Genomic DNA, 115,343 nt, shown 5'->3' with positions numbered 1-115,343 from the left:
CCGTGATCTTGTGCCGCGGGATTTCGAGGTATTCGACGTCGACGGCGTTGATGCCGCCGAAGCTGCGGGTGACGTTTTCCGCCACCACGATCGGATCGCGTTTCTTGCAGCCGGGGCCGGTTTCGCCCGCGGCAATTGGACGCGCGTCCGTCATGTAGTCGATTTCTTCCGACGGGCGGGGTTCGCCGCCCGACGTTTCGCTGGGAATGCTCATGCGAATGCCAGCTCCTTCTTGTTGCCGAGGACACCCTGGGGCCTGAAGATCATCAGCAGCATCAGCGCGACGCCGACCAGGATGTAACGCAGCTGCCCGGCCTGCACCGTGTTCAGCCACGTGATGGTGCCTGACTCGATCAGGCCGTAGAGGATCCCCTGGGTCAGGGACAGCACGACCCAGAAGATCATGGCGCCGACTACCGGGCCGAGGACGGTGCCCAGGCCGCCGAGCAGCAGGCAGGTGTAGAGGAAGAACGTCAGTTCCGTGCCGTAGTTGGCCGGCTGGACGGCGCCGCGGGGGAGCGTAAAGATCATGCCCGCCAGGGCGCCGAGCACGCCGCCGATGATGAGGGACTGCATCTTGTAGGCGTACACGTTCTTGCCGAGCGAGCGGACGGCGTTCTCGTCCTCACGGATGCCCTTGAGGACCCGGCCCCAGGGGCTGCGCATCAGCAGCCAGACCAGGAGGCAGAACAGGGCGACGACGACCCAGGCGACCACCCGGATGAAGAAGTCGCGGTTGTTCATGCCCAGGTAGGTACCCGGCGGGAAGGGGTTCATGGCGTAAAAGTCGCCTTCGAACGCGGCCAGGCCGTTGGCCGAGCCGGTGACGGAGGTCAGCTGGTTCGTTGTGACGATGTAGCGGATGATTTCGGCCGCGGCAATGGTCACGATGGCCAGGTAGTCCGCCCGCAGCCGCAGGGTCGGGATGCCCAGCAGGAGGGCGAAGATGGCCGAAGCCACGACGGCGATCAGCAGTCCGACGAAGAACGGTACATGGAACGTCAAGGTGGAGATGGCGAAGCCGTAGGCCCCGACCGCCATGAATCCTGCCTGGCCGAAGTTCAGCAGGCCGGTGTAGCCGAAGTGGACCGCCAGGCCGAGGGTGGCCAGGGCGTAGGCGGCCGTCGTCGGGCTGAACAGTTCACCGGCGGCGCTGGAAAAAATGAATCCGAAGTCCATGGCTGTCTCCTAACCCACGCGCTCGCGGCGGCCCAGAATGCCCTGAGGCCGGAACAAGAGGACAACAATCATGATGAACAACGCTCCCACGTATTTGAGGTCGGCGGCGAGGCCGAACACGGTGGTCAGCTCCACGAAGATGCCGACGATGATTGAACCAACCAGGGCGCCCCAGACAGTGCCGAGGCCGCCCAGGGTGACACTGGCAAAGATGAGCAGCAGGATCTGCGAGCCCATGTCGAAGGTGACGCCGGGCCGGTAGTAGGCCCAGAGGATGCCGCCGAGGGCGGCAAGCATGCCGCCGACCACCCAGACGATCCGGATGACGAAGTCGACGTCGATCCCGGAGGCGGCGGCGAGCGCCGGGTTGTCGGCCACAGCGCGGGTGGCCTTGCCCAGGCGCGTCTTGAGCAGGACGACGCCGAGGGCAGCGATCACGATGGCGCTGACGAGCAGCGACAAGAGGTTGTTGGGGGAGATGGAGACCGGGCCGATCAGGATTTCCGCACTCTGGGCAAACGGCAGCTGCTGGGTGGCGCCTCCGAAGTAGAACTGGATCACGTAGCGGACGGCCAAAGCGAGGCCGATGCTGACGATCATCATCGGGACAAGGCCGGTGCCGCGGCGGCGCAGCGGCTTCCACAGGCCCGCATCCTGGACGTAGCCGAACAATCCGCCGCCGATGACGGCCAGGAGGATGGCAAGCCAGAACGGCAACTGCATCGCGTTGAACGCGAAGACGAGGACGGCGCCGAGGGTGACCATTTCACCGTGGGCGAAGTTCGTCAGGCCGGTGGTGCCGAAGATCAGCGACAGGCCTACTGCCGCCAGGGCGAGCAGCAGGCCGAAGCTCAGGCCGGCCACGAGCCGGTTGAGCAGGTTCTGCCCGAAGTTTTGCTCCGCTACGACGATGCCCTTGCCAAAAGCAAAGATCACCGAGAGGTTCGAGGTCTGGCTGAACGTCACCTTGCGGGGGTTCTCCTGGCCCTCGGCCAGCTTGATGCCCTGCGGCAGCGTGGACTCGTCCAGTTTGACCTCGTAGGTGCCTTGCGTGGGGACGCCGATGGTCCAGGCGCCGTTGGGCCCCGATTTGGCCGTTCCCGTGAAGCTGCCGTTAGTGGCGGTGATCGTTACTCCGGGGACCGGCGCCCGGTCGTCTCCGCGCAAGAATCCGCTGATGCTGTTGGTGAATTGCGTGGCCGACGGGGATGGTGTCGGCGAGGGGGTCGCAGCACCGGATGCCGGGGCTATGACGAGCAGTAGCGCAGCCACGGCGGCGGATACAGCCCCCACAGCCCTCAGTAGTCTGCCGCGCCGTCTCTGCGACAGGCCGCTCGTTGTGCTTCTCAAATTGAAAACCTCCACATGGGGGTGATGGGGGTTGCGCCATTGCAACCGTTGCGAACGGTCAGGAGGACCGGCCCTCGCGAGCGGATCGCTTGTGAGGTCCGTCACCCTGTGTGGCCTATGCTACAGCGCGGGTGGGCCCGTGAATGCGGCTGCGAGCAGGCAGAACGTCGCGATCGGGTAACAACCGTGTAGTCCGGCCGCAACCTATCTTTAGTGCTGCTAAAGAAAACTTTTGTTGATCCGGAGTATGCCTAAACAGTGGAGCTCTCTGGCTTCCGAGCTGGCCGCAAGGCGCCCTGCAGCAACCCCGCCGTTCAAGGTTTTTCCAAGTCCTGCGGCGTTATGGTGCCAACAGCGCCGCTGCCCGCCCGAACCAACCCCTTCCAGAGCCTAGGTCCGGAGCCGAACCCCGGAAAATGGATCAGGGACCCGGGCCCGGCGCCGCAAGCAGTGGCCGAACGTGGAGGGCCGACCGATGAACCGGGTGGTCAAGCTGTGCCTCGCGGGCTCGCTGGCGCTGGCGATCCTGGGCATTCCGGCGCTCAGCCTCGGGCCCCAGACGGCCGGGGCCCAGGGCTGCGTACCGTCCCGGGCGTCACCGCCTGACCCGTATCCGGGAACGACGGCGGCTGCCTCGGACTTCGAATCCGGCACCCTGGACGGGTTCGCCGTCGCCACCTCCGGTACCGGGGACGCCTCGGTCTCCGCCGGGTTGTCCCGCTCCGGAAACTGTGCCGCCGTCCTGCACACCACCACGGCACCCGGCTCCCTCGCCAGGGTGACAGTGGATCTGACGCCCGGCGCTACCGAGGCGTATGCAGACGGCTGGTTCCACATCGCCGCCGAGGGGATGGCGGGGAATAACGTTCCTTACTTCAGGTTCTTTTCCGGCCGTGTCCGCGTCCTGGATGTTTTCAGGCAAAACATCTCCGGCGAACTGGTGCTCCGGACGTCGGCTCCGACAGGGTTCATCTACACGACACTGAGGCAGTATGTTTCCACGGTCTCTTGGCACAGGCTGGTGATGCACGTGGTCCCCAACGGTCCCGGGACGAAGATCCAGATCTGGTGGGACGGCCGTTCCGTCTACGCGGGCACCCTCAATGTCCCGGCCACGACTGTCGATACAGTGCAGCTTGGCTCCGAACACGACCAGCAGATGGCCGACATCTACGTGGACGACGTCGTTGTCAACAGCCGAACGGGTACCCCGGCGCCGGTTCCCGGACGGCTTCCGGAACCAAAGGGGGATCCGTCGAAGCGGGTCAGTGATTTCCGGGGTGACCGGGCAGGCGTGGTCCTGGCCTATAAGGTCACGGTTCGATTGCGGCGGCTTCACGGGGGAACTATGCCTGCCCGTCAGGCGTGGAAATTGGTAGCGTGACTATATATCGTCCGCATCGCACCGGATCATCACCCACCCTAATTGGAGGACACCCGCAATGTCAGCTGGCGGAAACCCGATCTTCAGCGGAAAGAATTTCCGTGAAGCCACCCAGGCGCCACCTGCCATGCAGGCGCCCTACGGCCAGAATTCCTACGGCCAGAACCCCTACGGCCAGAACCCGGGCCAGTTCAGGGATGCCCCGGGCGCGTGGAGTTCCGCCCAGCAGGGCATGAGCCAGGAGCAGCTCCAGGACCTGTACAACCGCCCGGCGGCCGGCCCTGCCGACATCGGCCGGATGACGTACGACGACGTCATCGTCAAGACTGCCGGGTGCCTCGGCGTCCTGGTGGTCGGCGCCGCAATGGCGCTGGCCGTCCCGCAGGGCACGGGATCCATGCTGATGATCCTCGGTGCGCTGGGCGGCTTCGTCCTCGCGATGGTCAACACGTTCAAGAAGCAGCCGTCCCCGGCGCTGATCCTGGCCTATGCGCTGCTGGAAGGATTCTTCCTCGGCGGCCTGACCCGGATCCTGGACAACCTGTTCCCGGGGGTCGGCATCCAGGCCGTGGTGGGGACGCTGTCCGTCTTCGCCGTGACACTGGTGCTGTTCAAGAGCGGCAAGGTCCGCGCGACGCCCAAGCTCATGCGGTTCTTCATGATCGCCTTGATCGGCTACGCGGTGTTCGCCCTCATCAACATGTTCATGATGATGACCGGGGCCGTGACCACGCCGTTCGGCCTGAGCACCAGCATGGAGATCTTCGGTATCCCGCTGGGCGTCTTCATCGGCGTGCTCGCCATCGGGCTGGCCGCGTTCTCCCTGATTATGGACTTCACCAGCATTGAGGCGGCCATCAGCGCCGGCGCTCCGCAGCGTTTCTCGTGGACGGCGGCCTTCGGTCTCACGGTCACGCTCGTCTGGCTGTATGTCGAGATCATCCGCCTGCTGGCCATCCTCCGCGGTGACGAGTAACTGCCGTCGTTCTGAAACGATGTTCTAAGACAAGGAGGAGCCCCGCCGGATGGCGGGGCTCCTCCATTTAAGCCGCTGTTTCAGCCCTCCGGCGCCCGCTCGGGCGTCAGCTGAGCCGCTCCAGCACCACCGCCATGCCTTGGCCGCCGCCGACGCAGAGCGTGGCCAGGCCCAGGGAGCCGTCACGGGCGCGGAGCCCGTTGAGCAACGTGGAGGTCATGCGTGCGCCGGTCATGCCGAAGGGGTGTCCGAGGGCGATGGCGCCGCCGTGGACGTTGAGCTTGTCCGGGTCAATGGCCAGCTCCCGTGCGCTCGCCACCACCTGGACCGCGAAGGCTTCGTTGAGTTCCACCAGGTCCATGTCGCCGATTGTCAGGCCGGCGAGTGCGAGCGCGCGGCGGGTCGCCTCCACCGGTCCCATCCCCATCAGCTCCGGTGACAGGGCACTGACGCCGGTGGAAACGATCCGCGCCAGCGGCTCGAGCCCCAGCTCGCGGGCGCGCGTGTCACTCATGACCACGACGGCGGCCGCCCCGTCATTGAGCGGACACGCGTTCCCGGCCGTCACGGTGCCGCCGCTGCGGAAGACCGGCTGCAGCGCAGCTACGGCGTCGGCCGTCACACCCGGCCGGGGTGAGTCGTCGCGGTCCACCACCGAGCCGTCGGCGCGGGTGTAGGGCGTGATTTCGCGGGAGTAGAACCCTGCGGTGATGGCCCTCTCGGCCCGGTTCTGGCTCAGCACCGCCCAATCGTCCTGGTCCGCGCGGCTGATCCCATAGCTTGTCGCGACGTTTTCGGCCGTCTGTCCCATGGCGATGTACACGTCCGGCATCCGGCCGCCCAGGCGCGGGTCGGTCCACGGCGTGTTCGAGGCGGCACGGGACTCGGTGCGTTTCCGCGCCGCCATGAACCGCGGGTTGTGGGTGCCCGCGTCGGTCTCGCCCGCACCGGCCCATTCCCGGTAACGGGACACCGACTCCACGCCGGCGGCAACAAACGCCTGGCCCTCGCCCGCCTTGACGGCGTGGAACGCCATCCGGAGCGTCTGCAGGCTGGAGGCGCAAAAGCGGTTGACCGTGGCGGCCGGAACGTTGTCCAGCCCGGCCAGGATGCTGACCACGCGCGCCATGTTGGAGCCGGCCTCGCCGCTGGGCTCGGCGCAGCCCAGATAGATGTCATCCAGGCCGCGCCCCGGCCCCGCCGCAGCGTCGAACGCCGGAATCCGGCCGAGGGCCGCCGTGACCATGGCGGCGGCCAGATCGTCAGGCCGTTCGTCCTTCAGGGAGCCCTTGAAGGCGCGCCCGATCGGGCTCCTGGCGGTGGAGACGACGACGGCTTCGCTCATGCGCCCAGACTACGCCCCGCCTACGCCAGCCGCATGGCCCCTGCCCCGGGACGGACGCTGAAGATCTCCGGCGCGGCGTACCCCGCCCGGGCGAAGGCCTGCTCGACGGCGGAACGCACCTGCTGCGCCGAACCCGCCGGGGTGAGGGCGATCGCTGAACCGCCGAAGCCCCCGCCGGTCATGCGGGCGCCGATGGCGCCGGCCGACCGCGCCGTGTCCACGGCAAGGTCCAGCTCAGCACAGGAGATCTCGAAGTCATCCCGCATCGAGGCATGGGATGCATCCAGCAGGGGGCCGATGGCGCCGGGCCCCAGCGTGTCCAGCAGCTCCACCGTCTGCAGCACGCGGTCGTTTTCGGTAACGACGTGGCGGACGCGACGGAACGTCTCCGGGTCGAGGAGTCCGCTGGCCTCCTCGAGATCCTCGAGCCCGACGTCGCGCAGGGCCGCTACGCCGAGCACCTGGGCGGCAAGCTCGCACGATTCCCGCCGAGCCGCATATTCGCCGCCGGCATGTGAATGGGAGACCCTGGTGTCGATGACGAGGAGCACCAGCCCGGCGGCGTCGGCGTCGAACGGGACCAGCCGGACGGCCTGGTCCCGGCAGTCGAGGAAGACGGCGTGGCCGGCGGTGGCCCGGAGCGAGGCGGACTGGTCCATGATGCCGGTCGGGGCTCCGACGAAGTCGTTTTCCGCCCGCTGTGTGGCCAGCACCATGTCCTGGACGGAGAGCCCGGCGGCCGTGAGCTCGTTCAGTGCCGAAATCACGGCGCATTCAATGGCATGGGAGGACGACAGGCCGGCACCGCGCGGGACATCGGAATCCAGCAGCAGATCCACGCCGGGAACCCGGCGCCCGTCCTGCTGAAGAGACCAGATGACGCCCAGCGGGTACTTCGTCCACCCCCGGGCAGCCGCGCGGGACAGGGAGCCGGTGTCCGCCGTCGTCAGCCCCTGATTCCCAAAGGTCGACAGCATGCGGGTGGTTGAATCCGGCCGCACCTTGACCGCCACCCGGGCAGCCCGGTCGATCGCGAACGGCAGGACGAAGCCCTCGTTGTAGTCGGTGTGCTCGCCGATGAGGTTGACCCGTCCCGGTGCCCGCCACACGCCGTCGGGCCGGGCGCCAAAGACCTCCTCGAACCGGGCAGCGAGCCGGCTGCTGTCCAGGGAAGGGTTCATGGCCTGGCACCTGCGCTGCTGGAAGTCATGGAACCAAGGTATACGGGTTGCCGGGCAGGTCTGTACGGTGGTCACCATGGATCTCTCAGCGACGCCTTCGGCAACCGGCCCCGATGAAACCATGCGGCGGTACGCGACCGGACGGCAGTACGAGCTCCGGCGCGGCGACGCCCTGGCCGTCGTCACCGAACTCGCCGCCGGGCTGCGGCTCTACAGCCGCGGCGACACCGCCCTGACGGAGACCTATGGGGATGCCCAGATCCCGCCCGGCGCTACCGGAATCACCTTGGCGCCGTGGGCCAACCGGGTGGAAGACGGCGTCTGGTACCTCAACGGCAAGAAACTGCAGCTGGACATCACCGAGGTCTCCCGCAACAACGCCAGCCACGGGCTGCTGCGGAACTCCTCCTATGAACTGGTGGACGAGGACGAATTCTCTGTCACGCTGGAAGCGGCCGTCTTCCCGCAGCACGGCTACCCGTTCCTGCTGCGCCACCGCGTCCGCTATGAACTGGAGGAGGACCTCGGGCTGGCCGTGCGCCAGACCCTCATCAACGACTCGCAGGATCCGGCCCCGTTCGTGCTCGGCGCCCACCCGTACCTGCGTCTTGGTGACGTGCCCAGCGAGGACCTCACCGTGAGTGTGGATGCCGGGACCCGGCTTGTGGCCGATGACCGCCTCATCCCGCGCAGCACCGAGCCGGTCGGCGGCGACTTCGACCTGCGCGGCGGCCGGCTGACGGGGACCCTGGAGCTGGATTCGGCATACACGGACCTGGTTTTCGACGGCGGCGTCGCCCGGCACACGCTGCGGTCCCCGGACGGGCGGACGGTGAGCCTGTGGCAGGACGCGAGCTGCGGCTATGTCCATGTCTTCGTGACAACGGAATTCCCGGGCCGCACGAAGGCGGTCGCGATCGAACCGATGACCGGCCCGGCCAACGCGTTCAACAGCGGTGAAGGCCTCGGCTGGCTGGCGCCGGGGGAGCAGTTCGCGATGAACTGGGGCATCTCCGCCTCGCTCACCGGCACTGCAGGCTGACGCTGCCCGCTGACGGGCCCCCGGACACCGCCCCCGAACACTGACACTGGACGCTGGCACTGGGCGACCCGGCGGGCCGGCTGCTGGTTGCTGGTTGTCGGTTTCCCATTAGCCGGTTGCTGGGGAATTATGGGGCTATGACTCCAGCAGAGGACGCCGCAGCCCCCACAAGCCCCGCCGTCGCCGCCGCAGTTTCCGCCGCCGGGACCGCATCCCGTGCCGGGGCCAGGGCGCGGACCGACCGCGAGATTGACCAGGACATTCCCTATGGCGTGCGGATCGCTGCCGCCTGGGCGTGGCGCACGGGGCTGATCCTGCTCGTGATCGGGGCTCTGATCTGGATGCTCAGCCACGTCAGCTTCCTCATCATCCCGGTGCTCGTCGCCGCGCTCCTGGCCGGTCTCCTCAGCCCGGTGGTGCGTTGGCTGGTCCGGCGCCACGTGCCAAAGGGCCTGGCCGTCGCCATCACCATCCTCGGCTTCATCGGTGCCATCATCGGCGCGCTGACGTTGGTCGGGCGCCAGCTCATCCAAGGGTTCGGTGAGCTGTGGTCGCAGGCGCTCACGGGAGTCCAGCAGGTCCAGACATGGCTGTCGGAAGGCCCGCTGCACCTTACGGCCGCACAGATCGACAAATACATCGAGGACGCCACCGCCGCGCTGCAGAACAACAGCAGCAGTATCCTCAGCGGCGCGCTGACGTTCGGGAGCACGGCCGGGCACTTCGCCGCCGGCCTCGTGCTGGCGCTGTTCGTGCTGATCTTCTTTCTGCTCGAGGGCGACCGGATCTGGGCTTTCCTGGTCCGTCTTCTACCCCGAAGGGCGCGCCGCGCCACGGACGGTGCCGGACGCCGCGGCTGGGCTTCCATGGTCAGCTACGCCCGCATCCAGATGTTCGTCGCCTTCGTCGATGCCGTGGGGATCGGCGTCGGCGCCGCCATCATCGGCGTGCCGCTCGCCCTGCCCCTGGGCGTGCTGGTCTTCCTCGGTTCCTTCATCCCGGTGGTCGGCGCCCTCGTCACGGGTGCCATTGCCGTGCTCCTGGCGCTCGTGGCCAACGGTCCCGTAAACGCCCTCATCATGCTGGCGATTGTCCTTGGCGTCCAGCAGCTCGAGTCCCACATCCTGCAGCCGCTCGTCATGGGCAAGGCCGTAGCCCTCCACCCCGTGGCCGTCATCCTGTCCGTGGCGGCCGGTTCCTACCTCGCCGGAATCCCGGGGGCGCTCTTTTCCGTTCCGATCCTGGCCGTAGCAAATTCGTCGATTCGCTACATTGCCGGCAGAACGTGGGAACATGATGAAGTGCTGGAAACCGCGGAGGACGGGGGCAACCCTGTTCTCGAACCGGGCGCTGGCGCCACCTTCCAAGACGTCCACCTGCCCGGCAGCACCGCCGGCCGCGAGGACGCCGCACCCACCAGCGGTGCTCCCGGCAGCGATGCCGGACGCGGCACCGACGCCTGATCCGAAGAAGGAGAACAGTTCGTGAACACCCTTGAGAGCCTGCCCGTCACGCTGGACGATGTCCTGGAGGCGCAGAAGCTGCTCGACGGGATTATTACGCGGACGCCCGTGGAATCCTCCCGGGCCCTCGGCGGCCAGTTGGGCGCAGACGTCTTCTTCAAATGCGAGAACCTGCAGCGCGCGGGCTCGTTCAAGGTCCGCGGCGCCTATGTGCGGATGGCCAAGCTCTCCGACGCCGAAAAACAGCGCGGCGTGGTCGCGGCTTCCGCCGGCAACCACGCGCAGGGTGTGGCGGTCGCCGCGAAGAGCCTGGGCATCAAGGCCCGCATCTACATGCCGCTCGGCGTCGCGCTGCCCAAGCTCGCCGCCACCCGCAGCCACGGCGCCGAGGTGGTGCTGCACGGCCACAACGTGGACGAGGCGCTCGGCGAAGCGAAGCGCTACGCCGATGAAAGCGGTGCCGTCTTTGTCCACCCCTTCGACGACGTCGACGTCGTCGCCGGCCAGGGCACGGTCGGACTGGAAATCCTCGAACAGGTCCCCGACGTCGACACCATCCTCATGGGCGTCGGCGGCGGCGGCCTGCTCGCCGGCGTTTCCGTCGCCGTAAAGGCGCGCGCGAAGGAACTCGGCCGGAACATCCGCATCATCGGCGTCCAGGCCGAGAACGCCGCCGCGTACCCGCCCTCGCTCGCCGCCGACGCCCTCGTCCCGCTCAAGAAGGTCTCCACCATGGCGGACGGCATCGCCGTGGGCCGGCCGGGCCAGCTGCCGTTCAGCATCATCCGCGAACTCGTCGACGACGTCGTCACCGTCAGCGAAGACGCCCTGGCCAGGGCGCTGATCTTCCTGCTGGAGCGTGCCAAGATGGTGGTGGAACCTGCCGGGGCCGTCGGCGTCGCGGCGCTCATGGAAGGCAAGATCGAGAACCCCGGCACCGTTGCGGTGGTGCTCTCCGGCGGCAACATCGACCCCATGCTGATGCTCAAAGTGATCCAGCGCGGCCTCTCCGCGGACGGCCGCTACATGACGGTGCGCATGATGCTCGATGACCGTCCGGGCTCGCTCGCCACGATTGCCCGCATCATCGCCGAAAACGACGCCAACGTCACCGGTCTGGACCACACCCGGGTGGGCGGGTCCATCAGCATGGGCGACGTCTCCATCACCGTCAACCTGGAAACCAAGGGCCACGAGCACTGCCGCCAGGTCCTGGCGGCGCTGCGGGCCGAGGGCTTCCAGCCGATCGTGGTGCACTAGGGGGCGGGGCGTGGTGCTCGACGCGTCCCCGGGCGGCCGGCCCGGACCGGGGGATACCACCGCGGCGCGGGCCCGCCGGGGCCTGCTGGTGGTCGGTTCCTTCGTGGTGCTGCTCTATCTGATCGAACTGGTTAATATCGCGCTGTTCCACTCCCTGAACCGCACTTTCGGGCTGCGGCCGCGCAGCGCGGACGGAATCCTGGACATCCTGACGTTTCCGCTGCTGCACGCCAACCTCACCCACCTCATGTCCAACACGCTCCCGCTGATCATCTTCGGGTTCCTCGTGTTCCTGTCCGGGCTGCGGGTCTTCATCACGGCCCTGGCCGCCAGCTGGCTGGTGTCCGGGATCGTGGTGTGGTTCATCGGCGGCTCCAGCGTCACCGTCGGCGCGTCCGGACTCGTCTTCGGGCTGTTCTCGTTCCTGCTGGTCCGCGGTTTCGTCAACCGGAGCTGGTGGCAGATCGTGCTGTCCGTGGTGCTGTTCATGGCCTACGGCAGTATCCTCTTCGGCATCCTGCCCACGGTCGCAAGTTTCGTCTCGTGGCAGGCCCATCTGGGCGGGGCGATCGGCGGCGTGATCGCGGCGCTGCTGCTGAGCGGCCGCCGTGGCCGGCCGGCTGCCGTCGGACGCTGACCCCACTGGCCCAAAAAAACGACGCCGGCCTCCCCGCAAAGGGGAGACCGGCGTCGAACGTTCCGCTCCGGAACGTCAGCGTGCAGTACTAGCCGGAGTACGGCTTGGCGGAGATGATCTCCACCGTGATGGCCTTGCCGTTTGGCGCGGTGTAGCTGAGCTTGTCGCCCTCCTTGTGGCCGACAATGGCCGCGCCGAGGGGGGACTTCTCGCTGAAGACATCCAGATCCGAGTCGCCGGCGATCTCGCGGGAGCCGAGGAGGAAGGTTTCCTCGTCGCCGGCGATCCGGGCCACGACGATCATGCCGGGCTCCACGATGCCATCGTCCGCCGGGGCCTCGCCGACGTGGGCGTCGCGCAGAAGTACCGTGAGCTGGCGGATGCGGGCCTCAATCTTGCCCTGCTCCTCCTTGGCGGCGTGGTAGCCGCCATTTTCCTTGAGGTCGCCTTCCTGGCGCGCGGCTTCGATCTTCTGGACGATTTCTGCCCGGCCGGCGCCGGAAAGGTGGTCCAGCTCTGCCTTCAGGCGGTCAAAAGCTTCCTGGGTAAGCCAAGCCGCAGTTGCGCTGTTGGTGGTAGACACGGACTTCTCCTTTTGGGTGGTCATACAAGCAAAGACCCCGCCACGGTGGCCACTTCTAGAACGCAGTAACCAGCTCAGCGGGGGAAAGGTATTGATCCATTGTAGTCAATCCTGTGGACAAACCAAAGAGCGCTGCGGTGTAGATCACACCGTGTTGCGGTCCGCTGCCGGCCGCGGCCGGTCCCTGCTAGCGGCCGCCGTCGGGGATCCAGCAGCTGTCCACGACGGCGGAGACCGCCTGGGATTCCGTGTGCAGCTCGGTGCGGTGCGCGGTGGTGCGCCCGCCGTCCGTGCCGACGTCGGCGCCGTTGGGCCCGATGTCCAGCACTTTCCAGCCGACAATCGCGAACTTCGAGTCCATGGCCTTGACGGCGCATTTCGCATCCGCCGCAGGGTCCTTGGTCACCTGGAAGTCGATCGTCGTCAGGGTGGCGTCGGGGGTGCTGTAGCCGATGTCCTTGAAGCTGACACTGGCGGTGGCCGCCGAAACCGAGACCCAGGCCAGAAAGGCGATGCCCACGGCAAGGCAGGCGATCAGGATGTTGCGCTTGCCTTTGCGGGTCAGCGCGCGCTTTTGGCCGCCGTAACGATTGGCTAGGCTGGGAGATGCCGGCGCGGCAGGCTGATCCTTGAAAGTCACCAGTCCAGTTTAGTGTGGATCGGACCGGGATGATTCCCGCCGCGGCGTCCGCACGTATGGAGCAGCCGGAACAGAGCAATCCAAACCGATCCGCCCCGCCAAGAGCAGAACAGCAGAAAGAGGAGCCGTCCGCAGATGACAGCAGCCCCCAGCCCGTCAGCACCGCTTCGCCTGCTGGCGGTCCATGCTCATCCCGACGACGAATCCAGCAAGGGCGCGGCCACGATGGCCATGTACGCCGCCTCGGGCGTGGACGTCCTGGTGGCCACCTGCACTGACGGTTCCCGTGGTGACATCCAGAACCCCGCGATGGAGGGCAAACCGCATCCCAAGCGTGACATGGCCGGGGCGCGCCGGCTCGAGATGGATGCCGCGGCAAAGGTCCTGGGCGTCCGGCAGCGCTGGCTCGGCTTCGTCGACTCCGGGCTGCCCGAGGGAGACCCCCTGCCGCCCCTGCCGCCAGGGTGCTTCGCCCTTCAGCCGCTGGAGCTGGCTGCCGCGCCGCTGGTCCGGCTGGTCCGCGGCTTCAAGCCCCACGTGATCCTCAGCTACGACGAGAACGGCGGCTATCCGCACCCGGACCACATCATGGCCCACCGGGTGGCCGTCGAAGCGTTCGCGGCGGCCGGCGACCCGGCCCGGTACGAGGGCATCGGGCAGCCCTGGGCGCCCAGCAAGCTGTACTACGACCGGGCCTTCAGCCCGGACCGTTTCCGCGCACTCCACTTTGCGCTGGAAGAGGCCGGCCTGCAGTCCCCGTATGCCGAGCGGCTGGCCGCCTGGCTGGAAGCCGACGCCGAGGGGCACACCCCGCCGATGCCCACGCACGCCACCACCACCCAGATCGAGTGCGGGGACTTCTTCGAGGCCCGCGACGACGCGCTCCGGTCCCACCGGACCCAGGTGGACCCGGAGGGATTCTTCTTCGCTGTCTCCGCGGCCATGCAGCGCAAGGTCTGGCCGTGGGAGGACTACTCCCTGATCGAGTCCCGGGTCTCTTCGGAACTGCCGGAAAAGGATCTCTTCGCCGGGCTAAGATAGACGGTAACGAGATCTTCTATCCTGTGTAGAAAAGACACTGTAGATAAAGACACCGACACACCAATTTCCACAGAAGGTTTTCACCGTGCATTCCTTGCTCCTCGCCCTGGCAACATCCCCGGCGCCGACCCCCACGCCGTCGCTGCGCCCGGGCCTGTCCGAGGACCAGGTCACCCCGGGCCTGCTGGGCTTCCTGCTCACCGCCTTCATTGTGGTGCTGACCGCGTTTCTGATCGTGGACATGGTGCGGCGTATCCGCCGGGTACGCTACCGGGCGCAGGTGGAGGCCGAGCGCATGGCCGCCGAGGAGGCAGGCACCCCAGCCGACAGCACAGAGTTCCCCGCCGAGGGCCGGTCTTCCCGGCCGGAAGCCAACGGTGATGCGGGACCCGGAAACCGCTAGCCGCGGTGCACCCGACCCGCAGCCTGGAGCCTCGAACGCCCTGGCCGCGGAACCGTCTGCGTATTTGCGCCAGCACGCCGACAATCCTGTCCACTGGCAGCCGTTCGGCGACGCAGCCTTCGCCGCCGCGGCCGCCCGGGATGTGCCAGTGTTCCTCTCAATCGGCTATGCGGCCTGCCATTGGTGCCACGTCATGGCCCACGAATCCTTCGAGGACCAGGACACCGCCCAGTACCTGAACACGCACTTTGTCGCCGTCAAGGTGGACCGGGAAGAGCGCCCCGACGTCGACGCGGTCTACATGACCGCCACGCAGGCCGTCAGCGGCGAGGGTGGGTGGCCTATGTCGGTCTTTCTCCTGCCCGATGGCCGGGCCTTCCATGCGGGCACCTACTATCCTCCGCGGCCAATGCCGGGCCGTCCCTCCTTCCGGCAGGTCCTTGAAGCCGTGACCGAGGCCTGGACCGAGCGCCGCGGTGCCGTCGAAGCCAATGCAGCCGCCCTGGCGAGCGGCATCGCCGCGTCCGCGCCGGCAGCCGCGGTACGGTTCGACGGGCCGCCCCAGCCCTTGGACGCGGCGCTCCTGGGGGCGGCCGTCGGCGCCCTGTCCCGCGACGAGGACCAGAACCACGGCGGCTTCGGCGGCGCGCCCAAGTTCCCGCCCTCGGCCGTGCTCGAATTCCTGATCCGGCACGCCGCCGCCACATCGGACCCCAGGGACGGGGACACTGCGGCGTCGGACGCCAGGGACGAGGGCAGCGGAGAGCCGGACACCGCGGCGGCAGCCCGGGATATGGCCGGGCGCGCCCTGGCGGCCATGTCCCGGTCGGCGTTGTTCGACCAGCTCGACGGCGGCTTTGCCCGCTATTCGGTGACCGGGGACTGGTCCGTGCCGCATTTTGAGAAAATGCTCTACGACAACGCCCAGCTGCTGCGCGTCTACGTCCACTGGGTCCGGCTTGGCGGCACCCCGGAGTACCCGGCGGCCGAGGCCGCAGGCATCGCCGGGCAGACCGCCGACTGGCTCCTCTCCCGGCTGGGATTGCCGCGTGGGCCGGCGTCGGCGGCGGCACCGGAGGAAGCCCCCGCGCAGGGCACGACGCCGAACCCCGCACCGGGCTCCACACAGGGGAGACACCCCGAGGTGGTGGCCCTGGCGTCTTCGCTGGACGCCGACACGGTGGTCGACGGCGTGCACGCCGAGGGGGCAACCTACCTGTGGACCCCGGCCGGGCTCGAGGAACTGTTGGGTCCGGATGACGGGGCGGCCGTGGCGGACCTCATGAATGTCCGCACGCCGGGGAGCGTCACCGCCGACGGCTCTCCGCTGCACCCGGGCAAGGAGATTGCCGGCGGCGACGCCGAACTGTGGGACAGGGTGCGTCCGGTACTGGCCCAGGCGCGCCTGGCACGCCCGCAGCCGGGCCGGGATGACAAGGTGGTGGCCGGCTGGAATGGGCTGGCCGTCGCGGCGCTCGCCGATGCCGGGGCCGTCCTGGGGCGGCCGGAGCTTGTGGACGCCGCGGAACGGATCGCGGCGTATCTCGAACGCGTGCACTGGCAGCTGCCCCGCAACGGCCCCGGCCGGCTCGTCCGTGTTTCCCACGGCGGCGCCGCGCGGGGGATCGGCGGCCTGCTGGAGGACTACGCTTTTTGCACCGAAGGCCTCTTCGCGCTCTACGCGGCTACGGGGCACACCCGCTGGTATGACCTCGCCGGAGCCATGCTGGACGCGGCCCGGGAGCGGTTCGCAGCCGACGGCGGCCTGAAGGACACTGCGGGGGAGTCGGCGCAGGTCACCGCTGCCCAAGGCGGCCGGGACGGGCTGGAGCTGTTCGACAGCGCCGCACCCAGCGGTGCCGCCGCGCTGGCCGGGGCGCTCCTGACCCACTCAGCGCTGTCCGGGTCCTTCGGACACCGCGCCTTCGCCGGCAACATCCTCTCCCTTCTGCCGCCACTTGCGGTCCGGGCGCCCAGGGCGGCGGGCTGGCTGCTCGCGACCGCCCAGGCCGCACTCGCCGGTCCGGTCGAGGCTGCCGTGGCCGGGCCGGACACCCCGGAACGGGCTGCGCTCCACCGGGAACTGCTGCTCTCCGCCAGCCCCGGGCTGGTGATCGCGGTCCAGGACGACGGCGCGGCCCGGCCCGTGCCGCTGCTCCGGGGCCGCGGCGCCGCTCCGGAGGGCGGTCCGCAGGTGTTCCTGTGCCGCGGCATGGTGTGCGACCGGCCCGTGGTGTCGGTCGAAGGGCTGCGCGAGCAACTGGCTGGGATGGCCGGATGACGTCGCACTAACATCAAAGGCGGGGAGAAGCCGCGCAGTCCAGGGGAGCAGCGCTGACCCTAGGCTCCGGCCGGCAACGTCAGCCCAGGACAGCCATGGCAATGGCGATGTAGTGAGCGGCGAAAGCGAGGACCGTCAGGGCGTGGAACAGCTCGTGGAAGCCGAAGTGCTGGTAGCTGAAGTTCGGCTTCTTCAGGGCGTAGAAGACGGCCCCGGTGATGTACAGGACGCCGCCGACACAGATCAGCACGGCCGAGGCGGCATTGGCGGCGAAGAAGTCCGGCAGATAGAACAGTGCCCCGCAGCCGAGCGCGATGTAGATCGGCACGTAGAGCCACCGCGGGGCGTTGGTCCACAGCACGCGGAACAGCACGCCAAGGATGGCCCCGGACCAGATGACCCAGAGCAGCACTTCGGCTTTTTGATGGTCCAGCAGCGCCCAGGCGAGGGGCGTGTAGCTTCCGGCGATCACCAGCATGATGTTCGTGTGGTCCAGCCGCTTCAGGACCATCTTGACCCCCGGAGACCAATTCCCGCGGTGGTAGACGGCGCTGACGCCGAAGAGCAGGACCCCCGTGACGGCATAAACGGCGCACGCGAACTTCAGGTCCGGCGTCGGAGCCAGAATCACCAGCACCAGCCCGGCGGCAAACGCCAGCGGGGCGGTCACGGTATGGATCCAGCCCCGCCACTTGGGCTTGATCATCAGGAGCTCGGCAAGCTTCACGGCCGCGTCGTCCACGGGCGTTGCCTTTTTTGCCTGACCCTTCGGCCCGGGCTCTGGACCGTTGCTTTCCATCCCCCAATAATAACTTACGGCCTAGTAAGTTACCCGCGGGTATCAAGGGTTTACGGCAGTCCGGTGCTGGTCCTGCACCCGGCAGGGGCCGCGTGCGGGTAGCCTTGGATGTGGACTGAAAAGTACTCAAGGAAGCCAGGTGAGATCTCCGGATGGAATTGCCCGGGTTCCTCTACGGCTTCTACGAGCGCAAACTGCAGCGCTCCCTGGACCCGGAACGGATTCCCCGGCACATCGGGGTGATGGTGGACGGCAACCGGCGTTGGGCGCGCCAGTTCAACGCCCCCACCAGCCAGGGGCACCAGGCCGGCGCGGACAAGATCCACGAATTCCTCGGCTGGTGCCAGGAGCTCGGTGTCCAGGTGGTCACCCTGTACATGCTCTCCACGGACAACATGAACCGCTCCGGTGAGGAACTGGACCTCCTGATGGGCATCATCGCCAACACCCTGGACCGCCTGGACGAGGACGCCGACATCTCGGTGCACGCCATGGGCGCCCCCGAACTGCTGCCGGACTATCTCGCCGAGCGGCTGAACAATCTGACGGCCCGTACGCCCGCGCACGAAAAGCTGCACGTCAACGTCGCCGTCGGCTATGGCGGCCGGCGGGAGATTGTCGACGCCGTCCGGGAACTGCTGCACGACGCCGTCGCCCGGGGAGCGGACATCGGGAAACTGGCCGATGAACTAAGCGTCGATGACATCTCCCGGTTCCTCTACACGCGGGGCCAGCCGGATCCGGACCTCGTGATCCGCACGTCCGGGGAGCAGCGCCTGTCCGGGTTCCTCATGTGGCAAAGCGCGTACAGTGAGTTCTACTTCTGCGAGGCCCTGTGGCCGGCCTTCCGCAAGGTTGATTTCCTGCGTGCCCTGCGCGACTATGCCGGCCGGCAGCGCCGCTTCGGCGCCTGAGCCGTTCACGCCGAGTTCACAAGACGGCAACAAGAATCGCCGAAAAATTATCGGACAAACCGGGTGCCGGAGACGTACGTTTATCCCATCGGCGGGCAATTCGCCGGCCGATCGGGGAGGCCAGTACATGGAGCGGATAGTCGCACCGGATGTATGGGAGGCCGAGTCCGGCCTCCGGGCCGAGCCGCCTCACCACTAACAATTCCGGGCATTTGCCCCGGGGCTGGAGTCGATGTGGCTATTTCTGAGCAACTGCCCGACGTCACTAACGATCAGGGACAGAAAGCTACCTCTCGCGCCAAGCGAGCCACCTCAAAGACCGGTGCAGCGGATTCCGCCGCGGCCGGTCTTGCTGTTTCCGGGGAGGGAACAGAACGTCGGGGCACGGCCCGCAGCTTCGTGATCGATACCTCCGTGCTGCTCTCCGATCCGCGGGCCCTCCTGCGCTTCGCCGAGCACGAGGTGATCGTGCCGGTCGTCGTCATCACCGAACTCGAAGGCAAGCGCCACGACCCTGAACTGGGTTACTTCGCGCGCAAGGCCCTCCGGCTGCTGGATGATTTGCGGCTCGAGCACGGCGGCCTGGACCGTCCGATCTCGATCGGGCACGACGGCGGCACGCTCATGGTGGAGCTGAACCACATCTCCGCCGAGGTGCTGCCCGCCGGCTTCCGCGGGGCGGACAACGACAGCCGCATCCTCGCGGTGGCCAAGAACCTGGCCAACGAGGGCCGTGACGTCACGGTGGTGTCCAAGGACCTGCCGATGCGCGTCAAGGCCTCCGCCATGGGGCTGCTGGCCGACGAATACCGCAACGAACTCGTTCAGGACTCCGGCTGGACCGGGGTCGCCGAGGTCGATGCGGGCGAGGAAGAAGTCGCCACCCTCTACGGGCACGAACCGGTCTTCATCCCGGCCGCAGCCGAGATGCCGACCAACACCGGGCTGGTGCTGCTGTCCAGCCGGGGCTCCGCCCTCGGCCGCGTAGGGGCGGACAAGCAGGTCCGGCTCGTCAAGGGCGACCGCGATGTCTTCGGCCTCCACGGGCGCTCCGCAGAGCAGCGGCTCGCGATCGACCTGCTGATGGACCCGTCGGTAGGCATCGTGTCCCTCGGCGGCCGGGCCGGGACGGGCAAGTCCGCCCTGGCCCTGTGCGCCGGCCTCGAGGCAGTCCTGGAACGCCGGGAACACCGCAAGGTGATCGTCTTCCGGCCGCTGTACGCGGTGGGCGGGCAGGAACTGGGCTACCTGCCCGGAACCGAAGCCGAAAAGATGAACCCGTGGGCGCAAGCGGTCTTTGACACCCTGGGCGCGCTGGTCAGCCAGGAAGTCGTGGAGGAAGTGATGGACCGCGGCATGCTGGAGGTCATGCCGCTGACCCACATCCGCGGACGGTCGCTGCACGACGCGTTCGTGATCGTTGACGAGGCCCAGTCCCTGGAGAAGAACGTGCTGCTGACGGTGATGAGCCGGATCGGGCAGAACTCCAAGATCGTCCTGACCCACGACGTCGCCCAGCGGGACAACCTGCGGGTCGGGCGGCACGACGGCGTGGCAGCCGTCGTCGAAACGCTCAAGGGACACCCGCTGTTCGGCCACATCACCCTCACCCGCTCGGAGCGCTCACCGATCGCGGCGCTGGTGACGGAGCTGCTGGAGGGGGCGGAGATCTAAGCCTCCGGGTTTCGCGAGGGGCCGTGGTCGGGTTTGCCGGGCCGCGGCCCTTCGCCGTTGTTGGGTTTGCCGTGGTTGGGTTCGCCGGGCAGCGGCGTCCCGCCGTCGCTTAGACACCTCCCGTCGCTACGCGGCGGTCGCTGGGCGACCTTCGCTGCGCTTTGGTCGGCGATGCGCTCCTTAGCGGGACACCGCAGCCCGGCTTAGGTGAGCGGCTCACTAGCCGGGGCACCGCAACGCAACGACGGCGGGGGCACTAAACGGGGACGCCCAGGAAGTTGGCCGTGGCGTCGTGGCCTTCCACTTTCAGCTGCCACGCCGGCCGTTTGAAGGTGGCGGGGCTGAGTCGTACTTTTTGGACGTCGTGGGCTTTGCCGCCCCAGGAGGCGCGGGTGACGCCGTTGAGCTCGTAGCCGAGGGAACGCGAAACGCCCAGGGACTGCTGGTTCCAGGCTGCGGCCTCGGATTCCGCCACTTCTGCGCGGAGGTAGTCGAAAGCGTACATGGCGACGGCGGCCCGCATCTCCTTCCCGAGGCCGCGGCCCTGGGCGCTTTGGCGGAGCCAGGAGCCGGTAGTGACGGTCTTCAGAGTGGCGAAGTCCTGCGCGACGACGTCCTGGCAGCCGATGAAGTCGTCCGCGCGCCAGATGCCCAGGGGGAGGGTCCAGTCCTTGGGGTTCATGCCGGCCCGGCAGCGCCAATACCACTGGGCCATGCTGGTGCCGAGCTCGTGGGGCGGGGCTTCGGTCCACCGGTTGCTGAACGGGTTCCGGCCCGGCTCGTGGATGCCGCTCCGGGCGGCCTCGACCGCGGCCGGAATGTCCTCGTCCCGGATGGGCCGCAGCTGGAGGTGCGGCGTGGTCAGGGTGAGGCCGAACGGGGGCCAATATGCGGCGGGCTCAGTCATCGGGGAAGCCTAACGGTGCCGGGCGGCGGACGCCAGTCACCTTGCTGTGTGCCCCTTTCGGGTCCCGCCGGCTACTCCGCCGGGACGTCCCAGCTGATGTGGCGCCGGACGTCCGTGAGGTTCATGGATTCGGCCAGGAACAAGTCATCGAGCATGTATTCGTCGACGCCCAGGATCCTGAGCCAGTGGCCGTAGCCGCCCCGGGCATCGCCGGCAGGAACATCGTTGGCTGCCGGGGCGTCCAGCCAGCGGCTGGCGACGCACACGCCGGTGCCGGCGTCGATCCTCAGCAGGGTGCGTCCCGGGCGGCAGAGCGGGGTCGCGGGGTCGGCGGGGCGGTAGGAGGCGTTGGGGCTGACCGTGGTTTCCAGGGCCGGGCGGCCCTCGTGGTCGACCTCCGTGATGGGGCCCAGTTCCACGGCGTTGGAATTGGGGAACTCCAGCGGGACCGGCGCGTTCCCCGCAAGCTCCACGGGGTCCAGGACGGCGGCGAAGCGGCCGTTCCCGAAGGACGGCTCACCGTAAGCCGCCTCCGGGCGGCGGCGGACCAGACCGTCGTCGTCGTACACCGGGGTGACCAGGTGCGGCGGCAGAAGCCAGGTCTTCCGGGTGGAACTGACGTAGAAGCCGCCGCGTGAATCATTGATGCCGGTGGTGCTGCCGAGAACCAGTCCGTCGACGGTCTCCAGGCGCAAGGCGCCGGGCCTGCGCAGCCACGCCCTGACAAGATCACCGGGGGAGGAAGCGGCCGGCGCGGGACCCGCGAAGTCTGTGAGCGGCCGGTCCACGTACTCGAACCTGAGCGACTGCCACTTCCAGGGCGAGGACCGGCACAAGTCCCGGAAAGCAGCAGCCTGGTCCGCCGGGTCGCGTGGCGCCAGCGGTCCGCGGCGGTTTCTGCTGTCCCATGCGGCCATATCCACAGTTTACGCGCGGGCCTCACCGAGCCGGGGGAATATCCAGTAGCATCCGAGGGTGATCGAACGACTCGGCAACCTGGGCGCCGCCAACCCGGTGGCCTTCTGGCTGGCGCTCGCCGCGTGCGCCTACTTTTCCGTCATGGCGGTCCGGCTCGCTGTGATCGATGTACGCCACCACCTGCTGCCGGACCGGATCGTCTTCCCGTCCTATGCAATCGCCGGGCTGCTCCTGCTGGGCGGCCAGGCGATCGGCGGCTCCGCGGATGCCGGGCTGTTCGGCGTGCCGGGGCTGCGGGTGCTCGCCGGCGGCGCGGCCCTGTGGCTCTTCTATTTCCTTCTGCACACGGTGTATCCGCCGGGGATGGGCTTTGGTGACGTGAAGCTGGCCGGCGTCCTGGGGATGTACCTGGGATTCCTTGGCTGGGGGCATGTCTTGGCCGGAACTATTGCCGCTTTCATCCTGGGCGGGCTGTGGAGTGTCGGACTGCTCGCCGCCCGGCGCGGCACGCTGCAGTCGGCCATTCCCTTCGGGCCGTTCATGCTGGCAGGCACGGCGGCCGCCATGCTGCTGATACCGGCCGCCTAGGCTGGTGGCATGGCCACCCCGGAATTCATCCTGAAACTGCGCGAAAAGATCGGGCGCGAGGCGCTGTGGCTTCCCGCTGTTCAGGGGGTGGTGTTCGACGACGGCGGCCGGGTCCTGCTCGGCCGGCGCGCCGACAATGGGCAGTGGGGGCTGATCAGCGGGATTCTGGAGCCGGGCGAGGAGCCCGCGCCCGGACTGGTGCGGGAAATCCTGGAAGAAACCGGTGTGGTGGCCTCCGCCGAGCGGCTGGTTTCGGTCGATGCCGGGGACCCGACACACTATCCGAACGGGGACGTATGCCATTTTCTGACCCTGGTGTTCCGCTGCCGTTTCGTCTCGGGCGAGGCCAGGGTCAACGACGACGAATCCCTCGACGTCGGCTGGTTCCGGCCGGGGGAGTTCCCGGAGCTCATGACCGGGCACCTGGAGATGATCCGCCGGGCCAGTGAACCGGCGGCCGGGGTCCACTACCGGCACTGACCGCCGGCGGGCCGCCGGCGCCAACCCTGCCGGTACGCAGCAGGGGCGCCGCAACCCCCAATGTTGCGGCGCCCCTGGCCGGGCCGGCGGACGGCGTCCGGAAGGTCAGCCGTGCAGGCGGGTGAGCTCGCCGTCGTCGTTGGCGGGGCGTGTGCGCTCCGCGCTGTCTCCGGTGTTGCGGGCCGCGGCCCGTTCCGCCTCGAGCCGCTCGGCTTCCTCGCCGCCCACAGCCTCTCCGCGGGCCACCATTCCGGCGGTGTCCGAGAGCGGAATCTGCTTGAGGGTCAGGGCCAGGATCAGGGCGATGCCCAGGAACGGCAGCAGGTACCAGAAGACGGGGGCGAGCGAATCGGCGTAGGCGTTCACGATCGCGTCCTTGAGCTGGGCCGGGAGCTGGCTGAGGGCCTGCGGGTCCAGCGTCCGGGTGGACTGCGACGCCTGCTCCGACGAGGCCCCGGCCCCGGTGAAGGCCGTGGTCAGGGACTCGGAGAGCCGGGTGGTGAAGATGGAGCCGAACACTGCGACGCCGAGGGACGCGCCGACCTCACGGAAGTAATTGTTGGTGCTGGTGGCCGTGCCGATCTGGTCAGCCGGCACGGAGTTCTGCACCACCAGGACGATCACCTGCATGATCGAGCCCAGGCCGGCGCCGAAGACAAAGAGCTGGACGCAGATGACCCAGATCGGGGTGGCGGCCGTCAGCGTGGTCAGCCACAGCATCGCCGCGATGGTCAGGATGGCCCCCAGGACCGGAAACATCTTGTACTTGCCGGTCTTGGAGATCCGGATGCCGGAGAAAATGGCCATGCCCATCAGGCCCACCATCATGGGCAGCATCAGCAGGCCGGATTCCGCGGCGGAAGTGCCGGAGGACATCTGCAGGAAGGTCGGCACGAAGGCGATTGCCGCGAACATGCCCAGGCCGAGGGTGAAGCCGATGGCCGTGGAGTTCACGAAGATGCGGTTCTTGAACAGGCTCATGGGAATGATGGGGTCCTCGGCCCGGCGCTCCACCATCACGAAGGCGGACGCGGCCAGCACGAGTCCGGCGCCGAAGGCCCACGTCAGCGGCGAATCCCAGCCTTCGTCCTTCTTGCCGCCGAAGTCCGTGAAGAAGATCAGGCAGGTGGTCGCGGCGGAGAGCAGCAGTACGCCGGGGATGTCGATCCGCTTCTCCGCCTTCTTGTTCGGCAGGGTAAGGGTGAACCAGGCGGTGGTGAACGCGGCGATCCCGATCGGGATGTTGATGTAGAAGGCCCATTCCCAGGTCAGGTGGTCCACGAAGAAGCCGCCCAGGAGCGGCCCGGCGACGGCGGAGAGGCCGAAAATGGCGCCCAGCGGGCCCATGTACTTGCCGCGTTCCTTGGCCGGGACGATGTCGGCGATGATGGCCTGGGACAGGATCATCAGGCCGCCGCCGCCCAGGCCCTGGACGGCGCGGAAGATCACGAAACCCCAGAAGTCCGTGGCGAAGGCGCAGCCGACGGACGCGAGCGTGAAGAGCCCGATGGCCACGAGGAACAGGTTCCGGCGCCCCAGGATGTCGCCAAATTTTCCGTAGATCGGCATGACGATGGTGGTGGCCAGCAGGTAGGCGGTGGTGATCCAGGCCTGGTGCTCCACGCCGCCGAGCTTGCCGACGATGGTGGGCATGGCCGTGGACACGATGGTCTGGTCCAGGCTGGAGAGCAGCATGCCCGCGATAAGGGCGGAGAAGATGATCCAGATGCGTTTCTGGGTCAGCAGCAGGGGTTCGGCTGCTGGCCTGGCGGAGACGGCGGCGCTCATTGCGCTCCTTCGGAAGGGTTGGGCTGGGAATTCTTGGATGCGGATTGATGCGACCCGGACGGGTCAAGTGGCAGGTCAAACGGCTGTGAAAAGAGCGTCCGGGCGGCGGCGATGTTTTCCAGGAGCATGTCCTTGTACGTGCGGGTGCTGCCTTCGGAGAAGTAGCCGGCGCTGGTTTTCCTGGCGACGTTTCCCAGCAGGACCACGGCCATGCGCACCACGGGATGGTCCGCCGGGACGCCTTCCCGGGCCGCGAGCAGCCGCGCGAACTCCGCCTCGCGTTCCTCGGAGGCGCCGATGATCCGGAGCATCAGCTGGGGTTCCTTCTTGATCACGGCGATCAGCTGGCGGGTTTCCTCCCCGGAGCCGCTCATCCGTTCGGCGAGGTCGAGGGAGAGCCGCACGAGGTCGGCGAGGAGCGAAGGGGATATTTCACCGGCGGGTGAACCGGCGCCGCCTGCCATAAACCGGTCGACCACCTCTTGTGGAAAGTCGTCGTCGACGTGGCCGAGGATCGCATCTTCCTTGGTAGGGAAGTAGTTGAAGAAGGTCCGGCGCGAAATGCCCGCCTGCTCGCAGACTTCCTCCACGGTGTAGCCGTTGAGGCCGCGTTCGGCGGTCAGGGAGCGCGCGACGGCGGTCACCGCCGCCCGCGTCGCGGCCCGCTTGCGCTCGCGCAGACCCCCCTCATGAATTGCACTCTCAGTCATAGAGTGTATTTTTGCACTAAATAAACAAGAGTGCAAAATACCGCGGAGGGGCTGCAAGGCCCGGCCCCCGGCAAAATGTCGCAGCCTCGCCGTAGCCTCCACTTGTCCAGCTCTTCCGCTGGCAACGGGTGGCCACGGACGCGGCAGGAGCCGCGTCCGGGCCGGAAATGGGGAAGCATGACTGATTCAGCACTGACGCACGTGTACGTCCTCCTGGACCGCTCCGGCTCCATGAGCGCCATCGCGGACGACACCGTGGGCGGGTTCGCGGCGTTCATCCGGGAGCAGCAGGCCGTGGCAGGCCGGTGCAGGCTGTCGCTGGCCCAGTTCGATGACGTGTATGAGCGTGTGTACGCCTCGGTGGACATCCAGGACGTCCCTGCCCTGGACTTGCAGCCACGGGGCAGCACGGCCCTGCATGATGCGATGGTGCGTCTGATCGGGGAAGCCGGTGCTGAACTCGCGGCCCTTCCGGAAGACCAGCGTCCCGGGACGGTCCTCGTGGCCGTGCTGACGGACGGGCACGAGAACTCCTCGCGGGAGGCCACCGCGGACCTCGTCAAAACCCTGGTCCACCGGCAGCAGGACCAGTGGGGCTGGCAGTTCACCTATCTGGGCGCCAACCAGGACGCGGTCCTGACCGCTGGCGGCCTGGGCATCCGTGCCGAAGACGCGCTGACGTACGCCGCGGGGAACGTCGACGCCGCCTTTTCCGTCCAGTCCGCCAAGACCCGGCGCCTGCGCGAGGCGCGAATCGGGGGTGCCAGCTTGGCCGAGGCGTCGGCCGCAGCCGCCTATACGCCCGAGGAGCGTGCCGCCGCCGGCGGGGAGGAAACCGGGCCGTAGACGCACGACGGCGGCCGGCGCCTTTCGCTGGAAAGGTGCCGGCCGCCGGAGTTGGCTCCCGGGGTGACCGGTCGCCGGGCTGGACCGTGACCGGCCCTGTGACGAGGCCGCTGACCGGCCCTCGGACTAGGCCTTGTGCGGCGGGCGCGTCATGGACATGACGTCCAGGGCGGTGTCGAGCTGCTCTTCGGTCAGTTCACCGCGCTCGAGGAAGCCCATGGAGACGACGGTCTCGCGGATGGTCAGGCCCTCGGCTACGGCTTTCTTGGCGATCTTGGCCGCGTTCTCGTACCCGATGAACTTGTTCAGCGGGGTGACGATCGACGGCGAGGCCTCGGCAAGGAACCGGGCGCGCTCCACGTTGGCGGTGATGCCGTCAATCATCTTGTCGGCCATGATGCGGCTGGTGTTGGCCAGCAGGCGCACGGACTCGAGGAGGTTGGCGGCCATGACCGGGATGCCGACGTTCAGCTCGAAGGCGCCGTTGGTGCCGGACCAGGCGATGGCGGTGTCGTTGCCGATCACCTGGGCGCAGACCATGATGGAGGCTTCGCAGATGACGGGGTTGACCTTGCCGGGCATGATCGAGGAGCCCGGCTGCAGGTCCGGGATGGCGATTTCGCCGAGTCCGGTGTTCGGCCCGGAACCCATCCAGCGGAGGTCGTTGTTGATCTTCATGAAGGAGATCGCGATGTTGCGCAGCTGGCTCGAGGCCTCGATGAGGCCGTCGCGGTTGGCCTGGGCCTCGAAGTGGTCGCGGGCCTCGGTCAGGGGCAGCCCGGTGTCGGCCGCCAGCAGCTCGATCACGCGTTCCGGGAAACCGGCGGGGGTGTTGATGCCCGTGCCCACGGCGGTTCCGCCGAGCGGGACCTCAGCGACGCGGGGGAGGGAGGCGTTGATCCGCTCGATGCCGTAGCGGACCTGGGCGGCGTAGCCGCCGAACTCCTGGCCCAAGGTGACCGGGGTGGCGTCCATGAGGTGGGTGCGGCCGGATTTCACGACGTCCTTGAACTCGGCGGCCTTGCGCTCGAGGGACTCTGCCAGGTAGCCGAGGGCCGGGATCAGGTCGTTGATCAGCGCGGACGTGGCGGCGACGTGGACCGAGGTCGGGAAGACGTCGTTGGAGGACTGGGAGGCATTGACGTGGTCGTTCGGGTGGACAACCTTGTCGCTTCCGGCGGACTTGAGGGCGCGCGAGGCGAGCTCGGCGATGACCTCGTTGGTGTTCATGTTCGAGGACGTGCCGGACCCGGTCTGGAAGACGTCGATCGGGAAGTCGCCGTCGTACTTGCCGGCGGCCACCTGGTCGGCGGCGTCAGCGATCGCCTGGGCGAGCTCGCCATCGAGCACCCCCAGTTCGGCGTTGGCCTGGGCAGCGGCCTTCTTGACCCGGGCCAGGGCCTCGATGTGAGCGCGCTCCAGCGTCTTGCCGGAGATGGGGAAGTTCTCGACTGCCCGCTGCGTCTGTGCGCGGTACAGGGCGTTCACGGGAACCCGGACTTCGCCCATCGTGTCGTGTTCAATGCGGAACTCTTCGGTGTTCAACTCATCTGTGGAAGTCATGGGGCTAGCTTATTGGGAGTGGGGGCCCCATCGAAAACCGTGAACTGCCGCAGCCGCACCAGGTGCCGCGGCTGCGGCGGCTGGTGAACGGGGCTAGAGTCGGCCGATGCTGGAGACGAGGTCGGCCCGGCCGTCAGCAAGGCGGTACGCAAGACCGAGCACGGCGGTGCGGCCGCTGTCGACTGCGCCGGAAATCACTCTGGAACTGTCCACCAGCCGCTGCGAGGTCTGCTTGACGTTTTCCACCACCATGTCGTTGAGGTCAGTCTGATTGTTACGCAGCGACGTGAGCACGGACGGGGTGATCCGCTCCACCAGGCTGCGGATGAAGCCGGTCGGCATCTGGCCGGTCTCGACGGCCGCCTTCGTGGCGGTGACGGCACCGCAACTGTCGTGGCCCAATACGACGATCAGGGGGACGTCCAGTTCGCTGACGCTGTATTCCAGCGAGCCCAGCACGGCGTCGTCAATCACCTGGCCGGCGGTTCGGACCACAAAGGCGTCCCCGAGGCCGAGATCGAAGATGATTTCGGCGGCGAGCCTGGAATCGGCGCAGCCGAAAATGACAGCGAAGGGGTGCTGGTTTTCAACCAGCGACGAGCGCCGCGACGCGTCCTGGTTGGGATGTGAGGCCGTGCCGGCCACAAAACGTTTGTTGCCTTCACGGAGACGTTGCCAAGCGAGAGCGGGAGTCAGATTAGTAGCCACGTGGCCACTTTACGGCGAAGGGCTGGCCGAACGGGAAACTGTTGCGGCGGGCGTTGCTGCGGGCGCGCCGGATGCTGCCCCGGCGGGAGGGTTGCTTTCCAGCGACTTCACCACCGCCGCCGCCAGGGCGGAGAACTCGTCCAGCGTCGCGGAACCGGACAGGATGACGGTGGTGCCGCGTTCGGCCAGCACCATGGATTTCTCGCCCTTGCCGCTGTCGCGCAGTTCCCAGTCCCGGCCGCCGGCGTTGCGCGTGCCCGTCACCGGCGCGCTCTTGGTCTGCTGCAGGAGCCAGGTGGGGTTGGCCTGGCGGGTCTGCACGAGCCCGATGAAGGACTCCTTGGGGGTCAGGTAGCCGACTTCCCAGGCAGGGACGCCGCTGCCCGCGCCGGACTCCCACCGGGCGTAATTGGCACGAAATGTGTCGCCGGCATCGGCTGCCACGGGTGTGAATCCCGCCACACCTGCGGCGTTCTGCGCGACGGCGGTGACGTTGATGTTTGGCCGGTACCCGTCGGTCTTAGGTGCCGGGTTCATGAGGACGATCGGCAGGAACGCGGCGATGCTCACCACCAGGGCGATGATCATGCCCATCACGGAAGCGTTGGCGCGTTTGGCCGCCGCGGCGGCGATAACGGGCTTTACCGGCGGCTGTCCGGAACCAGACGGGGCTGCCGCGACGGTGCTGCCAGCCGGGGAACCGGGGGCGGCGGGGGAGGTGTCCTGCAATTCACTCACCCTTCTATAGTCGCCCATGTCCGGGCCGATCTCACATTCGCGCTGCAGCGCGCGCCCGAACGTGCAGTGCGTCACGCACCGGTCATCCCATGACCTGCGCACCTCGCCACGACTATGATCAGTATCAGACGAATCACCGCGACGGATCGATCCAGGCCGTACGGGTTCAACGACCGCCACTCGAAGAAGAGGTTCACGTGACACCAGCGCCCCTGCCCCAGAAGTACTCCACGCTTTCCCCCTCGCTCGCCGTCGGGATTGACGAGCCTGACCGCAACCTCGCACTGGAACTTGTCCGCGTCACCGAGGCCGCGGCCATCGCCGGCGGCCACTGGGTCGGATTCGGCGACAAGAACAAGGCCGACGGCGCCGCCGTCGACGCCATGCGGTCTTTCCTGCAGACCGTGCACTTCAACGGCGTGGTGGTCATCGGCGAGGGCGAGAAGGATGAAGCCCCCATGCTCTTCAACGGGGAACGTGTCGGCGACGGCACCGGCCCCGAGGTCGACGTCGCCGTCGACCCCATCGACGGAACCCGCCTGACGGCCCTCGGCATCAACAACGCCCTCGCAGTGCTGGCCGTGGCCGAACGTGGGTCCATGTTCGATCCGTCCGCCGTGTTTTACATGGAAAAGCTCGTCACCGGCCCGGAAGCGGCCGACATGGTTGACCTGCGCCTGCCGGTCAAGCAGAACCTGCACCTGATCGCCAAGGCCAAGGGCGTCAAGGTCAACCAGCTTAACGTCATGATCCTGGACCGCGACCGGCACCGCCCGCTCGTCGAGGAAATCCGCGAGGCCGGTGCACGCACGAAGTTCATCATGGACGGCGACGTCGCCGGGGCCATCGCGGCCACGCGCAGCGGGACCGGCGTCGACGCCCTGATGGGCATCGGCGGAACCCCCGAAGGCATCGTTGCGGCCTGCGCCATCAAGTCCCTGGGCGGCGTGATCCAGGGCCGGCTGTGGCCGACCAGCGACGACGAGAAGCAGAAGGCGATTGACGCCGGGCACGACCTCGACCGCGTCTTGTCCACGAACGACCTCGTCTCCAGCGACAACTGCTACTTCGCTGCCACCGGCATCACGGACGGCGATCTCCTCAAGGGCGTCCGCTACTCCAAGGACAAGGTCCTTACCCAGTCCATCGTGATGCGTTCCAAGTCCGGCACCATCCGCTTTGTCGACGGCGAGCACCAGGCCAGCAAGTGGGAGGGCTACGCCCGCAAGAACTGACAACTGCTGCAGGTACCCTGCACGGTAATCACCGCACGCAGAAACCCGGGACGCCCTCGCGTCCCGGGTTTCGGCGTCTTAAGCCCGGCACGTCCGTCAGCGGTTGACGAGGGCCCGGGACCCGGTGCGGAGCCTCTTCGCGAGCTGGGCGCCCTTGCGGGCCAGCTGGTAGCTGCCGTAGCGGACCTTCCGGACCGGCAGGTCCCAGGTTCCGGGGTAGGCGATCTCGCTGCCGCCGAACGACTTCTTGAAGGCCGTAAAGCCTGCCCATTTGTGGTCGGGCTGGTCCGCGGGCGCCACGCCCCAGAGATCCACGTGCTTGAGGCCCTTCGCCTGGGCGTCCGCGATCAGGGTGACCAGCAGGGGAATGCCCGCACTGAGCTTGCGGTGCGTGTCGTCCAGGGCGGCATGGGCGTAGGTTCTCGTGTCGGCCGAATCGTAGGCCAGGGCAGCGGCGATGGGGTGCCCTTCGAGCTCGGCGATGAACAGCGTCGCGGCACCGGCCGGCATCAACACGCGGGCCACCTGGCTCAGGTATTCGTCGCTTTGCGGTTTGAAGCCGTTGCGGGCCGCCGTCATGTGCAGGAACTCCAGGAGGATGGTGATCTCCGCCGGGTCCTGGCTGGAGCGGAAGGTCACGCCCTTCTTGTTGATGTTGCGGTAAAGGTTCCGGTTCACCGGCTTCATGTCCGCCAGGACGTCCTTGAAATCCCGGTCCAGGTCCACAATCCAGCTGAGCTCCGGCTGCTGGCTGGCCGGCGCCGGCTGCAGGCCGCGGCTGCGCAGGACGGCGCCGGCCTCGGCCGCCGCGAACCCTGCCGTGACCGGCTCAATCCGGACAAACACGGCGCCGCTGTTCCGGGCGAGATCCGTCAGGGCCGCCAGCGCGGCGTCGAAGGCGTCCAGCGAGTCGGCCACCGGTCCGTAAGGGGAGTACAGCAGTTTGCCGGCGGGATTGGATTCCTCGACCGCGAGGAAACTCCACCCGGGTCCGGACTGTTCGTGGACCGTGCGCCCCTGCGCACGCTGGAACTGTGCCCACGATGGGCTCTGCAGGAAATAATCCATGGTGTCAGGCTTCCAATGAGGTGGTGACGGCAAATGCCAGGGCCGGGCCCGTGGCGCCGGAGACGGGGTGGACGTTGACGGGGGCCTCCGCGGCGGGCAGGAAGGCGCTGGCGCCCCGTTCCAACCGCAGCTCACCCTTCGGGGAGTCGAGGCGGACCGCGCCGCCGGTGACGAGGATGACGGCGGCACCGGACTGGGCCAGCGGCACGGGCTCCGCCCCCGGCGCCAGTTCGATCCGCTGGAGCTGGAATTCCCGGAACGGCGGCCGGAAGAGCTCCTGGTCCAGCATGGTGGTTTCGGCCGCCAGCATCGGCACGGCGACTGCCTCGAAGGCGACCGTGTTGAGCAGCTCGGGCACGTCCACGAATTTCGGGGTGAGCCCGCCGCGGAGCACGTTGTCCGAGGACGCCATGACCTCGATGCCGAGGCCGTGCAGGTAGGCATGGACGTTACCTGCCGGCAGATACACGGCCTGACCGGGTGCAAGGGAGATCCGGTTCAGCAGCAGCGAGATCAGCACGCCCGGATCTCCCGGGTAGTGGCCGTTGAGCGCGGCCACGGTGGAGAGCTCGGCCTCGAACCCGGCCATGGGGGCCCCCGAGGCCAGGGCGGTGACAATCACGGCCGTCGCGTCGGAGACCTCCGGGCCGCCGCCGATGAGGCGCTCAAAGGCGGCGCGGAGGGCCTCCGGTTCGTCGGGCTGCGCCAGGTCCTTGAGCAGCTGCGGAACCAGCGGCGGAAGCTCCAGCCCGGCAAGGTCGAAGCACGCCGCCAGATGCACGAACACCGCACGGGACTCGGCGGCGGGCCGGAAGCCGCAGAGGGCCTCGAAGGGGGTCAGCGCCAGAATCATTTCCGGCTTGTGGAAGGCGTCCTTGTAGTTGCGGTCCTGGGCGGTGCGGCCGACGCCGGCGGCTTCCTCGCGGGCGAAACCTTCCTGAGCCTGGGCAGCCGTGGGGTGGACCTGGAGGGACAAGGGTGTCTCCGCCGCGAGGACCTTGAGCAGGAACGGCAGCCGCGGACCGAATTCGGCCACGCTCGGGGCGCCCAGACAGTGCTCCGGATTCTCGGCGATCAGTGCGTCCAGTGCCAGCCGTCCGCCGTCGTGCGCTTCGGGCGAGTGCCGCCCGGCCGCGGCGGACGCCCGCGTCAGGGCGACGGACGGGGAGTCCGGGTGGGCACCGATCCACAGCTCCGCTTCCGGGCCGCCGGAGGCCGGCCGGCCCAGCAGGTCGGCGATGGCCGTGGGCGAGCCCCAGGCATAGGGCCGGAGGACGTTTTCAAGTTCGTACATTGCCGGTCCCTGTCTGGTCAATAAAGCGAGGTCTGGTCAATACAGTCCGTCTGGTCAATGAAGCGTAGCCACCCGGGCCTAGAGGGGTGCGCACTGGCCGTTGGTGGCGACGAGGTCCCGGATGGATTGCTCGTCGCCGTTGCGCTTGAACTGGTTGAGCATCTCTTCGGTGATCGGCACGCCCTCCGGCGTGGTGGTCACCGGAGTGAAGTCCGACGGCGACGGCGGGGAAGTCTCGGCGGCAGGCGCTCCTGCCGCGGAGACCGGGCCTGCCGCGGAGACCGGTCCGGCGGCGGTCCCGGGCTGGCGGAGGGTGTCATCGGCCGCGGCCGCGGACGGCTTGGCCAACAGCGCGGCGACCTTGGCATGGATGACGTCGAAGTCGGGGGAGGTGGAGAAGGCGGCGTTGAAGTCAGGGGGACCGATGGTGAGACGGTTGACGTTCTGGCCTTTGGCCTTCATGGCAAGGTCGACGAAGCTGCCGAGCTGGCCGGCGGAGATATTGGATTCGACCACTTTGGTGCCGGCCTTGGCGATGTCCTCGAACTTTGCCAGCAGGGTTGCCGGGTCGAGCTGTTTCAGCATGGCCTGCTGAACGCACTGCTGTCGCTGGATGCGGGCGTAGTCGTCCACGAATTCCCGGGACCGGCCGTACCAGAGGGCGTGGAAGCCGTCCAGGGTCTGGTTTCCCGCCGGGATCCAGCCGTCCGGCATGCCGTGGATGCCGTGGGCTTCATCCACCATCGGCCCGCTGATGGGGACCCAGCCGCCGGCCTTGATCCGGATGCCGCCCATGGCATCGATGAGCTTGGAGAAACCGTCCATGTCCACCAGCACATACGCCTGGACCTTGATGCCGAGCGTTCCGGACACCGCTTCGAGTGTTGCCTGCGCGCCGGGGTCGGCCACCCCGGGGTAGAGGTCCTTGTGCTCGTTGGTGACCTCGGTGTTGATCGCGTTGATCAGGCATTCATCACCGCAGTTGTATCCCTCCGGATACACCTGGCGCATTGGAGATTCGGCGCTGAACTGGGCGTTTTGGAGGTTGCGGGGCACAGAGATGATCGCGGTGCTGCCGGTCTTGGCGTCCACGCTGATCACGGAGAGGCTGTCCGGGCGGCGGCCCGTGCGGTCCGCTCCGGCGTCGCCGCCCATCATCAGGAAGTTGTAGCGCCCGTCGGAGGGCTCAAGGGTGGGGCCGGAACCGAAGATGCTCCCGATGGCGCCGCGGCCGACGTTGAGCAGATAGGCGGCGTAGCCCAGCGAACCGCTGCTGAGGATCATGGCCAGCACGAGCGCGAGCACCACCGCGGGACGGATCCCGGGGGCCAGCGTCCGGGGCCGGATCAGCCGCAGGGTGTTCAAGAACAGTCCGGCCCAGCCGAGCGCCAGCAGCGCGAGGCCCAGCACCAGCAGGAGCGAGGGGATCGGGCCGGCGAGGATGTTGATCAGCGTGGAGCGGGACGCTGCCAGGAGCAGCAAGGCCAGCAGGGCCAGCGCCCACACCGTTCCGGTGACCCGCAGCGCCGCCCGTCCCAGCCGGCGGTTGCCCGCGACGATCTGGGCGCTGCCGGGAACCAGCAGCGTCATGAGTACCAGCATGAAGGCCCGCTTGGTCAGCACGGGCGCCGGAGCGCCTGACGGGTGCCGGACCGGGTCGCCCGGCGCCGCCAGGGACTGTTCCGGGCGGTGCGTGGGGGCGTAGCTGTTACTCATGCGGGATCCTTTATGGCTTCCTCAATGGCTGCTACCTTAATGGCTGCCCCGCATCGCGATGTTTCCGCCGGCGAACACTTCGCTGACCTTTTGCCGCAGGCTCGCGCCCTTCCGGGTCGCGGCGTCGTTGAGTTCCTGGGCGAAGTCCACCAGGTCGGCGCGGAGTTGGAGCGCGAGTTCGTCGGTGCCCGAGGCCAGTATGCGCACGGCCAGGAGACCGGCATTGCGCGCACCGCCGATCGAGACGGTGGCGACCGGGACGCCTGCGGGCATCTGCACGATGGACAGCAGCGAATCCATGCCGTCAAGGGTCTTCAAGGGCACGGGGACACCGATGACGGGCAGCGGCGTGACCGAGGCGAGCATGCCGGGAAGGTGCGCCGCGCCGCCGGCGCCGGCGATGATGAGGCGAAGGCCGCGCTCGTGGGCGCTCTGGCCGTAGCGGATCATTTCCGTCGGCATGCGGTGGGCGGAGACGACGTCGGCCTCGAACGGGATGCCGAACTCGGCCAGGGCTTCGGCCGCGGCCTCCATGACCGGCCAGTCCGAGTCCGAGCCCATGACCAGTCCCACGAGGGGGGCTTCCGATCCGCCGGCGGCCGGGTTTGCCGGGGTGGGGGAGGGGGTGCTCATGCGGTCTCCTCTGAGGTTGCCGTCGTTGTGCCGGGCTGGGCGCGGCCGTTCCTGATGATGTCGGCCACGGTGGTGGCCCGCTGCCGGACGGAAGCGACGTCGGCGGCGGAGGTCCCTACGAGGTTGACGTGGCCGATCTTCCGGCCGGGCCGGACGGCCTTGCCGTAGCAGTGCACCTTTGCGGCCGGTTCGCTCGCAAGGGCAACCGGGTAGGCGGAAAAGAGGTCCTGGTTGTCTCCGCCGAGGAAGTTCTTCATGACGACGACGGGGCCCAGCAGGTCCGTGGCGCCGAGCGGCAGGTTGAGGATGGCCCGGAGGTGCTGTTCGAACTGGCTTGTCACCGAGCCGTCCTGGGTCCAGTGCCCGGTGTTGTGCGGGCGCATGGCGAGCTCGTTGATCAGGAAGCCGGCGCCCACGCCCGGGGTCTCGAAGAGCTCGACGGCCATGACACCTGTCACGCCGAGTTCGTTGGCGATCCGGAGGGCGGCGTTTTCCGCGGCCGCAGCCACATCGAGGGAAATCTCCAGGGCGGGCGCGATCACTTCGTCGCACACGCCGTCCACCTGGATGGTGTGCACCACCGGCCAGGCCCGTGATTCGCCGTCCGGGGTCCGGGCGACCATAGCCGAGAGTTCGCGGCTGAAGTCCACCTTGGCCTCGGCCAGTAGCGGGGACATGGCCTCAAACCAGCTAGCGGACTCCGCGGCGTCATCGGCCGAGGCCACAATCCGCACGCCCTTGCCGTCATACCCGCCGCGTGGCATCTTCAAGACCACCGGCCAGCCGATCTCCTCGCCAAAGGCGACAAGGTCCGCAACATCGGCGACGGCGGCCCAGCGCGGGTTGGGCAGCTCGAGCCGGTCGATCGCAGCGCGCATCACCAGCTTGTCCTGCGCGTTGACCAGGGCGTCCGGGCCGGGGTGGACGTTGACACCGGCTTCGATCAGGGACCTCAGGTGCGCCGTGGGCACGTGTTCGTGGTCAAACGTCAGGACATCCACGCCGCGGGAGAACTCGAGCAGGTGGTTAAGGTCCTTGTAGTCGCCGACCGGGGCGTTCGCCACGGCAGAGACTGCGGAGACGTCCTCGCCTTCGGCAAGAACACGGAGCTCGAAGCCCAGGGCGGTGGCGGCGGGGGCCATCATGCGGGCAAGTTGGCCGCCGCCAACAACACCGATTACTGGAAAAGTCACATGTCCCAGCCTACCGAAAACCTCACGGGAACCCGGCAATTGGGCCTCCGGAGGCCCGTGGACCGGGCGGGGCCGCGGCGGATGGCGGGGGAGGACTCCTAAGGAAACGGCGCTAAAATGGGAGTTTGGCCCAATGGCCTACAGTTTTCCAAAAGGCCGCGGAGGGTCATGATTACTACACTTACCGAGCGCATGAGCGGGCTTGTCTCGCTGTTCTGGCGCGAAGTGGCCAAGTTCGGCGCCGTCGGCGGCATCGCTTTCGTCATCGACAACGGGCTTACCTATTACCTGATGCACGGTCCCATGACCGACAGCGAGGCCAAGGCGCGCTTCTTCGGGGCCAGTGTGGCGACGGTTTTCTCCTGGGTTGCGAACCGTTTTTGGACGTTCCGGCACCGGCGGCAGGCCAACGTGCTGCGCGAATTCGTGATGTTCATCATCATCAACGGGATCGGTATCGGCATCTCCACCGGCTTCACGGCCATCGCGAAGTATTGGCTGGGTATTAGCGACAAGAACATGCTTTTTCTGGCCGGCGTCGTCGGCATTCTGGTCGCCACCGTGGTCAGGTTCTTCGCCTACCGCTTCCTGGTGTTCAACCAGGAACTCGACGCCGAACCGGAGTTCTCCCACGACCACGAGATCATCGAGCTGCACCCGCACGCTGAGCATGACCAGAAGACCAGTGCCGGCATGGCCGGCGCCGCGGTGAAGGATCCGGAGTTGCCCGGGCCGCCAGCCTGACGGTCAGCTTCCGCTGATGCGTTCGGTGGCCCGCAGCTTGCCGGTTACCTCGACGTCGGGGTGCACGAGGACTACAGACCCGTCGGCCTTCCAGGCTCCCAGCGACTGCGCGAGCACGGCTTCCAGGCCGGCCGCAGCCGGGACGAGCAGCCGCAGGCCGGTGTCATGAGGCTCGGCAAAACCGTCCAGGAGTTCGGCGTGCGCATGGGCTGCTCCCTCCGCGCTACGGAGGGCGAGGCGTTGCGCCTCCGGGTCGACGTGGGGCATGAAGATGTCGCCGTGGGAGCGGACTTCGGCGGCATAGTCGAGGACCCCGGTGGGCAGTTCGCCCGGCCACCGCATGGCCAGCGCCGGCAGCGACACCGCGAGGACCGCGTCGAATCCCCCCGCTGCGGCACCTGCGGCGGGGTCGGTGGTGGCCAGCAGGTCCGCGGCCGCGTCCCCGAAGACCACTTCCATGCCAAGCTGCCAGGCCGCGAGGGCCAAAATCACTGATTTCCAGTGGGCCGGCAAATCCAGCCGCAGCCGCATCCCGGGTTCCGCGTCGAGTTCGTCCTGGAGCAGGTTGGACGTCTTTGCGACCCAGTTATCCAGCACGCGGCCGGACAGTTCAACCCGTTCGGAATCGGGGCCGTACCACGTCAGCCGGGGCGCGGTGGACTGGCCGGACCGCAGGGCCGCCATCAGTTCGATTGCCGGGATGCTCATGCCAACATCTTGCCACGGCACACCGCATCCCCTCCGATGTGATGTCCGTCATGCCCGCCGACGGCGATGTCCAACAGGTTCCGGACAAAGCCGCAAAAAATTTCCCTAGTATTCAACGAAGACCCCTCGAAGTAGTCAGTACCCTGATTATTTCGCGGTTTCTCGCGGCCCGTGCCGCAAAAATTCCGGGCGTGGCGTGCCCCAACTTTGTGTTTCAAGTTGATTATTATCTCCGCCGTGGCTTGACTCCCGCATACTTACACACGTGTAATTAGATATCTAAAGCCACTGCATAAAACCGGCACTTGACCGGGGCCCGAGGGGAGTCGCAGTGGCTGCAAATCAGAAGGGGGACGCCATGGGGCTAGCAGAGCGTATTCATGAAGATGCCGTAGTTGCCGGCCAGGCCACGGCGAAGTACCACTCACGCGGGGTGCCCAGTGACTGGTATGTGGATCCGGCCGATCCGGACGCGGCCGACCGCTACAACGAGCACACCCAGGATTCCCTGCAGGACGCGGCTACGGCCTTCCTCGCAGCGCACGATGAACTCCTCGCCGGCCCGGATCATGACAACGATCCCCTCGACCCGCCCATGGAGCTCCAGTCAAGCGGCGCCGACACCATCGCGCAGCCGGTCTGGATCGGACTGCCGTCCCGGCAGGACTTCGACGATGAGGGGGAGCTCGGCTGGCAGACCGATGCCCTGTGCGCCCAGACCGATCCTGAAGCCTTCTTCCCGGAAAAGGGCGGCTCCACCCGCGACGCCAAAAAAGTCTGCGGCGCCTGCAACGTGCGTTCCCAGTGCCTTGAATATGCCTTGTCCAACGACGAGCGCTTCGGGATCTGGGGAGGCCTCTCCGAGCGTGAGCGGCGCCGGCTTAGGAAGCGAGCAGTCTAATTCTTCAAGTAGCACGAGTCACCGCCGTCGTGGTCTCCCACGACGGCGGTGATTTTCTCCCCCGGACCCTTGCGGCGCTGGCGGCCCAAACCAGGCCGGCCGACGCCGTGATTGGTGTCGACACCAGTTCCGGCGACCACTCTGCGGCCCTGCTGGAACAGGCATTGGGCACGGAAAACGTCACGGTCTTCGACCAGCCCCGGCCCGGGATGGGCGGGGCGGTCCTGGCCGGCCTCAAGGCCCTCGCACCGTGGCCTCCCAACGGCGCCGTCCCGAAAAGCGATGCCGGCGGGGAGGGGGACGCCGGACCCGGGCGGTGCTCGGACTGGATCTGGCTGCTGCACGACGACGCCGCACCGGCGCCGGAGGCCCTCGCCGAACTCCTCCATGCGGTCGAGCGCGCGCCGTCGGTCACGGTGGCCGGCTGCAAGCAGCTGGACTGGCACGCCGAACGGCGTCTGATCGACGTCGGCCTCTCCACCAGCCGCTGGGCCGAGCGGCTGACGCTGATTGAGGCCGATGAGCTCGACCAGGGCCAGTACGACGGCCGGAGCGACACTTTCGCCGTCAATTCCGCGGGCATGCTGGTCCGTCGCGACGTCTGGGAGCAGCTCCGGGGCTTCGATCCGGCCCTTCCCGGAAGCGGCGACGACATCGACTTCTGCTGGCGCAACCGCTTGGCCGGGCACCGCGTGGTGGTGGTCCCCAGCGCCAAGATGTTCCACGTCGCGCACCGTCCCCATGCCCTGGGCAACGCGACCGCCGCCCGCAAGGCGCAGGTCCACCTGCGGCTCAAGCACGCGGCGGCCTGGAAAGTCCCGCTGCACGCCGCGGGCGCCCTCCTGGGCAGTCTTTTCAAATTTGTCCTGAGCATTGCCGTCAAGGACCCGGGATACGGGTTCTCGCAACTGCTGGCAACTCTTGCGGCGCTGTCCCGCCCGGCGGCAGTGGTCCGCGGGCGGCGCACCGCGGCGCGCACCCGCCGGATCCGGCGCTCCGTCATCAAGGGACTGCAGACGCCGCGCCGCGAGGTCTGGGCCCACCGGCGCTCCCTGATCGAAGCGCTGGGCGCGGACGACTTCGGCAGCGGCCATGCCGGCCCCGATCCGCTGGCGGACCAGCCCACCGGCGACGCCGACGACTTCGCCGCGATCGCCACTGCGGATCGCGGCTGGGTGGGCGGCGGTGCCCTGCTCGCCGTGGTCATCACCACGGCAGTCTCGCTGGCCGGACTGCTGGGCCTCGTGCAGGCCCCGGCAGTTACCGGCGGCGCGCTCATCCCCGTTTCCGTGGACCTCTCCGCGATCTGGAACCATGCCTCCAGCTGGTGGATCAGCCTCGGTGCCGGGCTTCCGGGTCATGGCGACCCCTTCGACTACCTCCTGTGGGTACTGGGAGCGCTGGGAGCAGGCGACGCCAACGGCGCCGTCGGCTGGCTGCTGATCCTTGCCATGCCGCTCTCGGCGCTGGGTGCCTGGTTCGCTGCCGGCGCCCTGACCCAGCGCCGTAGACTGCGCCTGGCCGCCGCCTTGGTCTGGGCCGCGGCGCCGGCGCTGCAAGTGGCCCTCAACCAGGGTCGGCTGGGCGCCTTGCTGGCCCACGTTCTGATCCCGGTGCTTGTCCTGGCGCTGCTCCGGGCGACCGGCACGGCCACCGGACACGGCGTCCACGCCGTCCCGGCTCCGGGTCAGCGCCGGCTCACGCCCAGACCTGCCGCCCGCCCGGGCATCAACGGAACGCCCTCGTGGACAGCGGCTGCGGCGGCGGGCCTCGCGCTGGCCGCGGTGACCGCGGCTGCGCCGTCGCTGTTGGTGCCATCCATGATCGTCATAGCCGGGTGCGGCGTGCTCCTGGGCCGCCGCGGCCGCACGGTGTGGTGGGCGCTCCTGCCCAGCCTGGCGTTGTTCCTGCCCTTCGCCTTCTCGGTTCTGGACCGGCCGCGGGCGCTCCTGGCCGACCCGGGCATACCGCTCGGTTTTGATGCCGCCCCGCTGTGGCAGCAGGCCCTGGGCCAGCCCCTAAACTTCGACGCCGGCGCCGGGCTCTCCGGACTCAGCGCTTTCGGCGGCGCCGCCGCGGCCCCGGCCGGCAGCGCCGGGGTGCCGTGGGCCCTGGTGCTCGCCCTGCTGCTGGGGCTGCCGGTGCTGCTGCTGGCCCTCACCGCGCTGTTCATGCCGCGCAGGCTTGTCCTCGCGGGCCGCACCTGGACCGCACGTTATCTGTGGGCAGCCGCCGTCCTGATGCTGGCCGGCGGCTGGCTCGCGGGGCATGTCGCCTCCGGTGCCAGCGCCGATGTCCTGGTCACGCCGTTTCCCGGCCCCGCCGTCTCCGCCGCCGCCTTCGGTCTGCTGGGGGCCGCACTCATCGCGGCCGACGGGCTGCTGGACGCCGCCGACCGGACGGCCGGTACGGGACGGGCCCGGCGGGTCCTGGTCCGCGGTACGGCCGTGGCCGCCGTAGCCCTGCTGCTGGCCGCTCCGCTCGCCGGGTTCGCCGTGTGGACCGCGCAGAACCTGCTGCAGCCCGCGTCCCTGGCAGCCGGGGCAGGACCGTCCGCCGGACTCGGCACCCCCAGGCTCATCCAGCCGGCGCAGGCCCGCACCTTGCCCGCGACGGCGGTGGACCGCGGCGAGGGGCCGGAGCAGTCCAGGACGCTCCTGATCTCCGGCAACGAGGACGGAAGCTTTGACGCTTCGCTCATGCGCGGCGCGGGCACCACACTGGACGCCCTGTCCACGGTCGCGGCGGCCCGGAGCATCATGGGGGAGCCGGGCCGGGAGACGGTCCGTGATGATGACGCCGTTGCCGGATCGCTCAGGAGCGTCGTGGCGACGATTGTGGCCGGCGAAGGCGTGGACCCGCGGATAGACCTCGAGCGGCTCGGCGCCGGCTTCGTGGTGCTCCGCGCTGCCGATTCCGCCGCCGAGCTGACGGCCAGCCGCATGGACGCGGTCCCCGGTCTGGTCGCAGTCGGCCAGACGGGCTCCGGCTGGCTCTGGCGGGTCAGCCCGCTGGATGGGCCCGGCATCAAGGCCTCCGACGTCGCCCACCGGGTCCGCGTCGTGGACGGCAGCGGCGCGACCATCGGACTCCTCCCGTCGGAGGAAGTCTCGGCAGCCGGCAGCGTCCCGGCCGGCCCGGAGGGCCGGCTGGTGGTCCTTGCCGACCGGGCCGATCCGGGCTGGAGCGCCTGGCTTGACGGCCGCCGTCTGACCTCCACGACGTCGGGATGGGCCCAAGCGTTCACGCTGCCGGCCCAGGGCGGCCAGCTGAGCATCCGGTATGAGGCGCCATGGGCCGTGCTGACCGGAATCGCGCAGGCCGTCGTGATCGGTTTGACCGTTCTCCTGGCTCTGCCCATGCCTGCCGCCCGCCGGTCCAACACCGGCCTGTCCAGGGACGAAGGCTCCCTGCGTAAGGAACATCAGCATGTCTAAGGGCGAAACCCCCACCGATCCGGCCGCCGAATTCGGCAAGGCCGAGACCCCAAGGGCCGGAACGCACTCCGCGGGCACCGGAACGGGGCTGCGGAAGCGGGGCATGCCGCGCGCCGGCGTGATCGGCGGGATGCTTTCCGCGCTCGCCCTCGTGGCCGCCGGCGGCGGCCTCGTTTCGGCGGCGTCACTGGCACCGCAAAGCCCCGCCAGCCGGCGGCTCGAGGCGCCGGTTGCCTCTGTACCGGCCGGGAGCAGCGTCGGTGTCTGCCCCGGCCCTGCCCGGCTGCTCCAAGGCACCCCGGTGGGCACCGACCCCCAGTTCAGCCCGGAATCTGCCACGGCGAAGACCGCTGTGAGCGCCGCCGTGCTCGGCTCGAACGCGGGCGCCGTTCCGGGCAGCCGGCTCGCCGCCCTCAAAGGCACCCCGCTCGTGGAGATTGCCAAGGGCGCTTCGGCGGCCACCGCCTCGACACCTGCGCCCCGCACGCCCGTGCTGGTCGCCGGCGTCGTGACCGAGCGGGCGGTGGCCGACGTCAGCGTCCTCAGCGCCGATGCGCAGGACAACCACAGGGCAGCCGCCGGCGCGGTGGTGGGCTACGCTGCCGAGGACGGGGATCTCCAGGGCTCCGCAGCCGCGGCCTGCCAGCAACCGGGCAACGATCTCTGGCTGGTCGGCGCGAACACGGGCCTCGGCCGTTCGGCCGTCCTGAACATCACCAATGCCTCCAGCACCCCGGCGACCGTCAGCCTGGACCTCTACGGTGCCGACGGGCAGATCCAGGCGCCCGGAAGCCGGGGCCTGCTCGTCGCACCAGGCAGCACACGCTCCATTGTCCTGGCGGGGCTCGCTCCTGGGCAGGAACGGCTCGGCGTGCGGGTCCGCAGCACCGGCGGCCCCGTTGCCGCCGTCATTCAGCAGAGCCTCCTCCGCGGCCTCACGCCCGGCGGCATCGACTTCATCACCCCGGGCACCGCGCCCTCCGTCCGCCAGGTCATGTCCGGCCTGGACATCCAGGATCCCGCAGGTCTGACGGCACTGACGGCCAAGCCCGGCTTCGCCGACGCCGGACCGGCACTGGAGATCGCTGTCCCCGGGGCGGCCGACGCCGTGGTTGAGGTCAAGTTGTACGGACGAGACGGCCAGAAGGCGCTGCCCGGGGGCGGCGTGGTCACAGCCAAGGCCGGGGCGGTCACCGAGGTCTCGCTGGCCGGAGTGCCGGCCGGCACCTATACGGTCGCGGCGAGCTCGGATGTCTCCTTCGCGGCCACCGCCCGGCTCACACGGGGACTGAAGTCCGAGGATGCCGCGGATGTCGGGTTCTCCGCGGCGTCGGCCCGGCTGGGCAGCCAGCACATTGTGGCGGTGCCGGCCACGGGCGACCGGCAGCTCGTGTTCGGCGCGCCCGAAGGCAAGGCGACCGTCTCCTACGCGCCCATCACGGCGGACGGCAAGATCCGGACCGCCGCCACGGCGGGGGTTGTCGGCGGGACCACCGTGTCCGTCAAAATCCCCGCCGACGTCGGAGGCTCCCCGCTCGTCGGCTATGTGGTGTCCGCCGCCGGTGACCCCGCCTATGGGGCTTTGCTCCTGGGCAGGGACGGCAGGCAGGACATTTCCGCGGTGGCGGTGGCGCCGGAAGCGGCAGGGCAGCGACAGGTGCCGGTCACCCTGGGGTACTAGCAGCGGCTCCAGGCGGCTCCGGGCCGGTCACCGCCGGGCCTGAACACCAGGCAGGCTAGTAGCGGCGGCGGTATACCGGGTCGAGGGACTCCGGCGGCACGCCGAGCATCTCCGCCGTGTACTCCACGACGACGTCGTGTACCAGGTCCTGAAGTTCTTCCCGCCCTCCGCACGCCTGCTCCACCACGCGGCGGTACAGCGTGATCACCGGCCCCTCCTCCGCTGTGGCGGCCGTGAAGGCCCCCATGGGCGCGGGCGTGTGGTCGGCGACGAGCTGCTCCAGGCCCGGCGGGATCTCGTCCACGGCGAAGCGGACGCCGTCGAGGGGTTTGCCCCAAATGTCGTGCAGCCGCTCGGCCGAGTCCAGCACGAGGTCGTCGAAGCGGTCGGAGCGGGTGCGGTAGCCCGGGAGCGTGGGCAGCATGAGCTCGCCGCGGAGCCCGCGGCCGTGCCGGTTCCTGCGGCGCTGCCGGAAGTGCTTTGCCCGGCCAGCGGAGGGAGAGGCGGTGAGGGGTGCGCCGGCGGAGGCGGAGCCGGCGCCCGCGGGAGGGGCATCGGGGTCAGCCAACCGGACCGTGAAACCCGAATCGTGGTGCGATGACTGCATACGTTGACTCTAAACCCGCGGATTGATTTACGCGATATGGACTCTTCGGCGAGCCGTTCCAAGCCTGCGGGCGTTTCAATGCGCGGACACCGCCCGGAGGGGGAGTAGTCTGTGATGTCGTGGGTGCAATTCGTCTGTGTTCGAGGTCTGCCTGCCGCAATACTGCGGTGGCCACATTGACGTACGTCTACGCCGACTCCACCGCCGTCCTTGGCCCGCTTGCCACCTACGCCGAACCGCACTGCTATGACTTGTGCGAACAGCACGCCGAATCCCTGACCGTTCCGCGCGGATGGGAAGTCATGCGCCTGGCGATGCCCGCGACGCCGCCCGGCCCGGGCCCGGACGATCTCCTGGCCCTGGCCAACGCTGTCCGCGAGGCGGCCTCCCGCCCCGCCGCGGCGGAGCCGGCGAAGGGGCAGCGCACGCTGCACCCGGCCCTGGAGGCCCCGGCCCCGGCCGAGGGCACCCGCCGCGGGCATCTGCGGGTCCTTCGCGAACCGTCCTGAGGCGCCAACTGGCGGTAGGGTGGATACTGCCAAAAGCCGTAAGCCACCGGCGCCTTCCGCGGCGCCCCTCAGGGAGTGTTCATCATGCCCAAGCTCAGCCCCGAACTCTTGTCTGTCCTGCGATGCCCCGTCACCGGGTCCGCCCTGGCGCAGGACGGCGATGAGCTCGTCACCGTCACGGCAGATGACTCCGGGAACAAGCTGCGGTACCGGATCGAGGACGGCATCCCGCTGCTGCTGCCGCCGGAACTCCTGCCCGCCGCCACGGCGGCCCCCGCCGAGCCGGCCGACAGGCAAGACACAGCCAGGCAAGACACAGCCCAGGACGACGCCAGCCCGCGTCACGCCGCCGAATAATCCCACCCCGCGGCCCGCCGGCACTGCCCGGCAATGAATGACGGCGGAGCCGCGGGATCCCGCAGCTCCCAACACGCAAAGCACCGGCCACAACAAAGGACTCACATGACTTTCGATTACAAGATTGCGGACATTTCCCTGGCCGAGGCGGGCCGGCACCAGATCCGCCTCGCCGAGCACGAAATGCCCGGACTCATGTCGCTGCGCGAGGAGTTCGGCGCCAGCCAGCCGCTCAAGGGCGCCCGGATCGCCGGGTCGCTGCACATGACGGTCCAGACCGCGGTGCTGATTGAAACCCTGACCGCCCTCGGCGCTGAAGTCCGCTGGGCTTCGTGCAACATCTTCTCCACCCAGGACGAGGCCGCCGCCGCAGTGGTCGTCGGCCAGGGCACCGCCGAGGACCCGCAGGGCGTCCCGGTCTTCGCCTGGAAGGGGGAGACGTTGGAGGAATACTGGTGGACCGCCGAGCAGATCCTCACCTGGCCGGGTGCCGACGCGAATCCCGAGCTGGGCCCGAACATGATCCTGGACGACGGCGGCGACGCCACCATGCTGGTGCACAAGGGCGTTGAATTCGAGGCCGCCGGTGCGGTGCCCGCCGCCACCGAGGACGAGTCCGACGAAGGCCGGGTCTTCCTGGACCTGCTGCGCGTCTCCCTCGAGGCCGACCCGCAGAAGTGGACCCGCATCGGCTCCCTCCTGCTTGGCGTCACCGAGGAAACGACCACCGGTGTGCACCGCCTGTACCAGCTCGCCGAGCAGGGCAAGCTGCTCTTCCCGGCGATCAACGTCAACGACTCCGTGACCAAGAGCAAGTTCGACAACAAGTACGGCATCCGGCACTCACTGCCCGACGGCATCAACCGCGCCACGGACGTCCTGATGGGCGGCAAGGTCGCCGTCGTCTGCGGCTACGGAGACGTCGGCAAGGGCGCCGCCGAGGCGCTCCGCGGCCAGGGTGCGCGCGTGATCGTCACCGAAATCGACCCGATCTGCGCGCTCCAGGCGGCCATGGACGGGTACCGGGTGGCGAAGCTCGAAACCGTCCTCGCCGAAGGCCACATCTTCATCACCACCACCGGCAACAAGGGCGTCATCCTTGCCGAGCACATGGCGGGCATGCGTGACAAGGCGATCGTGGGCAACATCGGCCACTTCGACAACGAGATCGACATGGCCGGACTTTCGCGGATCCCCGGCATCAAGAAGGTCGAGATCAAGCCCCAGGTGCACGAGTGGGTCTTCGAGGCCGACCCGGCCACGGGCCAGGGCAGCCGCTCCATCATCGTCCTCTCCGAAGGCCGCCTGCTGAACCTCGGCAATGCCACCGGACACCCCTCGTTCGTGATGAGCAACTCCTTCGCCAACCAGACGATCGCCCAGATCGAACTGTTCACGAAGGCCGGCCAGCCTGAAGGTGAGCGCGAATACGAGAAGCAGGTCTACGTCCTGCCGAAGATCCTGGACGAGAAGGTCGCCCGCCTTCACCTCGCGGCCTTGGACGTCGAGCTGACCGAGCTGTCCAAGGAACAGGCCGAGTATCTGGACATCGAAGTGGCAGGCCCGTACAAGCCCGGACACTACCGCTACTAGAAACCCTCCGAAGGGCCCCGGACGACGCCCGGGGCCCTTTGTTGTGACCGTTTTGGCGCCCCTTTTGTAACCGGATCGTGGTCGAATCGGTCCGGGCTTCCAAGGTAACTCGCTTATGCTGGCAAGATGACGTATGGAAATGCCGGGGTCCTCTGATGGCCGTGAAAACCTGGAGCAGCGGCCGCAAAGTTGCCCTGCTGGCAGTGGTCTGTGCCCTGGCAGCCGGCGGCGGGGCCTTCGCCGCTGCGGCCCCGGGACTGGCCCAGGCGGCCATCTCCTCCGAGGCAGGTTCGCCGGCACGGACGACGCCGGGCCTGGCCGTTCCGGTGGTGGCCCCCGCGGAACTGGACGCCGCCCCGGCCGATGGCGCGCAGCAGGTCAACCCCGCGGCTCCGGTGTCCCTCAAGGTGAAGCACGGGCACATCGAAAGGGTGGCCCTGACGAGCGATGACGGCAACACCGTGGAAGGCAACCAGGGCGCGGACGGAGCCACCTGGACCTCCTCCGGCGACCTCAAGTTCAACACGCGCTACAACTTCACGTACTCCGTGGTGGACGGCGCCGGACGCCAAACCCACAGCACCCGCGCGTTCACCACCGTCTCCACCGCCAATGAGGCAGATGCCGCGATTTACCCGCTGGACGGCATGAAGGTAGGCGTCGCCCAACCCCTGCAGATCACCTTCAGCGAACCGGTCCTGAACCGGAACGCCGTCGAAAAGGCCATCAAGATCACCTCGACCTCCGGCCAGACCGGTGACTTCCACTGGTTCAACAACAACACCGTGAGGTACCGGCCGCAGAACTTCTGGGCCGCCAACAGCACCATCACCATGGACATGCAGTTGTTCGGCGTCGAGCTGGGCAAAGGGCAGGTCGGCAATTTCAACAAGACGGTGACCATCCACATCGGGGACAAGAAGGTGGCGGTGGCCGACGCCAAGGCCCATACGTTCTCGGTCAAGATCAACGACCGGCCGGCGGGGCAGTGGCCGGCGACCATGGGCGACACAAGGTTCCCGTCGGCCAGGGGCTTCCTGGTGTTCATGGAGAAGCACCGGGTGGAGCACATGGATGCCTCCACCATCGGGCTGAAGCCGGGAGATCCGGCCTACTACGGCCAGCTTGACGTCAACTACGCCACCCGCCTGACGCCCAGCGGGGAGTTCATCCACCAGGCCACCGACTCCGCGATGCCCTACCTCGGCAAGAGCAACCTCTCCCACGGCTGCATCGGCTTGGGGCCGGACGGCGCCAAATGGGTGTTCGACAACATGACCACGGGCGACGTCGTCCAGGTGGTGAACACCGAAGGCGAATACGCCAACTACGATGACGGCTTCGGGGACTGGAACATCCCGTGGGCCCATTACGCCAACTGACGGGGTGGCACCTCGCCGAGCCTCATCACCTGACGGTAGGCTCGAAGCCAGATAAGTTGCGCAGCCGGCCCAGGCCGGGCGGCGCGGAAGCCTACGGAAGCGAAGCTCCACGTGACTGACACAAAACCTACCCCACCTGACCGGCCGGAGCCGCACCTGGATCCCACGCATGACACCGACGAGCCGGCTTTCGACTGGATGAAACCGGCGGCCGCCAAGCCCGCGGGAGAGGCCGCCGACCGTACCGGGGGCGCGGCCGCCGCGGACGGGCCCAAGGCCACGACGGACGGCGGCGGGGCAACCGCCGCTGGGGCTGATGCGGCACCCGCGTCGACGGGGTCCCCAGCCAGCCAGCCGGAGAGCCGCGCCGGCCGCAAGGCCGCGGAGGCCGCCGTCGTCGGTCCGGGCGCTGGAGAGACCGGAGCCGGACAGCCCGGAGTTGGACAGCCTGAATTTGAGCGAACCGAATTTGCACGATCCGGTGCAAGCGCCTATGCGCGGCAGGAGACCGATTCGGACGAGCCGCTGCAGACCTCGGCCCTGCAAATCCGGCCTCCCCAGGAGGACGTCGAACGCCGCAACGCCCAGCGCGAACAGGCGGCCAAGGCCAAACCCGTCCTCCCGCGGGTGATGCAGGTGCTGCTCGCGGTGTTCTACCCGATCATCCTGCTGGTCCTGGCCGTCCGCGCCGTCACCAGCCCCTTGTTCCTCTGGGTGGAATACAACCGTCCGGGCTTCCCCGGCGACGGCTACGGCTTCAGCACCGATGACCGCATGACCTACGGCTCCTACGCCGTGGACTATCTCAGCAACTGGTCGGGCCCGCGCTACCTGGGCGGCCTGGTCGACCAAAGCGGGGAGCGCCTGTTCAAGGACGGCGAGGTCAGCCACATGGCCGACGTCAAGACCGTCATCCTGTCGACGTTCGGTGCCGGCACGCTGCTGGTCCTGCTGGCCGTGATCGCCGTGATCTACCTGGCGCGGCGCCACAAGGGGGGAGTCCGCCGCGGCTTGTTTGCCGGCTCGATCGTCACGCTCGCGATCATCATCGGACTGGGCACCCTCGCCTTCCTCGGCTGGGAGCAGTTCTTCACGGACTTCCACCGCATCTTCTTCGCCAACGGGACCTGGACGTTCTCGCTGCAGGACACCCTGATCAGGCTCTTCCCCGGCCAGTTCTGGGTGGACGCCGGGATCGTCATCGGAGGCCTGGTCCTGCTCGCTTCCCTCATCACCCTGGTCCTGACCTGGCCCACCCGCCGGCGCCGTGGACTGGGCAAGAAGAAAGCCGCGGCCTCGAAGGACGCCGACTCCGAATCCGCAGAAGGGGAAGCCGCGGTGTCGGATGGCCCCGTTGACAGCGCAGCTGGCCGCGCCGCTGACGGCGCCGCCGGCGGCACCGGGGACCCGCTGCGCGCCCGGCACACCGTGTAAGCCAGGTTCGTTCAGCCGTAAATGCGGTTGATGTGTTCCTCGTAGTCCCGGACGACGGCGCCCCGCTTGAGTTTGAGCGACTGTGTCAGATGCCCTGATTCCACTGTGAAGTCGGCGTCCAGGATGACGAAGCTGCGGATCGATTCAGCCTTGGAGACCAGCAGGTTTGCCTCATCGATGGCGCCCTGGACGGCGGCCCTGACTGACTCGTCGGCAGCGGCTTCGGCCGTGCCCATCACAGGCACCTTGCGGGCCGTGCACCAGTTGCGGAGGCCTTCGGGGTCCAGGTTGACCAGCGCGGAGACAAACGGCCGGCCGTCCCCGACCACCACGGCCTGGCCGACCAGCTGGTGCTCGCGGATTTTTTCCTCAAGGGGGCCGGGGGCGACGTTCTTGCCGCCGGCCGTGACCAGCAGGTCCTTCTTCCGCCCGGTGATGGTCAGGAAGCCGTCCTCGTCGAGGGAGCCAAGGTCGCCGGTACGGAAGAAGCCGTCCACGAACGCGTCCGCGTTGGCAGCCGCATTGGCGTGGTAGCCCTTGAAGACGCCGATGCCCTTGACCAGGATCTCGCCGTCGTCGGCCACCCGGATTGTCGTTCCCGGGAAGGGGATCCCGACCGTCCCCACCTTGGTCCGTGCCGGGGTGTTGACCGTGCACGGCGCCGTGGTTTCGGTCAGGCCGTAGCCTTCCAGGACGGGGATGCCGGCGCCGCGGAAGAAGTGTGCGTCGTTGGAGCTTAACGGGCTGGCGCCGGAGACCGCGTGGCCCAGCTGGCCGCCGAACGCCTGCCGGAGCTTGGGGTAGAACAGCCGGTCGAAGAGGCGGTGCCTGGCCCGCAGGAGCAGCCCGGGGCCCTTGCCGGTGCCCCGGGCGGCGGCGTCAAGGGCCTTGGAATAGTCGATCGCAGCCGACGCCGCGGCGGCGAAGACGCGTTCCTTGCCGGCAGCGGCAGCCGTCTGGGCGGCTCCGGCGTAGACCTTCTCGAAGATCCGCGGGACCACCAGCAGGAAGGTGGGCTTGAAGCTGGCCAGGTCCGCCAGGAGTTCCTTGGCGCTTGCGCTGTGGCCGACGGTGGTGCCGGAGCTTAGGCAGATCACCTGCACCGCCCGGGCCAAGACGTGGGCGAGGGGCAGGAACATCAGCGTCCGGGAGCGCGGCCGCAGGAGGATCTCGGGCAGGAAGAGGGCGGCGTTCCTGGCCACGAGGGCGAAGTTGGCGTGCGTGATCTCGCAGCCCTTGGGCTTGCCCGTGGTGCCCGAGGTGTAGACCAGTGAAGCGACATCCGCCAGGGACGCGGCGCTCCGGTGGCGTTCGAGTTCGGCGTCGGTCACGCCGGTTCCGGCGGCCGCCAGACTCGCCAGGTGCGGTGCGGCGCCGTCGTTCTCCATCCGGACGACGGCGATAAGCCGGTCGCCAAGGACCGTGGAGGCGTCCAGGACACCCTGGACGAGGGCGGCTTTGGCGTGGTCCTCGACAAAAACGCGCCGGGCGCCCGAGTCGTGGAGGATCCACTCGACCTGGCTCGCGGAGGAGGTCTCGTAGATCGGGACGGTGACGCCGCCGGCGAACCAGATGGCAAAATCCACTACCGTCCACTCATACCGGGTCGCTGACATCACGGCCACGGTCTCGCCCGGGGCGAGTCCGCCGGCAATCAGGCCTTTGGCCAGGGCCGTGACCTGGTCCAGGAAATGCTGGACGGAGACGTCGGTCCAGCCGCCGGGGCCCTTGCGGGAGTACAGCGCATGCACGGGGTCCTTCGCGTGCTGCTCCAGGAGCAGGTCCGTCACGTTGCTCCCGGGATCCAGCTCCACGAGCAGTCCGGTGCTTGCTTCTCTCACAGCCGCGCCTCCATTCCTGGTCCGCCCGGAGTTCGGCGGACTTCCCCTGCAATCCTGCCTTAGATCCAGGAAGGCATCCACATCCGCAAGCGCCATTGCTGGTACGGGACCACCTCGGCGGTCCAGATCGGGTAGAAGAACGCGGACAGCAGCACGACCGCCACCACGAACAGCACCACGACGTAGAACCCGGACCGCCGTCGCCACAGAGGGTCGGTGCGCTGGCCGAGAACCAGCCCCAGGCAGTAGACGAGGGCCAGCACCAGGAACGGTTCGAAGGACACGGCGTAAAAGAAGAAGGTGGTGCGCTCCGGGTACATGAACCACGGCAGGTAGCCGGCGGCCACCCCGGCCAGGACCGCACCGGCGCGCCAGTCACGGCGCCCAGCCCACCAGAACAGCAGGATGCCGAGGCAGAGGGCTGCGCTCCACCAAAGCAGCGGGTTGCCCACCGAGAGGATGGCTGTGGTGCAGTTGCTGACCTCGCAGCCCGGGGTGCCCGGCTTGGGGGATTCGTAGAAAAAGGACGTGGGCCGGCCCATGACCAGCCAACTCCAGGCACTGGCCTCGTACGGGTGGTCCGCGCTCAGGCCCTGATGGAACTTGTAGGCCTCCAGATGGTAGTGGGCCAGGGAGCGGACGGCGTTCGGCAGCCAGCCCCACTCGGCCGAGGGGTTGGCTTCGGCCCAGTGCCGGAAGTAGGCGTCGCTGGACCGGAACCAGCCGGTCCACGTGGCGCCGTAGGTGACGGCGGCCACCGGAACGATGCTCAGGAAGGCCGTGACGCCGTCTTTGAGGATGCCGCCGCTGATCCAGCCCTGCACGCCGGCGATGCGCCGCGCGCTGAGGTCCCAGAACACGGTGAGCAGGCCGAAAGCGGCCAAGAAGAACAAAGCGGACCATTTCGTGCCCACCGCCAGGCCCAGGCAGACGCCTGCCGCGAGCCGCCACCACCGGATGCCAAGCCAGGGGCCGGACGTGAGCTGGAGCGCCGAGGGGCGGCCGGCGGCGGAGGCCGCGGCCTGCCGGCCGAGCCGGGCTGCCAGCCGCCTCCGGCCGTCGTCGCGGTCCATCAGCAGGGCCCCGAACGCCGCCAGGATCCAGAACATGAGGAAGATGTCCAGCAGCGAGGTCCGGGACATGACGAGGTGGTGGCCGTCCACCGCGAGGAGAACGCCGGCAACGGCGCCCAGGGTCAGTGAGCGGAAGAGCTTTTGCGTGATCAGCGCCAGCAGGAAGATCGACAGCGTCCCCGTCAGTGCCGCCCCGAACCGCCAGCCGAACGGGTTGTCCGCACCGAACAGCCACATGCCGGCGGCGATCATCCACTTGCCGACCGGCGGGTGGACCACGTACTCCGGTGTGCCCAGCAGCACCCCGGGGTTGCCGGCGATGAAGGAGTCGTTCGCCCGGTCGGGCCAGCTGCGCTCGTAGCCGCTGACCAGGAGTGAATAGGCGTCCTTGACGTAGTACGTCTCGTCAAAGACCAGGTTCCGGGGCGTGTCCAGCCGGACGAACCGCAGCGCACCGCCCAAGGCCGCCGTGAGGGTGGGGATGAGCCAGTACCAGAGCCGCAGCGAGGCCGGATAGTCCCGCCAGCTTTGGATCCCCCCGATGAGGCGCTCTTTGAGGGCGTCCGCGGTGAAGGCCTCGGCGGGCCGGCCGATCCAGCGGTGCCGCTCGAGATTCCGCCCGGTGCGCAACCGGCCCCGGGTCTGGCTGCCGGCGCGGCTCGGGCCCGAAGGCGGGGACGCGGCGGGGCCGGCCTCGGGCGGCAGCGTGGGGGTCTGGGTCACCTTGCCATGCTACCGTTCGCGGCTGTGCACGGCGGGTCCCACTCCGGCGGCAGTAGGCTGGTTCTGTGGACCACGAACCGAGCACTTCCCCCGATCTTCCCGTCAGCGATCTTCCCGTCAGTGACGGCGGTCCCGGCCGGATCGTCCTGGCGGCGACGCCGATCGGCAACACCGGCGACGCGTCGGCGCGGCTCCTGGAGCTGCTCACGACGGCGGACATCGTCGCGGCCGAGGACACCAGACGGTTGCACCGGCTCGTGCAGAACCTCGGCATCACCGTGGCCGGCCGGATCATCAGCTATCACGAGCACAACGAGGCAGCCAAGACCGCGGACCTGCTGGAGCAGGTCCGCGCCGGCAAGACCCTGGTGATGGTGACCGACGCCGGCATGCCGTCCGTGTCGGATCCGGGCTTCCGGCTGGTCGAAGGCGCCGTGGCGGCCGGCCTCACCGTGACCGCCGCACCCGGACCCTCCGCGGTGCTGACGGCGCTGGCCCTGTCCGGGCTCCCGACCGACCGTTTTTGCTTCGAGGGCTTCCTGCCCCGCAAGGCAGGCGAACGCACGTCCCGGCTGGCGGACCTCGACGCCGAACGGCGCACCATGGTGTTTTTCGAGGCACCGCACCGGCTGGAACCGATGTTGCGGGCCCTCCACGACCGGTTCGGCGCCGACCGCCGTGCCGCGGTCTGCCGTGAACTGACGAAAACCTACGAACAGGTCATCCGCGGCACCTTGCGCGAGCTGCTTGAATGGGCCGAGTCCAACGAGGTGCGCGGCGAAATCGCCGTCGTGGTGGGCGGGGCGCCTGAGCGCGAGCCTGGCCGCCCGGAGGACCACGTGGCCGCAGTCAACGGGTTGATCGCCCAAGGCGTCCGGCTGAAGGAGGCCGTCGCCGCGGTGGCCGAGGACGCGAAGGTCAGCAAACGCGAACTGTATTCCGCTGTCCTCGCCTCACGGTGAGTCCGGGCCCCTTAGCGGCGCCGCCGCTTGTGCAGCTGCACAGCGTATCCCGTGGCAGGCAGTGCGTCCATGCATGGACTTGCCCGTCCTGGCAGCAGTACGGTGACAGTAATCCAGCCGCCCGGGCCTGCGGGAATGGGCTGCGCTAAGAACCTGGTGGCAACACACTGGGACCACCGAATTGCTGACGAGGGAGTCGTTGTGACTGTAACTGCCCAGCCCATTGTTACTGCGGAGCGGGAGAGCGCCCTGCTGGCCTCTGTTCCGACGGGTTTGCTGATCGACGGCGAGTGGCGTCCGGCCGCGTCGGGGAAGACGTTCGACGTGGAGGACCCGGCCACCGGGAAGGTGCTGCTGAGCATCGCCGACGCCGGGCCCGAGGACGGCAAGGCGGCGCTGGACGCGGCGGCCGCGGCCCAGGAGTCGTGGGCGAAAGTCCCCCCGCGGGAACGCGGTGAGATCCTGCGCCGGGCGTTCGAGCTGGTCACGGAGCGGGCTGAGGACTTTGCGCTGCTGATGACCCTGGAGATGGGCAAGCCGCTGGCCGAGGCCCGCGGCGAGGTGACCTATGGGGCGGAGTTCCTGCGCTGGTTCTCCGAGGAGGCCGTGCGCGCGTTCGGCCGGTACTCCGTCTCCCCGGACGGCAAGTCCCGGCTGCTGGTGACGAAGAAGCCGGTGGGCCCGTGCCTGCTGATCACGCCGTGGAACTTCCCGCTGGCGATGGCGACGCGGAAGATCGCCCCGGCCGTCGCCGCGGGCTGCACGATGGTGCTGAAGTCCGCGAACCTGACCCCGCTGACCTCGCAGCTGTTCGCGGCCGTGATGCTCGAGGCCGGCCTGCCCGCCGGTGTCCTGAACGTGATCCCGACCTCCACGGCGGGCGCCACCACGGGTCCGCTGATCAAGGATGCCCGGCTCCGCAAGCTCTCCTTCACCGGGTCCACGGAGGTCGGCCGGCGCCTGCTCGCGGACGCGTCGGAAACCGTGCTGCGGACCTCGATGGAGCTCGGCGGCAATGCCCCGTTCGTCGTGTTCGAGGACGCCGACGTCGATGCCGCCGTCGCCGGTGCCATGCTGGCGAAGCTGCGGAACATGGGCGAGGCCTGCACCGCCGCGAACCGGTTCATCGTGCACGAGTCTGTCGCGGACGAGTTCGCGGAGAAGTTCGCCGCGAAGATGAAGGGCATGACCACGGCCCGCGGGACCGAGGCCGAGTCGAAGGTGGGTCCGCTGATCGATGCGAAGAGCCGGGACAAGGTCCACGAGCTCGTCAGCGACGCCGTCTCCGCCGGTGCCGTGGCCGTGGCCGGTGGCGCCCCGGTGGACGGGCCCGGCTACTTCTACCAGCCGACCATCCTCAAGGGCGTCGCCGAGGGCACCCGGATCCTGTCTGAGGAAATCTTCGGCCCGGTCGCCCCGATCATCACCTTCGGCACCGAGGACGAGGCCGTGCGGCTGGCGAACAACACCGAGTACGGGCTGGTGGCCTACGTCTTCACGAGGGACCTCAACCGGGGTATCCGGATGGGCGAACGGCTTGAGACCGGCATGCTGGGCCTGAACGCCGGTGTGGTCTCCAACGCGGCCGCACCCTTCGGCGGGGTCAAGCAGTCCGGCCTGGGCCGCGAAGGCGGGCTCGAGGGCATCGAGGAATACCTCTACACCCAGTACATCGGCATCGCCGACCCCTACGCCGGCTAAGGCAGGCGGTCCGGCCGTCAGGCCGGCCCGGTGACGCGGTCCCCCTGACGCGGGGCCGGTGACGCGGGCCGGCCCACAGCGGCCGACTAGCCGCGGCGCACCCGGCGGACGGTATTGCGGATCAACACCCAGGCTTCCGCGGCACCCCGCCGGGTGCGCTGTGCTGTCCGGGACAGGAACTGACGGGGCACCGGCAGGGACCGGCGCCATCCCGAGAGGACCGACGGCGGCAGCCAGTCCGCGCGGAGCCGGCCGCCGAGCGTTGCGTTGGCCCGCAGCGAGGCCTGCACCAGGGCAATCCTGGCCGCCGCGGAGCCGGCGGGGTCCGCGGATTCCGTGTCCCCGGCCGGACCGGCAGTCCCCGAGGCGGCCGTCCCCGGACCGGCAGCCCATATGGTGCGGTTGGGGCGGCCGTACTGCTCGCGCTCAAAGTCCTCAGTGAGGGACGCGGCGGCCCGTTGCCCGGGATTGTCCGCGCCGGAGGGTTTCCCGAAGGATTCGACCGCTGGTTCCCCCAGTGCCCCGGAGACCCGCAGCCGCCGGGAGAAATGCCGGGGCGTTTCGCTCGCTGCGGGCGCCACGCCATAGTCCGTGGCGAGGTCGCGCAGTTCCGCCCAGGCCGGCGCCGCCCCTCCGGCGCCATTGCCGCGGGCCGACAGGCTCAGCCGGCGGCGCCGCACCCGCGCGCGGGCCAGCCGCGGCGACGCCACAAGCAGCGCCAGCAGCAGCACCGCGCCGACACCGTAGAGTGCCTGCGCCGGCCGCGGGTCTGCGGCAGTCGCTGTCCCGGCTCCGGGAAGGGGGACGGGGGCGAAGGTGGGGACGGGCGCCCGGCTCGAACCGTCTCCGGGCGTCAGTGCGTCGTTGCGCTCGTTGGTGCTCGCGCCGCTGGGCGTGGTGCCTTCGGTGGCGTAGGCGGGGACGATCCCGCGGGAGGGCGTCGGCTCGAACGGCACCCAGCCCAGGCCCGGGAAGTACAGCTCCGGCCACGCGTGGGCGTCCCGGGAGTCGACCTCGTACTCCTGCAGCGGGCCCTGGCCTGCGACGGACACCGTGGCGCCGGTGGGGCGGCCCGGGGCGTAGCCCACGGCGATCCTGCTTGGAATGCCCTGCAACCTGGCCATCACGGCCATGGCCGACGCGAAATGGATGCAGTAGCCGCTCTTCTGGGTCAGGAAGTCTGCCAGCACCGACAGGCCGTTTCCGTCATAGCCGCCCTGCACGGGGGACTGCAGGGAATAGGTGAATGCGGCGGAGCGCAGATAGCTCTGGATCGCCATGGCCCGCGTATACGGCGTGGTGGAACCGGCCGTCACCGCCTCGGCCGTGGTGCGAACAATCTCCGGAACGTTCGCCGGCTGCCGGAGGAACTGCTCGGGGATCCCGCTGGCCGGCAGGGAGGCGTCCCGCAGCATTCCGGCGGTGAGCTTGGCGGTCACGGATGTGACCACGTACTGCTGGTCGCGGGAGTTGGTGTCGACGCCCTTGATGCTGAGCGTGGCCGGGTCCCAGCTCCAGCGCCCCGTGAGGCCGCTCACGGACTCCGGGGCGTAGGGCGCGGGGAGGTACGGGCTCGTGAACTGGCCCGTGTTGACCGCCGTGACCACCCGGAGCCCCGGCACGGTGGAATCAAGGCCGGCGTCGATCCTGCCGGTGCCCTGCCGCCGGGTGGACTCCCGGTCATCCGGTGCCCAGGAATCACCTTCGAAACTGTCCACCGTCACCGAGCGCAGGTAGGGCGCCGCCGGGGCGTTCGTGGCGAAGGTGATCCGGCCCTCCCCGGACGGGCTGCGCAGGCTGGTGCCCAGGCTGATCATAGGGTTCAGGCCAGTGGCGCCGCCGAACGGGTTCAGTCTCGAGCCCTGCGGGAACGTGCCCTGGTCAAAGCCCGGGGTGACCGTCTGGAGCAACAGCGTGAGGGTCAGCGCCAGGGCGGCCGTGACGGCGCCACGCCGGATCTGTCCCGGGTCGCGGGCCGTGTCGGCCCGGGTGCGGGCGGCCGGTGCGAACCAATGGCTGCAACCGAGGATCATCAAATAGCCGACGGCTGCCCCGATAAACCCGAGCGCCCCGACGCTTTGGGGCTTGACGATGGCCGGCACCACGAGAATTGCCAGGATCCCCAGTCCGCTCGTGGCCGGCAGACCCAGCGGGAACGCGAGGGCATCCACGAGGATCACCAGCAGCCCGAGGACGGCGCAGATCAGCATGACGATGCCGGCATTGGGGGCCACGGGAGTGCTCTCGGCGAGAATGGTCTCGCTGGCGCGCCGGAGGAACTTTTCCAGATAGTTCATGGTTTCCGGCGACGGGATAAACCCCGCGATGCTGTACTTCCGGAAGAAGGTGAAGGTCAGGGCCAGGGTCAAGGACGCCAGTCCGCCGGCGGCAACCATCCACCCCGGGGCGCGCAGCGCCCGGAGCGTCGCCATGGAGAAGGCGACCGCAAGGACGGTGGTGAACACCGGGGAGTACCAGGCCCACCCGCGCAGGACCCCGTTGAATCCCAGGGCGGCTCCCGCGACGGCGACGGCGACGGCGGCCGCCATCGCCCACGGCTGGGCGCCGGGTCCGTCCGGCCGGGACGCCGTGGCCGGCGGCTGGACTGTCGGTTCTTCCGGTGCGGACGTTCCTGCGCCGGGCCCGCTGCGCTGCGGTGCGAGGGTCATAGCCGGCTCCTCGCGCCCCGCCGCACGTCGGCCGCAGCGGACATGGCCGGGTCCGCCGCGTCGAAGGCGGCCCATGCGTCCGGCAGCGAGGACCGGGCAGATACCGCGACTGCCCGCCACCCGCCCAGCCGCAGCACTTCCATTACCTCAAGGACCTCGCCGGACTCGTGGAGGTGGTCCGTGACCAGCAGCGCAAAGGCGTTGGCGCCGAACGCCGCCGCGGGGGACAGGGCCCGGGCCTCGGACGCGGTGAGGTTGCCCAGGACCGCCAGGATCGGCCCCCTCAGCCGGTGCGCGGAGAGCTTGTCCATCAGGGTGTCGTCGAAGGCGCGCGCGGCGGTCGCGGCCACCACGGAAGACCCGGCAGCGGAGGACCTGGCAGCGGACTTGGCAGCGGGGGCGGCCTGCCCGGAGAATGCCGCGCGGTCTCCCTTTGTGGCCGACGACGGACGGGGCTGCCGGCCCGGCAGAGTGCGGGGATTACCGCCGCGGGTTCGGTGCGGGTGGGGGTGCTGGGGGCCGGAGAGCTGGATGGCGGCCAAGCTTTCCGCGATGGACTGCAGCCCGGCCGTCCCGCCGTACTCCTCCGCCTCGGGATCGGGGGCCGACGGCGACTGCCGGAAGGCGGGGGCGCCCGCGCTATCTAGGAACCGCAGGGTGTAGCTGCGCTCGGCGAGGTGCGCGGCGATCGACATTGCCGCCGTGACGGCCCACTCGAAGGTGTCGCAGGTCAGTAACTCGTGTCCGTCGCCGCTGCCTGAACTGCCTGCAGGGCCTGAACTGCCTGAACTGCCCGGGCGAGCGGAGGAAAAAGCTCCGTGACCAAACACGCCGTGGGGATAGGCCGAAAGTCTGTGGTCCAGGATAATCGTCGCCTCCGGCGTCGTGACGGATTCCTCCTGCCGCACCATGAGGGAGCCGTGCCGGGCGGTAGCGGCCCAGTGCACCCGGCGCATCGGATCCCCGTGGCGGTATTCGCGGGTCATGACGTCGTCGTCGCTCGGGTTGGCCCGGATCCGCGTGGCAGTAACGCCGTCGTTCCCGCGGGCCCCGGCCAGCCCCGTCTCGGGGAGTTCCACGGCGGCCGGTGTCACGGTGAGGAGATCGCCGTCGTCGATCGCGTGCCGGTGGAAGGACAAACCGAAGGGGTCGCTGAACTCAGCAGTGACGGGCCCGATCACAAACTGGCCGCGCTTGGCCGAGCGAAGGTGGTATTCATAGCGGCTGGTACCGCCGGGCGCGCCGCGGGCGGGGAAAAGGAAGACCGGGGATTCGCCGAACCGGGCCGGCAGATGCTCCTCCATGATCGCGTGACCGGTTCCCGGCCCGTTGCGCGCAATGGCCAGCCGCACAGTGGTCCGCGCGGACGCTTCGACCGGCGACGGGCCGAATTCCCGGTAGACCCGGAACCTCGGCTTCAGGACGCGGGTTCCGGCGAGGGCCAGCAGCGGCAGGAGCAGCAGCAGGACCGCAAGAGCCAGCAGATCCCTGCGTCCCATGATCTGCGCGGCCAGCAGCGAGACCGCACCCGCGGCCAGCAGTCCCCAGCCGCGGGTGCTGAAGATGTGCCCGGAAAACCGATCCCTCAACGCCACGGCGGAACCCTCGGCCTAACGCGGATTCGGCAGCTGGGGCGACGGCGCTGGCGCCATGGCCGAAGCCTTGTTTCGGGCCGGGCGGGCCGCCCCGTTGGCTGAAGCCGCCACGTCCGGGGTGACCGGGATCTTGGCGATGATGGCCCGGATGACGCTTTGTGGCGTCTCGCCCGCGCTGGCCGCCTTGCGATCGAGGATAATCCGGTGGGCCAGCACGGCCTCGGCGACACTGACGACGTCGTCGGGCAGCACGAAGTCCCGCCCCTCCAGCGCGGCGGTGGCTTTAGCTGCCCGCAGCAGCTGCAGCATGGAGCGGGGACTGGCACCAAGGCGAAGAAGCTTGCTTTCCCGCGTAGCCCGTCCCACGGCGACCGTGTAGTCCTTGATGGACCTGGACACATAGACCTGCTGCACCGTGGCAATCATGGCGGCCACTTCCGCGGCTGTGACCACCGCGCTCACGCGGGCCAGCGGCGACGACGACTGATGCGTTTCAAGCATCTCCATCTCGGACTCCCGGTCCGGGTAACCCATGGAAATCCGGGCCATGAAACGGTCCCGCTGCGCTTCCGGAAGCGGGTAGGTGCCCTCCATCTCAATGGGGTTCTGCGTCGCCACCACCATGAAGGGCTCATCCAGCCGGTAGGAGGTGCCATCCACCGTCACCTGGTGCTCCTCCATGCACTCCAGCAGGGCCGATTGGGTCTTGGCCGAAGCGCGGTTGATTTCGTCCCCGATAACGATGTTCGCGAACACCGCGCCGTGGCGGAACTCGAACGACCGGGTCGCCTGGTTGTAGATGGACACACCCGTGACGTCGGACGGAAGCAGGTCCGGGGTGAACTGGATCCGGCTGACGGAGCAGTCGATGCTCCGGGCAAGCGTCTTGGCCAGGAGCGTCTTTCCTACCCCCGGGACGTCTTCGAGGAGCAAATGGCCCTGGGCGAGGAGCACGGTGAGCGCCAGCTGTGCTGCTTCGGCCTTGCCGTCAATGACGGTGTTGATGGCGGTAAGGATCCGGGTGCTGGCCGCATGGAACGCCGCGGCGTCCATGGCCGCGGGACCGTGCGGCGAGGACCGGTGTCCGGCGGCGTTCGAGTCCACGCCGGGTCGGCCCGGGAAGCTCTGCCCGCCGGGGGCAACGTCGTCTATGGAGGTGCGGTGATAATCCATCGGCAGCCTTTCAGCCCTGGAGGGTCCCGGAACGGACCGGCAACGGCCGCCGGGCCCCGCAGCTGGGTTCACTGGTTCCTAACGGAGAAATAACGGAGTACTTACAGACTACTAACACAACTGCCGACCCTGACAGAGAGTTCCGGGGAAATCCGGCCGCCCGTTAGGGTGGATGAATGCCCAATCCCCAAACCCCCGTCCCGTTCCGGTCGCCTGGAAGTGACGGTACCGGACGCAGCGGATATCCGCCTGCACCCGAGCCGCTTCCCGTGCCGGTCCTGGACAACCACACGCATTTGGACTTTCGCTCCGGGGAGCTGTCAGTCGGCGTCAAGGACGCCCTCGACGCCGCGGCCGCCGTCGGCGTCCAGGGCGCCGTCCAAGTGGGCTGCGACCTCGAATCGTCCCGGTTTACCGTCAAGGCCGTCGACCTGGATGCGCGGCTCTTGGGCGCCGTCGCGTTGCACCCCAACGACGCCCCGGAGTACGCGCTGCGCGGCGAGCTCGATGCCGCGCTCGCCGAAATCGAGGCCCTGGCCGCCCACCCCCGGATCCGGGCGATCGGTGAGACCGGCCTGGACTTTTTTCGCACCGAGGGGGAGGGCCTGGCCCACCAGCGCTATTCGTTCCGCCGCCACATCGACATCGCCAAGCGGCTCGGACTGACGCTGCAGATCCACGATCGGGATGCCCATGACGACGTCGTCCAGGTGCTGCGCGAAGAAGGTGCCCCGGAGCGCGTGGTCTTCCATTGCTTCTCCGGCGGCGAGGAGCTCGCCCGGACATGCAACACCGAGGGCTGGTACATGTCCTTTGCCGGCACTGTGACGTTCAAGAACGCGGCGGACCTGAGGGCCGCGCTGGCCATCGCGGAGCCGGCCCGAGTCCTGGTCGAGACCGACGCGCCGTTCCTCACCCCGCACCCGCACCGCGGCCGCCCCAACGCGAGCTACATGGTCCCGTACACCGTTCGGGCCATGGCCGATGTGACGGGATCGGACCTCGCCGGATTGTGCGCGGCGATCGCCGAAAATTCCGTGCGGGCATACGGATCCTGGACCTAACGGACGCTGCCCCAGGTCCTCCCGGGAGAATACCAAGTATGTACGATTTCTTGGTTCCTTTATAACGCTATGGTTACAGTGGTCAACAATTAGCCGGGGTCGGGGAAGGCCTACGGATAAATTCACTCCTGCAGGGCGTGCATCGTGGTCAACCAACCACATGTGCGCTCTCGCTTTGAGTGAGGCAGTGCACGCATGTTCCGTGACGCTCCGGACCTGGTCCGGGGCCGCCCTTGGCGCGCTCACGGAGGGTGGTCTCGTGCACTTTCCCCGTGCCCGGAAGGTCCAAGAGATACGGGCAATCGTGGTCAAGTTCTTCACATCGGACGGCAAGATCAGCTTCGTCAAAGTCGGAGCCCAGCTCGTTGTGCTCGTGGCACTGGTGCTGGGCCTTGTGGCCTTCGTCGGCAACAACAAGACGATCACACTCAACGTGGACGGAAAAGTCAGCTCCGTCCAGACCTTCGGCGGAACCGTCGGAGAGGCCGTCAAGGGTGCCGAGGTTGAACTGCAGCCGGCCGACAGGGTGTCGCCGTCATTGGACTCCCAGGTGCAGGACGGGTCAGTCATCAACGTCAACCTCGCCAAAGCCGTCAAGGTGAGCCTCGACGGCGCCGAGCGGACCGTCAACACCACCGCGCCCACCGTCGAAGGGCTGGTGACCGAACTCGGCGTGGCCAGCGCCTCGCAGGTATCGGTGCCCAAGGACGCCCAGCTGGCCGTCGCCGGTTCCTATGTCGCCATTTCGACGCCGAAGACCGTGAGCATCGTCGCGGACGGCAAGGCGGCCGCGAAGACCACGACGGCCGCCACGGTGGCCAAGGTGCTTGAGGACGCCGGCCTGAAGCTCGGAGCCAGCGACCGCGTCTCCCAGCCGGGGAACGCCCCGGTGGTCAATGACATGGTCATCAAGGTCTCCCGGGTCGACGTCAGCAAGACGGCCACCACCACCGAGCCCGTCGCGTTCGAAACCCTCACCACCGAAAACGCGGACATGTTCAAGGGTGAGAAGACTGTCACCCAGGCGGGCGTCGCCGGCACCACCACCAAAAACTTCAAGCTGGTCCTCGTGGACGGCCGCGAAGCCTCCCGGACCCTGGTGTCCAAGAACGTCAGCCGCCAGCCTGTCACTGAAAAGGTCACCGTGGGGACCAAGGAAAAGCCGAAGCCCGAAGCCAACACCGGCGCCGCGGCTCCCGCGATGATGAACCAGGGCATGTGGGACAAGATCGCGCAGTGCGAGTCCGGCGGGAACTGGTCCATCAACAGCGGCAACGGCTACTACGGCGGCCTGCAGTTCGACGTCGGGACCTGGCTCGGCTCCGGCGGCGGTGCTTACGCCCCGAACGCCAGCCTCGCCACCAAGGCCCAGCAGATCGCCGTCGCCAACCGCGTCTACGCGCAGCGCGGCCTCGGCCCCTGGGGCTGCGGCTGGGCCGCCTCCAGCTAGCACACGACTGGCACGCCAACGCGGCCGCCTGGCCGCGGAGGCGTCCCCAGAGGCCGGGTCCGGATATCCTTCCGGACCCGGCCTCTGGCGTACGGGCGCCCGGATAGGGCCGGGATAGGATACCTAGGTGACTGAACCGACCCCCGCCGCCCCCGAAAGCCAGCCCGGAACTGCACCCGCACCGCTGATGGGCGCTACCGACATCCGCCGGCTGGCAGAGGAAGCCGGGGTGCGGCCCACGAAGACCCTGGGCCAGAACTTCGTGATCGACGGCAACACCATCCGCCGCATTGTGGCCGCCGCCGGCGTCCGGGCCGATGAGACAGTCCTCGAAGTGGGGCCCGGCCTCGGGTCGCTGACCCTTGGCCTGCTGGACGCCGCCCGGGCCGTCGTCGCCGTCGAAATTGACCCGGTCCTCGCCGGGCGCCTGCCGGACACCGTGGCCCGGTGGCGGCCGCACGCCGTCGGGAATTTCCACCTCGTCCTGGCCGACGCCATGAAGGTCACGGAGCTGCCCGCCGAGCCGACCGCGCTCGTGGCGAACCTTCCCTACAACGTTGCAGTCCCCGTGGTGCTGCACCTCCTGCAGCATTTCCCGAGCCTGCAGCACGGTCTGGTCATGGTCCAGGACGAAGTGGCCGACCGCCTCGCGGCCGGGCCCGGTTCCAAGACGTATGGCGTCCCGTCGGTGAAAGCCGCCTGGTACAGCAGCATGCGCAAGGCCGGGGTCATCGGAATGAACGTCTTCTGGCCGGCGCCCAAGATCCATTCCGGGCTCGTCGCCTTCACCCGGCGGGAGCCACCGGCCACCACCGCCACCCGGGCGCAGGTCTTCGCCGTCATCGACGCCGCCTTCGCGCAGCGCCGCAAGACGCTGCGGGCGGCGCTGGCCGGCTGGGCAGGCGGCGCCGCCGAGGCTGAACGCTGCCTGCGGGCGGCCGGCGTCGACCCCGCCGCACGCGGTGAAGTGATCGATATTGCGGCGTTCGCCAGGATCGCCGAAGCCCGCGCGCAGGCGGGCTCCTGAGTTCTGGGGAACTTCGGCGGCCCCCTTCCCGGGCTTTGAGCCCGGCCCCCCAATGCCATAGCGTGGAGCCATGAACGCAGTGAGAGGGCGCTTTGCCGCGCGGACTGTTCGGGTCAAGGCTCCAGGCAAGGTCAACGTCTCACTGGATGTCGGACCGCTACGCCCGGACGGCTACCACTCGGTTGCCAGCGTCTACCTGGCTGTCTCGCTTTACGAGGAAGTCGCTGCGACCAGCACTGAAACCGGCGGGATCACCGTCAGCATCAGCGATGCGAGCACCCTGGACCTGGACGGCGTGGACATCCCGCTCGATCACCGCAACCTCGCCTACAAGGCGGCCGCGATCATGGCCGACGTCTCCGAGCACTCAACCGGCGTCCACCTGGAGATCACCAAACGGGTGCCCGTGTCCGGCGGCATGGGCGGCGGGTCCGCCGACGCCGCCGCAACGCTGTTGGCCTGCGACGCGCTGTGGAACAGCGGCCTGTCCCGCGACGAGCTCGCCCACCTGGCCGCCGAACTGGGCGCCGACGTTCCCTTCGCCCTGCTGGGCGGCACCGCCGTGGGCCTGGGCGTGGGCGATGACCTCTCGCCGGCCCTCGTCAAGGCCCAGACGGACTGGGTCCTGGTCACGGCCGACTATGGCCTGTCCACACCGGAGGTTTTCCGGGCCCTTGACTGCCTGCGCGCGGCCGAGGGCGTGACGGGCGAGGAACCGGCCGCCGTCGACCCCGGCATCCTCACGGCGCTGCGCAGCGGCGACGCCGACGCCCTGAGCCGCGTCCTGGTCAACGACCTCCAGCGCGCCTCGATCGAACTGTCCCCGGCCCTGCGCGACACTCTGGGCCGCGGCGAGGCCTGCGGGGCGGTCGCCGGAATCGTTTCCGGATCCGGCCCAACCGTCGCTTTCCTCGTCCACAGCCCCGCCGCCGCGGCCGGGCTCGCCGAAGAGCTGCGCCGCCACAGCCTCGACGCCATGGCGGTGCACGGACCGGTGCACGGGGCCCGCATCATCTCCGATACGCTCCTTTAGGGGCTTTTTAACGCCTCCCGGATAACTTCACCGATACACCTAAGAAAGCAGTTCCCAGTGGCACACCTGCTCGGCGGCGAGAACCTTTCGGTCTCGTATGCAACCCGCACCGTCCTCGACGGCGTAACCCTCGGCCTGGAAGAGGGGGACCGGATCGGCATGGTGGGCCGCAACGGTGACGGCAAGTCGACCCTCATGCGCCTGCTCGCGATGCGCTCCACCCCGGACTCGGGCCGGGTGACCAAGCGCGGTGAGGTCAACATCGGGTACCTGGACCAGAGCGACGTCCTCGACGGGGACCTCACCGTCGGCGCGGCCATCGTGGGCGACAAGGCCGACTACGAATGGGCCGCCAACCCCCAGATCCGCGAAGTCATGGGCGGCCTGGTGGCCGACGTCGACTGGCACGCCAACGTGCACGCGCTCTCGGGCGGGCAGAAGCGGCGGGTGGCCCTTGCCAAGCTGCTGATCGAGGACCACGACGTCATCATGCTCGACGAGCCCACCAACCACCTCGACGTCGAAGGCGTCGCCTGGCTGGCCCGGCACCTGAAGACCCGCTGGCGGGCCAACCAGGGCGCCTTCCTCGTGGTCACGCACGACCGCTGGTTCCTCGATGAAGTGTGCAACAAGACCTGGGAAATCCACGACGGCATCATGGACCCGTTCGAGGGCGGCTACGCGGCCTACGTCCTGGCCCGGGCGGAGCGCGACCGGATGGCCTCGGTGGTCGAATCCAAGCGCCAGCAGCTCGTCAAGAAGGAGCTCGCCTGGCTGCGCCGCGGCGCCCCGGCCCGCACCGCCAAGCCCAAGTTCCGGATCGAGGCAGCCAACGCCCTGATCGCCGACGTGCCCGAGCCGCGCGACTCGACGGCACTGAGCAGGATGGCCACGGCCCGGCTCGGCAAGGATGTGCTGGACCTGGAACACGTCTCGCTGGACTTCCAGGGCGGCGAGGCCGGGCAGAAACTCTTCGACAACATCACCCTGCGCCTGGCGCCGGGCGAGCGGCTCGGCCTCGTGGGCGTCAACGGCGCCGGCAAGACCACCCTGCTGAAGCTGCTCAACGGCGAGATCCAGCCCACCTCCGGCAAGTTCAAGCGAGGCAAGACCGTGGTCACCGCGGTGCTCACCCAGGAAGTCAAGGAGCTCGACGACGTCGCGGACCTGCGCGTCATCGAAGTGATCGAACGCGAGAAGCGCTCCTTCAACGTCGGCGGCAAGGAGTTCACCGCCGGGCAGCTCGTGGAGCAGCTGGGCTTCACCAACCAGAAGCAGTGGACTCCGGTCAAGGACCTCTCCGGTGGCGAACGCCGGCGCCTGCAGCTGCTGCGGCTCCTGGTCGGCGAGCCGAACGTGCTGATGCTCGACGAACCGACCAACGACCTCGATACCGACACCCTCGCCGCCGTCGAGGACGTGCTCGACGGCTGGCCCGGCACCCTTGTGGTGGTCAGCCACGACCGCTACCTGCTCGAACGCGTCACCGACCACCAGATGGCGCTCCTGGGTGACGGCAAGATCCGTGCCCTGCCGCGCGGCGTGGACCAGTACCTGGAACTGCGTGAATCGGCACTGGCCGGCTCCACCATCACCGGCGGCGGGAACCCGGTGACGTCCTCCGGCGGGGGCGCGGCGCCGGCTGCCACCGGGCCGTCGGAAGCGGAAAAGCGCGACGCCCGCAAGGCCAAGAACCGGATCGACCGCCAGCTGGGCAAGCTCACCCAGCAGGAGGACAAGATCCACGCCCAGATGGCCGCCGGGGCCGGCGACGCCAGCAAGTTTGACCAGCTCGCCGAGCTCAACAGGAAGCTTCAGGACCTCTCCGGCGAACGCGAAGCCCTCGAACTTGAATGGCTTGAGGCCCTCGAGGTGCTGGGGGAGTAGCCCGCGTGCAGCCCGGGGGACCCGTGCCCCGGCCCGAAGGACAAGTTCCCCCTGTTCCGAGGGACATGCCCAACGTGCTGCGCCACGGCTGGACATGCCCCTCGCAGCCTTCGATCCCCTGGGGACATGTGCTGCGGTGGCGGCTAGGGATGGACATGTCCCTCGCAGCCTTCCACCCCCTGGGGACATGTGCTGCGGTGGCGCCCAAGGGTGGACATGTCCCTCGGAGGGCCCGAAGCCGTGAGCACATGTGCCCGGAACGCAGATCGCGAATGGACATATTGGCATTATGTCCAGCCCATGGGGTCGATGGAGGACATGTCCCTGGCCGCAGCCCTCAGCCAGGCGCGTGGTACGAGCCTGAATCCGACGTGTCCCTCGGAGTGCCCAAACCCCGCACGCCTGTACTTTCGTGGCGCCCAGGGGTGGACAAGTCCCTCGGAGGGCCCGAAACCGTGAGCACATGTGCCGGAGGCGTAGGTCGCGGATGGACATAATGGTGTTATGTCCATTCCATGGGCTCCGTGGAGGACATGTCCCGCGGGGTGGCCGAGGCCGGGTGGGCCGCGGATGGACATGTCCCTCGGGGGGCTGCGCCGCCCGGCCTTAAGGCGCTGAGTCGCACGAGCATCAACCTTCGTGGCAGAATTGTTTCTTGTGCCACCGGTCAAGCCTTGGCACGGTCCGCTCTGGTGTAATGGCAGCACCCCGGCCTTTGGAGCCGTGGAGTATAGGTTCGAGTCCTATGGGCGGAACTGGCGAGACACGCTGCGCAACCAAGCAAGGAGAGCGAATACGTGAGCCCCGAGAACACTGGCCCAGCCGCCGTGATTGTCCTAGCTGCAGGTGCCGGTACCCGGATGAAATCGCGTATCCCGAAGATTCTCCATGAGATCGGCGGCCGCTCCCTGGTCGGGCACGCCCTCACGGCCGCCCGCAGTGTCCGCCCCCGCGAACTGGCCCTGGTGGTGCGGCACGAACGCGACCTCGTGGCCGACCACGTCACCGCCCTGGATCCGCAGGCCCTCATCGTGGACCAGGACGACGTGCCCGGCACGGGCCGCGCCGTTGAGGCCGCGCTTGAGGCCCTCGACGCCGCCCACCCCGAACAAGCGTTGAGCGGGACCGTCGTCGTCACCTACGGGGACGTTCCGCTGCTCACCGGTGCACTGCTGGCCGAGCTCGTCGCCGCCCACGAGGCGGAGGGCAACGCCGTCACTGTCCTCACCGCCGTTCTCGACGACGCCACCGGCTATGGCCGCATCCTGCGGGCGGCGGACGGAACGGTCACGGGCATCCGCGAGCACAAGGACGCCACTGACGCCGAACGCGCAATCCGTGAAATCAACTCCGGCATCTACGCCTTCGACGCCTCCGTGCTGCGCGACGCGCTGGGTCATGTCACCACGGACAACGCCCAGGGCGAAAAGTACCTCACAGACGTCCTGGCCCTGGCCCGCGCCGCGGGCGGCCGCGTCGCCGCCGTCGTCACCGAGGACCGCTGGCAGGTTGAAGGCGCCAACGACCGCGTTCAGCTCGCGGCCCTCGGAGCCGAGCATAATCGCCGCACGGTGGAGGCCTGGATGCGAGCCGGGGTGACAGTCGTGGACCCGGCCACCACATGGATCGACGCCACGGTGACTCTCGACGAGGACGTCCGACTGCTCCCCAACACGCAGCTGCACGGCGTCACCACCGTGGCGCGCGACGCCGTCGTCGGCCCCGACACGACCCTGACGGACGTCGCGGTGGGGGAGGGCGCAACCGTCATCCGCACCCACGGCTCCGGCTCCCGGATCGGAGCACGCGCCACCGTGGGCCCCTTCACCTACCTGCGCCCCGGCACCGTCCTGGGCGAGACCGGCAAGATCGGCGCGTTCTACGAAACCAAGAACGTCACGATCGGGCGCGGTTCGAAGCTGTCCCACCTCGGCTACGCCGGAGACGCGGAAATCGGCGAGGACACCAACATCGGCTGCGGCAACATCACTGCCAACTACGACGGCGAGAAGAAGCACCGCACGGTGATCGGCTCCGGCGTGCGCACGGGGTCCAACACCGTCTTCGTGGCTCCCGTCCGTGTGGGCGACGGCGCCTACAGCGGCGCAGGCGCCGTCATCCGCCAGGACGTTCCGGCGGGCGCCCTCGCGCTCTCCCTGGCTAAACAGCGGAACGCGGAAGGCTGGGTATCGGCCAACCGGCCCGGCTCCGTCTCCGCCGCCCTGGCCGAGTCCGCCCTGGCCGAGTCCGCCCTGGCCGGGTCCGCCGGCGCCGCGGGCGCCCTGGCCCGGTCCGCGGGCGCCGCCCCGACATCCTCCACTACTCCGGCACCGACAGAAGAGGGCTAGCAATCATGAGCGAAATTACGGCACACGGCGAGAAGAAGCTGGTGCTGGCCGCGGGGCGCGCGCACCCTGAGCTGGCGAAGGAAATCGCCAAGGAGCTGGGCACCGAGCTGCTGCCCCTGGACGCCTACGACTTCGCCAACGGGGAGATCTACGTGCGGGCCGGCGAGAGCGTCCGCGGCACCGACGCCTTCGTGATTCAAGCCCACCCGGCCCCGTTGAACAACTGGCTCATGGAACAGCTGATCATGATCGATTCGCTCAAACGGGCCTCCGCCAAGCGCATCACCGTGGTGTCCCCGTTCTACCCCTACGCCCGGCAGGACAAGAAGGGCCGCGGCCGCGAGCCGATCTCGGCACGCCTTGTCGCCGACCTCTACAAGACCGCCGGCGCCGACCGCATCATGAGCGTTGACCTGCACACCTCCCAGATCCAGGGCTTCTTCGACGGCCCGGTGGACCACCTCATGGCCATCCCGCTCCTGGCCGACTACATCCGCACCCGCGTCGGCTCCGACAACGTCACGGTCGTCTCCCCGGACACCGGCCGCGTCCGTGTCGCGGAGCAGTGGGCAGAGCGCCTCGGCGGCGCCCCGCTGGCCTTCGTGCACAAGAGCCGGGACCTCACCGTGCCCAACCAGGCCGTCTCCAAGACTGTCGTGGGCCAGATCGAAGGCCGCACCTGCGTCCTGATCGACGACATGATCGACACCGGCGGAACCATCTCCGGCGCCGTGCAGGTGCTCAAGAACGCAGGCGCCAAGGACGTCATCATCGCCGCGACCCACGCGGTGTTCTCCGATCCCGCAGCCCGCCGCCTGTCCGAGTCCGGTGCCCGCGAGGTCGTGGTCACCAACACGCTGCCGATCCCGGCGGACAAGCGCTTCCCGCAGCTGACCGTCCTGTCGATCGCGCCGCTGATCGCGCGCGCCGTCCGTGAAGTGTTCGACGACGGTTCCGTCACCAGCCTGTTCGACGGCCAGGCCTGAGCCCTGATTCGTCCGGCCGGCGGCCGGCCCGGTTTTAGAAACCGGGCCGGCCGCTGGTAGCCTTGTATGGAACCTTGGCGAGGGAGAGCGCCGGTGAGACCGTATGCAGCTGTTTGTGCGGGAAGCCGGAGTGCTGGTCTCCGTTATCGACTGGGTCTGAATTTCCTTCGATCGGTCAGCTGCCTGGCAGCCCGGCGTTGAAGGTCGCAAACAGACCTCCGCCCTTGCCGAACACCGTTTAGACCCACAGCTTGAACCCACGAGGAGATATCCATGTCTGAGCAGAAGCTCGCAGCAGAAGTACGCACCGAATTCGGCAAGGGCTTCGCCCGCCGCGCCCGCATGGCCAACCTGATCCCGGCCGTCATCTACGGCCACGGCGCAGAGCCGATCCACATCACCCTGCCGGCAAAGGCCACCACCCTGGCCGTCCGCGTCCCCAACGCCCTGCTGAACCTGGACATCAACGGCGAGGAGCACCTGGCCCTCGTCAAGGACATCCAGCGCAACCCGATCAAGCAGATCGTCGAGCACCTCGACCTGCTGACCGTCCGCACCGGCGAGAAGGTCACCGTCGACGTCCCGGTTCACGTGACCGGTGAAGTTGCTCCGGGCAGCGTCCACAACCTGGAACTGACTGTCGTTTCCGTCGAGGCCGAGGCAACCCACCTGCCGACCGCCATCGAGGTCAGCGTCGAAGGCCGCGGCGCCGGCGAGCACATCCACGCCTCCGACCTCGTCCTGCCGCAGGGCTCCACCCTGCTGGCTGACCCCGAGGCGCTCGTGGTCAACATCTCCGAGGCCGTCGAAATCGCCGAAGAGGGCGAAGAGGCCGGCGAAGCCGCTCCCGCCGAGGTTGCGGAGACCGAAGAAGCAGCAGCCGAGTAATTCCGGCAACATCCACCGGCGGCCGGGCTCCTCAGGGGCCCGGCCGCCGTCGTCTCCACCGCCTTGTCCCGGACCGTGCGCCGTGACTGCCCTGCCCGCCTGTCCTGCCCGCCAGCGGCCCAACCTGCCCATTAAAGGACCATCCATGACCGACACCTGGCTGATCGTAGGCCTTGGCAACCCCGGACCCGAGTACAGCCACAACCGGCACAACGTCGGCCAGATGGTCCTGGATGAACTGGCATCGCGCGCCGGCGGCCGGTTCAAGTCCCACAAGGCGCGTGCCCAGGTCCTCGAAGGGCGCCTTGGCATTGGCGGTCCCCGGATCGTGCTGGCCAAGCCGCAGTCCTACATGAACGTCTCCGGCGGCCCGGTCGCGGCGCTGGCCCAGTTCTATGGGATCGATCCGGCCCATGTTGTTGCAGTTCATGACGAAATTGACATCCCTTTCGACACCGTAAAGCTCAAAATCGGCGGCGGCGAAGGCGGACACAACGGGCTACGGGACATCTCGAAGGCCCTGGCCACCAAAGACTACCTGCGTGTGCGGGTCGGCGTCGGACGGCCACCGGGCCGGATGGACACCGCAGACTTCGTCCTGCGGGACTTTTCGGCCCCGGAAAAGAAGGACCTTCCCTTCCTCATCGATGCGGCGGCCGACGCCGTCGAAATCCTCGTCAAGGACGGCCTGCTCGCCGCCCAGCAGAAGTTCCACCCCGCCAAGGCCCCCTAGTACGCGCACGCGCCACGGCAGGCTTCCTTCCAAGCTTTCGGCAATCCGGTTATGATCTGTCTACTCTCAGGTCGGGGGATAGAGATACGCTACTTCTAAGTGGGCAGCCGGGGGTTGCTGCCCACAAAGCGGTACGAAGGAAACTACATGTCGAGGGACTCGCTGGGCTGGGGGAATGTTTCCACTACATTGGCACCCGCCGCTGAAGAACACGCCGCCGGTGCGGTGGCGAAGCACGGGTGGTCCGGTTTGGCGCGGAACGCCGATGCCGAACGCGTCCGGACGGAACTGCTGGCGCAGGACCGGATGGGCGTTGTCATCACCGGTGACCGCGGCGTCGGCAAAACCCTTGTCGGCAGGACAGCCCTCGCCGGGTTCGGCCCAGAGGTGCACACCATCCAGCTCCGCAGCACAGGACCGGGAGCGGCGACCCCGTATGGTTGCCTCGCCTTCACCTTGGCTCGGCTTCCGCAGAGCTCCCTGGGATCACCGACCGCCATCCTTCACGGCATCACTTCGCTGATCCGCGACGACGCTGCCGGCCGCCAGTGCGTGATCCTGCTCGACAACGCCGGCGCCCTTGACGAACTGAGTACCGGGGTCCTGCTGAACCTGCTGCAGACCCACACCGCCCGGCTGATCGCCACCGCCCAGCGCACCACAGACCTTCCCCCCGATTTCTACTGGCTGATCACCTCGGGCCACCTTGCCGAGGTCCGCCTGGCCAACCTGACCGAGCTCGAAACGCTTGAGGTCCTGCAGGCCGCTCTCGGCCACCGGGTCTCGACCGCCCTGGCCAGCCAACTGCACCAGCTGGTCGGCGGTAGCCCCACCCTCCTGCAGGCCGTCGTCTCCGAACAGGTCGAGCGCGGAAACCTTGTCCTCTCCGGCTCGGTCTGGACGTTGGTCGACGAAGTAGTGCTGGACGGCCGGACGGCGCTGGAGGACATCGTCCGGGCCAGGTACGCCCGGGAAACACCCGAGGCGCGGGAGGTCATCGACGTCCTGTCCTGCGCCCGGACGCTTCCGTTGGCCAGGCTGGCCAAGATGTACAGCCCGGGGGTGATCGCGGACATGGAAGAAGCCGGCCAGATTGTGGTCGACCGCACGGACCGGCACCTCGTCACGTTGGGCGACCGGTACCTCGGCGACATCGTCCGGAACTGGCTGAGCGTCGAGCGCCGCCTGGAGCTGCGGGACAAGGTCCCCGGGCACCAGGAACACGAGCTGGCCCAGCTGACAGTCGAGGACCTGCTCGCCTACGCGGCCTGGACGCACGACTGCCACGCCCAGCTTGCTCCCGCCCACGCGGTGGCGGCTGCCAGCGCCGCAGTGAAGCTCTTTGACCCGAAGTTTGCCCTCAAGTGCGCCGGCAGCCTGTCGCCGTCGGACCCCGAATGGGCCGAGGGGCAGCTGCAGAAGTCGGCGGCATACCTCCAGCTCGGCTTGCCCCTGCAGGCCATGTCAGCCCTGGACGATGTCACAGAGCGGCAGATCAACGATCTCTCGGCCGTGGACTTCGCCGAGTTCGTTGCAGCCAAAGCTGACTGCATGGCCTGGCTGGAGGGCCGGTCCGGCGAGGTCCCCGGGCTCCTCCAGCAGGCCAGGGTCCGACTCCAGGACCTCGGCCTGGACGAGCCGGCCGTGGACCCCGCGGAACTGTCCCGGGCCGGGCTGTGCCTGGACCTGTGCGAGTTCAATTACTTCTCCTTCATCGGCGATTTTGAGCCCATGATGGCCCGGCTCACCGCTGCAGCGACGACGGATGTTCCGGGTGCCGACCCGGTGCACCGGCTCCGGTCGGCCATCATCCTGATGGAGGCCCTGTCCATGACGGGCCGGGAACTCGATGCCCGCCAACTCATGCGGGAACTAGGCGGCCAACTGGGTGAGTGGTCCAACGTGCCGCGCGTCCGCGAAAACTTCGCCTGGCGCTCCTTCAACGTCCTGCTCGTGTCCGGGCTGTGGCGCCAGGCCATCGACATGCTCAAGGACGCGAGCGGCCGGGCCGGGCACGGGCTGCATTCCGGCAGCGCCGCAACGGACCTCGCCGTCGGGCTCGCCTACGTCTATTCCGGCCGCGGCTACATGGCGCTGGACCCGTTGCTGGCTGCGATCGGCCAGCTTGAGGTCCGGGCGAGCCTGCAGTCCCTGCGCCAGGCCTACGCCGCTACCGCCTTTGCCTACGCCCAGACCGGCAACTCGGTCCAGGCGGCGATGTACTTGGACCGGGCACGTTCAGCGGACGGCCCGGCCCGCTTCGCCGTCAGCAGTTCCACGCAGTTCTGCATGGACATGGCCTCCCGGTGGCTCGGGGACCCCGAGGCCAAGGACCGGCTGGTGCGGGCTGCGGAGGAACACTACCGGAAGGGCCGCTACACCCTGGCCGGGATCTGCATGCTCGGGGCCACGGTCAACGGAACCGTCAAGGATTTTCTGTTCATGGAGGAAATCGCCGGGCTGAGGCAGGGCCCGCTGGCCGAATTGTCCGGCACGGTGGCGCTGGGCAGCCGGAAGAAGGACGCCGCGATCATGCTCGAGGCGGCAGGGCAGGCCGCTGCCCTTGAGCTCGACGCCGTTCAGGCCAGATGCGCCGCACTCGCCTTCGACTTCGCCAAGGGTGCCGGGCTGACCGCCAGCGCCAACGCCGCATACAGCATGCTCGAAAGCCTCTCGGAGTCTGTCCCTGCGCTGCCGATCATGCCCCGCAACAAGGGCCCGCTGCTCACGGAACGGGAGCGGCAGATTGCCACCCTTGCCGGAAATGGGGTCTCCAACAAGGACATCGCCCTGGAGGTGGGCATTTCAGTCAGGACCGTGGAGGGCCACCTGTACCAGGTGTTCACGAAGCTCGGCGTTTCTTCGCGAAGTGATCTGCTTGGGCTCATCTAAGGGCCCGCCGGCAGCTCCCGGCACGCAGGCCGCCGGCGCCTTGACCGGGAGATCAGAGGAATTAATATCGGCAGTTGAGGCGCTCCAGGGCGGCAGCCACGTGGCGGTGTTCGTCATCGGCGACAGCGGGCTGGGGAAGTCCCGGCTCATCGAAGCGGTGGTGGCGGAGCTGGCCGCCGAAGTGACGCCGGTGCGGATCCACGGCAGCGCTTCGCTGACCAAGGTGCCCTACGGTGTCCTCGGTCCCTTCATCGTCGGCCTGCCGGTGCAGGAGGCGACCTCGCAGCTGGCGGTGCTGCGGACGCTGTGGTCGCACCTGGAAGAGGAGAAGCGCGCCACCCAGAAACCCTTGCTGCTCATCGTCGACGACGCCCACGACCTCGACGAGGCGACGGCGGGCATCCTGGCGGAGCTTGCCGCGGCAGGCTGGGCGAAACTGCTGGTAGGCTCGGCCGCCCGGCCAGGACTGCCCGAACCGCTACTGCAGCTGTGGTTCGAAGGCATCGCAGAACGGCACGATCTGCGGCCCTTGACCCTCGCCCAGACCACGGAGCTGCTGGAGGGCGAACTCGGCGCGCAGGTGCTGCCGAGTGTCGCCGAGATCCTCTGGGAGGCCTCCGGCGGCAACCCGATGCTCCTGAACGGGCTCCTCGAGGACGCCAAGAAGGACGCCACGCTGATCCGGAGCAACGGTGTCTGGCTGTTCACGCGGCACCTGAACAGCCACGGGGACCGGCTGACCGACGTCGTGCGGCGTCAGTTGCTCCTGCGATCGCCCGAAGAACGGCAGGCCTTGAACCTGGTGGCACTGGCTGAACCCGTGTCCAGAGAGCTGATCGAGTCCGTCGCCGGCGAGGACGCCGTCGTATCGCTGATCGACAGCGAACTGCTCCGTCTCACGGATTCCGCTGCCGGTGAACTGCGGCTGTGGCATACCGTATACGGCGACACGCTCCGGAACCTGATCTCCCCGGCGAGGAGTCTGCAGCTTCGGCAGAGCCTGCTGCGCCACATGGACAGCGAGCCGACGTCGGCCGAAGGTCTGCTGCGGCACGTGAGTTGGTCGATCGAATGCGGCGCGGAGGTCGAGGACCGGCAGCTCCTGCGGGCGGCTGTCCTGGCCAGCCGGCTTGACCAGGACGAGCTCGTCCGCAAGGCCGCCGCCCTCGTCAAGGATCCGGAGCAGCAGATGGCGGCCCGTGCCGTGATAGCCCGGACCCTCTTCAACGCTTCGGACTACGTTGCTGCGCGGGAAATCCTGGACGCCGATTTCGGCGAAGGCGAGAGCCTCACCAGCCTGCTGACCGGGTCACTCCTGTGGGCCGCGGTCCTTTCCGCCCTAGGCCACACGCCGGCAGAGATCATGCGACGGGCACAGGACCTGAAGCGTGCCGGTGACCGCCTCGCCGAGGCCACGCCGGAGAATTCCGAAGCAATCATCGCCGCGACAACGGAGCGCCTGGAGATCATGGAGGCCATGGTCCTGGCCCTGGCCGGGGAGTACCCGCAGGCGCCGGCGGAGCGCGGCGGCGCGCGGCCAGCGGTGCAAGGCCTCGAAGCTGTGTTCCGGCTGTCCCTGGACGCGGAGCGGCTCCTGGCCGCGGGCAAAGGGCTGAGCGCCCTGGCCGTAATGGCGCAGGCCATCGAGGGCGCGGGAGCCGCTTCCGATGAGCTGTACTTCCTCGCGGACTTCCTCGTGGTGCGTTCGTCTGCGGCCGCGATCCAGGCCGGGGACTGGCAAACCTCGGAAAGCCTCCTGGCCGGTTTTGTCGCCGGATCCGGGCGGAGCCTGATTTCGTTCGGCGGGGGAGTGCACGCGGCCCACGGCATCATCCTCCTGTACCAGGGCAGGGCCGCCCAGGCGCTGGATACCCTAAGCGCCGCGCTTGAGGCGCTGCGGCTGGCCGATCCTCAGCAGCTCTTTGCCCTCACTGCGGCCATGGCGTTCGCCGCGGCCGCCGAGGTCGGGGCCCAGACGAAAGCGGAGCTCTTCCTCGCCGACTTCGAGGCGGCGCCCGCGGTGTTGCCGCGGTACATGCGCTCGCTGGCTGCGATGGTCGTGGTCTATGGCAAGGCCCGGCTCGGCAACTACCCGGACGCCATCGCGGAATTGAAGCGGCTCGGTCGCCCGGACCCGGAGATGGAGACGGCCGGCCTCGAGTTCGAGACGTTGGCGCTTTGCCTGGCGCTGGGGGACACTGACTCGGCTCCGCGGCTGCTGGAACTGCGGGCCGGGCTCGAAGGCCCCCGCCCGGCTGCGGTCTGCGCCTACGCCGCAGCCATCAGCACAGATGACGCAGCGGACCATCTGGAGGCTGCGAAGACCTGTGAAGCTGCGGAACTGTGGGCCTTTGCCGCCCTTGCCTACGACGCCGCGGCGCACGCCTACCGGGATGCGGGCGACACTCTGAGGGAGCGGATGGCGAACTCCCAGCGGAAGCGGTGCCTGGACCGGGCCGACGACCTCCCCGGCGAGGAAACGGCCAGGAACGATGACTCCCTGGGCATCCTGACTCGCCGGGAACGCGACATCGTGGCGCTCGCCGTCCGCGGCCTGACCGATCGGCAGATTGCCGCCGAGCTCCAGGTCTCAGTACGCACGGTGGAGGGCCACCTCTACCGCAGTTACGCCAAGCTCAACGTCAAGGGCCGCGAACAGCTTCCCGGCATCGGCGGCCATTAGGTCCCGCCGCCGTGCACGACGACGTCGACGATTCGGGCCGCTGGGCGCCGCCCGAAGCTGCCCGCGGGTCGTGCGGCAGACCCGGTTTTCCGCGAGTCCGGAAGGCTACGGTCGGGGCCACGTGAAGCGGATTTGCGACTACTTGGTTTGTGTCCCTCAGCCAATGGGTCCAACTGAGTACAGGTACGTAGAGCGGGCCGATTACTTGCTAAGTATTCGAGTACTACTTACGCATACCGAGAAAACCCGTAGTCAATACGGTGGTTTATATCACCGCTCCCACATGATTGCGAAGGTCTCTCATATGTTCCAGCAAGAAGCCGGCTTGCCTGCAGGCAGCGGCCAAACAGAAGCTACCTTTCCGCTGCAAAGAAACGGCTACAGCCGGAACAAGGACAGGGCTTTCACCCGGCAGCAGGTAGTCGCCGAAGTCGTCGACACCCTGACATCGGGTTCCGGCTGCGGCATCGTGCTCGTCGGTGACCACGGGGCCGGCAAGTCCTTCATCGCCCAGCGCGCCATCGAGCAGCTCGGGGACGAGTACCTGGTGGTCCAGGTCCGGGGCAGCTCGATTTCCTCCAAGCTTCCCTATGGAGCACTGAGCGTCCTGTTGAACGACCTCGACGCCTCGCACCTCGAGCACCCGCTGATGGTGCTGCGCGGGCTGATCCAGCTGCTTCACAGCAAGTCCGAGGGGCGGCGAATCGTGCTCTTCGTCGACAACGCACATGACCTCGACGAGCTCTCGAGCATGATGGTGGCCCAACTGAGCGCCGGCGCGCACGTCACGCTGCTGGCTGCGTGCGTGGACATGCCCCATGTCGGCGGCGACATCATGGGCTTGTGGAAGGATGACCTGCTGCGGCGGGTGGACCTGGGACCGTTCGACTTCGCCGAGACGGCGGCAACCCTGAACCACGAATACGGCGGCCGGTTCTCCCTGGGGGCCGCCCGGGCGCTCTGGAGCGCCAGCGGAGGCAACGCCCTGTTCCTCCATTCCTTGGCCCGGGAACAGATCAAGCTGGGCACAGTGGTCCGCCAGGACGGCGTGTGGTTCCTGGGCAACGGCCCCATCGCCCTGACCGGTGAGATCCGCGACGTCGTGAAGGCCCGCCTCAACCGGCTCGGCACCGGCCAGCGCGACGTCTTCGAACTGCTGGCCCTCGCCGGCGCCGTCCCGCTGCAGACGCTCATGCTCATCGCCAACCCCCAAGACATGGACGCGCTCCAGGAACGCTCCCTGATCCGGGTCACGCACGACCATCCGCCGATGGTCAGGGTCGCTAACCCGGTCACGGCCGGCATCGTCGCCAGCGTTGTGCCGCCGGGACGCAGCGCCGAACTCCGCCGCCGCCTCACTGCCGTGCTCCAGGACGCAGAGGCCCTGCAGGCCGGCGAAGCCACCGGCGTGTCCTGGGCACTGGACTGCGGTGAGCAAGTGAGCCCGGACGTAGCCCTGGCAGCGGCCCGCACCGCGAACAGCTCGTCCGACCCCGCCGCCGCCCTGCGCTTCGTCCAGGAAGCCGAAGGGAGCGATCCCGCCGCCCTGATGGCCATCGAGTCCGTGAAGGCCCACATCTCGGTCAACAACGAGGAGTCCGCACGCCGGGTCCTGGACACACTGGACGAGGCAGCGTGCCGGGAGCTTCCGCTTGCCGAGTGGACGGCGCTTCAGCTCCTGCGGGCGGAACTGGACAAACGCAGCTCCGCCCCGGCAGGGGATCCCAGGACACGGCTGCAGGAACTCGCGGACCGGCTGCTGGCAGCGTCCGCCGAGCACAGCCCTGCGGTTGAAGCGGCCCGGGAGCAGCTGCGACTGGCCGAGGCCGGACTCGCCGCGTTCCAGGGACGCTACGCCGATGTTCTCGCAGCAACCGACGGCATGGACACCGCGAACCTGGTCAGCGAACCGCGGCTTGTGACCGCTAGCCTGCGCTGCGAGGCCATGGCCGTCACCGGAAATGTCGTGCCGGCGTTGGCCCTGGGCAAGCAGGTCCTGGCGGCAATAGCCAGCGTGCCGCTGCCCGACCGAGCGGCCCGGGAGATCAGGGGCAGGTTCCTGCTCCTGCTGCTGCTCTCGGCGCAGTTCAAGGAGGCTTCCGCCTACGTTGCCGAGGCGTACGCCAGCGCAGAGCCCCAGACCAGGCTCGGGGGGGTGTTCGAGATCGCTCAAGGCGTTCTGGATCTGCACGCCGGCCGCCTCGAGGCGGCGCTGTCCCAGCTTCAGGCCGGCAGGTGCCAGCTCCGGGCACAGGGCCTCGACGCTCTGGCCGCCCTGGCCACGGCCGCCTGTGCCTATGCCGCGGCCCTGCAGGGCGAGGAGGAAACCGCGGGCCTCCTGCTGGGCGACCTCGCCCAGCCGCGGACTCCTGCAGCGTGGCTCGTGGCGCGGCTTACCCGCTACTTCGAACTTTCGGCCCAGGCCGAGCTGGGCCAGAGGGCAATCTCGGTCCGTGCACTCACGGTCGAGTCCGACGGCGACACGGAAGCAGCGGCCTACGCGCCGGCGCTGCTGTTCCTGTCAGCTGCCGCCCGCCTGGGGGACCGCCAGGTGGGGCAGAAGCTGGGCAGCCTCAGCGGCCGGGTGACCGGACCGCTCGCCGCTTTGTGCATGCGGCTGGCCGAGGGTATGCGGGAAGCAGACAGCGAACGGCTGCTGGCGGCGTCCAAGGAAGCGGAGGCGTCCGGCAACGCTGTCTTCGCCCGGGATGCGGCGCGGAAGGCCGTCAGTTGTGCTCACGACGCCGGCAACCGCATCGCGCTGCGGATCGCCCAGCGGGCGCAGCAGTCCCTCGATGACAAGTTCGGCAGTCCCAAGAACGGCATGCATTCGCTCACAACCTCGACGCTGACGGCGCGGGAATGCGAAGTGGCGGTCCGGGCTGCTGCTGGTACGTCAAACAGGAAGATCGCCGAACAGATGCACGTATCGGTCCGCACGGTCGAGGGACACCTATACCAGGTGTATTCGAAGCTGCACGTAGCCAGCCGATCAGAACTCAAAGATGTCATCGCAACTCCCGCAGACAGCGCCCGGCTTGGCTAGGACTGCCAGGCTCCGGCCGGCTGTCCCGGTCAGTTTTCTTGGACAGCCGGGGGCGATGGGAACCCGTGATGGAAAGCCTGGCTAAGAGCGTCCCGCTGATCGAGCGGCAGGCCTTGGTGAAGGACCTGGTGCGTTGCCTGAGCGACGGCACCGGCTCGGGCGCGCTCGTCATCGGCGCCGCAGGGACGGGCAAGACCGCGGTCGTCAAGGCGGCCGTCCGTGAGCTCGGGCCCAGCGGCCACGTGTTTAGGCTGACCGCCACTCCGGCCCTGGCCGCCGTTCCCTTCGGCGCCCTGTCGCCCTACCTGTCACGGCTCCCTGACGGCGAGCTCGACTCCCATGCGGCCGTCGTGGAGGCGATGACGGGCAGCCTGAAATCCGAGGCGGATCGTCCGCTGTTCGTCGTCGACGATGCACACTGCCTGGACCCCGGAACCGTCCGGCAGCTCGCGCAGGCTGCCGCCACCGGCTCGGCCGGAATCCTGGCAACCAGCCGGCCCGGGCCAATGATTCCGGAGGAATTCCTGTCGCTGTGGGATGACGGCATTATTGCCAAGTTCGACCTTGGCCCGCTCAGCCGGACCGGAACACACCAGCTGTGCGAGCAGGTCCTGCGGGCCGAGGTCTCACCTTGGGTCAGCGCGCTCTTTCATGACGCGGCCGACGGTAACCCGCTCATGCTCATGTCACTGATCCATCATGCCCGCAACAGCGGAGCGCTGGGCTTCCGGCACGGAGTCTGGTTCCTCCTCGCCAACCCGGACATGGCCCAAGTGCCGGCCGCCGACGTCGTTGACCGGCAGCTGCGCTCCATGACGCCGGAGGAAAAGACCGCGGCCATGATCGTGGCCCTGGCCGGACCGCTCTCGCTCGCCCAGATCCTGCGTATAAGTGGCCCCAAAGCAGTCGACGCGCTGGACACGGCAGGGATCATCGCCGTTTCCCCCGGCCAAGACAGGCTCGTGCGGGCCGCCAGCCCGATTGTTGGCGAGATCATCCGTCACCGTGTTCCCGCAGGGCGCAGTTCGGCGCTGCGTTCAAGCGTGCTGTCGCTTCCCTCGGTCCGTGCGGCGGTGCCCGGCGCGGCGCTGAACAGATTGCGGTGGTCCCTTGACTGCGGCGTGGACGTCCCTCCGGCCCAGCTGCTGCAGGCCGCGGTCGCCGCTAACACAGCCCTGGACCCTTCGACCGCCGCCCGGGCTGCGGGAGCCATCCGGGACCCCTCCTTCCTCCCCGATGCCCGGATCCAGCTGGCCTACTCGCACTTCATCCTTGGGCGCCCGGACACTGCCTCGGCGTTTCTGGAATCCGCCCAGCCGCTGCGCGCGGGACGGTCATCCTATCTGGCCGCCCTGCTCGCGGCCCGGCTCGGGTCCGCTTCGCCTTCCCGGCACCTGCACGCCGACGCCGGGCATCTGCCACAGGAGGAACAGCTCCACGACGGGACAGCCGTGGCGGGAGTGGCCGCGGAACTCCTGAGCCAGGAATGGGACGACCGGTTCATGGCCGCCGGAACCGGGCTGCACGAACTCGTCGCCACGTCCGGCGCCAACTCCGAAATCCGTGTCCCGGCCCTGTCCCTCCTCGCCGAAGTGCTGACTGCCCAGGGCCGGCTCCACACGGGGTTGCGGCTGGACGGCGAAGCATGGCGCGGCGCCCGCAGCGCGAGTCTGGCGCTTCCCCTTGTCTACGAAGACCTCGTGGTCCGGCACTGCCTGAACCTGATCCGGGCCGGCGACTGGAACGCGCTCGGAACGGTCCTGGACGATTACGCGGCCCGCGAGCCCGGCCGGCTGCTGTACAGCGGCGGCATGCTCCACCTCATGCGGGGCTACTCGAGGCTGCGCCAGGGCAGGATGCGCGAAAGCCTGGCCGAAGTGCGGCTCGGCGTGGAGGAACTGTCCATCGCCGACCCGCTGGGCCTGCTGCCGTTCGCGCACGCCGTCGCGGCCTACGCCGCCGCTGCCGTCGGACACCGCCGTGAGGCCAGCCAACATTCGCTGGCGCACCGGCAACTGGTCTACCGGGAACCTAAAACCCTCCGCCTGCTCGCGGAGGCGTACAGCCGCGCGGCGGACCTCGGCGACGGGGCGGACCCAAGCGGACTCGAAGCGCTGGCGCGCCTGGCTGACCAAGCACAGCACGAAGGCCTGCGGGGCGTCGAATCAGAAATCCGGCGGCTCGCGTTCCGCAGCGGCGATACCTCGGGAGCCGAGGCCCTGGCCCTCAGCAGCAGCGCGGTGGACGGACCGGAGGCTCGCCTGCTGGAATCCTACGCGGCAGCGGTTGCGGCGTCCGACGCCGTCGACCTCATTGGCATCAGCGATGACGCGCAAAACGGCGGGCACGCGCTCCTGGCCCTTGAAGCGGCCCAGCAGGCGGAGCGGATCCTGGAAGACGAGCCGGACCGGTGGAGGCTCAGCGCGGTCCAGCGTCGCGTTCATCACCGCCTTGTGGAGGCTGGAATGTCGGCGCAACTGGAGGTGGTCCACAGTGATCGTGGCGCTGCGCTGACCGCCCGTGAAGCCGAAGTCCTTCAACGGGTCTCCGGCGGGGCCACGAACGCCGAGATCGCCGCCGAACTCTGTGTATCGCAACGGACCGTGGAAGGGCACTTGTCGCGGATTTTTGCCAAGCTCGGGGTCGGCCGGCGCGCAGACCTCCTGGGCGCGGGCGTGGCGCACCCGGTGTCCTTCCACTCCGGCAGCCCGGGGCCCTGATCGGCCGCGTACACCCCGGCGGCCCGGGGGACCGGCGGGAGTATCCCCAAGTAGTGGCGCGTACCGGAAGCCGTCAGAAGTCGGGTAAACGCTACTCGTGCACAGATCCGCTCTGGGCGATTGACTTAGGGCAGTCCCACACAGGGGTATCAAAATGAGGAACTTCAACAGGAATGACCGCGGGGGATGCCCCGCAGGAAAGTGTGGCCTAAAAATCCATCTTGCCTGCAGAAGCAGGCACTGCCACCATTAGAGGTGGTCGTGCCGTAACTTCTCTACACCGAACTCCTTCCGGGAATCGTACGGTGCCCAGACGGGCAGCCGTACCCCAAGGTCGGAGCCGGCGGCGTCAGAGCCTTCTGAGACCGAGGCTCTCCCCCCAGCCGCCGCCGGCTCCCTTAACTCGGTCTGCATCCGGGTCCGCGCCACTGTGAGCAGCGGGCCCGGAACGAGCGCCATCGATGGGCGCCGTAGGGGAAACCGGGTGCGGGAAGCCGTCGGATGCGCTGGCGCCCGCCCGCTCCGCGCGGGCTGACTGACTCAGGCAAGTTCTGGGTCACGCGCCACTGCCGCCAACTCACCATCTCAGACGCCGCCAGCCTGGCGGCCGCCAACGCGGCCGCGTGCCTTTCACGCCGAATACGCCGCACCCGCGGCGGCCGCACAGGAAGCCTGCGGGAACGTGGAATAATTAGGTTCAATATGTGTGACGTATTTCCGCCGGCGCTTGCTGCGGGGGTGCGCCGCAGCGAACGCCGATCCAGGAGTCTCCGCCATGGTTGCCACCCCAGCCCACCTCCGCAGCGCCGCCGTTGCGCTCGGGAACGATGAGGTCCTGAGGATCCGCAATGACTTCCCGATCCTGCACCAGCAGGTCAACGGCAAAGAGCTGGTCTACCTGGACTCCGGCGCGACGTCGCAGAACCCGCTCAGCGTGCTTGAGGCCGAGCAGGAGTTCTATGAGCAGCGGAACTCGGCGGTCCACCGCGGGGCGCACCACCTCGCCGTCGAGGCCACCGAGGCGTTCGAAGACGCCCGGGAAACCGTGGCGGCCTTCGTCGGGGCGGGGCCGGATGAGCTCATCTGGACCTCCAACGCCACGGAGGGCCTGAACCTGCTCACTTACTCCTTCCTCAACGCGTCGCTGCCTGGCGCCGGCGCTGAAGCCGCCCGGTTCGCCCTGGCCCCGGGTGACGAACTCGTGGTCACGGAGATGGAACACCACGCCAACCTGATCCCGTGGCAGGAACTCGCCGTCCGGACCGGAGCGGTCCTGAAGTTCATACCCGTCGACGACGCCGGCGCCCTGGACCTGGCGGCCGCCGCCACCATCATCGGCCCGCGCACCCGCGTCCTGGCGTTCACCCACGCTTCCAACGTACTGGGCACCATCAACCCGGTGGCGGCGCTGGTCGCCCTGGCCCGGTCCGCGGGAGCACTCGTTGTGCTCGACGCGTGCCAGTCCGCCCCGCACCTGCCGCTCGATGTCAAGGCGCTCGACGTCGACTTCGCGGTGTTCTCGGGCCACAAGATGCTCGCCCCCACCGGAATCGGCGCCCTCTACGGCCGCTCGGAGCTGCTCAACTCGTTGCCGCCCTTCCTGACGGGCGGTTCGATGATCACCACCGTCACCATGGAACGGGCGGGCTTCCTGCCGAGCCCGCAGCGCTTCGAGGCAGGCACGCAGCGCATCTCGCAGGCCGTTGCGCTCGCCGCCGCGGTGAACTATCTCAGCGAAACCGGGATGGACCGCATCCATGCCTGGGAAACCGAGCTGGGCCAGCGGCTGGTGCAGGGCCTGGCGGCCATCCCCGGGATCCGCGTGCTGGGCCCCGCCGCGGGCCAGGAACGGATCGGCCTGGCGGCGTTCGACGTCGCCGGAGTCCACGCGCACGACGTCGGCCAGTTCCTGGACAGCCGCGGCATCGCGGTGCGGGTGGGCCACCACTGCGCCCAGCCCCTGCACCGCCGGCTGGGGCTCACGGCCACCACACGGGCCAGCACCTACCTTTACAACACCACGGACGATGTGGACGCATTCCTCAATGCGGTCGCCGACGTCCGTGCCTACTTCCACGCCTAGGACGGACATCCATGAGTCTTGACCAGCTCTATCAGCAGATCATCCTGGATCACGCCAAGGCCCGGCACGGCAGCGGCCTGGCCGCGGCGGCCGCTCCCGCGGGTGCCAGCGGCCAGTCCCACCAGCTGAATCCGACCTGCGGCGACGAAATCACGGTCCGGGTGTCCGTGGCCGACGGAAAAGTCAGTGAACTGCGCTGGGACGGCGATGGCTGTTCCATCTCGATGGCCTCGGCCTCCGTGCTGACGGACCTCGCCGAGGGCATGACCACCGAGGAGCTCCGCACCGTGATTGGCAACTTCCGCGACGTACTGCGTTCCCGGGGCAAGGTGCCGGCGGACCCGGAACTGCTGGGCGACGCCGCCGCGTTCGAGGGTGTGTCCCGCTACGCGGCCCGGGTCAAGTGCGCCATGCTCTCCTGGGTGGCGGCCGAAGACGCCCTCGGGCAGGCACTGGCATCCTGACCCGAGCCTGACAAGACTGCCTCAGGGCCGGCCGAGGCCCCTGTAGATCCAACCGGCAGCGCGCCACTTGGCCGGGTCCAGGACATTGCGGCCGTCCAGGATGCGCGGCGCGGACACGAGCGCCTTGACGGCGTGCGGATCCAGTTCCCGGTAGGCCCGCCATTCGGTGAGGAGCAGGACGGCGTCGGCCTTGTGCAGCGCGGTTTCCAGATCGGGTTCCAACGGGAGTTCGGGGAAGCGCTTGGCCGCATTCGTCAGGGCCTGGGGATCGGTCACCGTCACTACCGCACCCTGCAGTTGCAGCTGCGCGGCGGCACTCAGCGCGGGGGAGTCCCGGACGTCGTCGCTCTCCGGCTTGAAAGCGGCCCCGAGCACGGCGATCCGCTGGCCCAGCAGGGACCCGCCGCACAGTTCCCGCGTCAGCTCTACCACCCGGGTGCGGCGCCGCATGTTGATTGCGTCCACTTCGCGCAGGAATGTCAGCGCCTGGTCCGCGCCCAGCTCGCCGGCCCGGGCCATGAACGCCCGGATGTCCTTGGGCAGGCAGCCGCCGCCGAACCCGATACCCGCGTTCAGGAACTTCCGCCCGATCCGCTCATCGAGGCCGATCGCGTCCGCCAGCCGCGTGACGTCGGCCCCCGTGGCCTCGCAGACTTCGGCCATGGCGTTGATAAATGAGATCTTCGTGGCGAGGAACGAGTTGGCGGCCGTCTTCACGAGCTCCGCGGTGGCAAAGTCCGTCACCAGCCGGGGCGTGCCGCCCTCCAGCGGAATCTCGTAAACCCGGTCCAGGACGGCCACCGCAGGATGTTCTTCGCTGCCGTCCGGCGTCCCGTAGACGAACCGGTCCGGGTTCAAGGTGTCCGTCACGGCGTGGCCCTCGCGCAGGAACTCAGGATTCCAGACCAGCGTCGCACCGGGCTCTGTCTCCGCAATCATCTCAGCCAGCCGCGCGGCGGTTCCCACCGGCACCGTGGACTTCCCGGCGACGACGTCGCCGGGCGAGAGCTGGGCGGCGAGAGCCTCGACGGCGGCGTCCACGTAGCGGAGGTCGGCGCCGTTTTCGCCGCGTTTCTGCGGGGTCCCGACGCAAACGAAATGGACTTCAGCGCCGCGGGCGGCCGCCATGTCGCTCGTGAACCGCAGTCGTCCCGATTCTTCAAGCTCGGCGAGGAGTTCATCCAGGACGGGTTCGTAAAAGGGAGCACGGCCCTTTGATAACTGTTCCACTTTGTGTTCGTCGACGTCGATGCCGACGACGTCATGACCCAGCTTCGCCATACACGCAGCATGGACCGCACCCAAGTAACCGCAGCCGATGACCGAGATCCGCATAGTTTCAATGTCCTCCCGCGTGGCTTGTTCACAGCGTACGTGCTGGCCGCCGTTTTCGCACAGCGTTGCCGCGGGCCATGAGCGCCCGGGCCAGGAGGGCGCCGAGCAGGGCGCCGAGAGTGTTCGCGGCGACGTCGGCGGCGGAGGCAAAGCGGGCCGGGAGAAGGGCGAACTGGGCGAACTCGATGAGGACGGAGAGCAGGAAACCCGTTGCCACCCCTCCCCACCAGTACCGCGGGCCCAGGATCCGGGCGACCAGGGCCCCCAGCGGAAAGAACAGGATCACGTTCGCGGTGAACTCCACCACGGCGTAATCGAACCATCGAGGAACGCCCCCGCGGTGGAGGTCCTGCAGCCACTGCGCCAGGAATCCGGACGCGTCGCGGTCCACGGGCACGGGCCACAAAGCAATCAGGCCCAGGGCAAGGGCGTAAGCGCCCAAGGCCCAGATGGCCGCACGACGGGGTAGCAAAGGGGCGTCCCCTTTCAGTGGTCCACCTTTTTGCCGATTCTAGCGCCGGCGGCGGCGGGCGCGGTATGCGCCGTGCCGCCGCCGGTGCGCCGGAGACTAGCTGAGCAGCCCGGCGATGCCGATTGCCGCCGTCGCGGCCCCGAGCACCATGGAGATGCTGACGAGGACCACGTGGACGGTCAGGAAGCGCGTGGCCTTGCCGTCGGCGTCGCGGGCCCGCGGGTCATTCCTGACCCGGCGCAGGAACTGCGGCCAGACCACCAGGGACCAAACGCCGGAGACCACCAGGACGACGGCGAGGAACGCTGGCAGCTCCACGGCGCTAGTGGCTCTCGAGCCAGGCCTGCGCCTGCTGGGACTGCAGGTTCAGGGCCTTGCCGACCATCGGCTCTGCCGCGTCGGCGATCTTGCCGCCCAGGAACGGCACCGAGGAGGTCACGTTGCCCTCGAGCTCGATCCTGGTGCTGCCGCCTTCGGACACGAGACGCTGGACGGCGTTCACGTCCAGCGGTGCGCCGGCGACCTTGAGCGAGATCTTGCTCTGCCGGGAGCCGTCGGCGGCCGGAGCCTCCCAGCTCTCGAGCTGGGTGACCTTCAGGCTTTCGCCGACGAATTTCCGGGCGAGGTCAGGCATCCGGGTGGTGGGGATGGTGCGCACGGTGGTGGTGCTGAAGGCGGCGGCGGGGTCGCCTTCGAGGGCGAACGATTCCAGGGTGCCGCCGACGAGCTCGCTCGTGTGGCGCAGGAAGTCTTCGTTGACGAAAACCGCGGTAATGCGGTCGACGCTGTGCGGAACGGTGGTGGATGCACTCAGGGCCATGGGGGGTCCTCCGTGTTGGGGAAGTGGACGTTTCGGGCTTGAACATCCTACGTGCTCCGCCCGGCAGGCTCCGATTCGAGGTTTTCCAGTTTGCGCGCGGCGGCCGTGATATTCCGCGACATCGCGGGAAATATGACGCTGTGGAACGGCAGCACGGCGAGCCAGTAGAGGCGGCCGCTGAGGCCCTTGGGGAAGAAAATCGCCCGCTGCAGGTAGCGGCTGCCCGTCCCCTCCGGCTCCACGGAGAGCTCGAGCCAGGCCCGGCCCGGGGCCCGCATTTCGGCACGCAGGCGCAGCAGCCGGCCGCGATCGATCCGCTCAACCCGCCACCAGTCCACCACTTCGCCCTCCGCCAGCAGGTGCGGGTGCCGGCGCCCGCGCAGCAGGCCGGCGCCGCCGGTGAGCTTGTCCAGCCAGCCGCGCACCTGCCACGCCAGCGGAAGCGAGTACCAGCCGTTGCGGCCACCGATTCCTTCGATGATGGTCCAGACGTGCCGCGGGTCCACGTCGCTGGGGAAGCTGCGCTCGTCCACGTACACCCGGTGCCCTGCCCAGTCCGGGTCGCTGGGGAGGGGATCGGCGTCGACGCCGGCGCTGGCCCATGTGGTCTCGACCTGCCCGTCCCGTTCCTTGCCCAGGGCGAGGGCCACGGCCCTCCGGTAGGGGGTCAGCCCGCCCGCCGGCGCCGGAATGTGGGCGTCGATGTCATGTTCCCGGGAGACGGCGTCGTGCTGGAGCGATTCGACCAGTGGCAGCGACATGGCCAGCGGGATGGGGGTGACCAGGGCAACCCACATGCCGGCCAGCCTGGGCACGGGCACCGGCAGCGCCAGCACTACCCGGTGCGGCAGGCCGGCCTCTGCGGCGTATTCCTGCATCATCTCCGCGTAGGTCAGCACCTGGCGGCAGCCGATATCGAACGTGCGGTTGATGGTTTCTTCCAGCGACGCCGCGGCCACGAGGTAGTGCAGCACGTCCCGGACGGCGATCGCCTCGATCTTGTTGCGCACCCAGCTCGGCGCGGGCATCAGCGGCAGCGTCTCGGACAGGTGCCGGATCATTTCGAACGACGCCGAGCCGGAGCCTATGACGACGCCGGCCTGGAAGACCACCGCGTCCACCGGGCTGTCCAGGAAAACTTTCCCCACCGCCTCCCGGGAGCGCATATGGGTGGACAGTTCGGTGCCGGTCGGGTGCAGTCCGCCGAGGTAGACAATGCGGTCCACTCCTGCCGCGGCCGCCGCGCGGGCCGCCGTCCCGGCCATGGCCTTTTCCTTGGCTTCGAAGCCTTTTCCGGCCGCCATGGAGTGGACCAGGTAGTAGAGAACGTCGACGCCGTCGAGTGCCTTGCGCAGGGCGTAGCCGTCGTCGAGGCCGCCCTGGACCACCTCCACGTCGTCCAGCCACGGCACGCCGGCGATCTTGGCCGGGGTCCGGACCACGACTTTGACTGTATGGCCGGCTTCCAGGAGCCGGGGAACCAGACGGCCGCCGATGTACCCGGTAGCGCCGGTGACCAGGACCGTCTTGGTGGGTGTGCCGTTCATGGGTGGCTCCTACTCATCCAGCGTTCTCGTCCTTTTGCCAGCCTAGCCCGGGAGCCCGGAGGAGTCAGCGGGCAATCGGGGCATGGCAGGGTGCCGGCGGCCGTGTGTGGGTGGCCCGGGCCCGCGCGGTAGGCTTGGAAGCCCCGGGATTCTCGCGAATTCCGGCTATTCGTGTTGCCTGCATCCGTGAACACACCAGGAGCAACAGTTATGAGCCTCAACGGCCCCTCACTCACCGGTCTGCGCCGCGTCCTCGCCGAGGACCGAAACTACGCCCGCGTCCGGTCCGAGGCCTCCCGCGGGTTCGCCGCCCGCAGCGAGGACTACCAGATCAGCGCCCCGGCCGGTCTCCGGGCGACGCTGCTCGCTGAAGTCGCCGACGGGCTCTCAGCCCTGGCCGAGGGTTCGTCCGACGCAGCGCCCGTCGTCCTGGCCGTCACAGCGACGGGACGGGAAGCGGAAGACCTGGCAGAGGCCCTGCGCGCCTATCTCCCGGCCGGGGCGGTCGCCGAGTTCCCCAGCTGGGAAACCCTCCCGCATGAACGGCTCTCCCCGCGCTCGGACACGGTGGGCCGCCGGCTCTCCGTGCTCCGCCGCCTGGCGCACCCGGAATCCGGTGGCGCCGGTGCCCTGCGCGTTGTGGTGGCGCCGGTCCGTGCGGTGGTCCAGCCCATCGTGGCGGGCCTCGGCGAACTGGTGCCCGTGACCCTGGCGGTCGGCCAGGACGTCCCGTTTGGCGATGTGGTCAAGAACCTGGCGGCAGCCGCCTATGCCCGCGTGGACATGGTCACCCGCCGCGGCGAATTCGCGGTGCGCGGCGGCATGCTGGATGTCTTCCCGCCCACCGAGGACCACCCGATCCGGGTCGAGTTCTTCGGTGATGAAGTCGAACAGATGCGCTGGTTCGCCGTCGCCGACCAGCGCTCGCTCTCGGCGCCCGGCGTCCACCACCCCACCGAGCTGCACGCCCCGCCCTGCCGGGAAATCCTCATCACCCCGTCCGTCATGTCCCGGGCGGCGACGCTGAAGTCCCAGCTGCCGGCCGCGGCGGACATGCTGGAGAAGATCGCCGGCGGCATCACGGTCGAGGGCATGGAATCGCTGGCGCCCGTTCTCGTGGACGCCATGGTCCCGTTCCTGGACCAGCTCCCGTCCGGTTCCGTCGCCGTGGTGATCGAACCGGAAAAGGTCCGCACCCGGGCCCACGACCTCGCCGCCACCAACGAGGAATTCCTCGAGGCGGCCTGGTCCACGGCTTCCGACGGCGGGAGGGCGCCTTTGGCGTTGGACACTGTTTTGAGCTCGCAGGCGTCGGAGGCCCTGCATTCGGCCAGCTTCCGGTCGCTGGCCGACACCCGCACCACAGCCCTCGCCCACGAAGTCTCCTGGTGGTCCATCACGTCCCTGGCCACGGACGAGGAGCTCCTGCCCGACGTCGATGTCCTGAACCTGCACGCCCGCGAACCCCGCGGCTACCAGGGTGAAGTGGCCGAGATGATGGACTTCATCGGCTCCCGCGTCCGCGACCAGTGGCGGATCGTGGTGGTCACGGAGGGCCCCGGGCCGGCCCAGCGCCTGGCGGAACTCTTCCATGACAATGACATCCCGTGCGCCCGGGTGGACGCCCTCGCCGAGGAGCCGCAGCCCGGGCTGATCGAGGTGACCACCGCCGCCGTCGGGCGCGGCTTTGTCCTGGATCCTTTGAAGGTGGCGCTGCTGACCGAGGCCGACCTGCTCGGCCGGACCTCCGCAGGGTCCACGAAGGACATGCGCCGGATGCCCTCCAAACGGCGGAACGCCGTGGACCCGCTGCAGCTGGTGGCCGGGGACTTCGTGGTCCACGAACAGCACGGCATCGGCCGCTTCGTGGAACTGATCCAGCGCAAGGTGGCGGGCGGGGGAGACGGGGTCCGGGAGTATCTGGTCCTCGAATACGCCCCGTCCAAGCGCGGGGCCCCAGGCGACCGGCTTTTCGTGCCCACCGACCAGCTGGACCAGGTCACACGCTACGTCGGCGGGGACGCCCCCGCGCTGAGCAAGATGGGCGGCGCGGACTGGGCGAGCACCAAATCCAAGGCCCGCAAGGCGGTCAAGGAAATCGCCGGCGAACTCATCCGGCTGTACTCGGCCCGGATGGCGTCCCGCGGCCACGCGTTCGCCGCGGACACCCCGTGGCAGCGTGAGCTGGAGGAGGCCTTCCCGTACGTGGAGACCCCGGACCAGCTGACCACCATCAACGAGGTCAAGGCCGACATGGAGCGCGAGATCCCCATGGACCGGCTCATCTCCGGCGACGTCGGTTACGGCAAGACCGAGATCGCCGTCCGCGCGGCGTTCAAGGCGGTCCAGGACGGCAAGCAGGTTGCCGTCCTCGTGCCCACCACGCTGCTCGCCCAGCAGCACTACGAGACCTTCACCGAGCGGTTCTCCGGCTTTCCGCTCAGGGTCCGGCCGCTGTCCCGCTTCCAGGGCGCTAAGGAGGCCAAGGAGACGGCCGAAGGGGTCAAGAGCGGCGCCGTCGACGTCGTCATCGGCACCCACCGGCTGTTGTCCAAGGACTTCGGCTTCAAGGACCTCGGCCTAGTGATCGTGGACGAGGAGCAGCGCTTCGGCGTCGAGCACAAAGAGGCGCTGAAGAAGATGCGCACCAACGTGGACGTCCTGGCCATGAGCGCCACGCCGATTCCCCGCACCCTGGAGATGTCCCTGACCGGCATCCGCGAAACCTCCACCCTGGCGACTCCGCCCGAGGAGCGCCACCCGGTGCTGACCTACGTGGGTCCGTACACGGACAAGCAGACCTCCGCCGCCATCCGCCGCGAGCTCATGCGGGAAGGGCAGGTGTTCTTCGTCCACAACCGGGTCTCCACGATCGACCGCACCGCGGCGAAGATCCGCGAGCTGGTCCCGGAGGCACGGGTGGAGGTCGCCCACGGCAAGATGTCCGAGGGCCGGCTCGAACAGATCATCGTGGACTTCTGGGAAAAGCGCTTCGACGTCCTGGTCTGCACCACCATCATCGAGACCGGGCTGGACATCTCCAATGCCAACACCCTGATCGTGGACGGGGCGGACAAGTACGGCCTGTCGCAGCTGCACCAGCTGCGCGGCCGTGTGGGCCGCGGCCGCGAACGGGCGTACGCCTACTTCCTCTACCCCTCGGAGAAGCCCCTGGGCGAGGTGGCGCTGGAACGCCTCAAGGCCGTCGCCACGCACAACGAGCTTGGCGCCGGCATGCAGCTGGCCATGAAGGACCTGGAAATCCGCGGCGCCGGCAACCTGCTCGGCGGCGAACAGTCCGGCCACATCCAGGGCGTCGGATTCGACCTGTACATCCGGCTGGTGGGCGAGGCCGTGGCCGACTACCGGGGCGAGGCCGAGGAAAAGGCCGCCGAGATGAAAATCGAGCTGCCCGTCAACGCGCACCTGCCGCACGACTACGTGCCCGGCGAGCGGCTGCGCCTTGAGGCCTACCGGAAGCTGGCCGCCGCGCTCACGCACGAGGCCATCGAGGAGGTCCAGGCCGAGCTCGTGGACCGCTACGGCGAGCTGCCGCTGCCGGCGAAGAACCTAATCGACGTCGCCCGCTTCCGGGTGGGGGCCCGCGAGGCCGGGCTCTCCGATATCGCGCTGCAGGGCAACTTCATCAAGTTCTCCCCGGCCCAGCTGCCCGAGTCCAAGCTCATGCGCCTCACCCGCATGTACCCGGGCGCGCAGGCGAAGCCGGCGCTGGACGCGGTGCTCATCCCGAAGCCCAAGACCGCGCGGATCGGCGGCAGGGACCTGCAGGACGCCGAAATCCTGGAGTGGGCCAACGGCGTCATCCGCAACATCTTCACCGACGCTCCTGTTCCGCTCGAACAGACCAGGGGTTAGGCCATGATGGGGGGACACCACGCCGCGTCGGGAGCCGCGGCGTGGGTAGCCATTGCCTCGACCGGACCCTTCGCGCTCGGCTGGTACCCGCTGGATCCCACCGGAATCGTGATCGGTGCCATGGCCACGGCGGGGACCGCGCTGGTCTGCGACTGGGACCACCGCTCCAGCACCGTGGCGCACGCGCTGCCGCCGCTGTCCAACCTCGTGGCGCGCGGAATTGAGAACGTCAGCGGAGGCCACCGGCAGGGCACGCATTCGGTGCTGGGCGCGGCGTTCTTCGTGCTGCTCGCCATGATCGCCGGGCAGTTGCAGGTTCAGACCCAGTGGGGACTGCTGTCCGTCGGGGCCGGGCTGCTGTGCATGTTCATGATCAACATCGCCGCGAAGGCCCTGAAGCTCTTCCCGAAGTACGGCTGGATCAGCAACTGGATCTTCGCCCTTGTCATGGCAGGGCTCGTCACCTGGTTTGCGCCGCACCAGTGGACCTGGCTCCCGGTTTCGATGCTCACCGGCGTGCTGGTGCACATTGTGGGTGACATGATCACCACCGGGGGAGTGCCGCTGCTCTGGCCGCTGGTGATTAAGCCGCCGAAGGTCCTGCGGAAACTGCCGCTGCTCAAAAACGTCTGGAAAGCCAACGGGGCGTTCTCCATCCCGCTGCTGGGCCGGGCCGGCTCACGCCGCGAATGGCTGGTCCTCATCCCGGTGAGCGGCTACGCGATGGTGGGGATCCTTGGCGCGGGACTGGCCGTGGCCAAGGCGCACATCCCGGCAGCACTGGCGCTGGGTACGGGACTGCTCAGAAGCCTGTTCGCGCTGCTGCCCTAAGCAACAGCCGCGCTTAAACGAGGAAGGCTCCGGACATCCGGAGCCTTCTTCATCTTTTTTAAAACAAACAAGCCTAGTTTTCGCCGGCCGAATCCGAGCGGCCCAGCAGCGTCTGCGGGATCCAGAACGCCAGGGCGAACAGGCCCAGGCAGACGGCCATCGGCCAGGGGTTCTCCAGCGTGAGGAAGGACAGCGAGTAGAGCGCACCGAAGAACAGGATCATCATCAGGGCAAAAAGGACGATGGACGAGCCGAGGCTGTTCTCGGTCTGCGGGCTCTTCGTGGTGTTGCTGGACATTCGTTCCTCCTCGGCCCCGGGGGGCTCAAAACTGGGCGCCGCCGGTTCAGTACGCGGACGAACCCTGTTCACCCTTGACGATCGCGATACCGGAGCTGGCGCCAATACGTGTTGCACCTGCAGCAATCATAGCCTGTGCATCAGCCAGCGAACGCACGCCGCCGGAGGCCTTGACCCCCAGCCGATCGCCCACCGTGCGGCGCATCAGGGCGACGTCCTCGGCAGTGGCCCCGCCGCCGTTGAAGCCGGTGGATGTCTTGACGAAGTCGGCCCCGGCCTCCACCGCTGCCTCGCAGGCGAGCACCTTCTGGGCGTCATCCAGCAGCGCCGTTTCGATGATGACCTTCAGGATCGCCCCGCCGTCGTGGACGGCATCGGCGACGGCGGTGATGTCATCCACCAGCGTGCCCTTGTCATTGGCGCGGGCCGCGGCGATGTTGATCACCATGTCCACCTCTTCGGCGCCGTCCAGGACGGCGCCGCGGGCCTCGAAGGCCTTGACATCGCTCGGTGTGGCGCCCAGCGGGAACCCAACCACGGAGCACGTCAGCACGCCGGAGCCCTTGAGCGCGGTCTGGACGGTCTTGACCCAGACCGGGTTCACGCAGACCGACTTGAAGTGGTACTCGGCCGCCTCGGCGCAGACCTTGAGGATCTCAGCCTCGCTGGCCTCCGGCTTGAGCAGGGTGTGGTCGATGTAAGAAGCAATGTCGGGCGTGCCCGCGGTGGCGGCTTCGTGGCTCATGGTGGTCCCTTTCGTCGCTGACCATCTTGCCACAGGAGTCTGCCCGGCAGGCGCCCGCCGGACCGGGCCGGGCCGGCTCAGGCGGCCGCCGGGAGGGGCCGGGCCATGGTGGCCTCCAGCAGCTGAGACGCACATACCGAGGCGGCGGAACCGGAAGCCACCAGGAGCCCCAGCCGGACGCCGTCGTAGGCCGCGGCGTCACCGATCGCCCAGATGCCCGGCACCGACGTGCGGAAGTCCCGGCCGATGACGATCCCGCCGCCGGGCGCGGTGCTGAGCCCCGCGGTGGCGGCCAGCCCGTCGCGGGCGATGCGATCCTCGGCAAGGATCACAAGGTCACCGTTCATGCTGGAGCCGTCCTCGAAGAGGATGCCGGCGGCTGGCAGGACGGATCCGGCGAGGGTGGGAACGACGGCCGCGGGACGGACGGTGGTGCGGACCGGGCGGACGCCGCGGGCCCGGAGGACGGCCTCGGCCTGGCCGGCGGCGGAGCCGGTGCCGACCAGGATGCCCAGGGGGCGCCGGCCGAGGACCCGGGTGACGTCCTTGACGGCCTCGCCCAGCCGGGCGGCGTCGTCGATCGTGGAGTAGCTCAGGCAGCGTGCGGCGCCCTCCACCGGCGCTTCGGCGGGGGCGGATCCGGTGGCGATGACGAGCTCGTCGTAGTTGAACTCCATGCCGTCGGCGGTGGTCACACGGCGGTTCTCCGCGTCAATGTAGCTGGCCGGCTGGCCGAAGCGCACCGACACCTGGGGCAGGACAGCGAGCTCCAGCAGTTCCTCCGGGGCGTCATCGCGGTTGCTGAGCACGGTGATGGCGCCGGCATACGGAGCCCGGGTGAGTTGCCGGACGAGGGCCTGCGCGGCCGGACCGGCGCCGGCGATCACAATCCGGGGCTGGCCGGCCGTCGTTGAAGAGGCGGCGCCGGAAGCTGCCGCTGTTGAGGAGGGAGTGCCGGAGGTGGGTGACAGTGCTGGAGCGGACATGTGCAGGCCCTTTCGCTGGGCGGCCGCCGTCGTGCGGCCTGTGTGCTTGATGAACCCCAGCGTAGGCGTCCGTTTTTTCCGCAGTGTTTCCCGGGTGTTGCCTGTTTTTCCCCGCCCGTTCGCCAGTTTTTACTGGCCGGTAATGAGGTGGGTCACACCGGGGCAAGGACCCGCGGGCGCCTTGCGTCAGACCCGGATCCGGTAGCCGCGCTTCACGACAGTCTCCACGAGCCGGGTGTCCGGCAGCGCCGACCGCAGCCGGCTGACGGTCATGTCCAGGGCGTGTACGGAGCCGCGCAGCTCCAGCAGCTCCGAGAGCGCTTCGCGGGAGAGCACGGCGCCGCCGGCGCCGATCAGCGCCCGCAGCAGCAGCAGCGGTGCGGGCGCCATTTCGACGGTCTCGCCGTTGATGCGCAGCGACCGGCCGCGCAGCTCCACGCTGCCAGCGACGGTGTCGAGCCGGCGGACGTGGTTCAGGGCCAGGTGCTCGCAGACGAGCCGGATCAGGGCGCCCATCCGGTAGCGTTCGGGGATCAGCGGCTGCAGCCCGGCGTCAAGCAGCGGCTGCGCCGTGATGGGCCCGACGACGGCGGTCGCCACCGTGCTCTTCAGGCTCTCCACGAGCTGCTTGTAGACGCCCATCTCGTGCGCGGTGCTCCACATCGCATCCACGGCGGGGGCGCTCGTGAAGGTCAGGACGTCCAGGTTGCCGCTGCACGCGGCTTCGATGAGCCTGGGCAGCCGGTCGGCGCCGTCGGGCTTGACCCACCGGTACGGGGTGGCGGTCAGGACGGTGGCGCCGGACATGCGCAGCCGCTCGAGCTGCCGGACATCGGTGTAGCCGTGCAGCTGCACAGCGACCGTCTTGCCCCGCACGCCCTCGGCCAGGAGCATGTCCACGAGCGTGGAGGTGGTTTCGTCGCTGCTGATCCCGACGTCGGCGAGCCCGGCCGCGCGGACGGCGCCGCGGGCCTTGGGCCCGCGCACAAACATCCGGGTGGCGGCGAGGGTCTCCAGCAGCTGTTCGCCGATGCCGAAGGTGTCCGCGGCCTCGCACCAACGGCGCATGCCGTACGCGGTGGTGGCGATGCAGAGATCGGGCCTGGCGGCGATGATGGCCCGCGTGTCATCGATCAGGCTTTGGTCCTCCCGGACCGGGGCGATTTTCAGCGCCGGGGCGTGGAGCACCTCCGCACCGCGGCGCTCCAGAGCCTCAATGAGGTCCTGCGAGCGGCGGTGCGAGGTGACGCCGATCCGGAATCCGTCCAGCGGCAGGTCCTTCTCGGGCCCGTCATCGGCAGGGTCCGGCGTGCCGGAAGTGGCGGTGGCGCCGGGCTCCGGCGCGGCGGCGGTGGCGTTCAGTGCGCTCATGTGAATCCTCAGGCTTCCAGCAGTGATGCGGCCAGGCGGTCGAGCTCTGCCGTCGCCTCGGCACAGCCCCGGTTGGCTTCCGCCACCCGGACGACGTCGCCGATCACCAGGACGGCCGGGTTGCTGCAGCCGGCGGCTGCGGTGGTGATGGTGCCCAGCTCGGCGATCGTGGTGCGCTGGCCGGGCCGGTAGCCGCGTTCCACGACGGCCATCGGCATGTCGGCACGCATCCCGGCCCGGCGGAGCCCGGCTGCGAGATGGTGCAGGGTGCCGATGCCCATTAGGACCACAATGGTACCGCCGAGCCCGGAAAGGTGCGTCAATTCGTTCTCGGTCAGCGGGGCATGGCCTGAAACAACGGTGAACATGTGGCTGACCTCGCGGTGGGTGACCGGGATGCCGGCGGCGGCCGGCACCGAGATGGCGCTGGTGACGCCGGAGATGACGCGGACCGGAACCCCTGCCGCGACGCAGGACGCGACTTCCTCTCCTCCCCGGCCAAAGACGTAGGGGTCCCCGCCCTTGAGCCGGACCACGTTGTTGCCGGCCAGTGCGCGGTCCACCATGAGCTTCTCAATGTCGCCCTGGCTGACCTTGTGATGGCCGGGCTTCTTGCCGACGTCCACGAGCTCGGCCGAGGTCAGGGACGGCAGCTCCTGGTACGGCGCCAGCCGGTCGTAGAAGACGACGTCGGCGTCCCGCAGCGCGTCGATGGCCGCCACGGTCAGCAGCTCGGTGGTCCCGGGGCCGCCGCCCACCAAGGTGACGTGCCCGGCGGGGCCCGCGGCGGGTTCGGCCGAGATGGGGATGCCGGCAGCGCGGCAGCGTTCCAGCAGGGTGTCCCATCCGGGATGCCCGTCGTCGACTGCCGCCACCAGGAAGGGCCGTTCCGGCAGGGGTCCGTCGTGCCCGGCGCCCTGGGGAGTGCTGAGCCGGGACACCACGGCGCCGGCTGCTTCGTAGCGGCGCACGGCCTGGCGGGCGGCGGTTTCGGAGCCGGTGACCAGGACTTCGCGTCCCGTGAGGTCAATGGTGAGCTGCATGGCTATACCTCGTTCTCGACAGGCAGGCCCGGGGTGGTGGCACGGACCGGAATGGAAGCGCCGATCAGGACAGGCTGCTGACCGGCTGCCGCCTTCTCCTCTGCCGTCGCGGGGCGCATCTGGCCGCGCTCGTCGGGGACGAAGGTGATGGAGTCATCCTTCTGGTCCGGGGCGTTGACGAACGAGCGGAAACGGCGCAGGCGCTCGGGGTCCTTCAGGGTGTCGGCCCATTCATCGACGTACGTGTCAACGTGCTTGGCCATGGCCGCCTCAAGGTCCTCGGCGATGCCCAGGGTGTCCTTGACCACCACGTCCTCGACGTGCTTGATGCCGCCGTCGAGCTCCTCCTGCCAGCGCGCGGTGCGCTGCAGGCGGTCGGCGGTGCGGATGTAGTACATGAAGTAGCGGTCGATGTACCTGATCAGGGTTTCGTCGTCGAGGTCCTTGGCCAGCAGCTGGGCGTGCGCCGGGGTGGCGCCCCCGTTGCCGCCGACATACAGGTTCCAGCCGTCCGCCGTCGCGATGACGCCGACGTCCTTGCCCCGGGCCTCGGCGCACTCGCGGGCGCAGCCGGAGACGCCCATCTTCAGCTTGTGCGGGCTACGGAGGCCGCGGTAGCGCAGTTCAAGATGGATGGCCATGGCCACCGAGTCCTGGACGCCGAAGCGGCACCAGGTGGAGCCGACGCAGGACTTCACGGTGCGCAGGCTCTTGCCGTAGGCCTGGCCGGATTCGAAGCCGGCGTCCACGAGCAGCTTCCAGATTTCCGGCAGCTGCTCCAGCCGGGCGCCGAACATGTCGATGCGCTGGCCGCCGGTGATCTTGGTGTAGAGGCCGTACTGCTCGGCCACCGCTGCGATCACGCCGAGCTTCTGCGGGGTGATCTCCCCGCCGGCGATGCGGGGGACCACCGAGTAGGTCCCGTCCTTCTGCATGTTGGCCAGGGCGCGGTCGTTGGTGTCCTGCAGGGTGCCGCGGCCGGCGTCCAGGACGTAGGCGCTGTTCTGGCTGGCCAGGATGTTGGCGATGGTCGGCTTGCAGATGTCGCAGCCCGCGCCGGTGCCGTACTTGGCCATGATTTCTTCGAACGAGGTCAGTTCCAAGACGCGGATGGCGTCGAACAGTTCCTGCCGGGAGAGCTCGATGTGTTCGCACAGGGCCTTCGAGACCTCGACGCCGGACTTGGTCAGTTCCGTTTCGAGCAGCTTCTTGAGCATGGGCACGCAGGAGCCGCACTGGGTTCCGGCGCGGGTGCAGCCCTTGAGCTCGCCGAGTTCCTGGACGGGGGCGTTGCCCTCGCAGGCGCCGCAGCCGTTGATGGTGTCACGGATGGTTCCGGCGGTGACGTTGTTGCAGGAACACAGGGTGGCGTCGTCCGGAAGTTCGGTTTCCGGGGCTTCCCCGCCGCCGGCGGCGGTGAGGTAGGCGCCGGGCTCGGCCGCCAGCTCACGGCCGAGCATCGGGCGCAGGGACGTGTACGGGGCGGCGTCGCCGACAAAGATGCCGCCGAGGAGGGTCTTCGCGTCGTCGGTGGTGACGATCTTCTGGTAAACCCCTCGGGCGGGGTCGGCGTAGACGATCTCGAGGGCGTGTTCGGTCCTAGCGAAGGCGTCGCCGAAGCTGGCGACGTCGACGCCGGACAGCTTGAGTTTGGTGGCGGTGTCGAAGCCGGGGAACGTGGCCTCGCCGCCGTGCAGCCGGTCAGCGACGATTTCGGCCATGGTGTTGGCCGGGGCGACGAGGCCCAGGCACATGCCGCCGAAGTTCGCGACCTCGCCGATGGCCCAGATGCCGGGGACCTCGGTTTCGCAGCCGTCGGAAATGACGACGCCGCCGCGGGGGCCGAGTTCGAAGAGCTGCTCGCCTTTTTGTCCGTCCGGGCCATCCGCGGCGCGGAACAGTTCGTCGCGGGGCTTGACGCCGATCGCGACGATGACGATGTCGGCCTCGACGATCCGGCCGTCGGCCATGAGGACGCCGGTGACCTGGCCGTCGTCGTCGGACAGGACCTCGGTGGGGAAGACACCGCCGTGGACGGTAAAGCCCTTGGCTTCGATCAGGCGGCCGAGGGCCTGCCCGGCGCCCTCGTCCAGCTGGGTGTTCATGAGCCAGGGCGAGCCGTTGATGACCACGGGGACGGCGCCGAGCTGTTCGGTGCCGGCGGCGGACTCGAGGCCCAGGAGGCCGCCGCCGATCGTCACCGCGGTGACCTGGCGGCCCAGCTTTTCGGTCAGGTCCGCGATGGCCTTGTTGATGGACCAGACGTCCTCAAGCTTGCGGTAGACGTGGGTGAGCTCGGCGCCGGGGATGGGCAGTCGGGCCGCGTCCGAGCCCGTGGCGACGACGAGCTCGTCGTAGGGGTACACGCTGCCGGCGGCGGTGGCGACGGTCTTGCCGGCCGGGTCGATGCTGATGACGCGCTCGCCGGTTTTGAGGGTGAGGGCCTCGTGGTCCCACATGGAGGCATCGCCGAGGGTGAGGTCGACATCGGCGTCGGTGAGCGCCTTGCTCAGTGCGACGCGGTCGTAGGGGAGGTGGGCTTCCTCGGTGAGGACGGTGACCTGCCAGCCGTCGAGGCCGCGGGCGTGCATGGCGTCGGCGAAACGATGGGCTGCGGGGCCGCCGCCGGCCACCACGATGCGTCGCGGGCTGGCGGCGCTGGCTGCGCCAAGGTTCTGGTGGCTTGAAGTCTGTCCGGTCACGGTGGGCCTTTCGCATGGGCCGCAGACGGTGCTCTGCAGCTTGTCCGTTCAGCCTAGGGAGGCGCAGTTTCGCTTCAGTTTCCCAATTGTTTCGTGATCTTAACTTCTGCATCACGAATGGATTTCCGATCACGTGAACTCTCTTTTACGCGCCGGACACATTGACTGCACCCGGTTGTTACACCGCAGCCCTAGCTTGGAGAGGTGGCCGCGCCAGCGGTCCTGCCCGGAGGAACGGGTACGTTGAGAGGGGCCAAAATGACCGCAGTACTTGAACTTGTTGGACGCGCGTTCCAGGGAGAAGGCGACGTCGTGGCCGGCTGGCACGGCGTGTGCGCCGTTGCGGACCTGGAACCCGGGTGGGGCGAGGCCGCGCTGATTGCCGGCCGGCAGGTCGCCCTGTTCAGGACCCTGGCCGGTGAGGTTTTCGCCGTCGCCCAGGAAGATCCGGCCACCGGTGCCCACGTCATGGCGCGCGGCATCACCGGTTCCAGCGGTGCGCGCCCGACCATCGCCTCCCCGCTGCACAAGGAGGTCTACGACCTCGCCACCGGTGAATGCCTCACGGCACCAGGGCTCCGGCTCGCCACGTTCGCCACCCGAGTCGTGGACGGCTACATCGAGGTCGAGCTGTAAGGGAACCCCGCTACAGGCCCAGGGCCTCTCGGACGTCCGCGAGGACGCTGTCCAGGGCGGCGCGGGCCTCGGCCCGGGCCGCCGGCAGTTCCGCGGCCGAGCCGACGCTGCGGATGACCTCCAGGTAGCACTTAAGCTTCGGCTCGGTGCCGCTGGGCCGGATGATGACGCGGCTGAGGTCCTTCGCCACATACAGCAGCCCCTCGGTGGGCGGCAGGTTCTCGCTGCCCTCGGCGAGGTCCGTGACCGTCTCGACGGCGGAACCGCCGAAAGATTCCGGCGGGCTGACCCGCAGCCGGTTCATCATGGCATCCAGCAGGCCCAGATCCGCCACACGGATGCTGAGCTGGTCGCTCGCATGCAACCCGTGCACAAGGTAGAGCTCGTCGAGGGTGTCAAATATGGTCTTACCCGCGGCCTTGGCCGCCGCCGCGAGTTCGGCGATCAGGACCGCCGCGGCGATCCCGTCCTTGTCCCGCACCAGCGACGGGGCAACGCAGTAGCCCAGCGCCTCCTCATAGCCGTACACGAGTCCGGGCACCCGGGCGATCCATTTGAAGCCGGTCAGGGTTTCCTCATGCGCATAGCCCGCCGCGGCCGCGATCCGCGCCAGCAGCCGTGAGGACACGATCGAGTTGGCGAACACGCCCTCTGACGCGTCGCTGCCGCCGGCTGCCTGCCGGGCCACGACGTGCGCGCCCAGCAGGGCACCGACCTCGTCGCCACGCAGCATGCGCCAGGCCCCGGTGGCCGGGTCTTTTGCCGCGACGGCTGCCCGGTCGGCGTCGGGGTCGTTGGCAATGACGATGTCGGCGTCGACGCGGGCGGCCGTTTCCAGGGCCAGGTCCAAGGCGCCGGGCTCCTCGGGATTGGGGAAGTTTACGGTGGGGAAGTCCGGGTCCGGCTGCGCCTGCTCCGCGACGAGGGTGACGTCGGCGAAGCCGGCCGCGTTCAGCACGGCGGCGGCCGTCGCGCCGCCCACACCGTGCATGGGGGTCAACACGATTTTCAGGTCGCGGGCCGGGAAGTGCTCCGGTGCCGCCAACGCGGTGACGGCGGCCTCGTAGTCGGTGGTGATGGAGGACTCCAATACGGTCCACCCGTCCGCGGCCAGGGCGACGGACTCCACGGCGTCGACGGCGTCGATCTTCGCCGCGATCAGGGCATCGTACGGTGCCACGATCTGGGCGCCGCGGCCGCTCTCCTCGACGGCATGGCGGCCAAGGTACACCTTGTAGCCGTTGTCCTGAGGCGGGTTGTGGCTGGCGGTGACCATGACGCCGCCGTCGCACTCCAGCGCGCGCACCGCGTAGGCGAGCAGCGGGGTGGGCAGCGCGGCCGGCATCAGGAAGGTTTCAACTCCGGCGGCGGTGAGGACTGCTGCCGTTTCCTCGGCGAAGATGTCGGAGTTGTAGCGGGCGTCGAAGCCCACGACGGCGCGTGGCCGGGCCCCGGGGGAGGTCTGCGCGACGGCGTTGGTCAGGAAGGCGGTGAACCCGGCGGCGGCGCGGCGCACCACTAAGCGGTTCATCCGGTTGGGACCCGGGCCCAGGGCTGCCCGGAGCCCCGCGGTGCCGAACTGCAGGGTGCCGCTGAAGCTGTCGGCCAGTTCCTGGCGGGCCGCCGGGACGCCCGCCTCTGTCAGGCGGATCAGCTCGATCAAGGCGGTGGCAGTGGCGGGGTCCGGGTCCTGGTCTGCCCAGTCGCGGGCGTCGCTCAGGAGTCGGGCGAGTTCGGCATCAGAAGACGTCATAGGAACCAAACTATCGCCAATCGCGGGCGATTCCCGCGCCGGCAATCGGGAGTCGGGTTTCAGTTGACTCGTCACAGGCCCCTTGACACCCAAATTTCCGGATACGTAGTGTCTGAAATATGAAGATGGGCCGCGGGGTGGAATGGGCCGTTCACAGTTGTGTCAACATGTCGTGGACGCCGCCGGGGGAGCCGGTGAATAGTGCACGCCTCGCGGAGTACTACAAGCTCCCCGCCGCCTACCTCAACAAGCAGTTCCAGCCGCTGGTCCGGGCCGGGGTGCTGGACTCGGTCTCGGGTCCGCGCGGCGGCTTCCTTCTGGGCCGCAGGCCGGAAAACATCTCCGTCCTGGACATCGTCTTGGCCCTGGAGGGCACGGACCCGGCCTTCCGGTGTGCAGCGATCCTGGGGAATGTCCCGGAACCGGCCCGGCAGGAGAACTTCGCCCGGGCGTGCCTCATTTCCCAGACGATGCGCCAGGCCGAACTCGCCTGGCGCCAGGCCCTCGCCCGCCAGAGCATCGCCGGGCTCGCGGATTCGATGGAGCGCCGGTTCCCGGAGGACAAAGCGAAGGTCCTGGACTACCTGGCGGCGGACTAGCTGCGTGCCGGCCCTGGATCAGAGTTTGGCGATGATCTCCGCGAGCAGCTTGGAAATACGCGGTCCCGCGGCTTGCCCGGCCTCCAGCACTTCCCCGTGGCTGAGCGGCACCGGGCTGATTCCGGCCGCAAGGTTGGTAACGAGCGAGATGCCAAAGACCTCCATGCCGGCGTGCCGGCCCGCGATGGCCTCAAGCGCTGTGGACATGCCCACCAGGGACGCGCCGATCCGCTTGGCGTACTGGACCTCGGCGGGCGTTTCGTAGTGCGGTCCCGTGAACTGGGCGTAGACGCCCTCCTCCAGCGAGGGGTCCACCTCGCGGGCCAGGCCGCGGATGCGGGAGGAGTACAGGTCGGTCAGGTCCACGAACGTGGCGCCTTCCAGCGGTGAGGTGGCGGTGAGGTTGATGTGGTCGCTGATCAGCACCGGCGTGCCGGGCGTCCAGTCCTCGTTGAGGCCGCCGCAGCCGTTGGTCAGCACCAGGGTCTTGCAGCCGGCTGCCGCGGCGGTCCGCACCCCGTGCACCACGGCGCGGACGCCCTTGCCCTCGTAGTAGTGCGTCCGGGCGCCGAGGACCAGGGCGCGCTTGCCTTCCCTGGTCAGGACCGAGCGGATGGTGCCCACGTGGCCCACCACTGACGGTGCGGAAAAGCCCGGGATTTCGGCTGCGGACAGGGTGGCGGTGGTCTCGCCGATCAGTTCGGCGGCGTCACCCCAGCCCGAACCGAGGACCAGTGCAACGTCGTGGGACTCCACGCCTGTCTCTGCGGCAATGTAGTCGGCGGCAGCGCGGGCCGCCTCGAAGGGATCCGTGTTCAGGAATTCTGTTGTGCTCACCGGTACAAGCTACCGTGTGCCGCCCCCGCTGCCCAGCACCGCCGGCGGCGGCCGGGAGCGCCCCCGGGGACCGGATTATTGGTGGCTCGGTGGGGATGGTGGAGAATGGGTGATTGTGACTACGCATCCCGATTTCAGCTCGCCCCGTATCGCAATTCTTGGCGGAGGGCCCGGTGGCTACGAAGCCGCCATGGTCGCCGCCTCGCTGGGGGCGCAAGTCACCATCATCGAGCGCGCCGGTCTGGGCGGCTCCGCGGTGCTGACCGACGTCGTGCCGTCCAAAACCCTGATCGCGACGGCGGACCTGATGACCCGAGTCGGCGAGGCGGGGGAGCTGGGCGTCAAGTTCGACGTCGACGGCGGCGACTTTGCCCCCGCGATGCGGGCGGACCTCAAGCACATCAACGACCGCCTGCTGAACCTGGCACGGAAGCAGTCCGAAGACATCCAGGCCGGGCTCGAGCACCAGAACGTGCGCATCTTGCTCGGTTCCGGCAAGCTGCTGGACAACCACACCATCCAGGTTCTCACCGCCGACGGCACCGAAATCGTGGAAGCGGACACCATCCTGCTCGCCGTCGGCGCCCACCCGCGGGAGCTGCCCACCGCGCGGCCGGACGGCGAACGCATCCTCAACTGGGCCCAGATCTACAACATGGACGAACTCCCCGAGGAACTGATCGTGGTGGGCTCCGGTGTCACCGGCGCGGAATTCGCCTCGGCCTACAACGGCCTGGGTTCCAAGGTCACCCTGATCTCCAGCCGCGACCGCGTCCTGCCGGGCTCGGACACGGACGCCGCCGAGGTCCTTGAAGGCGTCTTCGAACGCCGCGGCCTGAAGGTGCTCTCCCGCGCCCGGGCCGAGACCGTGGAACGCACGGAGGACGGCGTCGTGGTCACCCTTGGCGACGGTTCGAAGGTGACCGGCAGCCACTGCCTCGTCTGTGTCGGTTCGATCCCCAACACGGCCGGAATCGGCCTGGAGGAAGCCGGCGTCGCGGTCACCGAGAGCGGCCACATCAAGGTCGACGGCGTCTCGCGCACCACGGCGCCGAACGTCTACGCCGCGGGTGACTGCACCGGTGTCCTCGCGCTGGCCTCCGTCGCCGCGATGCAGGGCCGGATTGCCGTGGCGCACTTCCTGGGCGACGCTGTCATGCCGATCAAGCTGCACCAGGTTGCGTCCAACATCTTCACGTCACCGGAAATCGCCTCGGTGGGCGTGTCCGAGGCGGAGATCGACTCCGGCAAGTATCAGGGTGATGTGGTCAAGCTGTCCCTGCGCAGCAACGCCCGCGCCAAGATGCGCAACCACCGCGACGGTTTCGTCAAGATCTTCGCCCGCAAGGGCTCGGGCACGGTGATCGGCGGCGTCGTGGTGGGCCCGAACGCCTCCGAACTCATCTTCGCGATCTCGATTGCCGTCACCCAGAAGCTGCACGTGGACGACGTCGCCAGCACCTTCACCGTGTACCCGTCGCTGAGCGGTTCCATCTCGGAAGCGGCGCGCCGGCTGCACGTGCACATGTAATCACAGTCCGGGCCCGCCGCAATCCGGAGGCTGATGCCATGCAGAGTCCCCGGGCCGTGATTGAGGCCGCCGAGCGGGCGGCCGAACGCTCTTCCGCCGATGGCGCCGCCGGCGAGGGCGTTGCCGGGAACGAGGAACGCTTTACCGGGTACGGCGTCACCGGCGTTCCGTTCAGTTCGGGCCACGTCCTGGCCTTGCGGCGCTTCGCGGCGTCCTCGATCGGGCCGGGGTACACCTCGGTCTGGATCCGAGACCCCGCCGGTGCCTGGTCGATGTACGGCACCGTGGACCCCGGGCTCTCCTGCCCCCGGTACTTCGGCGCCGCCCTCGAATCGGCGTCGACCTCCCGCATCTCCCTGGCGTGGAGCGGCGATCACACCTTCACGGTCGACGTCGACGGCGGCGCAGTGCTGCGCTGGGAGCTCACGCTGCGCACCACGCCGGTCAGCAGGTTCATGTCGGCGGTGTCCGGGGCTGTACCGCCCCGGCTCTGGCACAGCCGCCGTTTCTTGAAGGCCATGGGTGCCGCCGCCGGCCCGCTCCTGGGTGCGGGCCGGCTCAGGCTGACGGGCCACGTGCCCAACGGCCAGCGTTTCGACGTCCGCCCGCGCCGCATGTGGCTCGTCGCCGGCAGCCGGGCCGCGCTGCAGGGGCACGATCTGGGAAAGCCGACTGCCCTGCCGGTCCAGGACAGGCTGGGGGATTTCTGGATACCCCAGCGCGGCATCCTGATGCTGGGCACCGCGGTGTTCGAACCGGGAGGTTAAACGGACCTTACTGTTCGGCGCCGCCGTGCAGGCCGTCGTCGCTGCTGTCACCAGCGCGTGATCCTTCAGCGTCCTCCGGCGGCAGATCCATGTTCCCGCGTCCTTCGGCCATCGTCGGCCCGCCGGCGGGAACGTCGTAGCGCTCCGGCCGGATCCCGTGGGACTGTTCTTCAATCAGGGCCTGCTCTTCGCTGAAGCGGATGGCGTTGGCCTCATCGCCCGCATCGCCGGGAATGTCCTCGCGGAGCTTCGACGGGTTCGGAACCACAAAGCCTTCGCCTTTGTTGCCATTGTCAGTCATTGGTTCATCCTTCCAAGCGTGCTGTAAACCGAGTGCTGTCGAATCGGTGTTGTCCAATACATCGTAAGCATACTTTCCATTCTTTGGGCAGCAGGAACTACGGCCGTCCCGGACCTCGGGGAGGAAAAACGGACTCAGCGCCAACCAGCAGCGGGGGCCACGTGTTTGAGGATGCTCTCGAGCAGATTGGCGTTATAGTCCACGCCCAGCTGGTTTGGTGCGGCTGACCGACACGCGCGGGGTCCGGACATGGCCGGCGTCGGCCCATGCCTTGCGGAAGATGGCGATCTGCTCCGCCTGCAGCTCATCGAACGGGACACCCGTGTCTTCCAATAGCAGTGTCGAGCTCATCAGGTTCATGGGCACAACTGGAAAACCAACGAACCCCGAAAACGCTCCCTGACGGCCTACGACCACTGAACCCAATAGGACTTAATCATCCAGGGGAGATGCAGGTTGATGCACCCGTGAGGATGGATTTGTAACCTGACTTGGCTCATGTCCCGGGCCTGCCGACGACGAGGGCTGCCTGATCTGCGGTTTTTGTTTTCCGGCCTCGGGAATGGGGCACGAACGTGACAGCCGCTGAGCCGCAGTTCAGCCTGTAACGGCTGGGTAACGGCAGAGTGCCAGCCTGTGGGGTACAGGCACCAGCTGGTGTCCTGGGTGCGTTGAACCGATCCACGTCACGGGAGAGCAGCATGAGTCTGGACCAGGAAATCCCCGATGAGGCCGTCGCGATGAGCACTGCGCCAATGACATGGCAGGAACTGCGCCGCCGGAGGCGCCAGGACGCTACCGAAGAGCTGCCGCCCGAGCTGAGCGCGCTCACTGACGGCCACCTGCCGGCGAAGGCCATCCAGGTCCTCGACCGTACCGACCTGCGCACCGATATTTCGTCTGAGCGGGTGCGGGACGTGGAAGCGTACCGGCCGCCCTGGGTCGCCTCGGCGTTTGTTCCGAACCGGTCGGGGCGGCCCGAGCCGCCTCGGATCCGCCATCGGGGCTCGGATCTCACCCCGCTCACCATTTGGCAGCCGGAGAGCCGGACCATCTATAACGACACCTCCTTTCCGTGGGGATGCGTCTGCCGGATTGTGACGGCCCGGGGAGCGGTCGGCTCGGGAGTGCTCATCGGTCCCCGGCACGTCCTGACGGCCAGCCATGTCGTTGACTGGAGCACCTCCGACGCCGAACGTATTGAGGTGCACCGGCATGGCGGCACGGTTGCCGCGACAGCTTTCGACACCCACGCTTTTGCATTCACCCACATCACCTCGGTTTCCTATGGCACATTGGATGAGGACTATGCAGTCCTGATCCTGGACCAGCGGCTCGGTGACCGATTTGGGTTCATGGGCTGCAAGCAGTACAACAGCTCCTGGGATGATGACCATGTGTGGTGGACCATTGGCTACCCGACGGATATCGGGACCGGACTGTTTCCGACCTTCCAGCGGGACCAGTCCCTCGACGAGGACGAATTCGACCTTGGCTCCGGCCGGGCCATGACCACCTCGGCGGACGCGATGAAAGGCCAATCCGGCTCCCCGGTGTTCGGCTGGTGGGATGACCTGCCCTTCGTGGTTGCTGTCGTCTCTGCGGAAGGACAAGTGGTCCTGAGCGGACTCGAGAACTGGTGTTCCGGCGGTGCCGACCTCAACCGCACCATCCACAAGATGCGCGCCGATTTTTCCTAACCGGCGCAGCTCCCGCCGCGCCGTCGTCCTACCTCTCCAGGATCCTGGGGTGGTCCTCTCCCGGGCGTCTGCCTAGAGCGTGTCTCCTAATGCGGCGCTCCAAATCAAGACCGCGTGGAGGACTGCGGCCGAGCGGTACGTGAGGGGCGAGTTTGTCGTGCTGGGTGGCCAGGGAACGCCAGTTCTTGAGGGTATTGAAGCTGCGTTCGACGACGTTGCGTCGCTTGTAGGCGTCCCGGTCATAGGTGACGGGCCGGCCACCGGTGGATCGCTTGCGTTTGCGGTTGGCTTTCTGGTCCTCCTTCTCGGGGACGACGCAATGGATGCCGCGGGCGCGCAGGTAGGCGCGGATCGCGCGGGAGGAGTCCGGAAGGCATCGGTGAAACGCAACCGGTTCGTCAAGCCCGGCGCCGCGACAAAGAGCGTGAACCGTGAACTGGAGGCCAAAGCACGCGACCTTGCGGGGATCAAGGGCTACGTCACCAACCTCACCGATCTACCGAAGGAGGAGGTGATCGCCGCCTACCACCGGCTATTCGAGGCCGAGAAGTCCTTCCGCATGTCCAAGTCCGATCCTGTTGGCCAGACCGATCTTCCACACACCCGCCACTCGATCGAGGCGCACCTGACGATCGTGTTCGCCGCCCTCGCCGTCTCACGCTGGCTGGAAGCAGCAAGCGGCTGGTCGATCAGCGGGCTCGTGAAGACCACTAAGCTGAGCCAAGTCAGGTGCACCCGTGAGGATGCATTTGTAACATCCCTTCGATGAAGCGTCCTAGCTGCTACTTGTGTGAAAAAGTGACGCTATTTCCACCGAGTCCATCAATGCGGACTTTAAAGGCAGGTTCAGAAGCGTCGTTGAAATTCCAGCCACTTCTCATAGTTGAGCATTGTCCTGGTTCAAGTTTTGCATCCCAGTAGTGTTCTACTTTGTCGTCCTGGACGGAACGGACATCGAAGTCGCCATCCGCAGCACTGTTGCAGCGCGTGCGGGTCCGGTGGTATTCCCGGGCCGGGACAGCTGGCTGAGAACGTCCACCGGCACGAATGAACGCGGTGTAAATTCTTGCCGCCCGGCGGGCATTTCCGGGCGCCGGCGGCCCTAGGATGAGTCTCGTTATCCGCACTCGTTAAAGGGGACTACATGAGCTATCCGCAGCAGCCAAACGCATTGCCGCCCCAGACCGGGGAGCCGCCGCTTTGGGCGCCGCTTTACGGGGCCACCATCAAGCAGGCCGTCCAGCGATTCTTCAAAAAGTACGCCACCTTCTCCGGCCGTGCCAGCCGCAGTGAGTACTGGTGGTGGGCTCTGGTGTCCCTCATCGTGAGCATCATCATCAACATCATCACGAGCACGGGTACGACGACGAGTGCGTCTGGAGCCGCCGTGACAGGACCTGGCGCCGTCATCGGGATGATCCTTGCTGTCATATGGGGGCTAGGGACGATCGTTCCGTCCCTGGCCCTCCTGGCCCGGCGCCTGCATGATGTGAACCTGAGTGCCTGGCTGATCCTGCTGGTCCTGGTGCCGATCCTCGGCGGCCTCGCGCTGTTGGTGATGACGATCCTGCCGTCCAATCCGGCCGGTCAGCGGTACGACCAGCCCACCGGTTACTAGGAGCACTTTTACTAGGAACACTCTCGAAAGCGAGAATCCCTGGCCGGGATCGCGGTCAGGGACTCTTCGCATTCAGCGTCCCGAACGTCGCCACCCGCCGGGGCGTTAGACCCTACGACCCGGGCCCGCAGCGCTTCCACACTGGATCATGGCCAACATCTATGTTCCGTACGGGACCGTTGAAGGACAGACAGCACAGATTGCCGACTACATCGGCGGGGTGATCAAGGCGCACGGGCACCAGGCGGAGACGGCGGACCTCAAGCACGCAGGGGACGTCCTCCCGGACGGCTTCGACGGGGTGATCGTGGCGGCTTCGGTTCACCTGGGCAAACACGAGGGGCATGTCACGGGCTTCGTGAAGAAGAACCGCGGCGAGCTCGAGCGGTTGCCCTCTGCCTTGGTTTCGGTCAGCATGGCAGCCCACGGAGACGAGGAGACCGCGGAGGGCTATGTGACGAAGTTCGAGGAAGACACCGGGTGGCGGCCCGCGCATGTCGGGTTGTTCGCCGGCGCGCTGCTCTACACCCACTACGGGTTCATCAAGAAGCACCTGATGAAGAAGATCGTCAGCGACAAGGGCTCCCCGGACACGGACACCACCCGGGACTACGTCTACACCGAATGGGATGGCGTCCGGCGCTTCACCGAGGACTACCTGGCGCGGCTGGCCGGCACGCCCAACCAGGCCCCCGGCCACGCGTAGAGGTGCCAGGCGCAGGAACGAGGCTCAGGAGCAGGCATAGGGCGGAACCGCGGCGCCGGGCGCGAACGGGGTGAACCACCGCTCGAAACCAAGCTGGCCGGCGTCGTCGGTGCTCCCGGAGCCTGCGGCGCCGTCGTCCTCGTCGTCGGGGTACAGCGCGTCACTGTCAGCGTCCTCGAGAAGAACCTCCGCGACGTCGGCACGCCAGTCCTCCGGCAGGTCCAGCTCGTAGATGTCCTCGGTGATTTCGGCCTGATCGAGCAGGCAACGGACGGCGAGCTCGCCGGCAAGGCAGCCGGGTGCGGTCCAGCCGCGGGCGAGCGAGGCGGTCACATCAGCCGCGACGACGATGAACTTCTGGGTGAACTTTGCGTCATAGCTGGCGGCAAACTGTGGCGGGAGCGATGACAGAACGGAGGTCCCGGCGATGTCGGCCGGTGTGATGACCGCCAGGCTGCTGAGCGCTCCCAGGTCGCGGAACAGCTGGTCGATGAGGATGCTGGACGAGTTCCACAGGAGTCCGGCCAGCAGGCGGGCCTGGCGCACGGCCCTCTGGCGGTCAACAGGGGAGACGGCGGCCATCTCGGCCAGGTCTTCCGGATCAAACTGGAGCCGCTGCTCGGCCGTCATGTCGTCCGGGTGCGGGTCGAGGCCCAGCAGTTCCAGGCTCAGCCCGGTGAGTTTTCCGGCGTCGGCCAGGAGTTCTTCGGTCATGTCGTCGTCTTCGGCGCTCATGGCCCGATGCTACCTGCCGTTCAGCGGTGGTCCGATTCGCGTTACGCGGCAGATGAAGGCCGGTTCTAGGTGGCCGCCGCGTGGTGGTCCCCGGTGGCCGCGCCTCCGGTCACCATTCTCGCCGAAGCCAGGTAGCTGATCCCGGTGATCAAGGGGACCAGGCTGGCCGCGATGAGCGTGGCGACCGGGCCGGACCTTGCGATGAGGGTGATCAGCAGCGGCAGCACGCCCAGGGCCACGAGCAGCCAGCCGGCCAGCGCGGTGCGTTTCAGGCCCAGCACCGCCGCCGGGAACGCCAGCGCGACGACGCTGACGGCGATGATGGGTCCGTTGTCGCCGACGAAGCTGCGCAGGGCGGCCGGGTCGAAGGCGAGCCACAGGCACGCCGCGATGAATGCAGAAGCAAGGGCGAGCAGCAGGGGAGCGGTGGGCGCCGGCCAGAACCAGGCGGCGGCCGCCAGGATAAGCGTCGGTACCAGCCACACGAGGGTGATCAGCAGTCCGGCATTTCCGCCGGGATCCTGCATGGCGTAGGCGATGATGACGATTCCCGCGAGCACCGTGAACACGGCCATGATCGCCGCCCCGGTGCGGGTCAGGACCGTGGCCCGCCGCTGCGGATCCTGCTGGCGTGTCATAGCGATCACGACGGCGACCACAACGATCGCGCCGAGCGCCAGAATGACCGAAACGTCCATGGGATGCCTCCTGCTGACAAACGGAGCCTCAGTCCATTGCATCCACACCCCGGCGGCTGTGGCAAGGGGAGAAGGGCCCGCTCGGCGGGCCAGAACCTATGGGCCGGCTGGGCTACGGCGCGGCGGAAAGAAGGCGCATACAGGCAGCACGAGCCCGAGCACCACGAGGATGGCCAGGCTGACGGTCGCGAGGCAAATCCGGCCGATCTGGACAGTCACCTTCCTCGTGGGCACGACGTCACCCTACACCCCGCGTAGCCGGTGAAGTGCTCGGCGAACACGATGCTTCCGGCCCGCGGCCCCGTGCCCGTGACGTTGATCTCCAGCCGCTGGCCCAGGCCCTGGAGGGGGCGAGGGGCCAGGCTAGAAGGGCGGGGGTTCTGGCTGCTGGGGCGGGTGGCGGGGTTCAGCGAATGGGGCTGCTTCGGTGTGGTATTCCCGGCCCAGGGGTGAACGCCAGGCAAGGTCCCCGGTTGGGGATGAGTGTTTGTAGGTCCAGGCGCCG

At 68.4% G+C, this 115,343-nt stretch carries 95 protein-coding genes, 1 tRNA gene and 1 pseudogene (1 of these 97 running past the window's edge); 52 read left to right on the top strand and 45 right to left on the bottom strand.

Going from position 1 to position 115,343, the window contains the following annotated elements:
- The 3 genes in view from ACFVVK_RS08205 to ACFVVK_RS08195 are tightly spaced (at most 9 nt apart) and all read right to left on the bottom strand, a layout consistent with a single transcriptional unit that may run on beyond the window.
- Positions 1–214, bottom strand: the 5' portion of a protein-coding gene (locus ACFVVK_RS08205) for an ABC transporter ATP-binding protein (RefSeq protein WP_390265812.1). 923 nt of this gene lie to the left of the window's left edge; the window shows 214 of its 1,137 coding nt (coding positions 1–214); the start codon lies at positions 212–214; its stop codon lies beyond the left edge, outside the window.
- Positions 211–1,179 (bottom strand): branched-chain amino acid ABC transporter permease, encoded by a 969-nt coding sequence (locus tag ACFVVK_RS08200; protein ID WP_390265810.1) that lies wholly within the window; start codon positions 1,177–1,179, stop codon positions 211–213. The genes ACFVVK_RS08205 and ACFVVK_RS08200 overlap by 4 nt, the downstream gene beginning before the upstream one ends.
- Positions 1,180–1,188: 9 nt before the next feature.
- The gene (locus ACFVVK_RS08195; protein WP_390265808.1) at positions 1,189–2,472 is read right to left on the bottom strand and encodes a branched-chain amino acid ABC transporter permease; all 1,284 of its coding nucleotides are present in this window, start codon (positions 2,470–2,472) and stop codon (positions 1,189–1,191) included.
- 532 nt (positions 2,473–3,004) lie between these two features.
- On the opposite strand from ACFVVK_RS08195, the gene ACFVVK_RS08190 reads away from it, so the two are divergent.
- Positions 3,005–3,913: a hypothetical protein gene (locus tag ACFVVK_RS08190; RefSeq protein ID WP_390265806.1), complete on the top strand. Its 909-nt coding sequence runs from the start codon at positions 3,005–3,007 to the stop codon at positions 3,911–3,913.
- A 58-nt stretch (positions 3,914–3,971) separates the two neighbouring features.
- Positions 3,972–4,889: a Bax inhibitor-1/YccA family protein gene (locus ACFVVK_RS08185; RefSeq protein WP_390265804.1), complete on the top strand. Its 918-nt coding sequence runs from the start codon at positions 3,972–3,974 to the stop codon at positions 4,887–4,889.
- Positions 4,890–4,995: 106 nt separating this feature from the next.
- Here the strand turns inward: ACFVVK_RS08185 and ACFVVK_RS08180 are convergent, their stop codons facing one another.
- Together ACFVVK_RS08180 and galK are read right to left on the bottom strand one after the other, a co-directional pair.
- The gene (locus ACFVVK_RS08180; protein ID WP_390265802.1) at positions 4,996–6,234 is read right to left on the bottom strand and encodes an acetyl-CoA C-acetyltransferase; all 1,239 of its coding nucleotides are present in this window, start codon (positions 6,232–6,234) and stop codon (positions 4,996–4,998) included.
- Between the two features lie 20 nt (positions 6,235–6,254).
- Entirely contained in the window at positions 6,255–7,415 is a 1,161-nt protein-coding gene (gene galK / locus ACFVVK_RS08175; protein ID WP_390265800.1) for a galactokinase, read from the bottom strand.
- Positions 7,416–7,491: 76 nt separating this feature from the next.
- On the opposite strand from galK, the gene ACFVVK_RS08170 reads away from it, so the two are divergent.
- The 4 genes from ACFVVK_RS08170 to ACFVVK_RS08155 all read left to right on the top strand — a co-directional run bounded on the left by ACFVVK_RS08170 (position 7,492) and on the right by ACFVVK_RS08155 (position 11,817).
- Positions 7,492–8,457, top strand: a complete 966-nt coding sequence (locus ACFVVK_RS08170; protein WP_390265798.1) for an aldose 1-epimerase family protein — start codon at positions 7,492–7,494, stop codon at positions 8,455–8,457.
- 137 nt (positions 8,458–8,594) lie between these two features.
- Complete coding sequence (locus tag ACFVVK_RS08165) at positions 8,595–9,920, top strand: AI-2E family transporter (protein WP_390265796.1); 1,326 nt, start codon at positions 8,595–8,597, stop codon at positions 9,918–9,920.
- 21 nt (positions 9,921–9,941) lie between these two features.
- Entirely contained in the window at positions 9,942–11,180 is a 1,239-nt protein-coding gene (gene ilvA, locus ACFVVK_RS08160) for a threonine ammonia-lyase (RefSeq protein WP_390265794.1), read from the top strand.
- Positions 11,181–11,190: 10 nt separating this feature from the next.
- Entirely contained in the window at positions 11,191–11,817 is a 627-nt protein-coding gene (locus ACFVVK_RS08155) for a rhomboid family intramembrane serine protease (RefSeq protein ID WP_390265792.1), read from the top strand.
- 88 nt (positions 11,818–11,905) lie between these two features.
- Here the strand turns inward: ACFVVK_RS08155 and greA are convergent, their stop codons facing one another.
- Together greA and ACFVVK_RS08145 are read right to left on the bottom strand one after the other, a co-directional pair.
- Positions 11,906–12,400, bottom strand: a complete 495-nt coding sequence (gene greA, locus ACFVVK_RS08150; RefSeq protein WP_390265790.1) for a transcription elongation factor GreA — start codon at positions 12,398–12,400, stop codon at positions 11,906–11,908.
- Positions 12,401–12,587: 187 nt separating this feature from the next.
- Entirely contained in the window at positions 12,588–13,040 is a 453-nt protein-coding gene (locus ACFVVK_RS08145) for a DUF4307 domain-containing protein (RefSeq protein WP_390265788.1), read from the bottom strand.
- Positions 13,041–13,175: 135 nt separating this feature from the next.
- Between ACFVVK_RS08145 and mca the strand changes: the two genes are divergently transcribed.
- The 3 genes from mca (at position 13,176) to ACFVVK_RS08130 (ending at position 16,765) form a co-directional block, all read left to right on the top strand.
- The gene (gene mca / locus ACFVVK_RS08140; RefSeq protein ID WP_390265786.1) at positions 13,176–14,081 is read left to right on the top strand and encodes a mycothiol conjugate amidase Mca; all 906 of its coding nucleotides are present in this window, start codon (positions 13,176–13,178) and stop codon (positions 14,079–14,081) included.
- Between the two features lie 85 nt (positions 14,082–14,166).
- Positions 14,167–14,484 (top strand): hypothetical protein, encoded by a 318-nt coding sequence (locus ACFVVK_RS08135; RefSeq protein ID WP_390265784.1) that lies wholly within the window; start codon positions 14,167–14,169, stop codon positions 14,482–14,484.
- Positions 14,462–16,765: a thioredoxin domain-containing protein gene (locus ACFVVK_RS08130; RefSeq protein WP_390265782.1), complete on the top strand. Its 2,304-nt coding sequence runs from the start codon at positions 14,462–14,464 to the stop codon at positions 16,763–16,765. Before ACFVVK_RS08135 ends, ACFVVK_RS08130 begins: the two co-directional genes overlap by 23 nt.
- Positions 16,766–16,844: 79 nt before the next feature.
- On the opposite strand, the gene ACFVVK_RS08125 is transcribed toward ACFVVK_RS08130, so the two are convergent.
- A complete protein-coding gene (locus ACFVVK_RS08125; protein WP_390265780.1) occupies positions 16,845–17,564 on the bottom strand; it encodes a hemolysin III family protein in 720 nt (239 codons plus the stop codon).
- Positions 17,565–17,716: 152 nt separating this feature from the next.
- Here ACFVVK_RS08125 and ACFVVK_RS08120 point away from each other — a divergent pair, with 152 nt between their 5' ends.
- Positions 17,717–18,478 carry an isoprenyl transferase gene (locus tag ACFVVK_RS08120; protein ID WP_390265778.1) on the top strand — a complete coding sequence of 254 codons (762 nt, stop codon included), beginning with the start codon at positions 17,717–17,719 and terminating at the stop codon, positions 18,476–18,478.
- A 234-nt stretch (positions 18,479–18,712) separates the two neighbouring features.
- Complete coding sequence (locus tag ACFVVK_RS08115; protein WP_390265776.1) at positions 18,713–20,152, top strand: PhoH family protein; 1,440 nt, start codon at positions 18,713–18,715, stop codon at positions 20,150–20,152.
- Between the two features lie 256 nt (positions 20,153–20,408).
- Here the strand turns inward: ACFVVK_RS08115 and ACFVVK_RS08110 are convergent, their stop codons facing one another.
- The gene (locus ACFVVK_RS08110; protein ID WP_390265774.1) at positions 20,409–21,059 is read right to left on the bottom strand and encodes a GNAT family N-acetyltransferase; all 651 of its coding nucleotides are present in this window, start codon (positions 21,057–21,059) and stop codon (positions 20,409–20,411) included.
- Positions 21,060–21,130: 71 nt separating this feature from the next.
- Positions 21,131–21,976: a hypothetical protein gene (locus ACFVVK_RS08105; RefSeq protein WP_390265772.1), complete on the bottom strand. Its 846-nt coding sequence runs from the start codon at positions 21,974–21,976 to the stop codon at positions 21,131–21,133.
- A 58-nt stretch (positions 21,977–22,034) separates the two neighbouring features.
- Here ACFVVK_RS08105 and ACFVVK_RS08100 point away from each other — a divergent pair, with 58 nt between their 5' ends.
- Positions 22,035–22,565: a prepilin peptidase gene (locus tag ACFVVK_RS08100; RefSeq protein ID WP_390265770.1), complete on the top strand. Its 531-nt coding sequence runs from the start codon at positions 22,035–22,037 to the stop codon at positions 22,563–22,565.
- 9 nt (positions 22,566–22,574) lie between these two features.
- A complete protein-coding gene (locus ACFVVK_RS08095; RefSeq protein WP_390265768.1) occupies positions 22,575–23,045 on the top strand; it encodes an NUDIX domain-containing protein in 471 nt (156 codons plus the stop codon).
- 105 nt (positions 23,046–23,150) lie between these two features.
- On the opposite strand, the gene ACFVVK_RS08090 is transcribed toward ACFVVK_RS08095, so the two are convergent.
- Together ACFVVK_RS08090 and ACFVVK_RS08085 are read right to left on the bottom strand one after the other, a co-directional pair.
- Positions 23,151–24,833, bottom strand: coding sequence for an MDR family MFS transporter (locus ACFVVK_RS08090; protein WP_390265766.1), 1,683 nt, complete (start codon positions 24,831–24,833; stop codon positions 23,151–23,153).
- Positions 24,830–25,543 carry a TetR/AcrR family transcriptional regulator gene (locus ACFVVK_RS08085; RefSeq protein WP_390265764.1) on the bottom strand — a complete coding sequence of 238 codons (714 nt, stop codon included), beginning with the start codon at positions 25,541–25,543 and terminating at the stop codon, positions 24,830–24,832. The genes ACFVVK_RS08090 and ACFVVK_RS08085 overlap by 4 nt, the downstream gene beginning before the upstream one ends.
- Before the next feature lie 177 nt (positions 25,544–25,720).
- Here ACFVVK_RS08085 and ACFVVK_RS08080 point away from each other — a divergent pair, with 177 nt between their 5' ends.
- Positions 25,721–26,389, top strand: a complete 669-nt coding sequence (locus ACFVVK_RS08080) for a VWA domain-containing protein (RefSeq protein ID WP_390265762.1) — start codon at positions 25,721–25,723, stop codon at positions 26,387–26,389.
- 126 nt (positions 26,390–26,515) lie between these two features.
- Here ACFVVK_RS08080 and ACFVVK_RS08075 read toward each other — a convergent pair whose 3' ends face one another.
- The 3 genes from ACFVVK_RS08075 to ACFVVK_RS08065 all read right to left on the bottom strand — a co-directional run bounded on the left by ACFVVK_RS08075 (position 26,516) and on the right by ACFVVK_RS08065 (position 29,416).
- On the bottom strand, positions 26,516–27,952 hold the full coding sequence (locus tag ACFVVK_RS08075; RefSeq protein WP_390265760.1) for a class II fumarate hydratase: 1,437 nt from the start codon (positions 27,950–27,952) through the stop codon (positions 26,516–26,518).
- A gap of 93 nt (positions 27,953–28,045) precedes the next feature.
- Complete coding sequence (locus ACFVVK_RS08070; protein WP_390265758.1) at positions 28,046–28,660, bottom strand: carbonic anhydrase; 615 nt, start codon at positions 28,658–28,660, stop codon at positions 28,046–28,048.
- Positions 28,661–28,669: 9 nt separating this feature from the next.
- The gene (locus ACFVVK_RS08065; protein WP_390265987.1) at positions 28,670–29,416 is read right to left on the bottom strand and encodes a DUF4245 domain-containing protein; all 747 of its coding nucleotides are present in this window, start codon (positions 29,414–29,416) and stop codon (positions 28,670–28,672) included.
- A gap of 179 nt (positions 29,417–29,595) precedes the next feature.
- On the opposite strand from ACFVVK_RS08065, the gene glpX reads away from it, so the two are divergent.
- Positions 29,596–30,633: a class II fructose-bisphosphatase gene (glpX, locus tag ACFVVK_RS08060; protein ID WP_390265756.1), complete on the top strand. Its 1,038-nt coding sequence runs from the start codon at positions 29,596–29,598 to the stop codon at positions 30,631–30,633.
- A 96-nt stretch (positions 30,634–30,729) separates the two neighbouring features.
- On the opposite strand, the gene ACFVVK_RS08055 is transcribed toward glpX, so the two are convergent.
- The 5 genes from ACFVVK_RS08055 to ACFVVK_RS08035 all read right to left on the bottom strand — a co-directional run bounded on the left by ACFVVK_RS08055 (position 30,730) and on the right by ACFVVK_RS08035 (position 36,489).
- Positions 30,730–31,701: a lipid II:glycine glycyltransferase FemX gene (locus ACFVVK_RS08055; RefSeq protein WP_390265753.1), complete on the bottom strand. Its 972-nt coding sequence runs from the start codon at positions 31,699–31,701 to the stop codon at positions 30,730–30,732.
- A gap of 4 nt (positions 31,702–31,705) precedes the next feature.
- Positions 31,706–32,995, bottom strand: coding sequence for a mannose-6-phosphate isomerase, class I (gene manA / locus ACFVVK_RS08050; RefSeq protein ID WP_390265751.1), 1,290 nt, complete (start codon positions 32,993–32,995; stop codon positions 31,706–31,708).
- 78 nt (positions 32,996–33,073) lie between these two features.
- Positions 33,074–34,711, bottom strand: a complete 1,638-nt coding sequence (locus ACFVVK_RS08045; RefSeq protein ID WP_390265749.1) for an LCP family protein — start codon at positions 34,709–34,711, stop codon at positions 33,074–33,076.
- Between the two features lie 36 nt (positions 34,712–34,747).
- Complete coding sequence (purE, locus tag ACFVVK_RS08040) at positions 34,748–35,344, bottom strand: 5-(carboxyamino)imidazole ribonucleotide mutase (RefSeq protein WP_390265747.1); 597 nt, start codon at positions 35,342–35,344, stop codon at positions 34,748–34,750.
- Positions 35,341–36,489: a 5-(carboxyamino)imidazole ribonucleotide synthase gene (locus ACFVVK_RS08035; RefSeq protein WP_390265985.1), complete on the bottom strand. Its 1,149-nt coding sequence runs from the start codon at positions 36,487–36,489 to the stop codon at positions 35,341–35,343. The genes purE and ACFVVK_RS08035 overlap by 4 nt, the downstream gene beginning before the upstream one ends.
- 216 nt (positions 36,490–36,705) lie before the next feature.
- Here ACFVVK_RS08035 and ACFVVK_RS08030 point away from each other — a divergent pair, with 216 nt between their 5' ends.
- Positions 36,706–37,281 (top strand): GtrA family protein, encoded by a 576-nt coding sequence (locus tag ACFVVK_RS08030; RefSeq protein ID WP_390265745.1) that lies wholly within the window; start codon positions 36,706–36,708, stop codon positions 37,279–37,281.
- 3 nt (positions 37,282–37,284) lie between these two features.
- Here the strand turns inward: ACFVVK_RS08030 and ACFVVK_RS08025 are convergent, their stop codons facing one another.
- Positions 37,285–37,989, bottom strand: a complete 705-nt coding sequence (locus ACFVVK_RS08025) for a TIGR03089 family protein (protein WP_390265743.1) — start codon at positions 37,987–37,989, stop codon at positions 37,285–37,287.
- Positions 37,990–38,347: 358 nt separating this feature from the next.
- Here ACFVVK_RS08025 and ACFVVK_RS08020 point away from each other — a divergent pair, with 358 nt between their 5' ends.
- From ACFVVK_RS08020 to ACFVVK_RS08010, 3 genes are read left to right on the top strand one after another with little or no spacing between them, the layout of a single operon-like run.
- On the top strand, positions 38,348–38,890 hold the full coding sequence (locus ACFVVK_RS08020; RefSeq protein WP_390265741.1) for a WhiB family transcriptional regulator: 543 nt from the start codon (positions 38,348–38,350) through the stop codon (positions 38,888–38,890).
- Between the two features lie 29 nt (positions 38,891–38,919).
- Positions 38,920–42,327, top strand: coding sequence for a glycosyltransferase (locus ACFVVK_RS08015; RefSeq protein WP_390265739.1), 3,408 nt, complete (start codon positions 38,920–38,922; stop codon positions 42,325–42,327).
- Entirely contained in the window at positions 42,320–44,008 is a 1,689-nt protein-coding gene (locus ACFVVK_RS08010) for a DUF5719 family protein (protein ID WP_390265737.1), read from the top strand. Before ACFVVK_RS08015 ends, ACFVVK_RS08010 begins: the two co-directional genes overlap by 8 nt.
- A gap of 55 nt (positions 44,009–44,063) precedes the next feature.
- On the opposite strand, the gene ACFVVK_RS08005 is transcribed toward ACFVVK_RS08010, so the two are convergent.
- The gene (locus tag ACFVVK_RS08005; RefSeq protein ID WP_390265735.1) at positions 44,064–44,615 is read right to left on the bottom strand and encodes a metallopeptidase family protein; all 552 of its coding nucleotides are present in this window, start codon (positions 44,613–44,615) and stop codon (positions 44,064–44,066) included.
- A gap of 119 nt (positions 44,616–44,734) precedes the next feature.
- Between ACFVVK_RS08005 and ACFVVK_RS08000 the strand changes: the two genes are divergently transcribed.
- The 5 genes from ACFVVK_RS08000 to ACFVVK_RS07980 all read left to right on the top strand — a co-directional run bounded on the left by ACFVVK_RS08000 (position 44,735) and on the right by ACFVVK_RS07980 (position 49,890).
- Complete coding sequence (locus tag ACFVVK_RS08000; RefSeq protein ID WP_390265733.1) at positions 44,735–45,124, top strand: DUF3499 domain-containing protein; 390 nt, start codon at positions 44,735–44,737, stop codon at positions 45,122–45,124.
- An 84-nt stretch (positions 45,125–45,208) separates the two neighbouring features.
- Entirely contained in the window at positions 45,209–45,481 is a 273-nt protein-coding gene (locus tag ACFVVK_RS07995) for a Trm112 family protein (RefSeq protein WP_390265731.1), read from the top strand.
- A 105-nt stretch (positions 45,482–45,586) separates the two neighbouring features.
- On the top strand, positions 45,587–47,074 hold the full coding sequence (gene ahcY, locus ACFVVK_RS07990; protein WP_390265729.1) for an adenosylhomocysteinase: 1,488 nt from the start codon (positions 45,587–45,589) through the stop codon (positions 47,072–47,074).
- A gap of 155 nt (positions 47,075–47,229) precedes the next feature.
- Positions 47,230–48,456: an Ig-like domain-containing protein gene (locus ACFVVK_RS07985; protein WP_390265727.1), complete on the top strand. Its 1,227-nt coding sequence runs from the start codon at positions 47,230–47,232 to the stop codon at positions 48,454–48,456.
- A gap of 111 nt (positions 48,457–48,567) precedes the next feature.
- The gene (locus tag ACFVVK_RS07980) at positions 48,568–49,890 is read left to right on the top strand and encodes a TIGR01906 family membrane protein (RefSeq protein ID WP_390265725.1); all 1,323 of its coding nucleotides are present in this window, start codon (positions 48,568–48,570) and stop codon (positions 49,888–49,890) included.
- A gap of 11 nt (positions 49,891–49,901) precedes the next feature.
- Here ACFVVK_RS07980 and ACFVVK_RS07975 read toward each other — a convergent pair whose 3' ends face one another.
- Positions 49,902–51,731, bottom strand: coding sequence for an AMP-dependent synthetase/ligase (locus ACFVVK_RS07975; protein WP_390265723.1), 1,830 nt, complete (start codon positions 51,729–51,731; stop codon positions 49,902–49,904).
- Positions 51,732–51,790: 59 nt separating this feature from the next.
- Positions 51,791–53,527, bottom strand: a complete 1,737-nt coding sequence (locus ACFVVK_RS07970; RefSeq protein WP_390265721.1) for a dolichyl-phosphate-mannose--protein mannosyltransferase — start codon at positions 53,525–53,527, stop codon at positions 51,791–51,793.
- A 65-nt stretch (positions 53,528–53,592) separates the two neighbouring features.
- Between ACFVVK_RS07970 and rsmI the strand changes: the two genes are divergently transcribed.
- Both rsmI and ACFVVK_RS07960 read left to right on the top strand, forming a co-directional pair.
- Positions 53,593–54,489 carry a 16S rRNA (cytidine(1402)-2'-O)-methyltransferase gene (gene rsmI, locus ACFVVK_RS07965; protein ID WP_390265719.1) on the top strand — a complete coding sequence of 299 codons (897 nt, stop codon included), beginning with the start codon at positions 53,593–53,595 and terminating at the stop codon, positions 54,487–54,489.
- Positions 54,490–54,690: 201 nt separating this feature from the next.
- Positions 54,691–56,190 (top strand): NAD-dependent succinate-semialdehyde dehydrogenase, encoded by a 1,500-nt coding sequence (locus tag ACFVVK_RS07960; protein WP_390265717.1) that lies wholly within the window; start codon positions 54,691–54,693, stop codon positions 56,188–56,190.
- Positions 56,191–56,276: 86 nt separating this feature from the next.
- Here ACFVVK_RS07960 and ACFVVK_RS07955 read toward each other — a convergent pair whose 3' ends face one another.
- Genes ACFVVK_RS07955 through ACFVVK_RS07945 form a run of 3 tightly spaced genes read right to left on the bottom strand, consistent with a single transcriptional unit; the run spans position 56,277 to position 61,627 of the window.
- On the bottom strand, positions 56,277–58,859 hold the full coding sequence (locus ACFVVK_RS07955; RefSeq protein ID WP_390265715.1) for a DUF3488 and transglutaminase-like domain-containing protein: 2,583 nt from the start codon (positions 58,857–58,859) through the stop codon (positions 56,277–56,279).
- Positions 58,856–60,454 carry a DUF58 domain-containing protein gene (locus tag ACFVVK_RS07950; protein ID WP_390265713.1) on the bottom strand — a complete coding sequence of 533 codons (1,599 nt, stop codon included), beginning with the start codon at positions 60,452–60,454 and terminating at the stop codon, positions 58,856–58,858. The genes ACFVVK_RS07955 and ACFVVK_RS07950 overlap by 4 nt, the downstream gene beginning before the upstream one ends.
- A gap of 15 nt (positions 60,455–60,469) precedes the next feature.
- Positions 60,470–61,627 carry an AAA family ATPase gene (locus ACFVVK_RS07945; protein WP_390265711.1) on the bottom strand — a complete coding sequence of 386 codons (1,158 nt, stop codon included), beginning with the start codon at positions 61,625–61,627 and terminating at the stop codon, positions 60,470–60,472.
- Between the two features lie 176 nt (positions 61,628–61,803).
- Between ACFVVK_RS07945 and ACFVVK_RS07940 the strand changes: the two genes are divergently transcribed.
- From ACFVVK_RS07940 to sufU, 16 genes are all read left to right on the top strand, one after another.
- Positions 61,804–62,691 (top strand): TatD family hydrolase, encoded by an 888-nt coding sequence (locus ACFVVK_RS07940; protein WP_390265709.1) that lies wholly within the window; start codon positions 61,804–61,806, stop codon positions 62,689–62,691.
- A gap of 304 nt (positions 62,692–62,995) precedes the next feature.
- Positions 62,996–64,141 carry a ubiquitin-like domain-containing protein gene (locus tag ACFVVK_RS07935; RefSeq protein WP_390265984.1) on the top strand — a complete coding sequence of 382 codons (1,146 nt, stop codon included), beginning with the start codon at positions 62,996–62,998 and terminating at the stop codon, positions 64,139–64,141.
- 127 nt (positions 64,142–64,268) lie between these two features.
- Positions 64,269–65,168 (top strand): 16S rRNA (adenine(1518)-N(6)/adenine(1519)-N(6))-dimethyltransferase RsmA, encoded by a 900-nt coding sequence (gene rsmA / locus ACFVVK_RS07930; RefSeq protein WP_390265707.1) that lies wholly within the window; start codon positions 64,269–64,271, stop codon positions 65,166–65,168.
- Positions 65,169–65,238: 70 nt separating this feature from the next.
- Entirely contained in the window at positions 65,239–66,201 is a 963-nt protein-coding gene (locus tag ACFVVK_RS07925) for a 4-(cytidine 5'-diphospho)-2-C-methyl-D-erythritol kinase (RefSeq protein ID WP_390265705.1), read from the top strand.
- 57 nt (positions 66,202–66,258) lie between these two features.
- Positions 66,259–68,088 carry an ABC-F family ATP-binding cassette domain-containing protein gene (locus ACFVVK_RS07920; protein WP_390265703.1) on the top strand — a complete coding sequence of 610 codons (1,830 nt, stop codon included), beginning with the start codon at positions 66,259–66,261 and terminating at the stop codon, positions 68,086–68,088.
- Between the two features lie 683 nt (positions 68,089–68,771).
- Positions 68,772–68,843, top strand: a tRNA-Gln gene (locus tag ACFVVK_RS07915).
- A 42-nt stretch (positions 68,844–68,885) separates the two neighbouring features.
- A complete protein-coding gene (gene glmU / locus ACFVVK_RS07910) occupies positions 68,886–70,436 on the top strand; it encodes a bifunctional UDP-N-acetylglucosamine diphosphorylase/glucosamine-1-phosphate N-acetyltransferase GlmU (RefSeq protein ID WP_390265701.1) in 1,551 nt (516 codons plus the stop codon).
- 5 nt (positions 70,437–70,441) lie between these two features.
- Positions 70,442–71,422, top strand: a complete 981-nt coding sequence (locus tag ACFVVK_RS07905; RefSeq protein ID WP_390265699.1) for a ribose-phosphate diphosphokinase — start codon at positions 70,442–70,444, stop codon at positions 71,420–71,422.
- Positions 71,423–71,695: 273 nt separating this feature from the next.
- On the top strand, positions 71,696–72,310 hold the full coding sequence (locus ACFVVK_RS07900) for a 50S ribosomal protein L25/general stress protein Ctc (protein WP_390265697.1): 615 nt from the start codon (positions 71,696–71,698) through the stop codon (positions 72,308–72,310).
- 145 nt (positions 72,311–72,455) lie between these two features.
- Positions 72,456–73,043, top strand: coding sequence for an aminoacyl-tRNA hydrolase (pth, locus tag ACFVVK_RS07895; RefSeq protein WP_390265695.1), 588 nt, complete (start codon positions 72,456–72,458; stop codon positions 73,041–73,043).
- Positions 73,044–73,190: 147 nt separating this feature from the next.
- Entirely contained in the window at positions 73,191–75,935 is a 2,745-nt protein-coding gene (locus tag ACFVVK_RS07890) for a LuxR C-terminal-related transcriptional regulator (protein WP_390265693.1), read from the top strand.
- Positions 75,922–78,618 (top strand): LuxR C-terminal-related transcriptional regulator, encoded by a 2,697-nt coding sequence (locus ACFVVK_RS07885; protein ID WP_390265691.1) that lies wholly within the window; start codon positions 75,922–75,924, stop codon positions 78,616–78,618. The genes ACFVVK_RS07890 and ACFVVK_RS07885 overlap by 14 nt, the downstream gene beginning before the upstream one ends.
- Positions 78,619–78,922: 304 nt before the next feature.
- Complete coding sequence (locus ACFVVK_RS07880) at positions 78,923–81,664, top strand: LuxR C-terminal-related transcriptional regulator (protein ID WP_390265689.1); 2,742 nt, start codon at positions 78,923–78,925, stop codon at positions 81,662–81,664.
- Between the two features lie 68 nt (positions 81,665–81,732).
- Positions 81,733–84,384, top strand: coding sequence for a LuxR C-terminal-related transcriptional regulator (locus ACFVVK_RS07875; protein ID WP_390265687.1), 2,652 nt, complete (start codon positions 81,733–81,735; stop codon positions 84,382–84,384).
- 775 nt (positions 84,385–85,159) lie between these two features.
- Entirely contained in the window at positions 85,160–86,467 is a 1,308-nt protein-coding gene (locus ACFVVK_RS07870) for a SufS family cysteine desulfurase (RefSeq protein WP_390265685.1), read from the top strand.
- 11 nt (positions 86,468–86,478) lie between these two features.
- Positions 86,479–86,931 carry a Fe-S cluster assembly sulfur transfer protein SufU gene (sufU, locus tag ACFVVK_RS07865; protein ID WP_390265683.1) on the top strand — a complete coding sequence of 151 codons (453 nt, stop codon included), beginning with the start codon at positions 86,479–86,481 and terminating at the stop codon, positions 86,929–86,931.
- A gap of 21 nt (positions 86,932–86,952) precedes the next feature.
- Here the strand turns inward: sufU and ACFVVK_RS07860 are convergent, their stop codons facing one another.
- From ACFVVK_RS07860 to ACFVVK_RS07840, 5 genes are all read right to left on the bottom strand, one after another.
- Positions 86,953–88,266, bottom strand: a complete 1,314-nt coding sequence (locus ACFVVK_RS07860) for a UDP-glucose dehydrogenase family protein (protein ID WP_390265681.1) — start codon at positions 88,264–88,266, stop codon at positions 86,953–86,955.
- 28 nt (positions 88,267–88,294) lie between these two features.
- The gene (locus ACFVVK_RS07855; RefSeq protein ID WP_390265679.1) at positions 88,295–88,738 is read right to left on the bottom strand and encodes a VanZ family protein; all 444 of its coding nucleotides are present in this window, start codon (positions 88,736–88,738) and stop codon (positions 88,295–88,297) included.
- Positions 88,739–88,834: 96 nt separating this feature from the next.
- Positions 88,835–89,056 carry an SCO4848 family membrane protein gene (locus ACFVVK_RS07850; RefSeq protein WP_390265677.1) on the bottom strand — a complete coding sequence of 74 codons (222 nt, stop codon included), beginning with the start codon at positions 89,054–89,056 and terminating at the stop codon, positions 88,835–88,837.
- 4 nt (positions 89,057–89,060) lie between these two features.
- Positions 89,061–89,558 carry a DUF2505 domain-containing protein gene (locus tag ACFVVK_RS07845; protein WP_090956174.1) on the bottom strand — a complete coding sequence of 166 codons (498 nt, stop codon included), beginning with the start codon at positions 89,556–89,558 and terminating at the stop codon, positions 89,061–89,063.
- 47 nt (positions 89,559–89,605) lie between these two features.
- A complete protein-coding gene (locus tag ACFVVK_RS07840) occupies positions 89,606–91,105 on the bottom strand; it encodes an SDR family oxidoreductase (RefSeq protein ID WP_390265675.1) in 1,500 nt (499 codons plus the stop codon).
- A 210-nt stretch (positions 91,106–91,315) separates the two neighbouring features.
- Here ACFVVK_RS07840 and mfd point away from each other — a divergent pair, with 210 nt between their 5' ends.
- Together mfd and ACFVVK_RS07830 are read left to right on the top strand one after the other, a co-directional pair.
- Complete coding sequence (mfd, locus tag ACFVVK_RS07835; RefSeq protein ID WP_390265673.1) at positions 91,316–94,981, top strand: transcription-repair coupling factor; 3,666 nt, start codon at positions 91,316–91,318, stop codon at positions 94,979–94,981.
- Positions 94,982–94,984: 3 nt separating this feature from the next.
- Entirely contained in the window at positions 94,985–95,812 is an 828-nt protein-coding gene (locus tag ACFVVK_RS07830; RefSeq protein ID WP_390265671.1) for a metal-dependent hydrolase, read from the top strand.
- Between the two features lie 73 nt (positions 95,813–95,885).
- Here ACFVVK_RS07830 and ACFVVK_RS07825 read toward each other — a convergent pair whose 3' ends face one another.
- The 6 genes from ACFVVK_RS07825 to nirB form a co-directional block, all read right to left on the bottom strand.
- The gene (locus ACFVVK_RS07825; protein ID WP_390265669.1) at positions 95,886–96,110 is read right to left on the bottom strand and encodes a hypothetical protein; all 225 of its coding nucleotides are present in this window, start codon (positions 96,108–96,110) and stop codon (positions 95,886–95,888) included.
- A gap of 46 nt (positions 96,111–96,156) precedes the next feature.
- Positions 96,157–96,855 (bottom strand): deoxyribose-phosphate aldolase, encoded by a 699-nt coding sequence (deoC, locus tag ACFVVK_RS07820; RefSeq protein WP_390265667.1) that lies wholly within the window; start codon positions 96,853–96,855, stop codon positions 96,157–96,159.
- Positions 96,856–96,932: 77 nt separating this feature from the next.
- Positions 96,933–97,841 carry an FAD-dependent oxidoreductase gene (locus tag ACFVVK_RS07815; protein WP_390265665.1) on the bottom strand — a complete coding sequence of 303 codons (909 nt, stop codon included), beginning with the start codon at positions 97,839–97,841 and terminating at the stop codon, positions 96,933–96,935.
- Positions 97,842–98,027: 186 nt separating this feature from the next.
- On the bottom strand, positions 98,028–99,212 hold the full coding sequence (locus ACFVVK_RS07810; RefSeq protein WP_390265663.1) for a uroporphyrinogen-III synthase: 1,185 nt from the start codon (positions 99,210–99,212) through the stop codon (positions 98,028–98,030).
- Positions 99,213–99,220: 8 nt separating this feature from the next.
- A complete protein-coding gene (gene cobA / locus ACFVVK_RS07805) occupies positions 99,221–100,255 on the bottom strand; it encodes a uroporphyrinogen-III C-methyltransferase (protein WP_390265661.1) in 1,035 nt (344 codons plus the stop codon).
- Between the two features lie 2 nt (positions 100,256–100,257).
- A complete protein-coding gene (nirB, locus tag ACFVVK_RS07800) occupies positions 100,258–102,957 on the bottom strand; it encodes a nitrite reductase large subunit NirB (RefSeq protein WP_390265659.1) in 2,700 nt (899 codons plus the stop codon).
- 258 nt (positions 102,958–103,215) lie between these two features.
- On the opposite strand from nirB, the gene nirD reads away from it, so the two are divergent.
- Positions 103,216–103,593: a nitrite reductase small subunit NirD gene (gene nirD / locus ACFVVK_RS07795; protein WP_390265657.1), complete on the top strand. Its 378-nt coding sequence runs from the start codon at positions 103,216–103,218 to the stop codon at positions 103,591–103,593.
- Between the two features lie 10 nt (positions 103,594–103,603).
- Here nirD and ACFVVK_RS07790 read toward each other — a convergent pair whose 3' ends face one another.
- Positions 103,604–105,346 (bottom strand): phospho-sugar mutase, encoded by a 1,743-nt coding sequence (locus ACFVVK_RS07790; RefSeq protein ID WP_390265655.1) that lies wholly within the window; start codon positions 105,344–105,346, stop codon positions 103,604–103,606.
- 119 nt (positions 105,347–105,465) lie between these two features.
- Between ACFVVK_RS07790 and ACFVVK_RS07785 the strand changes: the two genes are divergently transcribed.
- Positions 105,466–105,945, top strand: coding sequence for an RrF2 family transcriptional regulator (locus ACFVVK_RS07785; protein WP_390265653.1), 480 nt, complete (start codon positions 105,466–105,468; stop codon positions 105,943–105,945).
- 18 nt (positions 105,946–105,963) lie between these two features.
- Here the strand turns inward: ACFVVK_RS07785 and ACFVVK_RS07780 are convergent, their stop codons facing one another.
- Positions 105,964–106,782 carry a purine-nucleoside phosphorylase gene (locus tag ACFVVK_RS07780; RefSeq protein ID WP_390265651.1) on the bottom strand — a complete coding sequence of 273 codons (819 nt, stop codon included), beginning with the start codon at positions 106,780–106,782 and terminating at the stop codon, positions 105,964–105,966.
- Positions 106,783–106,897: 115 nt separating this feature from the next.
- On the opposite strand from ACFVVK_RS07780, the gene ACFVVK_RS07775 reads away from it, so the two are divergent.
- Together ACFVVK_RS07775 and ACFVVK_RS07770 are read left to right on the top strand one after the other, a co-directional pair.
- Complete coding sequence (locus ACFVVK_RS07775; RefSeq protein ID WP_390265649.1) at positions 106,898–108,313, top strand: NAD(P)H-quinone dehydrogenase; 1,416 nt, start codon at positions 106,898–106,900, stop codon at positions 108,311–108,313.
- Positions 108,314–108,351: 38 nt separating this feature from the next.
- Positions 108,352–109,080 carry a hypothetical protein gene (locus ACFVVK_RS07770; protein ID WP_390265647.1) on the top strand — a complete coding sequence of 243 codons (729 nt, stop codon included), beginning with the start codon at positions 108,352–108,354 and terminating at the stop codon, positions 109,078–109,080.
- Between the two features lie 7 nt (positions 109,081–109,087).
- On the opposite strand, the gene ACFVVK_RS07765 is transcribed toward ACFVVK_RS07770, so the two are convergent.
- Positions 109,088–109,381 carry a hypothetical protein gene (locus ACFVVK_RS07765; protein ID WP_390265645.1) on the bottom strand — a complete coding sequence of 98 codons (294 nt, stop codon included), beginning with the start codon at positions 109,379–109,381 and terminating at the stop codon, positions 109,088–109,090.
- Between the two features lie 134 nt (positions 109,382–109,515).
- Positions 109,516–109,741 (bottom strand): annotated as a pseudogene (locus ACFVVK_RS07760) (hypothetical protein); the annotation flags it as partial.
- A 341-nt stretch (positions 109,742–110,082) separates the two neighbouring features.
- Between ACFVVK_RS07760 and ACFVVK_RS07755 the strand changes: the two are divergent.
- Entirely contained in the window at positions 110,083–111,081 is a 999-nt protein-coding gene (locus ACFVVK_RS07755) for a trypsin-like serine peptidase (protein ID WP_390265643.1), read from the top strand.
- A 28-nt stretch (positions 111,082–111,109) separates the two neighbouring features.
- On the opposite strand, the gene ACFVVK_RS07750 is transcribed toward ACFVVK_RS07755, so the two are convergent.
- Positions 111,110–111,433 (bottom strand): hypothetical protein, encoded by a 324-nt coding sequence (locus tag ACFVVK_RS07750; protein WP_390265982.1) that lies wholly within the window; start codon positions 111,431–111,433, stop codon positions 111,110–111,112.
- A gap of 27 nt (positions 111,434–111,460) precedes the next feature.
- On the opposite strand from ACFVVK_RS07750, the gene ACFVVK_RS07745 reads away from it, so the two are divergent.
- From ACFVVK_RS07745 to ACFVVK_RS07735, 3 genes are all read left to right on the top strand, one after another.
- Positions 111,461–111,850 carry a hypothetical protein gene (locus ACFVVK_RS07745; RefSeq protein WP_390265641.1) on the top strand — a complete coding sequence of 130 codons (390 nt, stop codon included), beginning with the start codon at positions 111,461–111,463 and terminating at the stop codon, positions 111,848–111,850.
- A 375-nt stretch (positions 111,851–112,225) separates the two neighbouring features.
- Entirely contained in the window at positions 112,226–112,699 is a 474-nt protein-coding gene (locus ACFVVK_RS07740; protein WP_390265639.1) for a DUF805 domain-containing protein, read from the top strand.
- A 148-nt stretch (positions 112,700–112,847) separates the two neighbouring features.
- Positions 112,848–113,405: a flavodoxin domain-containing protein gene (locus ACFVVK_RS07735; RefSeq protein WP_390265638.1), complete on the top strand. Its 558-nt coding sequence runs from the start codon at positions 112,848–112,850 to the stop codon at positions 113,403–113,405.
- A 24-nt stretch (positions 113,406–113,429) separates the two neighbouring features.
- Here the strand turns inward: ACFVVK_RS07735 and ACFVVK_RS07730 are convergent, their stop codons facing one another.
- Positions 113,430–114,140 carry a hypothetical protein gene (locus tag ACFVVK_RS07730; RefSeq protein WP_390265636.1) on the bottom strand — a complete coding sequence of 237 codons (711 nt, stop codon included), beginning with the start codon at positions 114,138–114,140 and terminating at the stop codon, positions 113,430–113,432.
- A gap of 65 nt (positions 114,141–114,205) precedes the next feature.
- Positions 114,206–114,838 (bottom strand): hypothetical protein, encoded by a 633-nt coding sequence (locus ACFVVK_RS07725; RefSeq protein WP_390265634.1) that lies wholly within the window; start codon positions 114,836–114,838, stop codon positions 114,206–114,208.
- Between the last annotated feature and the right edge of the window lie 505 nt (positions 114,839–115,343).

The sequence above is a fragment of the Arthrobacter sp. NPDC058192 genome (assembly GCF_042883665.1).
Lineage (GTDB): Bacteria > Actinomycetota > Actinomycetes > Actinomycetales > Micrococcaceae > Arthrobacter.
Note: the sequence above shows the minus strand (reverse complement) of the source record. Positions and strands in the feature narration are given on the sequence as shown.

Bases quoted from the DNA above. Each gene is read 5' to 3' on its own strand.
- ACFVVK_RS08110 (WP_390265774.1), bottom strand. From the start codon at position 21,059: ATGACTGAGCCCGCCGCATATTGGCCCCCGTTCGGCCTCACCCTGACC.
- ACFVVK_RS08130 (WP_390265782.1), top strand. From the start codon at position 14,462: ATGCGGGACCCGGAAACCGCTAGCCGCGGTGCACCCGACCCGCAGCCT.
- nirD (WP_390265657.1), top strand. From the start codon at position 103,216: ATGACCGCAGTACTTGAACTTGTTGGACGCGCGTTCCAGGGAGAAGGC.
- ACFVVK_RS07945 (WP_390265711.1), bottom strand. From the start codon at position 61,627: ATGGATTATCACCGCACCTCCATAGACGACGTTGCCCCCGGCGGGCAG.
- ACFVVK_RS07765 (WP_390265645.1), bottom strand. From the start codon at position 109,381: ATGACTGACAATGGCAACAAAGGCGAAGGCTTTGTGGTTCCGAACCCG.
- ACFVVK_RS07825 (WP_390265669.1), bottom strand. From the start codon at position 96,110: ATGTCCAGCAACACCACGAAGAGCCCGCAGACCGAGAACAGCCTCGGC.
- ACFVVK_RS08055 (WP_390265753.1), bottom strand. From the start codon at position 31,701: ATGGATTATTTCCTGCAGAGCCCATCGTGGGCACAGTTCCAGCGTGCG.
- ACFVVK_RS08095 (WP_390265768.1), top strand. From the start codon at position 22,575: ATGGCCACCCCGGAATTCATCCTGAAACTGCGCGAAAAGATCGGGCGC.
- ACFVVK_RS08165 (WP_390265796.1), top strand. From the start codon at position 8,595: ATGACTCCAGCAGAGGACGCCGCAGCCCCCACAAGCCCCGCCGTCGCC.
- ACFVVK_RS07880 (WP_390265689.1), top strand. From the start codon at position 78,923: ATGTTCCAGCAAGAAGCCGGCTTGCCTGCAGGCAGCGGCCAAACAGAA.
- ACFVVK_RS08120 (WP_390265778.1), top strand. From the start codon at position 17,717: ATGGAATTGCCCGGGTTCCTCTACGGCTTCTACGAGCGCAAACTGCAG.
- ACFVVK_RS08005 (WP_390265735.1), bottom strand. From the start codon at position 44,615: ATGCAGTCATCGCACCACGATTCGGGTTTCACGGTCCGGTTGGCTGAC.
- ACFVVK_RS07755 (WP_390265643.1), top strand. From the start codon at position 110,083: ATGAGTCTGGACCAGGAAATCCCCGATGAGGCCGTCGCGATGAGCACT.
- galK (WP_390265800.1), bottom strand. From the start codon at position 7,415: ATGAACCCTTCCCTGGACAGCAGCCGGCTCGCTGCCCGGTTCGAGGAG.
- ACFVVK_RS08125 (WP_390265780.1), bottom strand. From the start codon at position 17,564: ATGGAAAGCAACGGTCCAGAGCCCGGGCCGAAGGGTCAGGCAAAAAAG.
- ACFVVK_RS07955 (WP_390265715.1), bottom strand. From the start codon at position 58,859: ATGACCCTCGCACCGCAGCGCAGCGGGCCCGGCGCAGGAACGTCCGCA.
- ACFVVK_RS08065 (WP_390265987.1), bottom strand. From the start codon at position 29,416: ATGGGCGACTATAGAAGGGTGAGTGAATTGCAGGACACCTCCCCCGCC.
- ACFVVK_RS08020 (WP_390265741.1), top strand. From the start codon at position 38,348: ATGGGGCTAGCAGAGCGTATTCATGAAGATGCCGTAGTTGCCGGCCAG.
- ACFVVK_RS07730 (WP_390265636.1), bottom strand. From the start codon at position 114,140: ATGAGCGCCGAAGACGACGACATGACCGAAGAACTCCTGGCCGACGCC.
- mfd (WP_390265673.1), top strand. From the start codon at position 91,316: ATGAGCCTCAACGGCCCCTCACTCACCGGTCTGCGCCGCGTCCTCGCC.
- ACFVVK_RS07840 (WP_390265675.1), bottom strand. From the start codon at position 91,105: ATGAACGGCACACCCACCAAGACGGTCCTGGTCACCGGCGCTACCGGG.
- ACFVVK_RS07860 (WP_390265681.1), bottom strand. From the start codon at position 88,266: ATGCGGATCTCGGTCATCGGCTGCGGTTACTTGGGTGCGGTCCATGCT.
- ACFVVK_RS07905 (WP_390265699.1), top strand. From the start codon at position 70,442: ATGAGCGAAATTACGGCACACGGCGAGAAGAAGCTGGTGCTGGCCGCG.
- ACFVVK_RS08030 (WP_390265745.1), top strand. From the start codon at position 36,706: ATGATTACTACACTTACCGAGCGCATGAGCGGGCTTGTCTCGCTGTTC.
- ACFVVK_RS07740 (WP_390265639.1), top strand. From the start codon at position 112,226: ATGAGCTATCCGCAGCAGCCAAACGCATTGCCGCCCCAGACCGGGGAG.
- ACFVVK_RS08105 (WP_390265772.1), bottom strand. From the start codon at position 21,976: ATGGCCGCATGGGACAGCAGAAACCGCCGCGGACCGCTGGCGCCACGC.
- ACFVVK_RS08200 (WP_390265810.1), bottom strand. From the start codon at position 1,179: ATGGACTTCGGATTCATTTTTTCCAGCGCCGCCGGTGAACTGTTCAGC.
- ACFVVK_RS07785 (WP_390265653.1), top strand. From the start codon at position 105,466: ATGAAGATGGGCCGCGGGGTGGAATGGGCCGTTCACAGTTGTGTCAAC.
- ACFVVK_RS07985 (WP_390265727.1), top strand. From the start codon at position 47,230: ATGGCCGTGAAAACCTGGAGCAGCGGCCGCAAAGTTGCCCTGCTGGCA.
- pth (WP_390265695.1), top strand. From the start codon at position 72,456: ATGACCGACACCTGGCTGATCGTAGGCCTTGGCAACCCCGGACCCGAG.
- ACFVVK_RS07725 (WP_390265634.1), bottom strand. From the start codon at position 114,838: ATGGACGTTTCGGTCATTCTGGCGCTCGGCGCGATCGTTGTGGTCGCC.
- ACFVVK_RS07810 (WP_390265663.1), bottom strand. From the start codon at position 99,212: ATGAGCGCACTGAACGCCACCGCCGCCGCGCCGGAGCCCGGCGCCACC.
- ACFVVK_RS08080 (WP_390265762.1), top strand. From the start codon at position 25,721: ATGACTGATTCAGCACTGACGCACGTGTACGTCCTCCTGGACCGCTCC.
- ACFVVK_RS08085 (WP_390265764.1), bottom strand. From the start codon at position 25,543: ATGACTGAGAGTGCAATTCATGAGGGGGGTCTGCGCGAGCGCAAGCGG.
- ACFVVK_RS07845 (WP_090956174.1), bottom strand. From the start codon at position 89,558: ATGGCCCTGAGTGCATCCACCACCGTTCCGCACAGCGTCGACCGCATT.
- ACFVVK_RS07790 (WP_390265655.1), bottom strand. From the start codon at position 105,346: ATGACGTCTTCTGATGCCGAACTCGCCCGACTCCTGAGCGACGCCCGC.
- ACFVVK_RS08170 (WP_390265798.1), top strand. From the start codon at position 7,492: ATGGATCTCTCAGCGACGCCTTCGGCAACCGGCCCCGATGAAACCATG.
- ACFVVK_RS07735 (WP_390265638.1), top strand. From the start codon at position 112,848: ATGGCCAACATCTATGTTCCGTACGGGACCGTTGAAGGACAGACAGCA.
- manA (WP_390265751.1), bottom strand. From the start codon at position 32,995: ATGTACGAACTTGAAAACGTCCTCCGGCCCTATGCCTGGGGCTCGCCC.
- cobA (WP_390265661.1), bottom strand. From the start codon at position 100,255: ATGCAGCTCACCATTGACCTCACGGGACGCGAAGTCCTGGTCACCGGC.
- ACFVVK_RS08090 (WP_390265766.1), bottom strand. From the start codon at position 24,833: ATGAGCGCCGCCGTCTCCGCCAGGCCAGCAGCCGAACCCCTGCTGCTG.
- ACFVVK_RS08185 (WP_390265804.1), top strand. From the start codon at position 3,972: ATGTCAGCTGGCGGAAACCCGATCTTCAGCGGAAAGAATTTCCGTGAA.
- ACFVVK_RS08180 (WP_390265802.1), bottom strand. From the start codon at position 6,234: ATGAGCGAAGCCGTCGTCGTCTCCACCGCCAGGAGCCCGATCGGGCGC.
- ACFVVK_RS07815 (WP_390265665.1), bottom strand. From the start codon at position 97,841: ATGTCCGCTCCAGCACTGTCACCCACCTCCGGCACTCCCTCCTCAACA.
- ACFVVK_RS07925 (WP_390265705.1), top strand. From the start codon at position 65,239: ATGAACGCAGTGAGAGGGCGCTTTGCCGCGCGGACTGTTCGGGTCAAG.
- ACFVVK_RS08025 (WP_390265743.1), bottom strand. From the start codon at position 37,989: ATGAGCATCCCGGCAATCGAACTGATGGCGGCCCTGCGGTCCGGCCAG.
- ACFVVK_RS07875 (WP_390265687.1), top strand. From the start codon at position 81,733: ATGGAAAGCCTGGCTAAGAGCGTCCCGCTGATCGAGCGGCAGGCCTTG.
- purE (WP_390265747.1), bottom strand. From the start codon at position 35,344: ATGAGCACCCCCTCCCCCACCCCGGCAAACCCGGCCGCCGGCGGATCG.
- sufU (WP_390265683.1), top strand. From the start codon at position 86,479: ATGAGTCTTGACCAGCTCTATCAGCAGATCATCCTGGATCACGCCAAG.
- ahcY (WP_390265729.1), top strand. From the start codon at position 45,587: ATGACTTTCGATTACAAGATTGCGGACATTTCCCTGGCCGAGGCGGGC.
- ACFVVK_RS08045 (WP_390265749.1), bottom strand. From the start codon at position 34,711: ATGAGTAACAGCTACGCCCCCACGCACCGCCCGGAACAGTCCCTGGCG.
- ACFVVK_RS07770 (WP_390265647.1), top strand. From the start codon at position 108,352: ATGCAGAGTCCCCGGGCCGTGATTGAGGCCGCCGAGCGGGCGGCCGAA.
- ACFVVK_RS07890 (WP_390265693.1), top strand. From the start codon at position 73,191: ATGTCGAGGGACTCGCTGGGCTGGGGGAATGTTTCCACTACATTGGCA.
- ACFVVK_RS07995 (WP_390265731.1), top strand. From the start codon at position 45,209: ATGCCCAAGCTCAGCCCCGAACTCTTGTCTGTCCTGCGATGCCCCGTC.
- ACFVVK_RS08075 (WP_390265760.1), bottom strand. From the start codon at position 27,952: ATGACTTCCACAGATGAGTTGAACACCGAAGAGTTCCGCATTGAACAC.
- ACFVVK_RS08035 (WP_390265985.1), bottom strand. From the start codon at position 36,489: ATGATGGCCCCCGCCGCCACCGCCCTGGGCTTCGAGCTCCGTGTTCTT.
- ACFVVK_RS08010 (WP_390265737.1), top strand. From the start codon at position 42,320: ATGTCTAAGGGCGAAACCCCCACCGATCCGGCCGCCGAATTCGGCAAG.
- ACFVVK_RS07940 (WP_390265709.1), top strand. From the start codon at position 61,804: ATGCCCAATCCCCAAACCCCCGTCCCGTTCCGGTCGCCTGGAAGTGAC.
- ACFVVK_RS08190 (WP_390265806.1), top strand. From the start codon at position 3,005: ATGAACCGGGTGGTCAAGCTGTGCCTCGCGGGCTCGCTGGCGCTGGCG.
- mca (WP_390265786.1), top strand. From the start codon at position 13,176: ATGACAGCAGCCCCCAGCCCGTCAGCACCGCTTCGCCTGCTGGCGGTC.
- deoC (WP_390265667.1), bottom strand. From the start codon at position 96,855: ATGAGCCACGAAGCCGCCACCGCGGGCACGCCCGACATTGCTTCTTAC.
- ACFVVK_RS07830 (WP_390265671.1), top strand. From the start codon at position 94,985: ATGATGGGGGGACACCACGCCGCGTCGGGAGCCGCGGCGTGGGTAGCC.
- ACFVVK_RS07900 (WP_390265697.1), top strand. From the start codon at position 71,696: ATGTCTGAGCAGAAGCTCGCAGCAGAAGTACGCACCGAATTCGGCAAG.
- ACFVVK_RS07870 (WP_390265685.1), top strand. From the start codon at position 85,160: ATGGTTGCCACCCCAGCCCACCTCCGCAGCGCCGCCGTTGCGCTCGGG.